This window comes from Pseudalkalibacillus sp. Hm43 (genome assembly GCF_051842935.1).
GTDB lineage: Bacteria > Bacillota > Bacilli > Bacillales > Fictibacillaceae > Pseudalkalibacillus.
In genome coordinates this window covers 2,061,871-2,177,213 of the sequence record NZ_JBPXRR010000001.1, presented here as the reverse complement: position 1 = coordinate 2,177,213, position 115,343 = coordinate 2,061,871, and the positions used below count along the sequence as shown (strand labels likewise).

The window sequence follows — 115,343 nt, the reverse complement described above, 5'->3', positions numbered from 1 at the left end:
CGAGTTTGGTCGGATTGAGCGCAAACCAGAATGTGATTCCAAAAAAGATGATCGTATAAATGAAAAGCGGTAGTCCATTTGGATTCACACTTTCTGCTAAGAATGGCTTAGCTCCGATTTCAAACGCTACAGTACCTGTTCTCGGTATGCCAAAGAAAGGACCAATTGCAAGATAGATCAGGGAAGTGAATACAAATGCAAACTTTGGATGAACACGAGATGATAGATCACGTAATGTTCCGCCAGTAAGTCCAATTGCAATGATTCCTACTAAAGGTAATCCAACACCGGTGATCAAAAAGCCGATAATTGCTGTCCATACATTCGTACCTGCGGTTTGACCAAGTGCCGGTGGAAAAATCATATTCCCTGCTCCAAGGAATAAGGCAAACATCATAAGACCGATTGTAAGTGTATCTTTCATTGTAAGCGCTTTTTTTGAATTCATGAAGAAACCTCCTGTTGCGATCGACTGAAATCATTGATTTTTCTAAATTCGAATTAGATATTAACATAATCTTTACGAAAAAAAGATACTAAACAAAAAAGTTTAAAGATTGTTATCATTAAAAATTTTTGTGCAAATTTACTATCCTCGGATATGATCCCTTATTCCCTCGTATGTTCTTTCATGCATGAAACGTGAAAATTTTCAGATATGTATTTTCGTGTCGCATAATGTCGATTTTGAGTGGGTTTTTAATATTCTAAAGGCGGTTTGGAATAATTTTAAAATATGGTATTATTAAATGATGCAAAAATCGTATTAAAAGGGGTACATGGATTCATGATTTATTTTGATAACAGTGCAACGACTAAGCCTTATCCCGAAGTGTTGCAAACATATCTGAAAGTATCGGAAAACTATTTCGCCAACCCTTCCTCGATTCATCGCCTCGGTGGAGAAGTGGAACGGTTGATCCATAAAGCTAGGCAGCAAGTATCGGATTTGATACGAGTGAAACCGAACGAGATCGTGTTCACATCAGGTGGTACCGAAGCCAACAACTTGGCTATTAAAGGTATTGCCTTGGAACATCAGTCTAGAGGTCGTCACTTGATTACGACCGAAATCGAACATGCTTCTTGCTATTCTTCATTTCAACAGCTAGAAGACATGGGATTCGACGTGACGTATCTACCTGTAGATGAACAAGGGAGAACTACGGCTGAGGATGTAAAAAATGCATTAACGGAAGAAACCATTCTAGTTTCGGTCATGCATGTGAACAATGAGCTTGGTACGATCCAGCCTATCAAGGAAATCGGTCAAATGCTGAAAGCGTATCCGAAGATCTTTTTCCATGTTGATAACGTTCAGGGAATTGGAAAAGTACCTCTTCAGTATGAGCAATCTGGCATTGATTTATGTTCATTTTCCAGTCATAAGTTCCACGGTCCTAAAGGTGTTGGATTCCTTTACGTGAGAAGTGGCGTGTCGCTTTTCTCTTTATTGACCGGTGGCGAACATGAATTCCGCAACCGAGCGGGGACGGAGAATGTACCTGGAATCATCGCCATGACGAAAGCCCTTCGACTGACGATGGAAAATTCGGAAGAGCGGATGTCTGATATGCTTCAGTTGAAGGATTTTCTCCGGAAAAGAATCTCTGAAATGGATCGTGTTTTGATCAATACACCAGAAGTGAACAGTGCACCGCACATTTTGAATTTCTCAGTACTGGGCATCAAGCCTGAAGTTTTGATTCATGCGTTAGAAGAGCGTGACATGTATGTGTCCACAAAATCCGCATGCTCATCCAAATCCAGTGATGTCAGCCGGATTTTAGAGGCGACAGGTCACGATGCTGAACGTGCGAGCAGTGCAATCCGAGTAAGTTTGAATTTCGAGAACACATTAAGTGAAGGAAAAGAATTTCTCGAGACACTAGAAGAAGTCATTTTAAATTTAAGAAAAGTAATGAGGGAGTAGTATGATTTACGATCACATCATAGTCAGATACGGTGAACTTTCATTAAAAGGAAAGAACCGTCACCATTTTGAAAAAAAATTGAGAGAAACGGTAAAACGCAAGTTGAAGCCTTTCGGACAAGTGAAGGTGAAGAAGGCGTTTGACCGCATGAATATTGAATTGAACGGACAAGACCATGAACCTGTGGTTGAAAAACTTCAAGAGATTTTCGGGATTCAAGGTTTAAGACTTGCTGCGAAGTGTGACCTTGAACTCGAAACGATCCAAAAAACTGCACTTGAAGCGTTGCGTGACGCAGGTCCATCTGTCAACACGTTCAAGGTGTCCACGAAACGGAACTATAAACAGTATCCGCATGATTCCCAAGAAATGAACCCTCTCGTCGGAGGATACATTCTGGAACATACAGAAGATATTACGGTGGACGTCCATAACCCGGATGTCGAAGTGAAGGTAGAAATCAAGCCTGAAGCCGCCTATATCAGTTGCATCGATTATCCGGGTGCTGGAGGTCTTCCGATTGGCAGCAGCGGGAAAGTCATGTTGATGCTTTCCGGTGGCATTGACAGCCCAGTCGCTGGCTACTTGACGATGAAACGTGGAGTACGATTGGAAATGGTCCACTTCCACAGTCCTCCATTTACAAGTGAGCGCGCCCGTCAGAAGGTAGAGGACCTGACGAAAGTGTTAACGAGATACGGCGGAAACATCAAGATGCACGTCGTTCCTTTTACAGAAATTCAAAAAGCGATCAAGAAACAGATTCCGGACAATTACAGCATGACGGTCATGAGACGGTACATGCTGCGGATCACAGAACAATTGGCTTATAAAAATGACGCACTTGCTATCGCAACGGGTGAAAGTCTCGGGCAGGTAGCAAGCCAGACGTTGTCCAGCATGAACACGATCAACGAAGTGACCAACCTGCCGATGATCCGTCCGCTCATAACGATGGACAAGCTTGAAATTATGGACATTTCAAGAAAGATCGGCACTTACGATATTTCGATTCGTCCATATGAAGACTGCTGTACAGTCTTTGTTCCATCCGCTCCGAAAACGAAACCGAACCGTGATAAAGCGAACCGGTTCGAGCAGTACATGGAGATCGATGAGCTCGTGGAGCAAGCGGTTGAGAACACTGAGTCGATCTTCTTTAGAGAAGATACGCATTCTAAAGAGGAAGAAGCATTCGAGGACTTGTTCTAATGAATTGAACCTGTGGATTTTTTAGCAAGAATTTACCACTTTTAAAGAGGTATGGTTTTTTGCTCACCTTCGCAACCTATGGTCAAGGAGGTGAATCCACATGGCATATCAATCAAACAAGCTAGTAGTTCCTGGAGCTCAACAAGCAATCAATGCAATGAAGACTGAAATCGCTTCTGAATTCGGTGTTCAACTTGGTCCTGACTCTTCAGCACGTGCAAACGGTTCTGTAGGAGGAGAGATCACTAAGCGTCTTGTAGCTATGGCTCAAGGTCAAAAACCTCAACAATAACACCTCTACAACATCATATCTATGGAAAACAGGTCAGCACTCGTGCTGGCCTATTCTTGTGCGGTTTTTGTGAGGGATGGGGTGAGGCGGGCACTGTTTGCGGTGCTCGATAAGGGGAGGTTCGGGGAGATCGAGCACCGACAGAGGCTTTTGCGGGGTGCGAAAAGAGAAAAACGGGGAGATCTAGCACCGAAAGAAGCCTATGCGTGGTGCGAAAAGAGAAATTCGGGTAGATCCAGCACCGAAAGAGGCTTATTCGATCCTCGAAAAAAGGGAAATCGTAAAATGACGGATAGAAAGAAAATTTCATTCCTTATGATTCCCGTCTGTACTAGCATTTCCGGCATTTTCTTCCTGAGTGAACGTTCGGTCGAAATGGAAATATTCTAAAAATTATGTATAATGGTAGGTGTAAACGATTACATAAGGAGGCTATCCATCTTGAACAACGAAACACTCATTGCACCAGAAATGTACAATGCAGCAGAAGAAATGGAGAAGTATGCTAAGGACTCTACCCGTGTCGCAATCCAGTGGTTGAATGATCAGGGTGAAGAGGACGAAATCACGTACAAACAGTTATTTGACGAAGCAAACGAAATTGCAAAAGCATTCCTATCACTAGGTCTTCAAAAAGGCGACAAAGTGCTCGTCATGATGCCTCGTTTAATCGATACGTACAAAGTGTACTTGGCGAATCTGAAAGCTGGACTCGTCGTTATCCCTTGCTCTGAAATGCTGAGATCGAAAGACTTGAGCTATCGAATCAATCACGGAGAAGTGAAGGCGGTCGTGTCGTACCACCCATTCACGCCTCAAATCGATGAGATTGAGGGTCCTATCGATAGCCTGAAACATAAAATCGTTGTTGGCGGTGAGAAAGATGGCTGGATGGATCTTGGCGAAGTCATCGCGAAAGCGGACAAGTCCCTTGAGCTCCCATCAACTGAGCGAGATGACATGGCCTTTTTATCATATACGTCAGGGACGACAGGACAGCCGAAAGGTGTTGTTCACACGCATGGATGGGCTTACGCGCACATTCGTACTGCTGCACTTTCTTGGCTTAACATTAAAGAAGGCGACAAGGTCTGGGCGACAGCCGGACCAGGTTGGCAGAAGTGGATCTGGAGTCCATTCGTATCCGCTTTAGGTACAGGTTCAACAGGTTTTGTCTATAATGGAAAATTCGATCCGAACATGTACTTGGAGCTTTTGGAAAAATATCAGATCAACGTTTTGTGTTGTACACCGACGGAATATCGATTGATGGCTAAGGTGGATAACCTGGATGATTATAATCTTTCAAATCTGAGAAGTGCGGTTTCAGCTGGTGAACCGTTGAATCGTGAAGTCATTGATATCTTCCAAAGGTATTTCAACGTCACAGTCCGTGATGGATATGGTCAGACCGAAAATACATTGCTCGTCGGAATCGTCGATGGGATGGAAGTCCGTCCGGGATCGATGGGGAAACCGACACCTGGTAACCGTGTCGAAATCATCAACGAGGAAGGTCAACCCGTTCAACTTGGAGAAGTGGGGGATATTGCGGTACACCGCGATGCACCTGCGCTTTTCAAAGAATATTATAAGGATGCGGATCGGACACGAATGGCATTCCGCGGTGATTATTACCTTACAGGGGACAAAGCGAAAAAAGACGAAGACGGCTACTTCTGGTTTGAAGGGCGTGGAGATGACATCATCATCAGCTCCGGATATACGATCGGACCATTTGAAGTTGAAGATGCGCTCGTTAAGCACCCTTCAGTGAAAGAGTGTGCTGTCGTTGCAAGCCCTGATGAAGTGAGGGGGCATGTGGTCAAAGCGTTCATCGTCTTGAAGAATCCATCTGAAGCATCGTCTGACGATATCATTCCAGCTCTTCAAGATCACGTGAAAAAGCTTACTGCACCATACAAATATCCACGTAAAATCGAGTTCGTCGAGGAGCTGCCGAAAACCACATCCGGTAAAATCCGCCGTATCGAACTCCGTATGAAAGAAAATCAAGCGACAGTAAAATAAATGTAGCGAAAAGACAGGCCTGATTAATTTTTAGGCCTGTCTTTTATATTGTCAAAGGAGTTCACCTGGAAAACGTTGTATTACTTAAAGGTAGAGTATAATTCGGGAGTTGGTTTTTTGAAAAATGCAAGCTATGTCTTAATCATCATATGTTTTATTCTAGTAGGTTGCACAAATAAGTTGGATTTGGATCAACTTTCAAGAATTGATGTCCAAGTGGTTAACTCAGATGAAAGCTATGGAGATCCTTTCATGATCACAGATGATGAAACATTAGGAAAGTTAAGAGAAGCCTTCCACCATATCAAGTGGGAACCAAATGTTAATCCGAAAATGGCGAGAAAAGAAGATATAAAGGCGACTCTATTTTTCAGATATGATAAGAACATGCCTGAACGATTGATCGAATATCAAATATGGTTCGAACAGAATTTAGGTACTGTCACCATTATCAGTAACAATGAAAAAGAAGGGTATGGAACTCTCGAAAAAGAATACGCCGAGAACTTGGAAAACATCTTCCTCAATCAATAAAAAGTGCTATGCGCACTCCGACTTTTCTGGATAGATTTTTTCAGAAAATTTCGGTATGCTTTTGTTACGAAATCAGAAAAATTGGGGTGTAGTCATGAGAACGTTATGGACGAACGGCACAATCTACACGATGAAAGAAGAAGGGGACACCGTCGAAGCCGTATTGGTCGAAGGCGATAAAATCCTGGCGTGTGGAAATCGCGCAGAAATCGAACAACAATATGAAATCGACCAGGTACAAGACTTAGATGGGGCTGTCATGTACCCAGGGTTCGTAGACAGTCATTTACATATGATCGGGCATGGTGAAAAGCTCATGCGACTCGATTTATCAGACATCCATTCAGCAGAAGAAATGAGAACGACGCTGAAAGAGAAGGTCTATTCGACACCGTTAGATGAATGGATCATTGGTGATGGTTGGAATGAGAACAATTTTGTGGATCGTAAAATTTTTCACCGGTTTGAGCTAGATGAAATTGCACCTCATCATCCGATGATGTTGACGAGGATCTGCCGGCATGCTTTGCTGGCAAACTCCAAAGCACTGCAACTCGCTGGCATAACAAATGAAACGCCTGATCCACCTGGAGGAGTGATTGTCAGGGATTCAAACGGTTCCCCGACAGGATACCTTCTGGACAAGGCTCAGGACCTTGTGAAGAACGCTATCCCACAAGTGACGGAGGAATACTTGGATCGTGCATTAAGAACGTCGATTGAAGATCTGACGAAGCATGGGATTGTCGGCGGACATAGCGAAGACCTCAACTATTATGGAGGGTTCGGAAGGACGTATCAGACGTTTTTAAATGTGGTGAATGAAGATCAACTGAAATTCAAAGCGAACTTGCTCGTGCATCATGAGGTTGTAGAAGACATGCATGGCCAAGGGTATGTAGTCGGTGCTTCCAACGGATATGTCGAGCTTGGTTCAATGAAAATCTTTGCGGATGGGGCACTCGGAGGTAGGACGGCGTATTTAAGCAAGCCATACAATGACATGCCGGAAACATATGGTGTAGCAATCCATTCTCTGACCGAGCTGAAAGAGCTCGTCAAAAAGGCAAGGAAATACAACATGCCAGTCGCCATCCATACGATCGGAGACTTGGCATTGGAGTTTGCCTTATATGCCGTGGAAGAGAATCCACCGCCAGAAGGATCGAGGGACCGTTTCGTACATGGACAAATCGTGCGTCCAGATTTAATTGAACGGCTGAAAAAAGTGCCGGTCATCATCGACATCCAACCTCATTTCGTTGCATCCGATTTTCCATGGGTGATCGAGCGGTTGGGTGAAGAGCGCATGCAATATAGTTTCGCGTGGAAGACGTTGCTTGAAGAGGGAATTCCGTGTGCATCCGGCTCAGATGCCCCCATTGAAACAGCGGATCCTTTAGCGACGATCTATGCTGCGGTCATGCGTAAAAAACCAGGAGATCGCCACGAAGGCTACTATCCTGAACAGAAGTTGACGCCGTACGAAGCTGTGGAGCTGTATACGAAAGGAAGCGCTTATGCAATTGGAAAAGAAGAAGAAATGGGACAGATCGACAATGGATACAGTGCAGATTTCACTGTGCTGAGTGAGGACTTGTTCCGGATCGACCCTGAAACGATTCCTCACGTGAAAGTTTTAAAGACCGTAGTCAACAATACAGTCGTATACTCTGCTGAATAAACAATTCATGTAAAAAAGGTGACCTGCCAGGTCACCTTTTTCCTATAGAAAGCTTCGTTTCACTTTATGCCAGAAGGAGTTGTCCTTCAGTTTTACCGTTTTAATTCGTTTATCTGAGAGGTTGATCCGTATCGTACCCCCGTGGCGGACGCTTAATGCCTCATTGTCCATTCCAATGACAGGGAAATCGTTTCCGTCGTCGACCATTCTGATTTCCAGTGCACGTTCATCACTCAATAGAAAAGAGCTACCGAGTGTCCGATAGTGATTGTTGTTGATGGAAGCGACCTCACTGACCTGCATGCAAGCGAGCTTCGGATCTACAATCGCACCGTCCAATGATTTGTTGTACGCTGTGCTGCCTGTCGGGGTGGATACGATGATTCCGTCTCCCTTGAACCTCTCGAAAAACAAATCATCAATGTATAAGTCCAGAGACAATGCCTTGATGATGCCCGATCGGATCGAAACCTCATTCAAACAATAGAAGGAAGCGTCGTGTTCCACATCCACTTGGATGGTCGGATAACGGCGGACCTCCACTTGTTCGTTCATCATCGCTTCAATCATTCCTGAAAGATCTTCGATATCAAAGTCACAATAAAAGCCCAGTTGTCCTGTGCTCACTCCAACATACAACACATCGTCCCGGAACCCGGTCTTGCGGACCGCTTGAAGGAAAGTGCCGTCCCCTCCGATACTTGCGATGATGTTGGCGTCATCAGCATCGTCTACCAATGTAAAACCATTATCGACGGCTAAATTTTTCAGTCTGGTGATTTTCTCCTCGTATTCGCTGCCTTTTTTATAGAAAAAATGGATGTTCTTACGATCAGCCATCACAAACCTCCTGTAAACAGAATTTCATCGAGCTACAATTGCTTACTTATTATTCGCTTTTTCTAATCCTGTACACTCATAATCTGTTTTCTGAACTTTTTTGTCAAATCTTAATCCTGCCTTCTGAAATATGATATTCTAACTAGTATTGGGTAAACTTTACAAAATAAAATGGAACGAGGGGGCTTCAAAATTGAACGGAAAACGTTGGGCGGCTTTAGGAATTGCAGCTGTGCTGCTGATTGGCTCAATCATCATAAATGGATTGTCCGTGATGGCAGATGCGAACTTCGGAAAATTACAAAGCAACGCATTTTTTGAAGAAGAACCATTTGTCGAGCAAGTTGTAGAGAAAGGCAGTAGTCAGAACAGCATTGTCGTGTTGGAGGTAGATGGGGTCATCCAGGATACAGGCGATGCCACATCATTTTTCCAATCCCCTGGCTATAATCATAGACAATTTCTCGATATGCTGGAATATGCAGGAGAAAATGCGAATGTCGAAGGGATCATCATCCGTGTGAATTCCCCTGGTGGTGGAGTGGTCGAAAGTGCTGAGATTCACGACCAGATCAAAACGATTCAGGAGAAATCCAAGAAACCAGTTTACATATCAATGGGAAGTATGGCGGCTTCTGGAGGTTATTACATTGCCGCTCCTGCCGATAAAATCATCGCACACCCTTCCACTTTGACCGGATCGCTCGGTGTCATCATCCAGTCGATGAATTATGGAGAGCTTGCTGAAAAGCTTGGCGTGAAATGGGAAACGATCAAGAGCGGTGAGCATAAGGACATCCTCTCGCCAACACGTGAGATGTCTGAGGATGAAAGGGAAATCCTCCAATCCATCGTGGATAATTCGTATAACGAGTTTGTGAATGTCATCGCGTCTGGACGTGACATGAATGAGAATAAAGTGCGTGAACTAGCAGATGGTCGAGTCTATGACGGCCGCCAGGCGAAGGAACTCCAGTTGGTTGATGAGCTTGGCGATCTGGACGATGCGATTACTAAGATGAAAAAAGATCTTGGAAACTCTCATCTGAAGGTTGTCCGTTATGAACAAAATTTCGGATTGAATTCCTTCTTGAACATGACAGCTCAAAAACTGTTCCAGCCGAATGGCGACATTTTAGGCATCCAAAAGTTGATGAGTGAGACGAACACACCTCAAATCAAATATTTGTATACAGAATAGGAGGAGATTGATTTGGATCATACAGAAGAATCAATGGATCAACCAGTCGAAACGTCTCCAGCACCAGCTCCTCCTCCAGCACGGAAATATGCAGGGTTCTGGATGCGCTTTTGGGCGTATTTATTTGATATTCTCGTTATCGGTAGCTTATACCGCATTCTCATCTATCCGACATTCCGATGGCTGGACCTTCCGTTGACGGACGGAAGCATGTTTTCATTGAAAGCCATCCTGACCGCAATCATATTTTATGGGTACTTCCTGTTGATGACCCGTTTCTTCGGTCAGACATTAGGTAAAATGATTTTGGGAATTCAGGTGGTCACGCAGGATGTGGATGGAAAGTTGGCCTGGTCGACGCTTCTTTTCCGGGAGGTTGTCGGCAGATTCATTAGTAAGGTGTTCTTCATAGGGTATATCATCACTGCTTTTACAAGTGAAAAGAAAGCCTTGCATGATATTTTCGCAGATACGAGAGTCGTTCATATACGTAAATAGGTATTGTTATAGACCTGTCAGTACATAATGCTGATAGGTCTTTTTTATGTGATTTTTGCTGAAAGGTGGTCAGTCGGATGTATTGGGTCATCGGGATTCTATCGATTCTTGGTTTGATTATCGTTCTCCTCATGTTGAGCACTGTCCGGATTTCTATCATTTTTGTCCATGATCAGAATCGTGATGAGTGTAAAGTCCGACTGCACCTCTTACGTGGCATGTTCCACTATTCATGGGATATTCCTTTCAACGAAATGGAAATGGAGGATGACGGCTTGCATATGAAGTATCAAACGGATATGGAAGTCGGAGAACAAGATCACGAGAAAGAGAGAGAAGCCATCTTTCGAGTGGAATCCATTATGGAGCGTGCACAGGAGACGAAAGAGTTGATCGACTCGGTTTATCAAATGCACTGGATCATCCGTAGATTCTTGAAAAGGGTGCGAGTAGAAGAGTTTGAGTGGTACAGTTCTCTCGGGACCGGAGATGCAAGTTCAACCGGTATCTTTTCGGGAATGCTATGGACGATTAAGGGCAGTATTGTAGGGATGGTCAGTCACTTGATGAAAATGCTGAGTCCACCGAAAATCGAAATTCAGCCTTCCTTTCAGATGCCGATCGTCCAAACACATTTTCAATGCATAATATCATTCCGGGCTGGGCAAGCTATGCTCGCAGCATATCAGATCGCAAAAAATTGGAAGGGAAGGAAACAACATGTCAGAACATCCAATCCAGGGCTTGATGCAAACGGCAATGGAAAATATTAAAGAAATGATCGATGTGAATACGATCATTGGTGACCCGGTCGAAACCCCAGATGGCAGTGTGATTTTAACGGTTTCAAAGGTTGGTTTCGGGTTTGCAGCAGGTGGTAGCCAGTTCAATTCTATGTCGTCAGGTCACTCGAAAGGGAGTTCAGATGGAGATTCTCTCCCGTTCGGTGGAGGTAGTGGTGGCGGGGTTTCCATTACGCCGATTGCCTTTCTTATTGTAAACTCCTCTGGTGTGAAGACCATCCACCTGGATAACAGTACCCATTTATATGAACGATTATTGGATCTTGCACCGCAAGTCGTTGAGAAAATCCAGAAGATGATGAACAATGGACAAGGCTCAGGTAGTTCTAAGTCCAACAAAGATTCCCAAAGACATCAACAACCGGATCTGAGTCAGACGCAGCACCAATCAGAGCGACGTCAAAAACAAGATCTTGATTTCTAAAGAGAAGCTTCGAATGTCCGGAGTCCCAATCATGGGGGTTCCGGACATTTTTTATTTCTAATTTTTCACTTTTGTTAAATCTGACGTTTATGACTTGAAAGGAGAAAGTAGAACGTATACGATGAACTTGTACATAACCTTATAAAAGGAGTTGTTTAGTAATGGCAGCAGTAACTTTCAAAGAAAATCCAGTTACACTATTAGGAAACGAAGTAAACGTAGGGGATGCAGCTCCAGATTTCACTGTTTTAGCAAATGATATGTCAGAAGTAACGTTACAAGATACAAAGGGAAGCGTTCGTTTGATCAGCGTAGTGCCTTCTCTTGACACAGGTGTTTGTGATCAACAGACTCGTCGATTCAATGAAGAAGCTTCTAAGCTTGATAATGTGAACGTATTGACGATCAGCGTTGACTTGCCGATGGCTCAAAAGAGATGGTGTGCGGCAGCTGGTGTCGATAACGTCCAAACACTTTCTGACCACCGTGACCTTTCCTTTGGTAGAGCATATGGTGTTGCAATTGAAGAATTGCGCCTGTTGGCTCGTGCAGTGTTCGTCGTTGACTCCAATGATAAAGTCACGTACGTAGAGTATGTAAGCGAAGCAACGAACCATCCGGATTACGATGCAGCAATCGAAGCTGCAAAGTCTGCAGAGTAAACGGCAACTTTTTCATATTAGTACGAGAGAAGGTTAACCTACAACGGGGTTAGCCTTTTTCTTTTGAACAGAACACACTATTCTCATCATTCGAGGTGTTCTTCAAGATTTGGTACAATGGTTTCAGATGTATGATAGGAGGATTTAAGCATGCCTGATTTTCAAAAAATCGAATCATTTTATCGCTTGTTGCATGAAACAGCGACCATCCTTTCCGAAAAGGAGCAGGTGACTTATCTGGAAGGTTTGGTCCAGACAGGTGAAAACCTGGTACAAGGCGGCATTCCAGACCGTTTTGATGAACAAACAAAAAATGATCTACTTTATAAATATCAATCCCTTTCTCTGGACGACCTTTCCAAAGAGGAAATCCGTAAAGGTTATCAACTGGCTATCCTGAAAGGAATGCAGGATGGTGTACAATCCCATCACGCAATGACTCCTGACGCAGTAGCATTGTTTGTCGGGTATCTGGTCGAGAAGACGATGGGGAAAAAAGAACGCATCACCATGCTCGATCCGGCAATCGGAACGGGTAACCTTGTAGCTGCGATTCTGAACCAGATCAAAAAGCCTGTATTCAGCTACGGATCAGAAGTGGACGAAACACTGATCAAGCTTGCTTATGCAAACTTGAATGCACAGGAACACGACATTCAGCTGTATCATCAAGACAGTTTACGATCTCTGATGATTGATCCTGTGGATGTTGTCGTGACGGATCTACCGGTCGGTTATTATCCGGATGATGTAACGGCATCCCAATACAAATTGAAATCAGATTCTGGTCATTCTTATGCACATCATCTCATGATTGAACAAGCGCTCAACCATACGAAAGAGGGCGGGTTCCTGTTTTTCTTGATTCCGAACTTCTTGTTCACGAGTGACGAAGCGAAAAAGCTGAACAGCTTCCTGAAAGAAGAAGCGGTCATTCACGGAATGCTTCAGCTTCCGCTATCCATGTTCAAAAAAGAAGAGCAAGCGAAGAGCATCTTCTTTTTACAGAAAAAAGGAGAAGGTGTCACAGCTCCGAAAGAAGCGTTGATGGCAGAACTTCCAAGCTTCTCGGAACCGAAAGCCCTTCAAGGCATCATGGCGAAAATCGATCAGTGGTTTAAGACATCCTTTAATGGTTAACTTATAGAATGTGAAGAAGATATGATTTGTGAAAAAGAAATTCACTCCCGCGGAACGGGAGTGAATTTTACCAAGAAAACGGAAAATTTTTTCACAAGTACGTCACAATGAAATCGTATTCAAATCTGAAAATAAAGAATATGGCTCGAAAACGCTTTCCGTCCTTGCAGTTGACCGTAGTCTGGTGGTTTAATGATAGCAGGTTTTTGCGAAAATTGATCTTCAAACAACGAAGGAGTTGTATTTATATATGAATAAGGTACTGGCGATTAATGCCGGAAGTTCATCGCTTAAATTTCAACTATTGAAAATGCCTGAGGAAACCATCATCACCAAAGGGCTCGTCGAAAGGATCGGACTTGCGGACAGCGTCTTCGCGATTGAAGTGGAAGGCGAAAAAGTGAAAGAAGTGACAGACATCGAAGACCATGCGGTAGCGGTCAAGATGTTGTTGGATAAATTGACTGGTCATCACATCATCGAATCGTATGATGAAATTGAAGGAATCGGTCACCGTGTCGTCCACGGTGGAGAGAAATTCAACGACTCTGTACTGATTACAGATGAAGTCATCAAGGAAATTGAGGAAGTTTCTGACCTTGCACCGCTTCATAACCCTGCGAACATCGTGGGGATCCAAGCGTTCAAGGAAATCCTTCCTGATGTTCCGGCAGTAGCAGTGTTCGATACGGCATTCCACCAAACGATGCCTGAGCAATCGTTCTTATATAGCTTGCCATATGACTATTACAAAGAATTCGGTATTCGTAAGTACGGATTCCACGGGACAAGCCATAAGTATGTTTCCCAGCGTTGCGCAGAGCTACTTGGTCGCCCGATCGAGCAACTCCGTCTGATTTCTTGTCACCTCGGAAACGGTGCAAGTATCGCAGCAATCGAAGGCGGAAAGTCGATTGATACGTCAATGGGCTTCACACCGCTTGCTGGTGTAACGATGGGTACACGTTCAGGGAACATCGACCCAGCGTTGATTCCATATATCATGGAGAAGACCGGAAAAACAGCTGAAGAAGTCATGAACGTTTTAAACAAAGAAAGTGGACTTCTCGGTGTATCTGGATTTTCAAGCGACCTACGTGATATCGAACAACAAGCAGAAGAAGGTAACGAGCGTGCAGAGCTTGCCCTTGAAGTTTTTGCAGGTCGTATCCACAAGTATATCGGGTCTTACGCTTCCAAGATGCATGGAATCGATGCGATTGTGTTCACAGCAGGAATCGGTGAGAACAGCGACGTCATCCGCGAGCGTGTCATGAAAGGACTCGAGTTCATGGGCGTCTATTGGGACCCAGCACTAAACAAAGTACGTGGTAAAGAAGCATTCTTGAACTATCCTCATTCACCTGTAAAAGTGTTGATCATCCCGACGAATGAAGAAGTCATGATTGCCCGTGACACCGTGCGTTTAGCTCAATAAGTATATTTTGAAAATGAAGGAACTTCCGAAATCGGAAGTTCCTTTTTCTATCCTTCATTTTGATTAAATTCAATTTTCGAGGATAGAAAGAGCTACATTCTATCCCTTATTTTGAGTTTTTCTGATTTTCGGGGATAGAATGGTCATCCTAATAAAAAAGGGGCTAGGCGGAATGATTTATCAATCGGTCTTATATTAAGGACTTATCTGATATGGCTTCCTTTTGATATAATGGATGCAAAGTTACGGAGGTGCTTGCTATGCAATGGTCGAAAAACGAACAACAAGTATGGTCCACGATCCAAAAGTGGGAAGAAGAATACTTTACATATGTACCGACAGACTTCAGTCGAGCTTATGTGAAAACGTTCGATGAAGCACTCGCACGGGTGAATCCAACATTGAAAGAGCGTGCTCTACATACGATTGACAATCTCCTGTTTCACTTGCACTCCATCATTCTGAACACGCAGTTCCAACAGGATGCGAAACAGCGAATCATGCTTTCCGCACAGGCGATGAACGAAAACGTGGAAGTGTTTGAAGACATCAAGGACTGCCGGATTGAACAGCTTCGATACATAGCACAGCATCAGGTGGCGAAGCATCGGCTGCTTTCTTTTGCACAGGGAGGATTGAGTGGAGCAGGTGGACTGTTGTTTCTAGGAATCGACATCCCGGCTAGTATCGCAGCTCACCTCAGATCCATACAGGTGTTAGCCTTATCATACGGATACCCTATCAACCAGCCTTATGAAACGGTGCTTGCTTTACGTGTATTTCATGCTGCTACCCTTCCGAAAGAACATCAACATGAGGCATGGGATAAACTGATGAACGAAGTCATGCAGCAAGAAATGAATCCTTACTTGTTTGAAACGGAAGAAGTCGTTGCGGACCACAAATGGATGCGACACCTTGTCGGTCTTGTCGGAAAAGGGACGGTCTTGTTCATGTTAAGAAAGCGCTTGATTCAGGGCATTCCGGTGATGGGAATGGTTTATGGGGCTGCCGCCAACTATCAGCTCTCAAGACAAATTACAGACTTCGCCAACCACTTTTATCAGAAGCGTTGGTTATTAGAAAAGCAAGAAGGGTGAGCGAACATGAGTGTATCAGATCATAAACAGAGTGCGCCGGACCATGTGTCGGTCATGGTCGTGACGGTCAGTGATACGCGTACAGAGGAAACGGATAAAAGCGGGAAGCTGATCATGGGGGCTTTAGAAGAGAACGGTCATGTGATTTCTTCCTATTCGATTGTAAAAGATGAAGCGGATCTCATTCAGGATGCAGTCTTAAAAGCTGGTGAAGATCCTAGCACTGATGTGATCATTTTGAATGGCGGGACGGGCATCGCCAAGCGTGATGTGACAGTTGAAGCAGTAGCTGAACTTTTAGATAAAGAAATACCTGGGTTCGGAGAGATCTTCCGGATGCTCAGTTACACAGAAGACATCGGTTCAGCGGCGATCATGAGTCGCGCCATTGCAGGGGTTTACAAGGATACAGGTGTATTCTCGATTCCAGGATCAAGCGGAGCGGTGAAGCTCGCAATGAACAAGTTGATCCTGCCGGAAATCAACCACGTTGTCCGTGAAATCAAAAAGGATTGACCAGTGTGTAAAAACTGGCCAATCCTTTTCTTTTAGGCTTCTATCTGGTGGACAGGATTCAAACGTTTTTCCCGGAAGATGGAATATAGGATGGTCATGAACGGTGACAGCCACAAGAAGAACGCGAACACAACGTATTGCAGGACAGGAATGCCGAGGATTGTACTGCATAAGACAGCTAGCAGACTCCACGGGACGAGTCCGGCGTACACCATGGTCGAATCACTGACAATACGTGCGAGTTGCGGTGCACTGAAGTTTTTCGTCCAGTGGGGAAGCAACATCCTTCCGTTCAAGATGATTGGAAAGGATTGATTCGGCGAGATGAGCGATACGACAAGAGCCAGGGTAACTCCTTGCAAGGAATTGACCGTGAGCGAATGGTCGTTCGTAAGCAGCTTATTGATATAAGGTTGTACAATCTGATACCGTTCTAAAATTTCGCTGTAAATTCCGACCACACTGATGAAAATGATGAACGGAACCATGCTCCAGAAACCACCGATGTCATCGAAACCTGTTACGACCGCTGAGAGCCAGTCCATTATTGGAATACCTTTCAACAAAACGATGAGAAAGGCAGATCCGATACTGAGCATGAAAGAGTAACGAATTTTTATTCCGACGATCACAGCTATGAGCAATATAACGATTGGGATGAATACGATCCAATCGCTCATAATTGTGGAAAAAGAAACCTGGCTTTCATTAATTGCTTTCAAATTGATTGTGCTATCTAGCCATGCAAATAATCCGCTGCTGACGATGATTGTCAAGATTGCAGTCGGAATGATGGCTGCGAATTGCTTTTTCGTTTCCAGTTCAAGTGAGGTGGCGAGCAATTGAAACGCACTCGATAACGGTGAGGACCGATCCCCGACGAAAGCCCCTGATATGAGAGCTCCTGCAGTCCATTCCAACGGAACCCCTAACGCTTGCGCCGTCCCCATCAATGGCAATCCGATTACACTTAAACTTCCGACTGATGTGCCGAGTATGAGTGAGATGACCATCGTCATCAGGAACGACAACAACAAGAAGTGCTCCGGCTGGATGATGGACAATATAAAGGAAACCATCGTGGGTACGGTACCGATGATGGCCCACGATGGAAGCAGTACACCAATCAAGGAAAGCAACCAAATGATCTCCTTGTTTCTGTGGATTCCTTTTAAAGCGGTTTGTCCGGTGCTTTTTAGCGTTATGCCTTTTTGCATAAGCTTTCCAATCAGTAAAACAAACCCAGGCATGAAACCCAGCAACAATTGAAAATCAAAGGAAACGGCCATTAACAGCCCGGAAACTGTAATGACCACAAGGATAATCAGTTCTTTTGGTGAAAAAACGACTTTTTCTACGTTCATCATAATAGCCTCCGATTAAAACGTTCTATTGGTGACTTTTTTCTGTTACTTGGTTGTTCAATCGATACCATATCCAGAGGTCATTGATGATGGATGCCAGCTCGGCTATGTCAGAATTCAATTGGCACGATCTTTCGAAATCTTCTTCTATGTTCAATTGTTCTTGTTTTTCATTGATGTGGTGTTCCAATTCCTTAATGCGGTCTGGAATCTTACCTCTGATCGTTTCCCATTCCGATAAGATCGACTCTTGTGTTTGTACGGTATATTGGTTCCAGGACTCATTGAGAACAGGCAGTCTGATCCCGAGCCTCTCGTCCATTTGGAAAGAATAAGTCATCTTCAGTCCCCCTACTCAACCACATTGTACAGAAAATGGATGTGTTAGGCTATGGCTTTTATTTGAAGGTCGATTTGATTTTCGTCTTTTTTCGCAATATGAGGAGTGGTGAAGGTGCATACTAAAGCATGAGGTCGGATGTAAAAAGGAGGCATCACTCATGCAGAAACAGCCGAAAAGACCTGAGGCGTATCAATACGATGCGAATGGTGAATTTGAAGTGCAACAGCAGATCATGCAATCCTACCAGAGCGGGGTTGTCGATCAGTCTGTCGAGCAAAAAACGCCGAACAAAATGAATGAAGAAAATCAGTTGAGATAGAGCGGATAGAAGGGGATCAGCTTTCTCCATAGAGGAGAAAGCTTTCCGATTTTATATATGTTAGAATGAAAGCGGATACAATAATTTGTAGATGCTGTAGAATAACAGGATTTCTTGCGAATTTTTCTCTTTTTCTTTTTGACGTTTGGTGTTATCTTTAAATGGGCAGTCTCACGGACTGGAAGAAGATTTGTTGATTTAGGAGGTCGCAAACTATGCGAATTGGTGTACCAAGAGAGATTAAGAACAATGAAAATCGTGTTGCAATGACTCCGGCTGGGGTTGTCAACCTGATGTCATCTGGACATGAAGTTTATATTGAAAAGGATGCTGGACTTGGTTCAGGATTTACGAATGAACAATACCAAGAAGCTGGTGCTCTTATTGTAGATACAGCAGAAGAAGCTTGGAGCATGGAAATGGTCATGAAGGTGAAAGAACCTTTGAAAGAAGAGTACCAATATTTCCGTGAAGGGTTGATTCTCTTTACATATTTACACCTGGCTGCTGAGCCGGAATTGACGAAAGCACTTATTGAAAACAAAGTGGTCGGAATCGCTTATGAAACGGTACAACTTCCGAATCGAAGCTTACCACTACTGACACCAATGAGTGAAGTTGCAGGTCGTATGGCGACGCAAATCGGTGCTTCCTTCTTAGAAAAACCGCATGGCGGAATGGGTATCCTTCTTGGAGGAGTACCAGGCGTCAAACGTGGTAAGGTAACGGTCATCGGTGGAGGTGTCGCAGGTACGAATGCGGCCAAGATTGCAGTCGGTCTCGGTGCGAGTGTAACAGTAATCGACTTGAACCCTGAACGTCTCCGTCAATTGGACGACATCTTCGGTTCTGACATCAACACGTTGATGTCCAACCCATTGAACATCGCTGAGTCAGTTGTAGACTCTGACCTTGTCATCGGTGCCGTTTTGATCCCAGGAGCAAAAGCTCCGAAATTGGTGACAGAAGACATGATCAAAGAAATGCGTAAAGGTGCTGTTCTTGTTGATGTTGCCATCGATCAAGGTGGAATCTTCGAAACGACAGATCGCATCACAACGCACGACAACCCTACTTATGAAAAACATGGGGTCGTACATTATGCAGTTGCGAACATGCCAGGTGCTGTACCTCGTACATCAACGATCGCATTGACGAATGTGACGGTACCTTATGCATTGCAAATTGCAAACAAAGGCTATGTACAAGCATGTCAGGATAACGAAGCGCTACTTAAAGGAATCAACACGCTTGATGGTTATGTAACGTATGAAGCGGTATCCCAAGCGCATGGTTTAGAATATAATGACGTTCGTAAAATGCTTTCTTAATGGAAGGCTAGAAATTGAAAGGGCTGACCCAAAGCATCCTGAATCGTGATGCCGGGTCAGCCCTTCTTTCTCTTTTCTAAAAGATCGTTGCTTTAAGTCATTTTTAAAAACCACCCTGTGCAAGTTGATTGGAGAGCAAGGTGCGAGACTCCAGCGGGATCAGCGTGCCTACTACCTGAATAATCTCCTCGCAAGGCATGCGACGAGGAAGCTCGCATCGACAGGAATATCTTGTAGACGCAGGAGCACAAATGGCTCCCTTGAAAAGGAGGCTATTCACTTTTTATAAGTATCTTGGACTAAGACCCACCACGTCCTGTGGTGAACGTCGAAGCCAGCACATCCTGTGCAAGTGAGTGGGCTCACCGCACGCTCCGCGGAAAGCGAGCATCCTGGAGCGGAAATCAACCGCTCTTTAGAGCAACAAAGTTTGTGAAAAAAGTCTTCCTTTTCCAAAAAGCTGAGGGATATTTCGTTCAAATTTGGGTCAAAAAGGTATTGACTGTTCAACTCGGCTTTTTAAATCTCGAAAAAAACGGGTACAAGAATTGTGTGTTCATCTTTTTACTTGGAAGAAGGAATAGGAATCCATCAGGTAGAAGGATTAGAACAGATCTAACAACAAATATGGAAAGAGGAGAGATCATAATGAAAGTAACGTATTATGGACATTCGGTCGTCGCAATTGAAACAAATGGCAAGTCGATTTGGATTGACCCTTTTATCACGGGGAACGAGCAATGCCATATCACTGCGGATGAAGTGAAAGCCGACGTCATCCTGCTTACACATGGTCACAATGATCATGTCGGTGATACTGTCGATATTGCGAAAAGGAATGACTCTCTAGTCGTAGCACCATTTGAACTAGCGAATTATCTCGCAACAAAAGGAATTGAAACGCATCCGATGCACATCGGTGGTGCGTACGAATTTGAATTCGGAAAAGTGAAACTGACGCAAGCGTTCCATGGTTCCAGTTATGCGGAAGAAGACGGCTCTGTCGTCTACACAGGCATGCCTGCTGGACTTCTTTTCACTGCAGAAGACAAGACGGTCTACCACGCTGGGGACACGGCACTTTTCTCAGATATGAAGTTGATCGGTGAGCAGAATTACATCGATATCGCATTCTTGCCGATTGGTGATAATTTCACGATGGGACCTGAGGATGCTTCAATCGCAGCAAGCTGGTTGAAAGCGAACACTGTCGTTCCGGTCCACTATAATACGTTCCCGGTCATCGAACAGGACCCAGAAGCTTTTGTCAATGATTTGGAAGGTAAAAAGGGACGCGTATTGAAATCAGGAGAATCCATCGAACTTTAAAGGGACGTTCTTCTTTCTTTAGAGGTGGTTGCATAAAGTATGTAAAAAGGACTACCTCTACATGAAAGGAGACGATGTCATTGAAGAATCGTTTGCTATTATCTTTATTAGCTGGACTTGCTCTCGTGTATTTTGCAGTCCCGTATCTCCCTGAGATGGAGCCGGGCTTAAGTGGATGGTTTTCTGCGATCTGGCTCATCTTCGCCGTTTTAGTGATTGGCGGGAACCTGTCCGCATTGATGTTCCAGAGGTATACGCAATATGCACCGGAGCGTGCCCCGTCCAAACGGGTGCAAAAAGAGCGCAAGAGAGTAAGACAACATTGATGTAGTGTTGTACCCTTAGTATAATAGGAAAGACTTAGCCATGAGAAAGCTTGGTGAAAATATGGCAACGAAACACGAACAAATTCTAGATTACATCGAAACATTGGATATCGGTAGTAAAATATCCGTCAGGCAAATCGCAAAAGCTCTTTCCGTTAGTGAGGGTACAGCCTACCGTGCGATAAAGGATGCCGAAAACCAGGGCACTGTCAGCACGATTGAACGAGTCGGAACGATCCGAATCGAAAAGAAACGCAAAGATAACATTGAAAAACTCACCTATGCGGAGGTCGTCAACGTCGTAGACGGACAAGTGTTAGGTGGCAAACAAGGATTGCATAAAACGCTCAACAAGTTCGTCATCGGGGCGATGAAACTCGAGGCGATGATGCGTTATGTCGACCCGGACAGCCTTCTCATTGTCGGTAACCGGACGAAAGCTCATGCACTTGGTTTGAAAGCTGGTGCCGCTGTGTTGATTACCGGGGGCTTTGATACAGAAGACTCCGTCAAAAAGCTAGCCGATGAGTTGGAGCTTCCGGTCATTTCAACGAGCTACGATACGTTCACGGTTGCTGCTATGATCAACCGTGCCATTTATGATCAGCTGATCAAAAAAGAGATCGTCCTTGTCAGTGACATTACGACTTCGATTGAACATACCAACTATCTGATGAAAACGGACAAGGTTTCCAGATGGTATGAATTGAATGAAACAACGGGCCATAGCCGTTATCCTGTTGTGGATAAAATGATGCGTGTCGTCGGAGTGGTAACCGCTAAAGACATCATCGGAATCGATCACGATCTCATGATTGAAAAAGTGATGACCAAAAATCCGATTTCGGTGAAAGGGACGACGTCTGTCGCCAATGCTGCTCATATGATGATCTGGGAAGGAATTGAGTTACTTCCGGTCATTGATGCACAACAGACCTTGCATGGCATCATCAGCCGTCAGGATGTCCTGAAGGCGCTGCAAATGATACAGAAACAGCCGCAGGTTGGTGAAACGTTCGATGACCTGATCACGAGCCATGTGCAGGATATTGTAGAAGAGGATAATGAGGAATCCTATACATGTGAAATTACACCTCAGATGACCAGTTACCTTGGTACGTTGTCTTATGGTGTCATGACGACGCTCGTATCTGAGGTCGGCAGCCGTGCACTTCGAAAGCAGAAGAAGGGTGACCTCGTTGTCGAGAACATCACCCTCTACTTTTTGAAACCTGTACAGATTGATAGTAAAATTACGATCCGACCAAAAATATTGGAACTGAGCCGCCGATACGGGAAAGTGGATGTTGAAATTTATCATGAAGGGGATGTCGTAGGCAAAGCCCTCATGATGGCTCAGCTGATCGACAGACATATGTAATCCATGCAAAAAGGGGGCCGACACCATCGTGTCAGCCCCCAACATATGCTTTAGGATTTGGTTTGTTGCTCGTTTTCTTCAATCGCGAGCGGCAAGAAATACTTATACGCTTTATATCCCATAACGATATTCAAAATTCCTAGGACGAGGAAGACGCCTCCGATAATCAAATCGTATTTGGATTCGTTGATGAACAAACGGTTCAGACCATATGTACCGATGAAAGTGCCCAAAGCGATATTCGCTTTCGCTTTCGTCCAACGTTTTTCATATGGAGCTTTCAATCGCCACTCTTTAATTTTATAGAAAATATAAAGACTTAATGCAATTACAATTATGATGATGAATGCAGGCATGGTAATCCTCCAATTAGAATTGATGTCGACTACCATTGTATAGAAGTTCAACATAAAAATCCATATTTAGAAATGAACATTAGGTTACAGATAGAAGGAGTACAAGATGAAAGAACAAATTATTGAGAAGATCAAAGACTATGACAAGATCATCATCCATCGCCACGTCCGTCCTGATCCGGATGCACTCGGATCACAAGGTGGATTGGCAGAAATCCTGAAGGCGACTTTTCCAAAGAAGTCGATCTACGTCGTCGGAGAAGAAGAGCCTTCACTGACATTCATGAACCGGATGGACACAATTGAGGATGACGAATATAAAGGTGCACTGGTGATCATCTGTGATACAGCCAACGAGGCTCGAATCAGTGATACACGTTATTCTCTAGGGGATTTCATGATCAAGATCGATCACCATCCGAATGAAGATAAATACGGAGACATGATCTGGGTCGATACAGAAGCAAGCAGCGTCAGTGAAATGATTTATGAATTTTACCTTTATGGGAGAGACAATCATTCATTCAAACTGACGGATAAAGGAGCAGAGCTGTTATATACAGGGATTGTAGGAGATACAGGCAGATTCTTGTTCCCGAACGCGACTGAGAAAACGATGAAATTCGCTGGAGAATTACGCAATTATGATTTCGATCTGTCTGGCGTCTATAATGAGATGTACAAGGTTTCCTTGAACCTTGCACGCTTGAATGGGTATGTTTTATCCCATTTTCAATATGTAGATCCTGGAGTCGGATACATCTATCTGACAAAAGAAGTGATGGAGGAATTCAACACGACACCGAGCGAGTCTTCGCTGCTTGTCAACACGTTTTCCAATGTTGAAGGGTTGAAGACGTGGGTGTTTTTCGTAGAGGAACCAGACCAGATCCGTGTCCGATTGCGTTCTAAAGGTCCGATCGTCAATACGATTGCGGCGAAGTATAACGGCGGAGGCCATCCAATGGCATCCGGAGCGACGGTCCATACAATCAAGGAAACGGAACAGATCATCCAAGATCTAATCGAGGCTTGCAAAGAAACGACCTAAAAAAGTCCATAATAATAGCCCCGTATCCTTCCTGTCTGAAGGTCGGGGCTAACTTTTACTGCTGTTCTTGGGGTTTGGCTGGGATGAACCAAGATCCAATTTCAGTCACGTCCTCTACGAATTCAATGTTTAGTTCTTTTGCTTGTTTCTTAATCAATTCGGCAACTTCTTTTGATTCTGCGAAAGCAGAATATCCGCTCAACAACTTCTCAACCTTCGCCTTTGCCATTTCTTTTCGATTGATAATCATACACATTACCCCTTTACACTTTTAATCCTATTTCTATTGTATACGAAGTGCATGTACTTTGCGACTCTTATGCCTATTTGTCTCAGAATTGTCAAAAACCCGCATCTATTTGACTCTTTCCACATTCAAATATAAACGTAGGGTTGTATAAAGATGCATTTGATAGACTTTTACCTGGAATTTTTCATTTTCAATCAAGAATGTCTTGTTTTCTAATGTTTTGATTACAAGATCAGAATGCTTGGAAACAGATTCAATATCATCTGTAAGCAAATCATGTAATTCTGATTTGACTGACCTCTCTAATTCGTGGAACATCAGTCCTTTGATTTTTACTTTTTCCCTGTTTAAGAAGGTCACATCAATTTCCTGCACTTTTAAATTCTTTTCGATCTCCTTATTTTTTTCATCGTAATCTTCCCTATAGTGTTGAAACTTGTTATTCAAATCCTCATATCTCTGATCCCTTTTTTTGATTTCCATGATGTAATGGTTCTGCAATCCTCCAAAACTTAATAAAAAGAAAAACCAACCGATTAAAGTGCCTATGATGATCCCCGCAAAAAAACGTTGATACCCCTTTCGTCGATGTAAAGGAGGTATCCTCATTATTCTGTCTCCTGAGTAATCCAATTGATGACAGATTCGCCAGTATTAGCTCCTATTAGCGCTGCAATAATATAGATACATTGATTGATTACCTCCAAAGTCGTTCCGTTGAACAATCCTCTCTCGAAATTATTGATTGTATCAAAAGTACCACCGATTGCTGCTACAATTGCCCATATCTTCAAGCTTCTAGATAACGCATTCATGGACTCGAATGGGGGTTTGCCCATCAGAGTCATGCCAATGGCGCCAATTACTGAACCACCAACTATAATGCCGAAAGCTACGAAAAAATTGATTATATTTGTAGCAACGAAATCGCGGACCATAAATCATTCCACCTTTTAATGGGATCACTCATAACTATAAATATGGACAGCCATCTTCAAGTATGCTTGATTTATTGTTGTCCTTGTCTTGTATATAATGGGGATAAGATGTTTAAAGAAGGGAGTGACAGCTGATGGGCTACGTCCATTTGAACGTACATAGCGAATTTTCTTTATTGGAGAGTGCGTGCCGTATCGAGCGTTTGACAGATAAGGCGAAAGAAGAAGGAATGCAGTCACTCGCAATCACCGACCGGAACGTCATGTATGGGATCATCCCTTTTTATAAATCATGTCAGGCCAAAGGGATTAAACCGATTCTCGGATTAGATATAGATATCCAATCTAAACAAGACACAGCCCCTGTGCGGTTGCTCTTATATGCAATGAACCATCAAGGCTACCAAAATCTGATTGAAATCAGTTCCAAACTCCAAGCGGATGAACGGAATTCGCAACATGCCTTGGATTTCAATGATTTACATAAGTATTGTGAAGGTTTGTTGGCTGTTTCTTCTGGAGTGGAAGGTATCATCCAAAGAACCTTGCTTAGTGGAAAAGATCAGCACAACAAGCTGATTGATTATATGAAAAATCTTTTCGAAGGTAACTTTTATCTTGGTCTTGAAGATCACGGACTTGGGAAGGAAAAGGAACTGAACCTTACGCTAGTCCAATTATCGAAGGAGACGGACGTCCCGCTCGTTGTAACGAACAACATCCATTACATAGATCAGAACGACTCAAAGGCTTATGAAGCGTTGCGCGCTATCAAGCTCGGTAAGAAGTTGAATGAAGAAGACGAAGGCCGGTTCCAGACGGATGAGCATTACTTCAAAACAGCTGGTGAAATGAAAGAGTTGTTCTCCCATACCCCTGAAGCGTTAGAAAATACGGGAAAAATCGCAGACAAATGTAATGTTGAGCTTACATTCGGGAACCCCATTCTACCCGCTTATCCACTACCGGAAGGCGAATCGAGCAAAACGTATTTGCATAAAGTTTGTCAAACTGGTGTTGAAAAAAGATACGGCCAAGCCCCTTCTCAAGAGGTACAGGAGCGTTTGGAGTATGAACTAGATATTATCGACCGTATGGGATTCAATGATTACTTTCTGATCGTTTGGGACTTTATGAAGCATGCGCAAGAAAACGGCATCATGACTGGCCCAGGGCGAGGATCCGCAGCTGGATCTCTTGTATCCTACGTCCTGTTCATCACACAGGTCGATCCGATTGAACATGAGCTCTTATTTGAGCGTTTCTTGAATCCAGAGCGTGTAACCATGCCCGATATCGATATCGATTTTCCGGATACGAAGCGTGACGATGTGATTGAATATGTTGCGCAGAAATATGGAAAAGATCGTGTCGCGCAGATCATTACGTTTGGTACACTCGCCGCGCGTGCGGCTGTGAGGGACGTGGGACGGGTGCTTAGCCTGGACAACCAGCTGGTCGACCGGGTGGCGAAACAAATTCCGTCTAGACCTGGAATCACGCTCGATAAAGCGCTGGAAGAATCCCCGCTTTTGAAAAAGACCCTTGATCAATCGGAGGACGCACAACATCTATGGAGGATTTCCAAAACGATCGAAGGCATTCCACGTCATGCTTCCACGCATGCGGCTGGAATCGTCATCAGTAAGGATCCGCTGACGAATGTTGTGCCGACCCAATCAGGCGGAGAATTTTTATCACTGACTCAATATACGATGGATGGACTAGAGGACATCGGTCTTTTGAAAATGGACTTCCTCGGTCTCCGAAATTTGACCTTGCTTGAGAACATTACGGCATCGATTGAAGCTCAGACTGGAAAGCAGATCCCGCTACATATGTTGCCATTTGACGATGGAAAAACGTACGAATTGCTCAGCGAAGGAGATACGACGGGGATTTTCCAGTTGGAGTCTGAAGGTATGCGACGCGTGTTGAAAAAACTGAAGCCAAGTGAATTCGAAGACATCGTCGCCGTTAATGCTCTTTACCGACCAGGTCCGATGGAAAACATACCTGTTTATATTGAAAGGAAGCATCAACAGAATACGGTTGCTTATCCGCATCCAGACTTGAAGCCGATTTTACAAAAAACATATGGCGTCATCGTTTACCAGGAGCAGATCATGCAGATCGCTTCGAAGATGGCAGGATTTTCGTTAGGGGAAGCGGATATGCTCAGAAGGGCTGTCGGGAAGAAGAAAGCGGAAGTTTTACATGAGCAGCGGGAACATTTCGTGAGTGGAGCCGTACAGAAAGGGTATGATACTGCTTCCGCAGATGAAGTATATGACTTGATCGTCCGCTTCGCCAATTACGGTTTTAACCGATCCCACGCTGTAGCCTATAGTGTAATCGCTTATCAGCTTGCCTATTTGAAAGCGAACTATCCACTTTATTTCCTGGCTGAATTACTGAGTAGCATTGTGGGGAATCATGGTAAGACAGCAGCCTACTTAGGTGAGATCCGTCAGAAAGGTATATTCATCCATCCCCCTTCCATCAACGATAGTGCCGCAGGGTTCACGGTTGAAGACGAAGGACTACGGATCGGCCTGATGGTCATCAAAAACGTTGGAATTCGTGCGATTGAAGCGATTTTGATAGAAAGGAAGAAAGGTCGCTTCAAGAACCTGTATGACTTATGCAGAAGAGTTTCCTTGAAAACGATGAACAAACGGTCATTGGAATCGCTGATCTTAGCAGGGTGCCTGGATGAATTTACAACCAATCGGGCACAGTTGCTTGCGAATCTTGACGCCGCAATCGATTATGGTGCAAAGATTCAAAAAGCAGAGGCGGAAGGACAGATTGATTTATTCCAAGATGAAGAGACAGTGGAGAGCCCAGTGATGGAAGATGTACCACCATTCCAGGATAAAGAGACGCTCCAATTCGAATATGAAGCCCTAGGTTTCTATCTGACTGGACACCCGCTTGAGCAATTCAGCGAGGCGCTACAAGGGTTCAGTTGCACTAGAATTGGAGAAATTGAAGGAGAAACGAAACGGATTCGTATCGGTGCGATGGTGACGAAAGCGAAGCTGATCAAAACAAAAAAAGGAGACTGGATGGCGTTTCTTCAATTGGGAGATGAAACTGGAGAATTGGAAGGTATCGTCTTTCCAAAAGCCTACAAACAACAACCAGAATTATATCAGGAAGGAAGTCTCCTATTATTAGAGGGCAATGTAGAAAAGTCTGACGATGTGAAGTTCATCGTAGAAAAAGCGGCCAGCCTACAGACAGTCACTAGTAACCAAAGCAATCAGAAACGGGATCTATATTTGAAGATTGAAGCTTCACAGCAAGATAAGGGTGTGCTGCATCAAATCAAGAACATCGTACTCGATTACCCAGGTACGACAGATGTCATCTTGTACTATGAACAGAGCAAAAAAATTGTCCGTCTATCCGAGGAATTCAGCATTGACCCCGTCAAAGAATGTGTTGTAAAGTTTGAATCGTTACTCGGCTCAAAAAATGTCGTGTTAAAATAAACCGCTAAATCTTTACAGGTGAATGAGGTTTGTTATAATGTATAAGTCAATAGGTGGTCAGACCACCTCGTTTGTCCATTTTGTACAAGCAGACTATTTCATTCACATATATAAAAGAATGAGGGAGATGAACGTATGTCTGTTTCTAGAGAAGAAGCACTACACATGCATAGGATCAATCAAGGAAAACTAGAATCGAAAGCGAAGGTTCCTGTACGGAATGCACAGGACTTAAGCTTGGCATATTCGCCAGGAGTCGCAGAACCTTGTAAGGAAATCTATGAAGATAAGAACAGAGTATACGAATATACGATGAAAGGGAATACAGTCGCAGTCGTATCTGATGGCACGGCTGTACTCGGGCTTGGAAATATCGGCCCAGAAGCTGCTTTACCTGTAATGGAAGGAAAAGCGGTCCTTTTCAAAAGCTTCGCAGGAGTCGATGCTTTTCCAATCTGCTTGAATACGACGGATGTTGATGAAATCGTCCAATCTGTCAAACTGATGGAACCGACTTTCGGCGGTGTGAATCTTGAAGATATCGCAGCACCGAACTGTTTCATCATTGAAGAACGCTTGAAGAAAGAGACAAACATCCCAATTTTCCATGATGACCAACACGGAACGGCGATCGTTACGGTCGCAGGACTAGTCAATGCGCTCAAGTTGACTGGAAAGTCTATGTCATCGATCAAAGTGGTCGTCAATGGAGCAGGTTCTGCTGGTATTGCCATCATCAAGCTATTGAACCGTTTCGGTGTGAAAGACATCATCATGTGTGACTCGAAAGGTGCCATTTATGAAGGTCGTCCTTACGGTATGAACCGTGTAAAAGAAGAAGTCTCACACTTCACGAACCGTCAACAAGTGGAAGGAAAGCTTGAAGAAGCGGTTAAAGGAATGGATGTCTTTATCGGAGTATCAGTTGAAGGTGCTCTCACTCAAGAGATGGTCCAAACGATGAATGATGACCCGATCATTTTCGCAATGGCCAATCCTGTGCCAGAAATCATGCCAGGAGAAGCGAAAGAAGCAGGTGCGAAAGTCATCGGTACGGGTCGTTCAGACTTTGCGAACCAGGTAAATAACGTCCTTGCGTTCCCTGGAATTTTCCGTGGTGCGCTCGATACACGTGCAACCCACATTAACGAAGAAATGAAGATTGCTGCGGTTTATGCGATTGCGGACTTGATCGACGAAGACGAGCTATCCGAAGATTATGTCATACCAGCTCCATTCGATCCTAGAGTAGCGCCAGCCGTTGCAGCTTCAGTAGCAAAGGCCGCGATGGAAACGGGTGTAGCAAGAATCAATGTGGATCCTGAGGAAATCGCAGAAAAAACGCGTCGACTTTCATTGATTGAAGAAGAATAAGCCTCTTAAAAGTAGGTGGCGTATGAAATGACAACTAAACCTCGCGAAAAAATGTTCGTGGAGATTTTAAATAAGCTAAAAGCCATCATTCAAAAAGACCGACTCCAGCCTGGAGATAAGCTCCCTTCTGAACGGGAGCTTTCCGAGCGTTTGAATGTTGGAAGGTCTTCTGTGCGTGAAGCGTTGAGGGCTATGGAACTGTTGGGTCTGATTGAAACACGCCGAGGCGAAGGCACATTCATCAAAGAAGCTCGTAATCATCGCCTAGTGGAAGTGCTCGCATCTTTTATCCTGAATGATGGACTGGTCAAGAAAGAGTTGACTGAAACGAGGCAGATGATTGAAAAGAACGCAGTCTTATTAGCTTCAGAACGCCGGACAGAAGCCCAAATGGATCGGCTGGAGGACTTTCTTTACCAAATGGAAAAGAACGACCAAACCGGCATTGATTCCGTAGTGGACCGGGATTTTTTCCGGATTGTCCTGGATGCAGCTCATAATTCCCTACTCAAACGTCTATGGGTGGAATTGACCGAATACGATCAATTCAATGAGGATGAAGTAACATATTTGTTATCAGACTATCGTCAAATCTTTACACTGATTAAAGAAAGAGCGTCAACAGAGACACTTTCATCTTTAAGTCGGTATCAGAATTCGTATCAATAGTCACTAGCGATTTATGGAGGTGCAACAACTTGTTAAAGGATTTGTTTGCCAAGAAAAGAAAATATGCAACGATACCTTCTGATCGGATGAAACAAGAGGTTCCAGAAGGGCTCATGACCAAGTGTCCTGAATGTAAATCGATCATGACCACAAAGGAACTCAATAAAGCACATAAAGTATGTGTTTCGTGCGATCATCATTTCAGAATGACAGCGCAAGAACGAATTCAACTCATCATCGATCAAGGTACGTTCCGTGAAATCAATCAAGATATGAAAACGGAAAACCCACTTGATTTTCCAGATTACCTAGATCGTATTGATAAGGACCGTGAAAAAACAGGAATGAATGAAGCGGTCATGACTGGTCACGGTGAAGTTGAAGGAAATCCGATCGTATTTGCTGTTATGGATGCACATTTCCGAATGGGAAGCATGGGATCGGTCGTAGGTGAAAAAATCACTCGAGCGATTGAAGCAGCAACGGAAGAAGGGAAGCCGTTCATTATCTTCACAGCGTCCGGCGGAGCTCGTATGCAGGAAGGTATTCTAAGCTTGATGCAGATGGCGAAAACAAGTGTTGCGCTCCGACGTCATCATGAGGCTGGTTTGTTGTTCATATCTGTCATGACTCATCCTACAACAGGTGGCGTATCAGCGAGCTTTGCATCTGTAGGTGACTACAATTTCGCAGAACCGAAAGCATTGATCGGATTTGCAGGTCGCCGTATCATCGAACAGACGATTCGCCAAGAACTACCAGAAGACTTCCAAACGGCGGAGTTCTTGCTGAAGCACGGACAACTGGATGCAGTGGTCCATCGTAAGAAAATGAAAGCTACATTAGCGAACGTATTGGATATTCATAAAGGAGGTGAAGCGTAATGGTAGGAGATTTAGAGTTTGAACGCCCGGCAAAAGAATTGAGAGATAAGATTGCTGAACTGAAGTCCTTCATGGATGAGAAAGGGATCGACCTGAGTGATGAAGTGGAACGTTTAGAAGAACGTTTGGCGAAGGTCGAAAAGGAAGTATACGGAAAGATGACCCCATGGGATCGTGTTCAAGTCGCACGTCATCCGGAAAGACCGACGACTCTAGATTACATTTCCATGCTCTTCACTGACTTTCTTGAGTTGCACGGTGACCGTCTATATGGTGATGATGAGGCGATTGTCGGAGGGATTGCAAAGTTCCACGGCAAACCCGTAACCGTAATCGGACACCAAAGAGGGAAGGATACGAAAGAAAACCTTCGAAGAAACTTCGGGATGCCACATCCGGAAGGGTATAGAAAAGCCTTACGCTTAATGAAGCAAGCAGAGAAATTCAACCGTCCTGTTGTTTGCTTGCTTGACACGAAAGGTGCTTACCCTGGAATGTCAGCTGAAGAGCGGGGACAAAGTGAAGCAATCGCTCGGAACCTAGTTGAAATGGCTGGATTGACGGTTCCTCTCGTATGCATCATCATCGGAGAAGGAGCGAGTGGTGGAGCACTTGCGATCGGTGTTGGAAACCATGTCCATATGCTTGAAAATTCATGGTACTCTGTCATCTCCCCTGAAGGAGCTGCTGCTTTATTGTGGAAAGATTCCGGTCAAGCAAAACGTGCAGCGGACACAATGAAAATCACTGCACCGGACCTGAACGAGATGGGTATCATCGACAAAATGATTCCAGAAGTTGAAGGCGGAGCCCACCGAGACGTGAAAAAACAGGCTGAATATATCGAGGAAGCTTTGCAAAAATCCCTTGATGAACTCTGTAAATTGAGTGAAGAAGAGCTTGTGGCACACCGTTATGAAAAATACAAAAAAATCGGACAATATACATTTGAAACCGATTCCATTGGCGTCAAATAAAGAAAGTGCTTTTCCAGAAGTGGAAAAGCACTTTTTCTGTGGAATGTTTGTCTATTGTGTTGTATTTTGGAACATGATATTTTAAGAACACAACTATCGTACGAGGTGAAAGAGATGAAGCGGATTGGTGTTTTGACAAGTGGTGGAGACAGTCCTGGTATGAACGCAGCAGTCAGGGCTGTGGTTCGTGAAGCCATTTACCAGGGTATGGAAGTGTATGGTATCTACCATGGATATACAGGTTTGATTGAAGGACAAATCAAAAAGATGGAGCTTGGTTCCGTCGGAGATATCATCCATCGTGGTGGAACGATGCTTTACTCTGCCCGCTGTGAGGAATTCAAAACCCATGAGGGACAGATGAAAGGTGTCAAACAGCTCGAGAAATTCGGCATTGAAGGATTGGTCGTCATCGGAGGCGATGGTTCTTATCGTGGAGCTCAGAAATTGACTGAGCACGGATTCCCGACGATTACATTGCCTGGAACAATCGATAACGATATTCCTGGTACGGATTTCACGATCGGTTTTGACACGGCATTGAACACGGCGATTGATGCGATTGATAAAATCCGTGATACCGCAACATCTCATGAACGCACGTATGTCATTGAGGTCATGGGACGTAATGCAGGTGATATCGCTCTATGGTCTGGTCTTGCTGGCGGAGCAGAATCGATTCTCATTCCGGAAGAAGACTTCAAGATGGAAGACATCACGGATCGTTTGCTTCGTGGACAAGAACGTGGTAAAAAACATAGTATCATCGTCGTTGCAGAAGGAGTTGGCAGCGGTGTTGATATCGCCAACCAGATTGAAGAAGCTACGGACTTCGAAACGCGAGTCACTGTTCTAGGTCATATCCAACGGGGAGGTTCCCCTACTGCATTTGACCGTGTATTGGCTAGCCGTCTCGGAGCGAAAGCGGTACAGTTGCTGTTAGCTGGAGATGCAGGAAAAGCTGTAGGTATTCAGAGTAACAAGCTTGTGGCACATGACATCAATGAAGTCCTGGCTCAACCACACAAGATCGACAACGACATGTATAAGCTGTCACAAGAGCTTTCTATTTAAAATGATATTGTTTTTTATTTTTAGCAAGCACATTTAACATGTATGAATTACAACAGGATGCCATGTCGTATTCATCGCAATTGTAGTACGGCATGGATTCATAATGTCCATAATTTTTAGGAAAGATAGATACATTGAGTTTATAGGAGGAAAACAATGAGAAATACCAAGATTGTTTGTACAATAGGACCTGCGAGTGAGAGTGTCGACACTCTGACGCAGTTGATTGAATCTGGCTTGAATGTCGCACGTTTGAACTTCTCTCACGGAGACTTCGACGAGCATGGAGCACGTATCGCGAATATCCGTGAAGCTGCTCAAAAAACAGGAAAGACTGTGGCAATCCTTTTGGATACGAAAGGTCCTGAAATCCGTACGGGTACATTGGAAAAAGGGGAAGTTGAACTCAAATCTGGACAAGAGCTTACTGTTTCCATGGAAGAAGTGATGGGGAACGAATCCATGATTTCCGTTACGTATCCTGGACTCGTGAATGACGTCCACGTCGGATCCACAATCCTTTTGGATGACGGACTGATTGAACTTGAAGTGACGAAGGTTGAATCAAATCAACTTCAAACTCGTGTGCTGAACAGTGGAACTTTGAAAAACAAAAAAGGAGTCAATGTGCCGAACGTATCTGTCAACTTACCAGGGATTACAGACAAAGACGCGCGTGACATCGAGTTTGGTATTCAGCAAGGTGTTGATTTCATTGCAGCCTCTTTCGTACGTAGAGCATCTGACGTTTTAGAAATCCGTGAGATCCTAGAGCGTCATAATGCTGAGCACATCCACATCATTCCGAAGATCGAAAACCAGGAAGGTGTCGACAACATCAATGAGATCCTTGAAGTTTCAGATGGACTGATGGTTGCACGTGGAGACCTCGGTGTGGAAATTCCTGCTGAAGAGGTTCCTCTTGTACAAAAAGAATTGATCCGCAAATGTAATGACAAAGGAAAGCCGGTTATCACTGCGACACAGATGTTGGACTCTATGCAACGCAACCCACGTCCTACACGTGCAGAAGCAAGTGATGTAGCCAACGCTATTTTTGACGGCACAGATGCCATCATGCTTTCAGGTGAAACAGCTGCTGGACTTTATCCTGTAGAAGCTGTGCAAACCATGCACAAAATTGCATTGAAAGCTGAAACGGCTATGAACCATGCGGATATCCTTCATGCACGCAGTAAGTCTAGTAAATTGACGGTTACAGATGCGATCAGCCAATCCGTTTCTCATACAGCTCATAACTTGAATATCTCGGCAATTATTGCACCGACGGAAAGTGGACATACCGCTCGCATGATTTCAAAATATCGTCCAGAAGCAGCAATCATTGCAGTAACAAGCTCTGAGGCTGTTTGCAGAAGAATGTCTCTTGTCTGGGGTGTCACGCCTCAATTGAGCCAGGAAGCGAAGTCTACGGATGAATTGCTCGACATCTCAGTTGACGCATCCTTGAAATCAGGTCTTGTGAACCACGGTGATCTCGTGTTGATTACAGCTGGTGTCCCTGTTGGGGAAACTGGAACGACGAACTTGATGAAAGTCCATGTCGTTGGCGATGTCATTGCGAAGGGCCAAGGAATCGGACAAAGCTCTGTTGCTGGTAAAGTCGTTGTTGCGAACAATGCGGAAGACGCGATTGCGAAAGTTAAAGAAGGAGACATCCTCGTTACAATCGGAACAGACCGTGATATGATGCCGGCATTGAAAAAAGCTTCTGCCATCATCACTGAGGAAGGCGGACTGACAAGCCATGCAGCTGTTGTAGGCTTAAGCCTTGGTGTACCAGTGATTGTCGGTGTTGAACGTGCGACACAACTTCTGAAAGATGGAGAAGACATTACAGTGGACGGCTCCCGCGGTGTCGTTTATAGTGGAAAGACAAGCGTATTGTAATTCGTAGATGTAAAGCTGGTCTGGAGGAACGAAGCTATGTTTCGTATTTTATTATTGCTACTCATCATCATACCTGCCGCAGAAATCGGGATTCTGATTTGGTCCGGATCGACGTTTGGTATTCCCGTTACGATTTTGTTGATTATCGCTACAGGGATCATCGGTGCATGGTTAGCAAGAAGAGAAGGTATGGAAACATTGAAACTTGCGCAGATCCAATTACGGAGTGCGCAAGTTCCGAGCGACGTCCTCTTAGATGGCGTATGCATTCTGGTCGGGGGAACATTGTTGCTTACACCAGGGTTCATCACCGATACAGTCGGTTTCCTGTTGTTGATTCCTTACACGCGTTCAATCTTTAAAATCGGAATGCGCCGTTTCATCCAAAAGAAAATCGACTCAGGACAATTTACATTTACAATCCGAAGATAAATAGGATGAAAGCTGGCCCGCCACCCATGATGCATGGGATGAACGGCCAGCTTTTTCTTTTGTGAAGAGTAGATATTGGGGACACAAATCTTTCTTTGTGTCCTCCATTTTGGGATTATAGAGATTTGGAGGACACTAAAAAGCTCTTAGTGTCCTCCATTTTGGGTTTATAGCAATTTGAAAGACAGTAAACGGCCCTTTGTGTCCTCCATTATGGAATTTCAGCGATTTGAAGGACAATAAACAACCCTATGAGTGCACGATCTCGTGACTTCATCGATCTCATGCACTCATAGATACCATACACAGTCCTCCATCTCACAAAGAACCCGAAATCAACAAAAAACAGGCAGCCGGCGCAAACCGGTCTGCCTGTTCTCACACAACTTACTATGCTGCTTTTTTCCCAGTGATGAATTTCCAAAGGTCACTGAATACGTGCGCTTGGCTCAACGCGCGGAACACGACCAGAGTGACCGGTCCGATGATCAGTCCAAGGAAGCCGAATAACTTGAACCCGACGAACAAAGAGATTAAGGTAGCTAATGGGTCAAGTCCAATGCTGCTGGACAAGATCTTCGGCTCCATCACCTGTCGTTGGATGATGACAACGCCATATAAGATCGAGAGACCGATGCTCAGTGTGTATTCCTCCATGATGAAGCTGTAGATGATCCAAGGGACAAATACCGCTCCTGTGCCCAAATATGGCAGGAGATCGACGAGTCCAGTCAAGATTGCGATCGTAATCGCGTAGTCAACCCTCAATATCAGTAAACCGACCAGCACAATGGCAGCTGTAATGGAGATGAGGGTCAATTGTGCTTTTACAAAACCGACAAGCGCTTTACGAAGTTCATTGTACACACTACGTCCGCTTTCAACCGTACGTTCAGGCGTGCGTTTCTCAATCCAGCCTTTGAAACGGTACCAATCCTTGCTGATGAAAAAAGTCGCTAATAAGGAAAAAATCATAACCGTGACAACATTAGGCAAGCTAAGTAGGAAGTTTTGCAAACCTCTCAACACGGACTGAACAAAATCTTTTACATTTTCCGTGATGTTCTGACCGACGGATTGGATGTTGCCGACGACCGTCTCCCTCTGGGAAGGATCGAGATTTTTGAACATCGCCAGAAGATCATAATAGACAGGTAGAATTTGTTGTGTAAAATAGGTCTGTGCATATTGAACGAGAATTTGAGTGTGTTGCGGTATGACTTCTGCAAGGTAGCCGAAGCCTGATATCATCTCACTGATGACAAGCGTCAAGAAACCAGCGACAATTCCGATCAGGAGGAATAAGACAATGGTTACCGCTAATCCTCTTGGCATTTTCGCTTTCCGTTCCAATAGGTTGACAAGCGGGTTGATGATCAACGCTAAAAAGAATGCAATGATGAATGGATAAGTGACTTTCGCTGCATAAATGAGTGCGAAGAATGATAAGACAACAATGGCTACGACTAGTAAAAATCGTAAAAAGCTATGTACGTAATGGAGATTCAATTGCAACCGATCCTTTCGAGAAGGGCAAGATACCCTTTGGAATAGTATTATTTTACATTTTCAGATAATAAGATTCAATGGAGATTTCGGCCGTTATTGTGCTATCAGTCTCGCCGAATCGAGCTTTTCCCAAACCAGGAACTGGAATGCACTACATTTTACATAAGAAAAATAGAAAGGAAGACAGAAAAGGATGTTGAACCAGGCCTCATTATTTTTACTCGTTCTACTTGCGATCGCTCTTTGGGCGAAGAACAAATCGTTATTGTTCGCAGTCATATTCCTGCTCGTGCTGAAGTGGACCGGACTTGGCGATAAAGTTTTTCCTTACATACAAAAGAAAGGCATCAACTGGGGCGTGACCATCATCACGATTGCCGTTCTGGTCCCGATTGCGACAGGGGACATCGGATTCAAACAGTTAGGAGAAGCGATGAAATCCTCCTACGCATGGGTCGCGCTCGGTTCTGGAATCGCGGTCGCGCTGATTGCAGCGAGCGGAATCGATTTGTTGAAAGAAGACCCTCATATTACCACTGCGTTGGTGTTCGGGACGATCCTCGCGGTCAGTTTATTCAACGGAATTGCGGTCGGCCCCTTGATTGGAGCAGGAATTGCGTATATGGTAATGAAGGTGGTGCATTTTATCACTTGATGGTTTTACTGTCGGATTTCGTTGATATATTAAGGTTTTTGAGCCTTAGGCGTTCACAAAGTTTCGAAAATTGTTTATAATTGTACTGTATGTGTTTTATCCTTCCTTAATAAATGTGTTTACAATTGTAAGCATTTTCTTTCTGATACTGAAGTGAGTGTCTGCTCGGCGTACTAAAAATGCGTCATTGAATGGGACAACACTTTAATGTATTTAGAGAACAGACAAAAAATCATTTTTTAAAGGAGAGAGAGCCATGACCGCAACGAGAGGTTTAGAAGGAATTGTAGCAACAACTTCATCGGTAAGCTCCATCATTGATGGTGTATTGACTTATCGAGGCTACAACATTGACGATCTTGCTGATTATGCAAGTTTTGAAGAGGTTGTATATTTATTATGGTATGGTAAGTTACCGAACCAAAAGGAACTAGATGGATTCAAGGCTGAATTGTCCAAGCACTATGCATTGCCTAAGCAAGTTCTGGACATGATCAAGAGCTTCCCGCTAGATAATATCCATCCGATGGCAGCTGTAAGAACAGCGGTTTCTTCACTAGGTTTATATGATGAAGAAGCGGATGATATGAATGAGGAAGCGAATTTCACAAAAGCGATCCGTCTTCAGGCAAAACTTGCGAGTATCGTTGCAGCGTTTTCACGCTTACGTGATGGCTTGGAAATCATCGAACCGAAGGAAGATCTCAGCTATGCTGCGAACTTCTTATACATGTTGAACGGTGAAGAGCCAGATGAAATTTCAGAGAAAGCTTTCAACAAAGCATTGGTGCTTCACGCAGACCATGAATTGAATGCGTCTACTTTCACAGCTCGTGTATGTGTTGCGACGCTTTCTGACGTGTACTCTGGTGTAACAGCAGCAATCGGAGCATTGAAAGGACCACTTCACGGTGGTGCAAATGAACGTGTTATGAGTATGCTCTCTGAAATCGGAGATCCAGAAAATGTAGAAGAATACTTAAAAGGTGCTCTTGAGCGCAAAGAGAAGATCATGGGCTTCGGACACCGTGTGTATAAAGATGGAGACCCACGTGCAAAACACCTTCGTGAAATGTCCAAGCAGTTGACGCACACGACAGGTGAAACGAAGTGGTACGAAATGTCCGTTAAGTTGGATGAGTTGATGACGAATGAAAAAGGTCTATTGCCGAACGTCGACTTCTATTCTGCTTCGGTCTACCACAGCTTAGGGTTGAAGCATGACTTGTTCACACCAATTTTTGCGATGAGCCGTGTATCCGGTTGGTTGGCACACATTCTCGAACAATATGACAACAACCGTCTGATTCGTCCACGTGCAGAGTACATTGGACCGGACATGCAAAAATATGTAGCGATTGAAAACCGCTAACATTGAATCACAAAGCGAATAGGAAGTGTTGGAAAGGTCTTGTATGAACGTGCAAGACTTTCCAAATGCACTTTCATGGGTTAACCATGTCTTTTTTGATACGATAAAAACGAAAAACATTTCGATCAGGAGGTAATGAACTTGGCAAACGGAGAACGTATTACAGTAGATAACGGTAATTTGAATGTACCTAACAATCCGATCATCCCATTCATCGAAGGAGACGGAATCGGACCAGATATCTGGGCAGCAGCGTCTAAAGTATTGGAAGCAGCTGTAGAAAAAGCGTACAACGGTGAAAAGGGTATTGTGTGGAAAGAAGTCCTTGCTGGTCAAAAAGCGTACGACAAAACAGGAGAATGGCTACCTGCTGAAACGCTAGATGTCATTCGTGAGTACATACTAGCGATCAAAGGGCCATTGACGACTCCAGTAGGTGGAGGAATCCGTTCCTTGAACGTTGCATTGCGTCAAGAATTGGATCTATTCACTTGCTTGCGTCCAGTGCGCTACTTCACTGGTGTTCCTTCTCCACTTAAAAAGCCGGAAGACACGGACATGGTCATCTTCCGTGAGAACACTGAAGACATCTACGCTGGAATCGAGTATGCAAAAGGTTCTGACGAAGTGAAGAAAGTCATCCAATTCCTTCAAGAGGAAATGGGCGCAAACAAAATCCGTTTCCCTGAAACTTCTGGAATCGGAATCAAGCCAGTTTCTGAAGAAGGTACGAAGCGTCTTGTACGTGCTGCAATCGAGTATGCACTTACTGAAGGTCGAAAGAGCGTAACGCTTGTCCACAAAGGAAACATCATGAAGTTCACTGAAGGTGCTTTCAAGAACTGGGGTTACGAAGTTGCTGAAGAGGAATACGGCGACAAAGTATTCACTTGGGCAGAATATGACCGCATCGTTGAGAAAGACGGTAAAGATGCAGCAAACAAAGCTCAAGCAGATGCTGAAGCTGAAGGTAAAATCATCATTAAAGATTCCATCGCGGACATCTTCCTTCAACAAATCCTTACACGTCCAGCAGAGTTCGATGTTGTTGCAACAATGAACTTGAACGGTGACTACGTATCTGATGCACTTGCTGCACAGGTTGGTGGAATCGGAATCGCTCCTGGAGCGAACATCAACTATGAAACGGGTCACGCGATCTTTGAAGCGACACACGGAACAGCTCCTAAGTATGCTGGTCTTGACAAAGTGAACCCTTCATCTGTCATCCTTTCAGGCGTATTGATGCTTGAGCATATTGGTTGGACAGAGGCTGCTCAACTTGTAACGAAAGCAATGGAGAAAACAATTGCTAGCAAGGTTGTAACATATGACTTCGCTCGTCTGATGGACGGTGCTACAGTAGTGAAATGTTCTGAGTTCGGTGACGAATTAATTAAAAATATGGGCTAAGGAGGAATCATACATGGCAAACAGGCGTAATAAGATTTCCGTAATCGGTGCTGGTTTCACTGGTGCTACGACAGCTTTCATTGCAGGTCAAAAGGAACTTGGTGATGTCGTGTTAGTGGATATCCCGGACATGGAAGATCCGACGAAGGGGAAAGCTCTTGATATGCTGGAAGCGAGTCCTGTACAAGGGTTTGACTCCAACATCATCGGTACTTCCAATTACGAAGATACAGCAAACTCCGATATTGTCGTGATTACTGCTGGTATCGCTCGTAAGCCTGGTATGAGCCGTGATGACCTCGTTAACACCAATGCAAAAATCATGAAGAATGTCACGAAAGAAATCGTGAAGCATTCTCCGGACTGCACGATTATCGTATTGACCAACCCGGTTGATGCGATGACGTACACCGTAATGCAAGAATCTGGTTTCCCGAAAAACCGTGTAATCGGTCAATCAGGAATCCTGGATACTGCTCGTTTCTGTACGTTTGTTGCACAAGAATTGAACCTTTCTGTCAAAGATATCAGAGGATTCGTTCTTGGTGGACATGGAGACGATATGGTACCGTTGATCCGTTACTCCAACGCTGGAGGCATCCCGCTCGACAAGCTCATCAGCAAAGAGCGTCTTGACGCGATTGTCGAACGTACGCGAAAAGGTGGCGGAGAAATTGTTGGTCTACTAGGGAATGGTAGTGCTTATTATGCACCAGCTGCTTCACTCGTTGAGATGGTTGAAGCGATTCTCAAAGACCAGCGACGCGTCCTTCCATCGATCGCTTATCTGGAAGGTGAGTACGGATACAATGGAATCTGTCTAGGTGTTCCGACGATCCTCGGCGGAAACGGCCTAGAAGAAATCATCGAACTTGAGTTGACGGATGATGAAAAGGCTCAACTAGACAAGTCTGCAGAGTCCGTGCGCAATGTCATGAATGTTTTAGCTTAAAATTGGAACAATGAAAAGGAGGAATTCGGGAATATTTCTCGAATTCTTTCTTATATACATGGATATTTTATAACTTTTCATCAGGGATGATTATCCTACCTGGTTGAAAAGTTTACGAATCCAGTATAAGTGCAACTAAGGCTCGGCCTGCACTTCGCTTGGCTTCGCTAAGTTTTCTTTATACGTGAATGTCAGAATGTTTCTACTCATCTGGCATTTTCTTTTCAGAGATTTGTAACCGCTTACTTCTAGAGGAGGGAACTGACATGTTACTAGGGAAAAAACGAAAGCTTGGAAGAAAGATCGATGAAATCAATGTTGGGGAAAAACTCGAAATCACAGAAACGATCGAGGACAAGGATCTTCTCTTATATCTTGGTTTGACGGATGACAACAATCCTTTATATATCCAACATGACTATGCTTCACTGACACCATTCAAAAAACCGGTGGTGCCACAGATCATGTTGACAGGAATTGTAACTTCAGCAGTAAGTAAGTATTTGCCCGGACCAGGAAGCTCAATTTTGAAACAGACTTTGTCTTTTCCAAAGCCGGTCTATCATTATGCAACAATTACATTGAACTTTGAAGTAACCAACGTCGATTCAGAGAACCACATGGTTACAGTCGGCATCAAAGGTTATGACGAAGAAAACGATACGATCCTGGAAGGCGAAATGGACGTGTGCCCGCCTTATGCACCAAGATCCATCACCGCAAGAACTTTTGATAATTTTTAATTTAATGTAAAGATTATGTAACAAAAGAGACGTTTCCGTCTTTTTTGTTTTTTTTTTAATCCGGTTATGTGAAAATAAAAGCGAATAATAGTTCCTACACGGGGTGAAACAGCGATGAAAGATAAAAAGATCTTAGTAATCGAAGACGAAGAATCAATTAACACACTATTACAGTTCAACCTGGAACAAGCTGGATTCAATGTGCTGACAGCCATGGATGGCGCATCCGGATTAAAACTCGCACAAGAAGAAAATCCAGATTTGATCGTACTTGACCTGATGCTTCCGGAAATGGACGGATTGGATGTATGTAAAAACCTCCGCCAATCTCAGCACTTGATCCCGATCTTGATGCTCACAGCTAAAGATGATGAATTCGATAAAGTGTTAGGACTTGAGCTTGGTGCGGATGACTATATGACGAAGCCATTCAGTCCAAGGGAAGTGGTTGCTCGTGTGAAAGCGATCTTGAGAAGAAGCGAGTATAATGCTTCAACCGCTCAAACTCAATCGGATCTAGAAGCAATGGTCGTAGGTGATTTGAAAGTCTATCCTGAAAACTATGAAGCTTTCTTCGAAGGTGAAGCTCTTGATCTCACCCCTAAGGAATTCGAATTGCTCGTCTATCTCGTTAAAAACAAGGGACGCGTCTTATCCCGTGAACAACTGCTCAATGCAATCTGGGATTACGATTTTGTCGGGGATACCCGTATCGTAGATGTGCATATCAGCCACTTACGTGAAAAGATTGAACAGAATACCAGGAAGCCAATCTACATCAAAACGATCCGTGGATTAGGATATAAACTGGACGGACCTCAGTAAAATGGAAAACTTCCGTGGAAGAATCTTGAATTCTTTCGTCATCTTTACGAGCGGTATCTTCCTTTTGCTTGGGATTGCCATTGCGAACCTTTCAATCGGCAACATGGAACGTAAAATGTTCAACTCCTATTCAAAGCAGCTGGACTTGGTATCCTACGCAATTCTGTCTGATGAAAGAAATCTGGAACCGATTCTTGAAAATTACAACACAAGTATAGATGGCAACCTCAGCTATGTTACAGCAGGTGGGAAGATTACTGCCACCACTTTACAGGACCCACCTGAAAGAATGCTGCAGAGCTTACGACATAGAACGGAGAACACGCAGCGCATCAACCGGGATGATCAGGTCAATTTCGTCAAGCCGATGACGTTGGACAACCGTTCGACGGACTACCTCGTCATAACCTTGGATAAAAGAGACTATGAAAACGAATTGCAGAGTGCCTGGTTTCCGATTTTGATTGCCATCTTGCTTAGCTTCCTGCTGCTGATCTACGTTACATTCCGTCTGACTGGTAAACTTGCGAAGCCAGTAGATGATGCGATGAGAGTAGCCAAAGAGCTTGCACAGGGAAATTTCAATGCTCGAAGTCACGAATATCAGTTGAGGGAAACGGGTGAACTGAACCACTCCTTGAATGTGCTCGCCCGAAACCTCGAACAGATCACAGAGCTTCGTGAAGCGGAGCAAGAACGGATGAAAACCGTCATCAACAACATGGATAGTGGATTGCTGTTGATTGATTCATTAGGCTATGTCAATCTAGTGAACCGCACCTATTGTTCGATTTTTGATGTAGAGAAGGAAGTTCCGAAAGAGACATTGTACTATGACATCATGCCGAACCAGGATGTCATCGACCTTGTCGAAGAGACGTTCCTTACAGAAGCCACGGTACGAAAACAAGTATCCATTCCGATCGGCATCGAGCGGAAACATTTCCACATCACATGTGTTCCGATTCTTGGGTTCCAGGATAAGATCAAAGGCATTGTGCTCGTGTTCCATGACATTACTGAGCTGAAACATCTGGAGCAGATGAGGAAAGACTTTGTTGCGAACGTCTCGCATGAACTTCGCACACCCGTTACATCGTTAAAAGGGTTCGCAGAAACGCTGTTGGACGGTGCAATGGAAAATGTTGAACTACGGCACAAATTCCTGACGATCATCTGGAAAGAAAGCGATCGTCTTCAAAATTTGATCCAGGATTTGCTTGATTTTACGAAAATGGAACAATCCAACTTCAAGTTACATTGGCAAAATGTCGATCTGGCAGTCATCGTCGATGATGTGACTACGTTGCTCGAATCTCGCTCCAATGAAAAAGAAATCGATATGAATGTCGAGATTTCAGGAGACCTCCAAATGGAGGGGGATGCAGCAAGGTTGAAACAGATTCTGATCAATCTGATCAACAACGCTCTATCCTACACGCCGAATGGCGGTAAAGTGTGGATTACCGGCCGTGATGCAGGGGATGAAGTCGAGCTTGAAGTACGCGATACCGGAATCGGGATCAGTGAGGAAGAGGTTCCGAGGATCTTTGAACGTTTCTATCGAGTCGACAAGGCGAGAAGCCGGAACTCCGGTGGAACCGGACTAGGCTTGGCGATCGTCAAGCATCTTGTTGAAGCACATAAAGGGACGATCCAGGTGACAAGTAAGAAGAACGAAGGAACGACCTTCAAACTGAGCTTTTCCAAAGAGAAGACGACATGAATTTACGATATTTTTACATGAATGACACGGGGTCTTCACAAAAGGATGCTACGTTTGTATTGTAAAATCCTTTTCAAAGGATCCCCTAATTATGGGACGAGAGCACACACCGCTCTCGTCATTTTTTTGCGTTTATTTAACCGAATTCCACTATAGATGAGATTGGGTGCATTTTTTAGCCAATCTCACTCATATTTAAGTTTTTTAGTATGATTTTATTTGCTTTATGAAAAATACAGGACTGATGAGGGCATTTTGGGAGTGTTTTTATAGTGAAAGTATCCAATTTGGTGGTCGGTCTTGGAAAAACTGTGCTTAGTTTTACAAAATTAGTGTGATGTTTTACAAAAATTGCCCCTCGTTTTAGAAAAAAAGCAAACCGTTTTGCAAAAACCAGCATATGTTTTGTTATTCGAGTCTTTCTTACTACGCCCCACTATCACATCTGAAGCTCCTCAGCGAGAAGTTCAACGCACTGTTGTGCATTTTTCCCTTCTAAATGTAAACATGATAAAATGTAGCTAGTGTTTAACGAGGAGGAAATGGAATGGGCAAAAAGAAACTCGTTTTAATTGATGGAAATAGTATTGCATATCGCGCGTTCTTCGCATTACCGCTCTTGAACAATGACAAAGGTGTGTACACGAACGCGGTGTACGGATTCACGACCATGTTGTTGAAAGTACTTGAAGACGAAGCGCCGAGCCACATCTTGGTCGCTTTTGACGCTGGTAAAACGACATTCCGCCATAAAACGTACGGAGAATATAAAGGCGGACGCCAAAAGACACCACCCGAGCTTTCGGAACAGTTCCCGCTGATTCGCGAGCTGCTCGATGCGTTTGAAATCAAGCGCTATCAACTAGAAAATTATGAAGCGGATGACATTATCGGGACGTTGTCCAAGCATACGGACTCCAAGGAATGGGAAGTCAAAGTCATCACGGGTGACAAGGACCTTTTACAACTGGTAGATGATCATGTAAAAGTCGCCCTCACGAGAAAAGGAATCTCTGATGTTGATACATATGACCTCGATCTTGTGGAAGAGCGCTACGGATTGAAGCCTGAACAGATCATCGATATGAAAGGACTCATGGGGGATAGCTCGGACAACATCCCAGGCGTACCTGGAGTCGGTGAGAAAACAGCGATCAAGCTTCTAAAAGAATTTGGAACGGTCGAGAATGTGCTCGAATCCATCGACCAAGTGTCCGGTAAAAAGTTAAAAGAGAAGCTTGAGGAACATAAAGACCAGGCAGAAATGAGCAAGCAGCTAGCGACAATTGAAGTGGATGCGCCGATTGACGTGGAACTGGACAAGTGCGGATACAAAAACGAAGTGTCAGCAAAGGTGATCGAGTTATTTAAAGAACTTGGATTTAACTCCTTGCTGGAACGGGTAGACAGTGAAGCGGCTGAAGAAGCGGATACGCCGACCGAAGACATCGACTATGAAATCCTCGAGGAAGTAAAGGATGCAGACTTCGGCTCTGAAGCTGCTGTCGTCGTCGAATGTCTCGAGGAAAACTATCATAACGGAGACATCCTCGGGGTAGGTATCGTTTCTGAAAAAGGGAAGTATTTCATTCCGACTGAAGTGGCTCTTGAGTCTGAAGCCCTTAAGGAGTGGCTTGAAGATGAATCGGTCGTCAAATATCTACCAGATGCGAAACAAGCGACAGTATCCCTTGCGTGGAAAGGCACCAAGCTGAACGGTGTGAAATTCGATGCACTCATCGCAAGTTACTTGTTGAATCCATCTGATTCGTCTCACGATATCGCCTCTATTGCCAACCGCTTGGGAGTGAAGGGGGTTTCCAGCAATGAGACGGTCTATGGAAAAGGTGCGAAACAAAAGGTACCTGAACAGGATGCGTTGAGCGAGCACATCGTACGCAAAGCCCACGTTTTACGTGAGATTGTGCCGCAGTTACAAGAGAGCTTGAAAAAAAATGAGCTAGAGACACTTTTCTATGACCTTGAGATGCCGCTTTCCATCGTATTGGGTGAGATGGAGGAGCAAGGTGTACAAGTGGATGTCGATCGCCTCGAAAAGATGGGCAAAGACCTGAACGAACAGCTCAAAGACATTGAGAGTAAAATTTATAAACTCGCTGGAACTGAATTCAACATCAACTCTCCGAAACAATTGGGAGAAGTGTTGTTCGAGAAATTGCAGCTACCTGTAGTCAAGAAAACGAAAACCGGCTACTCCACCTCAGCTGATGTTTTGGAGAAGCTGAAGGACAAGCACGAAATCATCGAGGAAATCCTCTACTACCGTCAGTTAGGAAAATTGAACTCAACATATGTTGAAGGCTTATTGAAGGTCGTCCGTCGTGATACGGAAAAGATCCATACTCGATTCAATCAAGCGCTAGCCCAAACTGGCCGTTTGAGTTCGATCGATCCGAACCTGCAGAACATTCCGATCCGATTGGAAGCAGGACGTAAGATCCGTCAAGCGTTCATCCCGTCTGAAAAGGATTGGGTCATTTTCGCAGCAGATTATTCTCAAATCGAGCTGAGAGTGCTCGCCCATATCGCACAGGACGAGAAAATGATGGAAGCGTTCAACAATGAAGAAGATGTCCATACGAAAACAGCAATGGATGTTTTCCATGTCGATAAGGATGAAGTGACGTCCGATATGCGTAGACAGGCGAAAGCAGTCAATTTCGGAATCGTATACGGAATTAGTGATTATGGTCTGTCGCAAAGTCTCGGGATCACACGTAAAGAAGCAGGAGAGTTCATTGAGCGTTACTTGGAGAGCTTCCCTGGTGTCAAGCAGTACATGGACGATATCGTACAGCAAGCGAAACGGGAAGGGTACGTCACGACGATGTTGAACCGACGTCGATACCTGCCTGAGATTACGAGCCGTAACTTCAACCTGAGAAGTTTTGCTGAACGAACCGCCATGAACACACCGATCCAAGGGTCGGCTGCCGATATCATCAAAAAAGCGATGGTCGAGATGGCGAAGCGTCTGGAAAAAGAGAAACTACAAACGAGAATGCTGCTTCAAGTACACGATGAATTGATCTTTGAAGCACCAAAAGATGAAATCGAAAAGCTGGAAAAAATCGTCCCAGACGTCATGGAGCACGCCATTCAATTGGATGTTCCATTGAAAGTCGATTACTCATACGGAGACACCTGGTACGATTCCAAATAAAGTTGGATAGCTGTTGTTGGATGAAGGAGAATCAGAAATGCCTGAATTACCTGAAGTTGAAACCGTCAGAAGAACATTAGAAAACCTCGTGCTTGGTAAAACGATTGAAGAGGTTACCGTCAGTTGGCCCAAAATCGTCAAACATCCGGATGATCTGAAGGAGTTCAATGCACTCCTTTCAGGTCAGACAATCAATTCGATCGGCCGTCGTGGTAAGTTCCTGAAAATTTTACTGGATGATGTGGTTCTTGTTTCCCACCTTCGAATGGAAGGACGATACGTATACGTAGAAGGGGATGAGGAACCGGATAAGCATACCCATGTGATCTTCCATTTTACAGATGGATCGAAGCTCTGGTATCGGGACGTTCGAAAGTTCGGGACCATGCACGCTTATTCGATTGGTGAGGAAGAATTGAATAAGCCGCTCGTCCAACTCGGTCCTGAGCCATTGGACGGTGCGTTCGATCCGGATGAGCTTTGGGAAAAGCTGCAGAAAACATCACGGAAAATCAAGCCAGCATTGCTCGATCAAGCAGTACTCGTCGGGCTCGGCAACATTTATGTGGATGAAGCGCTATTCCGGATCGGTCTTCACCCCGAAACGATCGCTAAAACTTTGAGCAAAAAGCAAGTGATGGAATTGCATCAGGCAATTGTAGCCACTCTACAAGAAGCGGTCGACCAGGGAGGTAGTACGATCCGATCGTATGTGAACTCTCAAGGGGACATGGGCATGTTCCAGCAAAAGCTTGCCGTCTATGCAAGAAAAGGAGAACCTTGTGTGAACTGCGGTCGTGAGATTGAACGGATTGTTGTCGGAGGCAGAGGGACTCATATCTGTCCGAACTGTCAAAAGTAACATCATAAAATGCTGAATTCGGCGTACGTCGGATGGGCCCCAGCCATATACTATCCTAGTGTTATTTCGGGGAGGATGTATAGAAGTGACAGGATGGGTAGCTCTCTTGATGTTAACGATCGCTGTCAGCATGGACAGTTTCGGCGTCGGTGTCACCTATGGCGTTCGACGGATGAAGATCACAGTATTCTCCATCATATTGATTGCGGTTTGCTCTGCCATGATGCTGCTTGCAGCAATGAACCTGGGATCCATCATCAGTACATTTTTATCTCCCGCCATCGCAGAGAAAATCGGCGGTGTATTGTTAATCAGCTTAGGATTCTACGTCCTATGGCAATTTTTCAAGAAAAATGAGGAACGACCAGATAAGAAATCAGATGCTGACTCGATGTACATCTGGAACATGGAAATCCGTTCACTTGGGATCGTCATCCAAATATTGAGGACGCCGGATGCAGCGGATATCGACCGTTCCGGGACGATTACCGGACTGGAAGCTTTGTTGCTCGGGCTTGCCCTTTCATTGGATTCGTTCGCAGCAGGTCTCGGTGCGTCCTTGCTCGGATTTCCACATCTGCAGACCGCGTTGTTCGTATCAACGATGAGTGCGATGTTCCTCGTTACCGGCATGAAGGTTGGAAAGATCCTTTCGAATTTACCGACCATGCGTTTTTTCAGCTTTTTGCCAGGGATCATGTTGATCGTGTTAGGTTTTTTTAAATTGTGAGGTGTTTACGTTTGATTGTAGGATTGACAGGTGGGATTGCGAGCGGAAAGAGTACAGTTTCAGGCATGATTCAATCGCTTGATATCCCTGTAGTAGATGCTGATCAGATCGCCCGGCAGGTCGTCTTGCCGGGTGAAAAAGCATATGAAGACATTGTAGCAGCTTTTGGTGAAGAAATTTTGGACGAGAACCGTACATTGGACCGGAAAAAGTTAGGTGCGATCATTTTCAACGATGAAGAAAAGCGAAAGACACTGAACGGCATCGTCCATCCTGCTGTCCGTAAAGAGATGATGGCTCAAAAGGATGAACATCTGAAGCATCATAAGGATGTTGTGCTAGATATCCCTCTCCTTTTCGAAAGCAAATTGACCCACTTGGTCGATAAGACATTGCTTGTGTTTGTAAGTTCGGATACCCAGCTCCAGCGGTTGGTTGAAAGGGATCAATCTACAGTAGAGGAAGCCCGGTCTCGTATCGGATCACAAATTCCGTTGGATGACAAAAGACAATGGGCAGATGAAATCATCGATAACAATGGAACGATTGAAGAGAGCAGAGAACAGCTGTTACATATCTTCTCAAAATGGGCGATTCTATAGGTAGAACCCAATAATGACAGTTTATTGAACGAAAGAGGCCGGGCGTCGGCCTCTTTTTTTCCTTTTTGTTAAATTTAGTGTTCCCTTTGACATACAATATGTTATACTAATTTTAGATTTTCAGAAAAAAGTATAGCACTTTAATAGTGGAGGGATCTCATCATGAAAGCTAGAGTAGCAATTAATGGATTTGGACGTATCGGAAGAATGGTATTCCGTAAAGCGATGAAAAATGATCAATTAGAAATCGTTGCGATAAATGCAAGTTATCCTTCTGAAACACTTGCGCATATGGTCAAATACGATAGCATTCATGGCACTTATGACCTTGAAGTTGAAGCGAAAGAGGATGCGCTCGTTGTTGACGGTAAAGAAGTGAAGCTTCTTAGCAACCGTGATCCTAAGCAACTTCCATGGAAAGAAATGAACGTCGATATTGTCATCGAAGCAACTGGAAAGTTCACTTCCAAAGAAACGGCTGGCTATCACATGGAAGCTGGAGCGAAAAAAGTCATCATCACGGCTCCTGGTAAAAACGAAGACATTACGATTGTCATGGGCGTAAATGATGACGCTTACAAGCATGACCAACACGATGTCATTTCCAATGCATCCTGCACAACAAACTGCCTTGCACCTGTTGTGAAGGTACTAGATGAGCAGTTTGGAATTGAAAACGGTGTCATGACGACTGTCCATGCCTATACGAACGACCAAAAGAATATCGATAACCCACATAAAGACTTGCGTAGAGCGCGTGCATGCGGCCAATCCATCATCCCGACTTCCACTGGTGCTGCTAAAGCGATCGCAAAAGTCATGCCTCAGCTTGAAGGCAAGCTTCACGGAATGGCACTTCGCGTACCGACTCCGAACGTGTCCCTTGTCGACTTAGTCGTCGATTTGAAAGTGGACGTATCGGTTGAGCGTGTGAATGAAGCGCTTGAAAGTGCTTCGCAAGGTTCAATGCAAGGCATTCTTGGATACTGTGCGGATCCACTTGTATCCATCGACTTCAACGGTAACGAAAATTCATCCATCATCGATGCGATGTCTACGATGGTCATTGAAGGTCGTAAAGTGAAAGTACTTGCTTGGTATGATAACGAGTGGGGCTATTCTTGCCGCGTCGTAGATCTTACTGAAAAAGTTGCACAACACTTATTGGCGGAATCCAACAACAAAAGTGTGTTAGGAACCGTTTGAAATAAACGAGAAAAGGGTCAGGATTGAACCGATTTTGGTTCAATCCTTTTTATTTTGATGAAAAATGAGTTAAGCGAGCAAAATTTAGAAGCAATTCTGGTCAGTTTCCCGAATTATGGAGTTGTTCTTGCCAAAATGTCTGTTTGTCTCTCGAAAATGAAGGAACATCTTGCCATAATCTATACTTGTTTTGCCGAAATACAGGTATGTCTTGCTTTTTGAGTCGATTGTACTACTAAATCCAAACATCCCCGCCCTCTGATTCCCCATTCCCATGCCCAGCTTGACCTCAACCTAGAAGTTTTCTAATCCTATAAAAACTTAGGCTCAAAAATAGGTTCAACGTCCATGTTTTCAATGCTTTTTCTAGTGGAAGGGTACATATATATGGAGGTGAAGGATGTAAAAATATTTCTTGCAAAAACGTAGGAAAAGAAGTATACTGTTCATCGTGAACTTCAAGTTATAAGCAAATTTAGGAACTGGATACTACTTAAAGGGTTAGGACCTCTTTGGACTAACTTTCCCCCGTGGTAAATTTCCATTTCCGCATGCTTTTGAAGGCATGATTATTAAAACAAAGGGGGACTATGCAAATGGATACAATGGGACGTCATGTGATTTCTGAATTATGGGGATGTGACTCTGAGAAGTTGAACAATATGCCATATGTTGAACAACTTTTCGTTGAAGCTGCTTTAAAGTCGGGTGCTGAGATCCGAGAGGTAGCTTTTCACAAATTTGCACCACATGGTGTAAGCGGAGTCGTCATCATATCTGAATCACACTTGACCATACACAGTTTTCCAGAGCATGGTTATGCAAGTATCGATGTATACACGTGTGGAGATCTAGACCCTAATGTCGCTGCGAACTACATTGCAGAACAGTTAGGCGCAACATCCAAAGAGAACTTTGAACTTCCAAGAGGAATGGGTCCTGTAAAAGTAGGACAGAAGAAAGTATCTGCATATTAATTTAACAACACAAGCAAACGGGTGTGCATCGAGCACACCCTTTTATTATGGAGCTGAAGCCGCCTATACGAAAAGAGCTTGTCAGACACCAGCCTTTCTAATATCATGGTAGAAAGGGTATATTTTTAATCTCGAATGCGAATTTTACGTTTTTATCATAGAATTCGTTCATCGATCATGGGGTTGGTTTTTTTATGAGGTGTCCAAATTGTCAAAACAACGGAACAAGGGTGCTCGACTCACGTCCTGTACATAGCGGTCGATCCATTCGCCGCAGACGGGAATGCGAAGCATGCAATTATCGATTCACAACCTTTGAAACGGTTGAGGAGATCCCACTTGTCGTCGTCAAGAAAGAAGGAACACGAGAAGAATTCAACCGAGACAAAATCCTGAGAGGATTGATCAAGGCTTGTGAAAAGCGTCCAGTACCACTTGAGAGGCTGGAAGAAGTGGTCAATACGGTTGAAAAGGATTTGCGCAACGATGGCGTTTCTGAGATTCAAAGCAAAGATATCGGTGAGCGGGTGATGGATCATCTCGCTGATATCGATGAGGTCGCCTATGTCCGTTTTGCTTCCGTCTATAGACAATTTAAGGATATCAACGTATTTATCGATGAACTGAAAGAACTTCTAAAAAAAGAGGACGAGTAAAGAGCTTAACAACGATAAGCTCTTTTTTTCACTTAAAGGAAGTATAAATACTTTCTAAAATATTAGGGCAACTAAGGCTCAGCCCTCGCCAGAAGGCTTGGCTTTGCCAAGTTTACTTTTACACTATTTAAGATAGATAAGGTGAAGCTTAATGAGTAATTATTGGAAGGAAATCCTGCCTGTCGATCGATATGAGGTTTGCAGCAGAAGCCGTATCCAATTTGATGATTTGAAAGTGATCACGCTCTTGTATCAACCATTGGTGGGTGCCAGAGCATATAGCTTGTATATGACCTTGTTTGGAGAACTTTCTGCAGGGGACTCATCACACCACAGTTTGATGAATCATACTCAGATGAATCTACAACACATATACGAAGAACGAAAAAAGCTTGAAGCGATCGGTCTTCTGAAAACATATCGAAGCAGCGTTGATGATGAGCGAGCGTTTCTCTATGAACTGCAGCCAGTGCCGAAGCCAGAGGAGTTTTTCCAGGACGATGTACTCAGCGTCTACCTTTATGGACGTTTAGGGAAAGAGCGGTACTTGGAAATCAAGAAGCGCATTTGTTTACCTCAACAAAAGAGTTTCGAAGCGTTCGATGAGGTGACAGCAAGTTTCAATGAAGTTTTCCATTCCCTTCACCAATCGGAAATCCGTGCTGGTCTGAATTCCGAAATCACCGGAACAGCTGTGCACAATCCAGTGGATGAAAAAGGGAACACACCTCGATTTTCTCATGATGAATTTGACTTTGACACACTCGTGAAAGACTTGAGCAGCTTCATCATTCCTTCTGAAGTTTTAACGGAAAAGATGCGAGAGGCAATCCACCGGCTGGCATTCATCTATCAAATAACGCCTCTCGAAATGAGCAGTATCGTGCAGCAGGCTTATTTCAGGGACGATGAGCTAACTGAAAAAGCACTTCGGCAGGAGGTACAACGTTGGTACAAGATCGAAAAGCCGGGACAATTGCCACGCCTCAGTGAACGAAAACAGGAACCACAAAAAGCACAAGAGGACCGCAAAGAACAGTCGCCAGAAGATATCATGATTCAGACGTTTGAATCGATTTCTCCGAGAGCGCTCTTGGAAAGATACAGTGAGGGTGGACGAGCTGCAAGTGCAGACTTACGCTTGATCGATTCGATTATGTTTGATCAGAAGCTGCCGGTCGGGGTCATCAATGTGCTGATTGATTATGTACTCAACACGAATGATATGAAACTCATCCACAGCCACGTCGAGAAGATCGCTAGCCAGTGGAAGCGGAAAAAGATTTCGAGTGTACGAGAAGCGATGGCTCTTGCCAAGGCGGAGCATCAAAACTATCAGGCTTACAAACAGCAAAAGAAATCGACTCCGAACCGAAACTATCAGCGGAACACGAACAATGTCCGTAAAGATAAATTGCCGAAGTGGATGAATGACCAACAACCACAACAGGATGGTCAAAAGACCGCTAACGAGAAAGAAGACGTAACCGAATCGGAAGAAAAATGGTTAGAAGAATATTTAAAGGGATTATAGGGGGTGCGCGAAATGAAATCCATATCTGACTCAATGCAAGGGTTTTCCGATCGTACGAAAGTACAAAAACAGATGATGGCTGTCAAAAGCAAAGTCTTGTCGCATCCCGATTGGAAAGCATTCCATCAAGAACATCCCGAAATTACGAATGACATGATCGAACGGAGCCTTCCTAGATTGCTCGAGTATGTACAGGGATCGAAGAATTGTGAAGGCTGTAAGAGCGTAAAGCAATGTCAGAACATGATTCCTGGGTATGAGCCTGAACTGTTCATCAACGGGAGTATCATCGACATCTCCTATAATCGCTGTCCGAACAAAGTGGCGAACGATGAAATGGAAAAGCTGCAATCGATGATCAAGAGCTTTTTCATACCAAGGGATATCCTTTCGGCTACGTTCGAACAGTTCGATAAGAATGATCCGGAACGGAAAAAAGCGACCTTGAATGCTGCCAGGTTTGTGGAATCTGTATCGAATCCGGATGTCGATTCAAAGGGCTTATACATTCATGGAAGCTTTGGCGTCGGAAAAACCTATTTGATGGGGGCAATCGCCAATGCCCTTGCCAAGAAAAAGATCCAAACGATGCTCGTGTATACGCCGGACTTTTTCAGAGAGATGAAGTCAGCCATCGGAGATCAAACATTGGATGAAAAATTGGACATGATCAAAAAGGCGCCTGTCCTCGTCCTAGACGATATCGGTGCTGAGTCGATGTCGAGCTGGGTCCGGGACGAAGTGCTCGGCTCTATTCTCCAATATCGGATGATGGAAAAACTACCGACCTGCTATACTTCGAATTATGATTATGACGAGCTGGAAGAACACCTCGCCTACTCGCAAAAAGCAGGAATCGAGCAGTTGAAAGCAAAACGGATCATGGAGCGGATCCGCCATTTCACGACGCCAGTCGAATTGAGCGGGGATAACCGTAGAATGACTTAGGAAAAGGAAGACCGCTGTTGAGCGGTCTTTTTCTTTTAGAATAATCTTCCTTTCCATTCATATATTGTAGCAATGAACGTGGACAAGGAGGATTAAGGTTGGTTACGATCTATTTCCTAGATGAGAATGAAGGACATTACCTGTATAGACGTGTCAGAAAGTTGATTAGCAACCGAAGCATATCCAACCGGTCTACTCCCGTAAAGGTCTATTATACGGAAGATCACGCCCTGAATATTGATATGAATCCTCGGGATCCGGTTAGTGAAATGGTCAAACCTACGATTTTGAATTTTTTTGCGAAGCATATTATCCGTACACGAGAAATCGGATGGATTCTCAGGATTTTAGAGCATCAGTATTACTTTGAAAATGAAGATGAACAACAGCAGATCCTATCGATTGTCCAAGCTTTGATGGATGGACAGCATGAGGACCTTCCTAAAATTCGTGGTCTGCCCAACCGGGAAGATGTGATTGTGGATGCGTTGGAAAGCTTTTTTGATTGTGAAATGATGTTTTCCTATGAATCGTTCCTGCAGTTTCGATTGAAACCTTACCGGGAGCTACTCCAGGAATACATTGAATGTGGAATCGACGAGTTCAAGCTTGAACAGGAATACCAGGATTTCATCCATCAGTTACGGCAATTCGTAAAAGCGCGAGTCTCTTTGTTCAGCATGGTACATCTCATTCACGACAGAGATGAGTTCCGGTTGTTCAACCAGCACAATTATGAACTGACTGAAGAAGATATCACGGGTTTGTTGAAGGAAAACCAACAGTCCTTCCATGATTTGATTGCATCCAATCTACTGAAGTTGTTGATTGTCATCGCACCTTCGAAAATTTGTCTCTACACAGATGATCCGGATTCGTCCATGAACCAGACGATTCAGAACATCTTCCAAGAAAAAGTACTCATCTTGCCTCATCAATCTTTCCAAGTCCGACATAAGAATTCATGATCTGTAAAATGGGCTTGATTTTCTTTGGTGAACTGAATATAATACTACATAACAAAACAACCATACCAAAGTTTCGATGAGGACATGAGTCTTTTCTAGTACGGGTTACCAGAGAGAAGGGCATTAGCTGAAAGCACTTCACCGCGTCAAAAGGACTTACCACCTCTGAACTTCAACGGGGAACTTTCTAAGTATCCGTTGACGGCAGATGACCGTTACATGATTCCAAGTGCCGGATTTTTGTATTTGTACATATCCGGAACGAGGGTGGAACCGCGAGTACAACACTCGTCCCTTTCTTAGGGACGGGTGTTTTTTATTTATTAAAAAATCTGAGGTTGTAATGAGGAGGAGTTAGAATGGCACAAATTGATATCATTTTTCCGGATGGGTCCAGACGAACGTATGAGAGTGGCATTACAACCGAAGAGATCGCAGGTTCCATCAGTCCAGGGTTGCGAAAGAAAGGCATCGCTGGAAAACTGGACGATCGACTCATCGATTACCGACGTCCGATCCATGAAAGCGGCAAGTTGGAAATCATCATGCCGGATTCAGAGGAAGGCCTGGAAATCATTCGTCACAGTACAGCACACTTGATGGCTCAGGCGATCAAACGTGTTTTTAAAGAGGAAAAGATCCAACTCGGTGTCGGTCCAGTCGTTGAAAACGGATTTTATTATGACATCGATATGGATCACCGTTTGACAGAGGAAGATTTTCCGGCCATTGAAAAAGAAATGAAGCGGATTGTCGAAGCGAACTTAGAAATTATCCGGGAAGAAGTAGACCGAGAAGAAGCGATCCGTCGATATGAAGAATCGGGAGATGAGTTGAAGGTAGAGCTTGTTGGAGCGATACCGGAAGGCGAACCCATCACGTTTTACCAGCAAGGTGAATTCTTCGATCTTTGCCGTGGTGTACACGTTCCTCAAACAAGCAAGTTGAAGGTGTTCAAGCTGATGAACATTTCAGGTGCTTATTGGCGAGGGGACAGTGACAATCAGATGCTGCAAAGGGTGTACGGTACAGCTTTCAACAAAAGTGCCGAACTCGAAGAACACCTTCATTTCCTGGAAGAAGCGAAAGCACGTGACCATCGTAAACTTGGTAAAGAGCTGGAGTTGTTCATGTTCTCGGAAGAAGCACCTGGCATGCCATTTTACCTGCCGAATGGTCAGTTCATCCGAAATGAGCTGGAAGCCTTCTCCCGTTCCTTGCAGCTGAGGAATGATTATGACGAAGTCCGCACACCGTTGATGATGAATCAGCGGCTTTGGGAGAAGTCGGGGCATTGGGAGCATTACAAAGAGAACATGTACTTTTCCGAAGTGGACAGTACGAAATTCGCGATGAAACCAATGAATTGCCCGGGGCATATGCTGATCTTTAAAAACTCGCTCCGATCTTATCGAGATTTGCCGATCCGGATGGCGGAGTTCGGTCAAGTTCATCGCCACGAATACAGCGGTGCCTTGAACGGAATGATTCGGGTGCGGACGTTCTGTCAGGACGATGCACACATTTTCGTAACACCTGAACAGATAGAGGGAGAAATCAAGTCAGTCTTTGCTCTGATTGACGAGATCTACTCAGCGTTTGGATTCGAGTACAGTGTCGAGCTATCCACTCGACCGGACGACTCGATGGGGAGTGATGATTTGTGGGATCAGGCGGAAGGTGCGCTGAAAAACGTGCTTTTCGATTTAGGAATCGACTATTCCTTGAATGAAGGAGATGGTGCGTTTTACGGTCCGAAAATCGATTTTCACATCCGGGATGCCTTGAAGCGAAGTCATCAATGCGCAACGATTCAACTCGATTTTCAGATGCCGGAGAAATTCGATCTCACTTACATCGATGAAAACAACGACAAGGTAAGGCCTGTCGTCATCCACCGGGCTGTGTTCGGCTCGATTGACCGGTTCTTCGGAATCCTCATCGAACATTTCGCAGGTGCTTTCCCAACTTGGCTCGCTCCCGTGCAGGTCAAAATTTTACCAGTTTCTCATGTCCATGAAGGATATGCGAAGGAGCTCTCTCAAAGGTTGAAGGATGAACAGATTCGCGTTGAGCTCGATCTGAGGGAAGAAAAGCTCGGTTACAAAATCCGTGAAGCCCAGATGAAGAAGGTTCCGTATACGATCGTTGTCGGTGACCAAGAGGTTGAACAGCAAGCGGTCAATGTGAGAAAGTACAGTGTGGATGAATCGAATACGTACTCGATTGAAGCATTCATAAGTGAAGTCTTAAATGATATTCATACAAAAAAGATAGAAGAACATAGGAGTGTGAACCATGTCTAAAGTGAACATTACGTTTCCAGATGGAGCTGTTAAAGAATTTGATAAAGGTGTAACAACTGAAGAAATTGCTGCTTCCATCAGCCCTGGTTTGAAAAAGAAAGCCATTGCTGGAAAGCTTGACGATCAAGTGCTTGATCTTCGTCAACCAATCGAGCGTGACGGAGCGATTACGATCGTCATGCCGGATTCTGAGGAAGGTCTTGAAATACTCCGTCATAGTACGGCTCACTTGATGGCTCAAGCGATCAAGCGTGTATATAAAGATGAAAAGATTCAGCTCGGTGTCGGTCCGGTCATCGAAAACGGCTTCTACTATGACATCGATATGGAGCACCGTTTAACAGAAGAAGATTTTCCTGTGATTGAAAAAGAAATGAAAAAGATCGTGGACGAAAACCTTGAAATTACACGTGAAGAGGTCAGCCGGGAAGAAGCCATCCGCCGTTACAAAGAGATGGGCGATGAGTTGAAGGTGGAACTCGTTGAGTCGATTCCGGAAGGTCAGCCGATCACGTTCTATCATCAAGGTGAGTTTTTCGACCTTTGCCGTGGGGTGCATGTTCCCCAAACAAGCAAGCTGAAAATATTCAAGCTGATGAACATTTCAGGCGCGTACTGGCGTGGAGATAGCGACAACCAAATGCTGCAGCGTGTCTACGGGACTGCGTTCAACAAGAAGTCAGAGCTTGAAGAGCACCTTCATTTCTTGGAAGAGGCGAAAGAACGTGACCACCGTAAGCTTGGTAAGGAGCTGGAGATCTTTACGATTTCACAAAAAGTCGGTCAAGGATTGCCGATCTGGCTTCCGAAAGGGGCAACGATCCGTCGCGTGATTGAGCGTTATATCGTTGACACAGAAGTGAAGCTTGGTTATGACCACGTCTACACACCACACCTTGGTAGTGTCGAGCTTTACAAAACTTCAGGTCACTGGGATCACTATCAGGAAGACATGTATCCTGCAATCGAAATGGAAAATGAGCAGCTCGTGTTGCGACCGATGAACTGCCCGCACCATATGATGATTTATAAAAATGCGATGCACAGTTATCGTGATCTGCCGGTCCGTATCGCTGAACTCGGTACGATGCACCGTCATGAAATGTCCGGAGCGCTTGCTGGGTTACAACGTGTCCGTTCCATGACGTTGAATGATGCGCACATTTTCGTCCGACCGGATCAGTTGAAGGAAGAGTTCATCCGAGTGGTACAGTTGGTTCAGAAGGTGTATAAAGACTTCGGCATCAACGATTACAAGTTCCGTCTCTCTTACCGTGACCCTGCGGATAAAGAGAAGTACGTCGATAATGATGAAATGTGGGAAAAAGCACAAGCATTGCTGAAAGAAACGATGGAAGACATGGACTTGAACTATGTAGAAGCTGAAGGTGAAGCGGCGTTCTATGGTCCTAAGCTGGATGTTCAGGTGAAGACAGCACTCGGTAAAGAAGAAACGCTATCCACTGTACAGCTTGACTTCCACTTGCCTGAGCGCTTTGACCTTACGTACAAAGGAAGCGATGGTCAGGATCATCGTCCGGTCGTCATCCACCGTGGAGTCGTATCCACAATGGAACGTTTCGTCGCATTCTTGATCGAGGAATACAAAGGTGCCCTACCGACATGGTTGGCTCCCGTCCAGGCAAAAATCATCCCGGTTTCTTCTGTTCACATGGACTATGCTTACAAAGTGAACGAAGAGCTGAAGGCGAGCGGAATCCGCGTTGAAGTCGATTCTCGTGAAGAGAAGATCGGATACAAGATCCGTGAAGCGCAAATGAAGAAGATTCCTTACATGCTCGTTGTCGGTGATCAAGAGATCGAATCCAATGCTGTGAACGTACGTAAGTATGGTGAACAGGATTCCGAAACGGTTTCATTCGAGAGCTTTAAAGAGAAGCTGCTCACTGAAATCGAGCATAGCTAAGTTTTAAGTTGGAGAGACGTTCCATGAATGGAGCGTCTTTTTTTGTTAGTAAAATAGTGCTGAGTTCCCCAAGCTGACCTGGATTCAATGCCATTCGGAAGATTTTTGTACCAAAAATCGTCTATATAGGTCAGTGAAGGGTTGAATCTTAGAAAAATTCCTCTTGAAATAATCGGAAAGATGAGATATGCTATAAAGGTTGAATTGAGCACAGGTCACGAACTTGACACTGTGTTGCATCGATGATATGATTCTAATGTGATAATAATCGAATATTCTTGTAAAAGCAGAAGCACCCGCTTCTCACCTGATTGGCGCACTTGCGTGCAGCTGGCAGGTACAATGAACGAGATCTCCAAAAAGATCGAACTTTCAGTGTGGGTGTGGTATGCGCCGACGCTTTTTCTATTTGGTTTTAAAAAATAGATTGCTTTTTACAAGAAGATATTAGGTTGTAAAAATCGATGGAGGTGGCTCATTATTAGTAAGGACATGATGGTCAACGAAGGCATTCGCGCTCGCGAAGTACGCCTAATTGGCGCCAATGGTGATCAAATTGGCGTGAAATCTCGTCAAGAAGCACTTGAAATTGCTCAAAACGCAAACTTGGATCTTGTTCTTGTTGCCCCTAACGCGAAACCACCGGTATGCCGAATCATGGACTACGGTAAGTACCGTTACGAGCAACAGAAGAAAGAGAAAGAAGCGCGTAAGAATCAGAAGACGATTACGACGAAGGAAGTTCGTCTAAGTCCGAATATTGAAGAACACGATTTCAATACAAAGCTTCGAAATGCGAAAAAGTTTCTTGAAAAAGGAAACAAAGTCAAAGCTTCCATCCGCTTCCGCGGTCGTGCGATCACTCACTCCGAGCTTGGACGTGAAGTGCTCATGCGAATGGCAAAAGAGTGCGAAGAACTTGGAACAATCGAATCCAAGCCGAAGATGGAAGGCCGTAGCATGTTTTTAATCCTTGCTCCACTTGCTGAAAAGCAGCAATAACTGTCTGCTACGAACAGTTCTAACGGACCAGAGGATGTACAAGTATTCAAAGGAGGAACTTTATTATGCCTAAAATGAAAACTCATAAAGGGACTGCTAAGCGATTCAAGAAAACTGGAACTGGTAAATTGAAGCGTGCACACGCGTTCACAAGCCACATGTTCCGAAACAAGTCTCAAAAGCAAAAGCGTAAGCTTCGTAAATCTGCTCTTGTTTCTAAAGGTGACTACAAGCGCATCAAAGACATGATCTAAATCGGAAATTCAAAAGTCATCCGCTGACTTTTGAACCCGTTCGAACTTAAACATTTTACTGAAAAATTTAGGAGGGATTACAATGCCAAGAGTAAAAGGTGGCTATGTAACACGTCGTCGTCGTAAACGCGTCTTAAAACTTGCAAAAGGTTATTTTGGAGCAAAACATAAATTATTTAAAGTTGCTCAGCAACAAGTATTCAAATCACTACGCTATGCGTACCGTGATCGTCGTCAAAAGAAACGTGATTTCCGTAAGCTTTGGATCACACGTATCAACGCAGCAGCTCGTATGAACGGAATTTCTTACAGCCGCATGATGCACGGATTGAAGCAAGCTGGAATCGACGTTAACCGTAAGATGCTAGCTGAACTTGCAATCAACGACGAAAAAGCATTCGCAGAACTTGCATCTAAAGCAAAAGACAGCCTAAAGGCGTAAACTTTTCAAAATGAGGGGATTGACTATTAGAGTCAATCCTCTTTTTACATAACAATGGGGTTGGGTTTCGAGAGCAATTATGTCCTCGTAAATGCTGAAATCCTAAAATGAGGGACAGCAAGAGGCTCTTTCTATCCTCAAAACTGCTGAAATCCTAAAATGAGGGACAGCAAGAGGCTCTTTCTATCCTCAAAAATGCTGAAATCCTAAAATGAGGGACAGCAAGAGGCTCTTTCTATCCTCGAAAATGCTGAACTCCCAAAATGGAGGACAGTAAGAGGCTCTTTCTATCCTCGAAAATGCTGAAATCCGAAAATGAAGGACAGAAAGCGGCTTGGATAGGCGTACTAACAAGGCTATATTCCTTAGACGGAGGTGATCGGATGGGTCAGACGGCTACTACATGTGAGCTTTGCGGTCGAGAAGGTGTACAAACGACCGAGCATCACCTTGTTCCGCGTGAATATGGTGGAACTTTCGGAGAAACGGCCCAGCTCTGCATTCCTTGCCATAAGCAGGTGCATGCTCTTTTTACAAATGAGGAACTGGCCACCTTATACCCGGACTTGAAGTCGCTTAGAGCAAACGAAAAAATCCATAAATACATCAAGTGGATCCGCAAGAAGCCTTCATCAGCCATCCCACTCACCCGTAAATCCAACGCTAAGAAAAGGAAAGGCAAACGATGATCATACTTACTATATTCATAGCACTCAATCTATACGGACTCATCATCATGTACATGGACAAAAGAAAAGCGAGACAGCAGCAGTGGCGAATTTCGGAAGGACACCTCTGGATTGTCGCCATCATAGGCGGAGCCGTCGGCATATTCACCGGAATGCGCTTGTTCCGTCACAAGACGAAGCATGCTACTTTTAAATACGGCGTACCTGCGATCATCGCGCTTCAAGCGATCCTCTATTTCTATTGGTACGTCTAATCCATCGGTCATACTCATATCATTGTAAATGGGGGGATGTAGATGGAACAGCATGCGATGCAACTCATCCACTGGCTTGGCGCAAGCGGTGCATTAGCCCCAATCCTATTTATTTTCCTGCACATTCTACGGCAATTTCTGTTCATACCTGTCGGCTTCATTTGTATATTAGGTGGGGTAGCTTTCGGTGTCATTTTCGGTACGATCTACTCGTTAATTGGCATTACACTTGTCAGCCTGTATTTCTATTTTTTAGTGAAGTCGCTTCCGAAGTCGTACAGCAGGTTTATGAAACTGAAGGAAAGATGGTTCGGTAAACGCTCCACCCTTTCATTCGGTCAGATCACGATTTTACGACTTGTGCCTTTTCTCCATTTTCATCTCATATCACTTTGCTTGATTGAAATCACCCGCAATTTTAAAGATTATACAAGAGCTTCAGTGTTCACGAATGTGCCGCTCGCGATTGTTTACACGTCGGTAGGAAGCTGGCTCAACCAACTCACTGTTCAGTGGATGCTAACCCTACTCTTTATCCTCGCCGTTCTATTCTATGCATTGAGGCGAAAGGAATGGGTCTACAAATGGCAGGAGTTCTTTGCTGAAGCACGGTAAAAGGAGACGGAACCGATTCCGTCTCTTTCTTTTTGTTTTCAAACGACCTGCAATCACTGATATACTTTTAACAGCTAGATCAGAAAGGGGAATCAGCATGAATTTGAAGCTACAATCCTTATTTGAAATGCAGAATGAATTGGATCGAAGAATAGAACGAGAACGAGGTCTTGAGAACGAGGACTTGGTCGATAAAAAGATACTTGCGCTTCAGGTCGAACTTGGAGAGCTCGCAAATGAAACGAGATGCTTTAAATTCTGGAGTTCAAAGGCTCCTTCTGAACGAAGTGTCATACTAGAAGAGTTTGTGGATGGCATCCACTTCCTCCTGTCTCTCGGACTGATCCTTCCGTACGATGTACCGCAACAAATGCAGGTGCCGGAACTGGTACAAGAAAACCTTGTCGATGCATTCCTGAAAGTGTATGAAGACCTTACGAATTTGAAAAACAATCGTGAGGATGTCAATAATTACGTCACTTTAATGGAAGACTATCTGATGATCGGGCGTTTATTAGGATTCACTTCTGAAGAGATTAACGAAGCCTATTTATCTAAAAATGAAGTGAACCATTCTCGTCAAGATCAAGGGTATTAATCCATAACGATAACGTACAGACATCAGGAGGATCTTCATGAACAAATTAGACGAGACACTTACCATGCTGAAAGAACTGACCGATGCAAAAGGGATTCCGGGCGATGAATCGGAACCACGAGAAGTGATGCGCAAATACATAGAGCCGTACGCGGACGAAGTATATTGCGACAACCTGGGTAGCTTGATTGCGAAGAAGGAAGGGTCGAAGAATGGACCGTGCATCATGATGGCAGGGCACCTGGATGAGGTCGGATTCATGGTCACGAGAATCGACGACAAAGGTTTCCTTCGGTTTCAAACGGTCGGAGGCTGGTGGGGTCAAGTCATGCTGGCGCAACGGGTTACGGTAAAAACTAAAAAAGGCAATGTGGTCGGAGTGATCGGATCGAAACCGCCGCATATTCTTTCGCCGGAAGCACGTAAGAAACCGATGCCGATCAAAGATATGTATATCGATATTGGAGCGGGAAGCAAGGACGAAGCGATGGGATTCGGTGTGAGGCCGGGGGATTCCGTCATTCCTTATTTTGATTTTACCGTGATGAGCAATCCGAAAATGTTGCTTGCCAAAGCATTCGATAACCGGATCGGTTGTGCGATCGTCATAGATACGATGCGCCAACTCAAAAAAATCAAACATCCGAATACGGTTTATGGCGTCGGAACCGTTCAGGAAGAAGTCGGTTTACGAGGTGCAAAGACCGCTGCGAACCTTATCAACCCGGACATTGCCTTTGCGATTGATACAGGAATTCCAGGTGATACACCGGGTGTGACTGACCGTGATGCCTTGTCCGTTCTAGGTGAAGGTCCTCAAATCATCATATATGACGCAAGAACGATTGCCCACCGTGGATTAAGAGACTTCGTGCTCGAAACAGCGGAAAAGAACAACATCCCTTATCAGATCGACACGACTGCAGGTGGGGGAACAGATGCAGGAAATATCCACATCAGTCACGATGGAGTACCAGCAGTATCCATCACCATTGCGACTCGATACCTCCATACGCATGCTTCCATGATCCACCGTGATGATTATGAGAATGCGGTGCGCTTGATGGTCGAGATCATCAAAGGACTTGATCAGAAGCAGGTTGAAAAAATCATTCAATGTTAATACGAAAAAAGGACCTGCAGCTGAGGTCCTTTTTTTATGGATGTATGGGTTATTGAAGTCCTTCTGACAAGATTTCAAGCAGTTCATTCTTCTCATTCTCATCGGCATTCTGCCAAATGACTTCAAACAGTACGCCGAGACCAGGGAGCATTTTTTCTTCGCCACTCTTGATTGCTTCCATAATCGTGCTTTCCAGTTCATCATGACTGTTACCGGAAACGTTGGCCAAAACCGCTTTTCTTAAGTTCAAATCCATACCTTTTCACCTCTTATTTGTAATTGGAGTATTGCTCATAGCATTTGTATGTTGATAGTTTTTATCCAGTTTCATTGGATTATGTATCAGATTGACGTATAATATCATTATTATTTCGAGGAATTAAAGGAATGAAGGCCATGAATCGAATTACATCACCAAAAAATGGACGAGTGAAAGAATGGAAGAAGTTGAAGAGCCGTAAAGGTCGGGAAAAAGCAGGTGCCTTTATCATTGAAGGTCCTCATCTGATCGAGGAAGCGTTGAACCATCATGCTGAAGTCACCGACTTGATCATCGAAGAGTCTTTCCGTGTACCGCATGAATGGCATACGGGCAATGTGACGACCTGGCTCGCGACGGATTCCGTCATCAAAGAACTGACGGATACGGAAACGCCTCAAGGAATTGTGGCGATTGTCCAATTCCAACAAGAAAAGCATGAACTGAATCCGGAGGGTACATACATTTTAATTGATGGGATACAAGATCCAGGAAACCTCGGAACGATCATCCGTACGGCAGACAGTTCGGGGGCAGATGGCGTCATACTCGGTCAAGGGAGTGTAGACGTCTATAACAGCAAAGTGCTCCGCTCCACACAAGGATCGATTTTCCACATGCCAATCCTGAAGGGTGATTTGACCGACTGGATTCCGACGTTAAAAGAAAAAGGAATCAAAGTATATGGCACTGCATTGGAAGGTGGCGTTCCCTATACTGATGAAAAACCGGACGGTGGATACGCGCTGATTTTAGGGAATGAAGCTAATGGTGTCCATCCAGATCTGTTGGCACAGACGGATCAGAATCTATACGTGCCGATCTATGGAAAAGCAGAGTCGTTGAACGTAGCGGTTGCGGCTGGTATCTTGCTGTATGGTTTAAAGTTGAGCCAATAGGTCGATAATAGTTGCATGAACGAAATGGAACTTTTATAATACAGTAGTAGAAAACAATTGGATAAGATATGAAAAACGATGATGGAAAGTAGTACATTATTTGTCACCTTTCAGGGAGAGCGTGCCATAGACTGGGAGCATGCTTATGGTTGAGGTAATGGAATTCAGTCCGGAGTTGCCTTTCGAACACTGGTCGTGTTGTGCGATGAGCTAAGATTGTGCCGGGAAATCCGTTAAATGATGAAGTGAACAATTGTGTTTTTTTGTGATTGTTAATTAGGGTGGTAACGCGAAACCTTCGTCCCTTTGTGGGGGCGGAGGTTTTTTTAATTTCATTTTTGCTCTCCTATCGTCTCTTTCCGTATGGTGAGTCACTTACAAACAAGTTTGACGATGACTCACATACTTCAAGAGACCGTTCGTTCCACTCACAAAAAACTTTTTGGATAGGAGAGCAATGAGGATTATTCGAGGTTGTACTAGGTTTTAGATTAGCCAGGGTGAAATACGTGTAAGTTTGGACTTATTTTTGAATTCATTTTTTAAGAAGGATAAAGGAGGAACTGTTATGCAAGAACGTTTGATGACCTTGCAAGGTGAGGCTGTAGAGAAGATTGAGAAAGCAGCTTCACTGAAAGAATTGCAGGATATCCGTGTCGAGTATTTAGGAAAGAAAGGCCCGATTACGGAAGTGTTGAAAGGAATGGGGAAACTTCCGGCAGAGGAGCGACCGAAAATGGGTCAGCTCGCCAATGAGGTGCGTGACGCCATCACTCAGAAAGTCGAAACAAAGCAGGAAAAGCTTGAAAGAGAAGCGCTCGATGCGAAGCTAAGTAGTGAGACCATCGATGTGACATTACCGGGACGCCCGGTTCGTAAAGGGAATGCACACCCTCTTACGGCTGTCATTGAAGAAATTGAAGACTTGTTCATCGGAATGGGCTTCTCTGTTGCAGAAGGTCCTGAGGTAGAGACGGACTATTATAATTTTGAAGCATTGAACTTACCGAAGAATCACCCGGCACGTGATATGCAGGATTCCTTCTTTATTACAGAAGACATTTTGCTTCGTACGCAAACGTCACCGGTTCAAGCGCGTACGATGGAAAAGCATGAAGGAAGAGGACCTGTCAAAATCATCAGCCCTGGTAAGGTATACCGCCGTGATACAGATGATGCGACACACTCCCATCAGTTCATGCAGATTGAAGGGCTTTACGTTGATAAAGATGTCCGTATGAGTGATTTGAAAGGTACGTTAACGTTGTTCGCTCAAAAGTTGTTCGGTGCAGAGAGAGAAATTCGTTTACGTCCGAGCTTCTTCCCGTTCACTGAACCATCGGTAGAAGTGGATGTATCTTGCTTCAAATGTAACGGTAAAGGCTGCTCGATCTGTAAACGTACAGGCTGGATTGAAATATTAGGTGCTGGAATGGTACATCCGAACGTACTTGAAATGGCAGGATTCGATTCCAAAGAGTACACAGGATTCGCATTCGGAATGGGACCAGAACGAATCGCCATGCTGAAATACGGCATCGATGATATCCGTCATTTTTATGCGAATGATGTTAGGTTCCTAGAACAATTCAAACGAGCTTAGTTGTTGTTTAAAAAGTGCGGTAAACATAGCTATCGAATTTCTTTGTTGTGTTTCCACTCCGGTCCTCAAGTAGTTGCAATCTACGTTCCGGTCCTCGTGGCTTCCGCGCCTCGAACTTCTCTGCTCTGTTTGTCCTCTTTTTAAACTTAGATTGAAATTGAAGTAGTGAAAATGAACTGATGAATCAAGGGGAGTGAAATCATGTTAGTATCCTATAATTGGTTGAAAGAATACGTCGATCTGGAAGGTGTCACGCCAGATGAGCTTGCAGATCGCATTACGAAAAGCGGAATAGAAGTTGAAGGCGTCGAATCCTTGAACAAAGGGATCTCTGGTGTTGTCGTCGGACATGTGGAAGCATGCGAGCAACATCCGAACGCTGATAAATTGAACGTGTGTAAAGTGAACATCGGTGAAAACGAGCCGGTCCAAATCATTTGTGGTGCTCCAAATGTCGCTGCAGGTCAAAAGGTTGCTGTCGCGAAAGTCGGCGCAGTCTTACCAGGTGATTTTAAAATCAAAAAAGCGAAGCTCCGTGGTGAAGCCTCTCATGGTATGATCTGTTCTCTTGAAGAGCTTGGTGTTGATGCGAAAATGGTGCCGAAAGAGTTCGCTGATGGCATCTATGTTCTAAAAGAAGATGCAGAAGTCGGATCGGACGCGCTTGCGGCTCTGAATCTAGACGATCATATTCTTGAACTCGGACTTACACCGAACCGTGCGGATTGCTTGAATATGGTAGGGGTGGCTCACGAAGTTTCGGCGGTGCTTGAAAAACAACTGAACTTGCCGAAGCCCACTTTATCCGAAACAACCGAGTCTGCATCAGACTACATTTCTGTGAACATTGAAGACCTTGAAGACAATCCATACTATGGGGCGAAAGTGATTCGGAACATCCAGGTCGGTCCATCTCCTGAATGGATGCAAAATCGTCTGATCGCAGCTGGTATCCGTCCAATCAACAATGTAGTTGATATCACGAACTATGTATTGCTCGAGTACGGTCAGCCGTTACATGCCTTCGACTACGATCGTTTCGGTTCCAAAGAGATCCTCGTTCGCCGTGCGAAAGATGGGGAAGAAATCGTTACATTGGATGACGAGAAGAGGAAACTGGAAGCGCATCACCTTGTCATTACGAATGGTTCTGAGCCAGTCGCAGTTGCAGGTGTGATGGGTGGCGCGGATTCTGAAGTGTCTGATACGACGACAACTGTGTTGCTTGAAGCGGCTTACTTCAATCCGTCACTTGTACGTCAAGCATCAAAAGATCTTGGACTACGAAGTGAGTCATCGACTCGTTTTGAAAAGGGAATCGATCGAAACAGAGTATATGAAGCAGCTAACCGTGCTGCTCAACTACTTGAAGAGTTTGCAGGTGGAGAAGTACTGGAAGGTATGGTCGAAGCGGGCCCAAGATATGTCGATCATTACAACGTCACGGTCAGCGGTACCCGTGCAAACAAAGTGTTGGGGACATCCATCCATACGGAAGATATCCACGAGATCTTCAACCGCCTTGGTTTTTCTTATGAAGTAGAAGAAGACGTATTCAATGTGGAAATTCCAGCGCGACGACCGGATATTACGTTGGAAGAAGATTTGATTGAAGAAATCGGACGAATTTACGGCTATGATCGAATTCCGACGACTCTTCCGGAAGGTTCAACGACTCCAGGGGAATTGAATCCTGCTCAGAAGAAGCGTCGTCTTGTACGTCGTTATCTTCAAGACTCAGGTCTCTATCAAGCGATTACGTACTCCTTGACGACAGAGAAAAAAGCTAACCGTTATCACGGATTGACAACGGAAGACCAACCTGCTTATGTTGGGGTTTCCATGCCGATGAGCGAAGAACGTGCTGTTTTGAGACGTACGATCTTACCTCAACTGTTAGAGGTCGTCCAATACAACCAAAATCGCCAAATCAACGATGTCGCGGTATTTGAAGTTGGTTCGACTTACATGACAGAGGAATCAAACCTGAAGAGTCTACCGAATGAACATCAGAAGCTCGCAGGAGCGTTCACTGGGCTATGGCATACACACCCTTGGCAACAAGAGAAGAAGCCAGTCGACTTCTACGTTGTGAAAGGTGTGCTCGATGGTCTGTTTGAAAAGCTTGGATTGAACGAGCGTATTGAGTATCAACAAGCTAAACGTGAAGGATTCCATCCAGGTAGAACGGCGATTCTTCTTCTCGATGGGAAGCAGATCGGAATCGTCGGTCAATTGCACCCAGCGGATCAGAAAGATTGGGACATCAAAGAAACGTATCTGTTCGAACTTGAGCTGGATGAATTGTTCTCAGCGGACGTACCACCAGTGGTTTACAACGCCCTCCCGCGTTACCCATCCATTACCCGTGACATTGCACTGATTCTGGATCAGGATGTGCAAGCGGGTGAAGTCCAGGCAGGGATTCAAGCTGCTGGAGGAGACTTGCTGAAACAAGTATCCATCTTCGACCTTTACGAAGGTGAGCATATGGATGAAGGCAAAAAATCCGTGGCGTATTCACTTACGTACTACAACCCTGAAAAAACGTTAACGGATGAAGATGTTGAAAAGGTCCACCACAAAGTGATCGACTATGTGAAAGACCAATTCAATGCAACAATGAGAGGATAAATAGAAAGGGTAGATGACCGTAATCCGTCGTCTACCCTTATTTTTTGCGCTTTTGATTCACAAGCTTCATCGCTTTTTGAGTGTTTGCAAAGTGGGATTTGCTGATGCTTTTCAAGAAATCCGAGCTCTTTCTCATGACGATCTTTGCAGCTGCTTCATCTACAAGAGGTCCCGCTCCTTTAGGAATAGTGACGCCTGCATGTTCAGACAATTCATCCATCTTTTTCAAAAAGGCATAACGAGCGATGATGGAGGCCGCAGCAACAGCTAAATGCAATTCCTCTGCTTTCGTTTCAAAAAAGAAAGGAAGGTTATCGCCTGGCTGTTGGTTCGTATGTCTGAAGAACACCTCTGGCTCACAAAATTGGTCGATCAACACGCCTTCTACATCTTCTGTATCAGAAATTTTATCAAATACTTTACGAATCGCTTGCTGATGAAGCATCGCTTTCATTTTCCCTTGTGACAATCCTTTTGCTTGAAGTTCATTATATTTCGGATTCGGCAGGACCATCAAGCTGTATGGAATCGTTTGGATCAGACTTTTTGCAATCTCAATGATCTGAGGGTCTTTCATCATTTTGGAATCCTTTACCCCAAGCTCTTTGACCAAAGCCATATTTTCTTTGGACACAAAAGCTGCAACGACTGTGATCGGTCCGAAGAAGTCTCCCGTTCCGACTTCGTCTGAGCCGATCAAGGACATGGACGAAACATTTTCAGGTGGTAGATAGGCATGCTTCTTCCGTTTCTTGTCAGAACTTGGTTTGCTGTCTTTTTCGATAGAACCCCAACGGGAAGCCTCTTCTTCAGCGGCTGGACCTTGAAAGAGGATTTTACCTGATTTATAGGCCGTGACCGTACATCCATTGACCTTCGCGACGAAAAGCCCTCCTTGAGGGACTTTCGGTTGTATGTAGGGTTCATAAGCATTTTGGATTTCATCTATTTTAGTCTTACTCAGTTTCAATACGGCATTTGCCATTCCATTTCACCTTCAATTTCCTATGTAATTAGTGCCATACCCTCATTATAACGAAGCAAGAAGCTCAGCGGGAATCGAATTTAACTTGATTTGCCAATGACATATTCAGTAAAATAGAAGAGGACTTATGTTAATCTTTGTAGGACCGTGTTGATTTTTAAAAAATCAACTTCATTCGATCGACGAACTTTATGTTAAAATATGTCAAGAGCAAAAGTCTCATTATTCTCATTCTTACCTGTTCATGTTAAGATAATGATTAGTCATTTACGAGTTAGGAGGCTTTTGGGTGTCTAACCAAAATCGAACGACAGTACATATATTCGGTCAACAATATACAATCATTGGTGAAGAGGGGGCTGGGCACGTTAATAAAGTGGCGGACCTGGTCGATCAAAAAATGAGAGAGATCCGTCACCAAACGAACAATCTAGATACGAAACAACTTGCCGTTCTAACAGCGGTCAACATTACGAATGATTATCTCAAACTGGTAGAAAGAGTGAAACAGTTAGAGGGAAAGAAAGAGGAATAAAAGGATGGTCGATTTACTTTTAATAGGGGTTTTAATTGTCGGTTTCTTAATTGGGTTACGTAGAGGTTTGATCCTTCAACTCGTTCATTTAACAGGATTCATTGCCGCTTTCATCGTTGCCTATCTGTATTTTGATGATCTAGCTCCAAAACTACGCTTGTGGGTTCCATACCCGACGATTTCAGAGGGCAGCTCATTAGCCATTTTCATGAATTCAGGCTTTTTGGAAGATGCCTACTACCGTGCAATCGCGTTCGCGATGCTGTTTTTCGGAACGAAAATACTCCTACAAATCTTAGGATCCATGTTGGATTTCTTGGCTGACCTGCCAATTTTACGGACAATCAACGGCTGGCTTGGTGGTGTACTCGGATTTGTAGAAGTGTATCTCGTCATCTTCCTATTCTTGTATATCGCAGCGCTAGTACCGCTCGATTCCATACAATCCGCCATGTCCGATTCATTCATAGCAAAGGCGATGGTGGAACATACGCCGGTTTTCTCTGAGAAAATCAAGAGTATCTGGATAGCGGAGATCAATACAAAAATTTGATGATTTAAAAAGTTCAAAGGATAAGGAGACTTATCCTTTTTCTACATTCTTGAATAGGGGGTACAGCCGCTTCTGATTCTTCATGGTGACCTCGTATACAAATTCGACGGATGGGAAGTGCTTTTTTTATGAACAAAAAGTTGATTATAAAAATGATGGAACAGATTGCTTTATATATGGAAATCAAAGGTGAAAACAGTTTCAAAGTTTCGGCCTATCGCAGAGCAGCTCAAGCGTTAGAAAGTGATTCAAGAACGCTTGATGAAATTGAGGATATTGGCAATCTGAAAGGGATTGGGAAAGGTACCTTATCTGTCATTGAGGAAATCATTGAAACAGGACAATCTTCCTTGCTGGAAGAGTTGAAAGAGGAGTTGCCTGACGGTCTGATTGCCCTATTGAATCTACCGGGTCTTGGTGGGAAGAAGATTTCCCGTCTGTACCATGAGCTTGGTGTAACGGATCTCCAATCTTTAAAAGAGGCTTGTGAGGAAAATAAAGTACAAGCGATGCAAGGCTTCGGTAAAAAGACGGAAGAGAAGATCCTAGAAGCGATAGAGGATTATGGTAAAAGACCTGAGCGTCTCCCGATTGCCATGATGCTTCCAATCGCAGACCGCATTGAAGAGCAGCTGGACCACATTGATGGTGTCGAGCGTTTTTCACGTGCGGGTAGCATTCGTAGATATAGCGAAACGATCAAAGATATCGATTTCATCATAGCGACGACGACACCAGACAAAGTCGTTCCACGTTTGGAAGACTTGGAAAATGTCACGAATGTCATCGCATCCGGGTCAACGAAAGTCTCGGTTGTCGTCACTTATGACTATGATATTTCGGTAGATTTCCGACTCGTCAAACCTGAAGAATTTGCGACGACTTTGCATCATTTTACCGGATCAAAAGAGCATAACGTCAAGATGCGTCAGCTAGCAAAAGAACGCTCTGAAAAAATCAGTGAGTATGGTGTAGAGGATGCAGAGACAGGTGAAATCACCACTTTCAAAACGGAAGAAGAATTCTTTGGACATTTCGGGCTAACCTTCATCCCCCCACAAGTTCGTCAAGGGAAAGAAGAGCTTGAGCTTTTCAAAGATAAGATTGAATATATTGAGCGAAGCGATATCAAGAGTGATCTCCACATGCATACAACCTGGAGTGATGGTGCCAACTCTATCGAGGAGATGGCTGAGGCTGCTCGTAGCCAAGGATATAGCCATATCGTCATCACGGATCACTCTCAATACCTCGTTGTCGCAAATGGACTGACGCCAGAACGGATCATGCAGCAACAAGAAGAGATTAAGAGATTGAATGAAAAATGGGACGACTTTACGATTCTTTCCGGCATCGAGATGGACATCTTACCAGATGGGACGTTAGATTATGAGGACTCACTGCTGGAACAGTTGGATTTTGTCATCGCTTCCATCCATTCTTCCTTTTCTCAAAGCAAAGAAACGATCATGAAGCGACTGGACACAGCGCTGAACAACCCGCATGTCGATTTGATCGCACATCCGACTGGACGTATCATCGGTCGTCGTAATGGATATGCCGTGGACGTGGATGAACTGATTGAAAAGGCAGCGGAGACAAATACGGCACTTGAATTGAATGCGAACCCGAATCGATTGGATCTGGCACCAGCATGGTTAGCGAAAGCGCAAGAGAAAGGTGTCAAGCTATCGATCAATACGGATGCCCATGTCCATGAAACACTGGAGCATATGGACATCGGTATCAAAGTCGGTCAAGCAGCATTGCTTCGGAAGGAAAACGTTTTGAATACGTATACGTTGGAGGATTTCCGTGCTTTTCTGAACCGACATAAGTAAAGGAATGTTACAGGAGGCTCACCGTGAACGAACGAATACTTAGAGTTTTAGAATATACAAAAATCAAAGAACAACTGCTTGAGCATGTCTCCTCTTCTTTAGGGAAAGAAAAAATCCATGACCTTAAGCCGTGGACGAATTTTGAGGATGTGAACCATCAGCAGAACAGTACGGATGAAGGTGCACAGATTCTCAGGTTGAAAGGCCATGTTCCATTAGGCGGTATCCGCGATATCCGTGCGTCGTTGAAGCGTTCGGAAATTGGCGGAATCCTAAGTCCGGAAGAGCTCGTCGATATCTCGACCACTATCCATGGGGGACGTAGGTTCAGAAGATTTATAGAAGGCACGTTGGAGGACGAAATCGAGCTGCCGATTTTAGCGGATCTCATTGAACAGATCGATCCTCTACAGGAAGTGGAGCGAAAAATCAAAGATTGCATTGATGATCAAGGACATGTGATGGATACAGCAAGCCCTGCTCTTAGAACGATTCGTCAACAATTAAGAAGCTTTGAATCCCGTATCCGTGAAAAACTAGAGTCGATCATCCGATCTTCAAAATCACAAAAGATGCTGTCTGATGCCATTGTCACAATCCGAAATGATCGCTATGTCATTCCAGTCAAGCAAGAATATCGTTCAGCGTTTGGCGGTATGGTTCATGATCAATCCGCTTCTGGTGCAACATTGTTCATTGAACCTCAGGCAGTTGTAACAATCAACAACCAATTGAAAGAGACGAAGAGCAAAGAGTATCAAGAAATTCAGCGCATCTTGAAAATGTTGACGGAAACAGTGGCTGAAGTGTCTGGATTTTTAAGTCACAATGTCACTGTCCTTGCAGAAATTGATTTCATTTTCGCAAAAGCGCGCTATAGTCACGCGATAAAAGCGGTTAAGCCGAAAATCAATGATAACGAATACATGAACTTGAAACGAGCGCGACATCCACTGATTTCTGCAGATGAAGTCGTTCCGATCAATGTCGAGCTTGGCGGAGAATATAATGCACTTGTCATTACTGGTCCAAACACGGGTGGTAAGACGGTTACGTTAAAAACGATCGGCTTATTATCCTTGATGGCACAATCCGGTATGCAAATACCGGCAGAAGAAGAATCGGAAGTGACGGTTTTCGAATCGATCTACGCGGACATCGGGGATGAACAGTCCATTGAACAGAACTTGAGTACGTTCTCCTCTCATATGACGAATATCGTGGATATACTCGATCGGGTCAACTTCAAGTCGTTGGTCCTGTTCGACGAACTCGGCGCTGGTACAGATCCGACTGAAGGAGCTGCACTTGCCATCTCGATTCTCGACTATGTCAATGAACGAGGTTCAAAAATTGTAGCGACGACTCACTACAGTGAACTGAAAGCTTATGCGTATAATCGTAAAGGCGTCATGAACGCAAGTGTGGAGTTCGATGTGGAAACGTTACGTCCGACCTATCGCCTATTGATCGGTGTACCAGGACGGAGTAATGCTTTCGAAATCTCCAAACGGATCGGACTGAACGAAAAGATCATAACCGATGCAAAGTCTCACATCAGTGAAGACAACAACAAGATCGATGTGATGATCGCTTCCCTCGAAGATGCTCAGAAAAGAGCTGAACGAGAACGTGCGGAAGCTACCGATATCCATCAGGAAGCCGAAGACTTGAAGCGTGATCTTGAACAGAAGTTGAAAGAGTTCGAACAGCATAAAGAAAAACTGTATGAAAAAGCGGAACAGGAAGCGAAAAAATCTGTTGAACATGCTCGCCAGGAAGCAGATGAGATTCTCAAAGAGCTCCGCGGATATCAGAAGGAATACGGAAATGTGAAAGAGCATAAGCTCATCGAAGCCCAAAAGCGGTTGGATGAAGCAGCTCCAAAACGGAACAAAGCCCTGAAAACACCGACAACGAACAAAAAAGCGCCAGATAATTTAAAGCCTGGTGAAGAAGTGAAAGTGTTAACCGTGAACCAAAAAGGTCATATCGTTGAAAAAGTCGGTTCGAATGAATATCAAGTCCAGATCGGCATCATGAAAATGACGGTCAAAGCGAACGAATTGGAGCCGATCAAATCAGAAAAGAAAAGAGAAACGAAACCGTTCGTCAAAGTGGAAGGAAGTTCTGTGACAAAGCCTGAACTGGATCTAAGAGGGGAACGATATGAAAACGCGCTTCGAGCGGTCGATAAATTCTTGGATGATTCGTTACTCGCCGGATACCCTCAAGTTTCAATTATTCACGGTAAAGGAACCGGGGCATTGAGAACAGGTGTGCAGTCGTTGTTAAAAGAACATCCGAATGTGAAAACGACCCGACTTGGGAATGCAGGTGAAGGTGGAAGCGGCGTCACGATCGTCGGACTGAAATAGAAAGCGGGGAAATCATGGACAATTGGTTGGCTAATCCTTATGTTGAAACTGTAGCAAATTATAGTGTCGTCGTATTGAGTCTCATCGTTTTTCTCGCCATTTTTGAAGTCGTAACGAAGTATAAAAATTGGGAAGAGATCAGTAAGGGCAATTTGTCAGTTGCTATGGCGACAGGAGGAAAGGTATTCGGGATTGCGAACATCTTCAGATACTCAATTGAACATAACGATTCCATTTTGGATATGACGATTTGGGGCGTTTATGGTTTCTTATTATTGTTGATTGGATACTTCATTTTTGAATTTCTGACGCCACGGTTTAAGATTGACGATGAGATTCAAAAAGACAATAGAGCTGTCGGATTTATTTCCATGATTATATCTGTGGGATTATCCTTTGTCATCGGCAGCGGAATCGGATAGGTGAAAGCATGGAAACATTATGGAAAGTCCTCTTAGTATGCTGCGGTCTCTTCATCGTGGCAGGTATCATTTATTTGTTCGTGTGATTTTTAACTGATAGTTGCTTTTGAGTCATTTTAAAAGAAACCATGTGCAAGTTGATTGGAGAGCAAGGTGCGAGACTCCAGCGGGATTAGCGGGACACGTGAGACCATTCACTTTTTAAAGGATCTTCGACTAAGTTCCACCACGTCCTGTGGTGAACGTCGAAGCCAGCACATCCTGTGCAAGTGAGTGGGCTCACCGCACGCCCCGCGGAAAGCGAGCACCTGGAGAGCGGAAATCAACGACTTTCAAGAGCAACAGAGACTGCGAAAACATGCTTTTAGTATAGACTAGGGTGTGAATTTCGTTAGAAATAAAATTAAGCTTTAGACCTCCTTTGACTCTAATGTCAAAGGGGGTCTTTTTTCCTTGTTTTACTAATACAATTATTACAAGCAAGAAAATTTATTGGAAATATTCTAAAAATATATAAAATTGTATCCGTTTTCATTATAATAGTAGTAGAGAGTGAGTTTTTCATAGGAAAGGAGCGGTAAAAAAGGAGGAGATTAAGGTGGAGAAAAATTGGTTACTGCAGTATCCCGAAGAAATCCCTCACGAAATCGAGATTGACGAAAAGCCTTTGCAATTCTATCTGGAAGATGCAGCTCGTAAGCACCCAGAGAAACCCGCTTTAGATTTTCTAGGTAAGCGGATGAACTACGGGGAAGTTTATGAAAGCGCCTTGAAGATGGCGAATCAACTACGGTCCCTTGGTATTCGGAAAGGAGATCGGGTCGCCATCATGCTTCCGAATTCGCCGCAATCAGTCATCAGTTATTATGGTGTATTGTTGGCTGGAGGCATTGTCGTCCAAACCAATCCTCTCTATACGGAGAGGGAGCTGGAACACCAGTTGACAGACTCTGGTTCTAAGACGATCATTTGTCTGGATTTATTGTTCCCGCGGGTCGAGGCAGTGAAAAAACGGACTTCACTCGAACATGTCATCGTTACCGGAGTGAAAGACTATCTGCCATTCCCGAAGAACCTCATCTATCCATTCGTTCAGAAAAAGCAGACCAACATTGTTGTGCGTGTCGAATACAACGACACGATTCATTCCTTCAGAAAGTTGCTGGATGAAGGAGACATGAACCCGATTGATGTTGAAGTGGATGCGAAAGAAGATCTTGCTTTACTACAGTATACGGGTGGTACGACAGGTCCTGCGAAGGGAGTCATGCTCACGCATTACAACCTTGTCGCAAATACGATGCAATGCCGTTATTGGATGTATAAAGCGAAGTATGGAGAAGAAAAGATTCTTGGTGCATTGCCATTCTTCCATGTGTACGGAATGACATGTGTCATGAACTTTTCGATCATGTACCTGGCTGAAATGATCATTCTCCCTAAGTTTGATCCGAAGCAGGTGCTGAAAGCCATCGGTAAGCATAAGCCGACGATGTTCCCAGGCGCACCAACGATGTACATCGCTTTATTGAATGATCCGAATATCAAATCGTATGACTTGTCTTCAATCGCAAGTTGTATCAGCGGTTCAGCTCCACTTCCTGTTGAAGTTCAGGAAAGCTTTGAGGAGATTACAAAAGGGAATCTTGTTGAAGGTTATGGATTGACCGAAGCATCACCAGTCACCCATGCCAACTTCCTGTATGGTAACCGAGTCATCGGTAGTATCGGGGTCCCTTGGCCGAATACAGAAGCGGCCATCCTATCTGCTGAAACAGGCTCGATTGCCGAGGAAAAGGAAGTCGGAGAGCTGATGATCAAAGGTCCACAGGTCATGAAAGGCTATTGGAATCAACCCGAAGAGACAGCTTCCACGTTCCACGAGGGTTGGCTGTTGACCGGAGATATGGGATACATGGATGAGAAAGGTTACTTCTATATCGTCGATCGTAAAAAAGATATGATCATTGCCGGTGGATTCAACATCTATCCTCGAGAAATCGAAGAGATTTTGTTTGAACATCCAAAAGTGAAAGAGGCGACCGTCATCGGTGTTCCAGATCCATATCGAGGAGAAACTGTGAAGGCTTTCGTCGTTCTGAAGGATGGGGTTACATGTACAGAAGAAGACCTGGATACCCACTGTAGGAAGTATCTGGCCTCCTTTAAAGTTCCGCGCCTTTATGAATTCAGGGATGAACTTCCGAAAACGATGGTTGGAAAAGTACTCCGAAGAGTCCTCGTTGAGGAAGAAAAGCAGAAACTGAAAGAAAGCGCTAAAGAGAATGCGTAACAGAGAAAAGGATCCCGATATCGGGGTCCTTTTTTATTGGTGATTACTAAAGGAGCGTTCTGATAGGGTGAAAAAGCAGAAATCGCCAAGTCACCCACTCAGAAATGACTTCTTGTGAGAAGAGATGCTGGAAATCAACTTTTTTCATATTAAAATGCAGAAATACAGTGGCATACTTTCATGATCATCTTTGCAGTCCTAGTTGACCCTTTCTTGTTATTTTTTTGACAGATTAATGATATAATTCAGATAATCGACAGGATGCGTAAAATTCTGAAAAATACGAAAGATTCATTGACTTAACCCCCGTTTGTAAAGTACAATGAACCCGAGTGAATGTTCATTCATTTTTCGGATCAACGAGAAAAGCAGGCAGTTTTTCTTGTAGAACGTGGAGGTAAAGGACGATGACCGTTAAACGAAAAGGACCTAAATATGACAAAATTATCGATGCAGCTGTTTCGGTCATTGCGAAACATGGCTATCACCAATCACAGATTTCAAAAATCGCGCGTGAAGCTGGGGTAGCGGACGGCACCATCTACTTGTATTTCAAAAACAAAGAAGATCTGCTCATATCTTTGTTCCAGGAAAAGATGGGTCACTTTATCGACACGACCAAAAATGAAATCGAACATCAGCATTCTGTTGAAGATAAGCTGTTAAAGCTGATTGAAATGCACTTCAAACAGCTATCAGAGGATCATGAATTGGCAATCGTGACACAGCTCGAATTGCGTCAGACGAATCGTGCGCTACGAGCGCAGATCGGGGAAGTGTTGAAGCGTTACCTGCATCTTCTGGATGACATCATCCATGAAGGGGTCAAACAACAGGTGTTCCAACCTGACCTGGATATCCGGATCGTCCGTCAGATGATTTTCGGTACATTGGATGAAACGACGACGAGCTGGGTGATGAATGATCATCACTATGATTTGACAGCGCTTGCAAACTCAGTTCATGATCTGCTTATTAATGGCATCCGTTATAGACCTAGTTAAGAGGAGGAGAGAATTTGGAGTACTTATCCTATTCAAAGGAAAATCAAATCGGAACGATCCTGCTACAACATGCACCAGCGAACGCACTCTGTTCTCCAATGATCAGAGAGATCAACTCTGTTTTAGATGAAGTTGAGAAGGATTCAGAAGTCAAAGCTCTTGTCATACGTGGAGAAGGAAGATTTTTCTCTGCAGGGGCAGATATCAAAGAATTCACGACTGTAGAAGATGCATCTGGATTCTCTGAACTTGGTGCTTACGGTCAACAGGTGTTCGATCGGATTGAACAATTTTCCAAACCCGTCATTGCAGCAGTACATGGCGCTGCACTAGGGGGAGGACTGGAGCTCGCGATGGCTTGTCACATGAGACTGGTCACGGATAACACGAAGCTCGGTTTACCTGAACTACAACTTGGGTTGGTTCCAGGCTTTGCAGGATCCCAACGTCTACCTCGCTATGTCGGAGCTGCGAAAGCGACAGAAATGCTCCTGACCAGCGAACCGATTACAGGAACGGACGCGATGCAATGGGGTCTAGCCAACCATGTGGTTTCTGAAGATGAGTTGCTGGATAAAGCCTATACTCTAGCTGGAAAAGCAGCTGCTAAAAGTGCCGTTGCTGTCAGCCTCGCACTCGAATTAGTCGATTTCGCCCGAAAAGGGGAATACGAGCAAGGTGCGAAGAAGGAAACGGAATCGTTTGGAAAAGCTTTCGCCTCACATGATGGGCAAGAGGGTATCCAAGCTTTCATAGAAAAACGCAAGCCTGAATTTAAAGACCGCTAAAATTGGAGGGAAACACATGAATATTTATGTCATTCTAAAAAGAACATTCGATACGGAAGAAAAGATCGCGATCGAAAACGGAAAAATCAGTGAAGACGGTGTTGAATTCATCATCAACCCATACGATGAGTATGCGGTGGAAGAAGCAATCAAATTGCGCGACGAGCATGGCGGAGAAGTCACTGTCGTTACAGTCGGTGAAGAAGAAAGTGATAAGCAGCTCAGAACGGCACTAGCGATGGGCGCGGATAAAGCTGTATTGATCGACGATGAAGATGTGGACTATGGAGATCAATATTCTACAGCTAAAATCCTTGCAGCTTATTTTGAAGATAAGGAAGTAGATATCATTCTAGGCGGTAACGTTGCGATTGATGGAGCTTCCGGTCAGGTTGGACCACGCCTAGCAGAGTTGTTGGATATGCCTCACGTGACGACGATCACGAAGCTTGAAGTAGAAGGTTCTACTGTCAAGATCGAACGTGACGTTGAAGGTGACCTTGAAATCATTGAAACGTCATTGCCAGTTCTTGTGACGGCTCAGCAAGGATTGAATGAGCCACGCTATCCTTCATTACCAGGGATCATGAAAGCGAAGAAGAAGCCTCTAGAAGAGCTTGAGTTGGATGATCTGGATCTGGATGAAGATGAAGTAGAAGGCAAGACAAGAACGTTAGAAGTCTTCCTCCCACCTGAAAAACAGGCTGGAAAAGTACTCGAAGGTGAAGTTGACGACCAAGTGAAAGAACTTGTGTCCTTGTTACGATCTGAAGCAAAAGTGATATAAAAGGGGAGAGAAAACGATGGCTAAAAAAGTATTGGTTTTAGGAGAAGTCAGAGACGGTGAACTTCGTAACGTATCCTATGAAGCAATTGCAGCAGCGAAAGAAATCTCTGAAGGCGGAGAAATCGTGGGAGTCGTTTGCGGCGATAGTGTCAACGACATCGCTGGAAACATGATTCATTACGGAGCAGACCGTGTTCTAGTCTTAGAAGACGAAAATTTGAAAACGTATACATGTGATGCCTATACACAAGCATTGATGCAAGTAATTGACGCAGAAAGTCCTGAGGGAATCGTATTCGGTCATACAGCACTTGGTAAGGACCTATCTCCTCGACTTGCAGCGAAATTGCAATCTGGATTGGTTTCCGATATCACAGGTATTGAGAACACAGGTGGGAACCTTGTATATACGCGCCCAATCTATTCCGGTAAGGCGTTTGAGAAGAAGATCATCACAGATGGCGTCATGTTCGTGACGATTCGTCCGAACAACATCTCTGCTCTTGAAAAAGATGAAAACCGTACAGGTGATGTTTCTAAAGTAGATGTTACGATCAAGGATCTTCGTACGATTGTAAAAGAAATCGTTCGTAAGACGACCGATGGTGTCGATCTTTCTGAAGCGAAAATCATCGTTGCTGGTGGACGTGGTGTGAAATCTGAAGATGGTTTCGAGCCGTTGAAAGAACTTGCAGATGTACTTGGAGCGGCAGTCGGTGCATCCCGTGGTGCTTGTGATGCAGATTACTGCGATTACTCCTTGCAAATCGGTCAAACCGGTAAAGTCGTAACACCTGACTTATATATCGCATGTGGTATTTCTGGAGCAATCCAGCACTTGGCTGGTATGTCCAACTCAAAAATCATTGTTGCGATCAACAAAGACCCAGAGGCGAACATCTTCAATGTAGCTGACTACGGAATTGTCGGAGACCTCTTCGATGTCGTACCGAAGCTGACAGAAGAATTCAAGAAGGTACTCGTTTAATTTTAAGAACATGGCAGGGTGACCCACTTGGTCACCCCTTTGTTTTTGTACCCGATTTGTATGTGTGAGTTTTTTGAAAAAGGGTATGCTACAACTGGAAGCAGATTGTTAGGAAGTTGATCGGTTAAGTGATATACTTCCATTGAAAGTGAAAGAATGATGAGGAGGCAATACAAATGGCTATTTCACACGTAACAGACCAAAACTTCAATACGGAAACGAGCTCAGGCCTCGTTCTTGCAGACTTCTGGGCACCTTGGTGCGGACCTTGTAAAATGATTGCACCAGTCTTGGAAGAGATTGATAGCGAAATGAGCAACGACGTAAAAATCGTAAAGTTAGATGTAGATGAAAACCAAGAAACAGCAGGTAAATTCGGAGTCATGAGCATTCCGACACTTATGCTTTTCAAAGACGGAGAAGTCGTCGACCAAGTCGTCGGTTTCCAACCGAAAGAAGCACTTGTTGAATTGATCAACAAGCATAAATAAGAGTGATTCTTATAATAAGGTCTGCCCTCACATAGGGCGGACCTTATTTTTTTGTATTTTAATCTATAAATTTCAATTTTTATTGGAAATAGTGGGATTTTTATGGGAAATAACCAAAACTGAGCTATAAATTTCGATTTTTATGGATTTTCTCCAAATCTGATCTATAATCCCGTTTTTAGACCCCTATAGACTACTGTTTTATACTGAAAAGCCTCGTTAACGACCGCCTCACTAGCAATAACTGGCATATATTCATACATTTTTTCATCTGAAAAGTATTTTCAAGAGAAAACTTTCAAAAACTTGTTTGACACTGAGAATCATTATCGATATAATACTTATCGGAGAACAGAAATGATAATCATTATCATTATCACTACATATATGGGGGAGAAACAACAATGACAAACAAATTCAAATTTGTATCAAGCAGTTTCTTAGCATTAAGCTTACTTCTTTCAGCTTGTGGTCAGGATGAGAAGAAAGAAGAGTCCAACACACAAACGGAAGAGAATGAAAATAAAGACCAAAAAGAGGACAAGGAAGAAACGGCAGCACAATCTCCATCTGAAGAGATTGCAGCGATGGTTGAATCCTATAACACTGGAAAAGATGAATTGGCGAAAGCAGGCGAAGGCCAAGAAGTCGACTATGACATGGTCATGGACCTGTACAAAAAAGATTTGCAAGGTCTTGTGAAAAAGCGTGACGGTGAATTTGAAACGTCAATGGACCAACAAATTTCAACTGCTCTTGAAGCAGGTAAGTCAGGCGATCTTGACGGAAGCGTCGTCAAGCAAATCTTCGATAAGATCATGCAAGAAGCATTCTTCTTCACAATGCGTCATGAATTCATTGAAATCAAAGAATATTGGGGAGATAAAGAAGAAGTCAACGTAGAACTTGAAGAAGCGAAAGCATTCTATGCTGCTCTTGAAGGAACTGTCCAAAAGCGTGATTCTGCGTATTCCACAAACATGGCTGAGAAAATCCAAGCTGGTTTCGACGAAATGGAAACTGCAGTCGAAAACGACGATGAGCTCGCTTTCCAACTTGGAAAACAAGTCGTAGACAAATCCTTGATGCGTACGTTCTATCTTGCAGTCGGAGCTGAGCCTCACGGTTACGCAACAAAAGCAGCGAAAGAAGCGAAGGAAGATCCAGAAGCGGCACGTGTAGAGCAAGCTGAAGGATGGGCATTCTTCCAATCCATTAAATCTTACCTAGAAAAGTATGCATCTGAAGAAGCTCAATTGATCGAAACTCAATTGAACCTTGAAAGTGATGTTACGAAGCTGGATCCTAAAGCAATCAACGAAGCATTCGTAAGTGGTTTCTCTAAAGTTGCCCTCCACGAATATGAAGAGAGCCAAGAATACTGGGGCGAAGACAAGTCCATGATCACGGCACTTGAAGGAGCTCTATTTATCGAGATCCTTGAAACGGACCTTAAGGCGAAACTTGGGGAAGATCAATACGCTGAACTTCGCAAACAAGCAGAAGACTACATCGGAGCTGTAGAAGCGGACGATCAAGAAAAAGCGAAAGAATTGCTTTCTTCCATCGAAAAAACGTTGAACAGCGTAATAAAATAACTCGATACAATCGAACTCAAAAAATAAGAAGCTCACAAAAGGGCTGACTCAAAAGTGTCGGACTCTCTGAACCAACCAGGGAGGTCTGGCACTTCTTTATACTTTTAGGGAGAATAACTTTTTTGCAGTGTTGGAAATCGACGTTGTTAAAAAGTTTAGGTGCAAAGTATAAGGGCAACTAAGGCTCATCCATCGCTAAAAGCTTGGCTTTGCCAAGTTTCCTTTATGAGTTCAGCCCTTTCAATATTTCAACTTGTTGAAGGTATACTATAATGGTACGGTAAATGCTTGAAAAACAGATGATCAAAAGGTTGTTGAATAGATTGAAGATTGCAGTTACTGGGGGAGCGGGTTTCATTGGTAGCCATTTAACGAAGCGGCTGATCAATGAAGGTCATGATGTGACCATCATTGATAACTTGGATCCCTATTATTCCATCGCACGAAAAAAACAACATATGAAAGAAATCGAAATGCAAGTAGGTACGGTTCCGTTCATTCAACTGGATCTACGGTATGAAGAGGAAACCAGGCAACTTTTTCTTGAACAAAAGTTTGATGTCGTCTATCATTTGGCAGCATTGCCGGGTGTTACGTATTCCGTCGAACAACCTTTGCCTTACGTGGATTATGATATCAATGCCACCATCAATGTACTGAAAGCAGCTGGGGAATCAAAAGTCGAACACGTACTATTTGCATCTTCTTCCTCTGTTTATGGAAATCAGAACAACGGGGCTTTCCACGAAGACATGCGGATTGGAGAAGTCGAATCGCCATATGCTGCTGCAAAAGCAGGTGCGGAATCGTTTTGCCATGCCTTTCACAAACTATACAGATTCAAGATGACGATTCTCCGAATGTTTACAGTTTATGGTCCATGGGGGAGACCGGACATGGCGATCCCGAAGTTCACCCGCCTACTGTTATCCAATGAACCGATTGAAATTTACAGTTTGGACAGTGCCCGCGATTATACGTATATCGACGACTGCATCACGGGACTCTTCAAAGCTATGCATATAGAGCAACATTATGGCATCCTGAACATCGGTTCTGGCAATCCCATCAAGATGATCGACTTACTCAATGTTTTCAAAAAACACTTTCCACATATGAATGTAATCGAAAAACCATGGCGGACTGGGGATGTCAAAATGACTTGGGCAGATATTACGAAAGCATCCAGCCAATTGAACTATGCGCCTGAGGTCTCAATTGAAACGGGGATTGAAAAAACGATCGAATGGGCAAAAGCGTGGTATCAATGAGCAAGAGGTGGATTGCGATCATTCGATTTCTATTCCTGGCGGCGTTTATATGGATCTCCGTGCTCGTTATGGCTGATGAGGAATTCAGGTCTCCACTCCTTTCGTCCTTCGAATGGACAAGCCTCTTGATCATGACGACGGTCTATACGTCCGCCTTTCTATTCAGAGCACTTGCCTGGAAAATGTTCTTGCAGGATCAAATCACCTTCAGGTCAAGTATTATTGGAATCTTCTACAGTTTTGTGCTGAATCATATTCTACCGATCAAGGCAGGAGATCTGATCAGGGCAGGTGTGATATCTATGAGGCATGAGCTATCTTATAAGCGCTCCTTATCATCCGTTATCCTCTTGCGTGGTTTGGATCTCATGACTTTAGCTACATTCGCATCGATTGGTGCTTTCATCTATGGATATCAAATCTCAGTCTGGTTGTTTTTCCTTGCCGTATTAGGGACAGTCGCCCTGGCGTTCGTCGCCTGGAAACTCCAAGACAAGATCGGTTGGCTGAAGCAAGGATTCATCCATATAAAAGGCCTTGGTTTCAAATACGCAACCGGAATTCTGTCTTTGACCATACTGAGCTGGATATTGGAGGGGATTGTTCTTTATCAAGTAGCGCAACAATTTCTTTCTCCACTTGGATACTTACAAAGTGTTTGGGTGAACAGCTTGACTGTTGCAGGACAGGTCTTTCATTTTACACCAGGTGGGTTAGGCACGTATGAAAGTGTCATGACAGCTGTACTCGTTTTTATCGGATACGGGATGAAAACGGGATACAGTATTGGGTTGACGACTCATCTGTTTAAATTTCTGCTATCATTCTTGATTGGAATCGGCTTGGTCATTTGGACTCCGATTCCGATTCAAACCATTAGAGGATGGATAAAAAGGAAAGGGGAAAAATCATGAAACAAGCTTCAAAGTTCGAAAAAATCGCAGCAAGATGCTGGAATTTACTGAATGAAGGCAAACCGTTCACACCGATTTTCGTGTTCGGTACCTTGCTGCTCTTTCATATTCCACAATGGGGGAGCTTAAGTTTCTGGCAGTTTGGGTCTTTGGCGTTTCTATTGACGATTCCACTACTCGCCCTTTTCTTCCATTATGATTTTCCCTTGATGCTGCGGAATTACTTATGGATTCCATTTGTCGTTTTCGTCATGATCTGGCCAGATTTGAACTTGCCTCTATTGATATTCGCATTAGGACTTTATTTCTTTTTCACTATCTTTTTCTGGGGCACGTTCTACTATCACTTGAGAATTGGCACGAGCTGGATGAACTTCAAGCGTTTCTGGAAACTTGTATTGAAAAATAGTGATTCAACAAGTGGGAATGCGCAGGAACAGATGCCGAAATTCCTTTTGGTTCTGTCTCTATGGAACTTGTTTTATACAAGCCTCCAGGGACCCACGGCGATCCAAGCTGAATTTGTCTTAGCACCTGCCGGCTTCTTACTCGGCTTATGGCTGTATGCTTTCATTTTGCACCGCAATCTTTTCGACTGGAAGCCTGACATGTACGATTCCTACACACGTGAAAATGATTCGGAAAGTGAAGGACTGTCGGATCGTGTGGTTGTCATTGTCATTGATGGGATGAGAAAAGAACGATTCTATCAAGCGAATACGCCGTTTCTGGACAAGCTTCGTAAAGAGGGGACGGAATATACACAGATGGAAACGGTGTACCCTGCGCGTACTGTCGTTTGCTTCACCTCCATGTTCACAGGCACATATCCTTATGAGCATGGTATTACGTCCAACATGGTTTGGAAGCTTGGAATCAAGGTCGGAAGCATTTTCGATGCATTGCGATCGGTCGGTAAAAAAGGTCGTTTACTCGGAATCGCCCATCTTGTCGATTCCCTGGGGAATGATGTCGACACTGTAACAGCTGTCATGGATAACGATCACGCGGATCGAAACATTATCGAGCGGTCCAAACAGATCATGAAAAAAGAAGACCCAGACCTGTTCATCACTCAGTTGATTGGAACAGACCAAACCGGTCATTCACAGGGTGTCTTTTATGATGAATATATCCAAAAAATCGAAGAAGCCGATCAGTTGATCGAAGAGTTTGTACAATGGATGCATGAAGAAGGCAAGATGGAGAATACCACCCTGATGATTTGTGCGGATCATGGACAAGCAGATGGGATCGGCGGACACGGACATCTCGATGAAGGAGAAAGGTTCGTACCTTTCTTCATGTGGGGTCCACATATCCAATCTGGTAAAGTAGTTGAAGATCGCGAATCATTGGTCTCCGTGGCACCTACGATTGCACATCTATTAGGTACACCATTCCCAAGCCACAGCAGAGGACGAGTGCTACGAAAAGCGATCCGGCAATCAACGAAAGGAAAGAGGGAACATCTTGAAGAAAATCATCGTATTTTTACCCGCACACAATGAAGAAAATTCCATACAAGAAGTCATTCAAAGAATACCGAAAGCGTTCCATACAAATTATAAAGTTGAAGTGCTGGTCATTGATGACGGTTCAAAAGACCAGACCGTGCAAGTCGCGAAGAAAGCTGGAGCGGACCATATCCGCTCCTTCCAACAAAATAAGGGGCTTGGTGCTGCAGTTCGGGAAGGCTTGAAGGTGTCCGTCGAACTAGGCGCGGATATCAGTGTCATGATAGATGCGGATAATGAATATCCAGCAGATGAAATCCCTGAACTGGTAGCACCAATCATTTCTGAAGAAGCGGATTATGTGATGGGTTCTCGGTTCAAAGGGACGATCAAAGGAATGAAGCTACACAGAAGATTGGGGAATTATGTGTTCACACTCACTCAGTCTATTCTTTTACGTCGCTGGATCTATGATGGTCAATCAGGCATGAGAGCTTTCTCGAGAGCTGCCGCAATGGACGCTGAAATCATCCATGACTACAATTACGCACAAGTCGTCACTTTGAATTTAGTTCGAAAAGGATTCAGGATGAGAGAGATTCCGATTCGTTATCAAGTACGAACGAAAGGGCAGTCTTTTATCAAGTTCAAAGCGTACTTGACGTCGGTCATTCCAGCCATCTACAAAGAAATGAAAAGAAAGCCTGAACGAAAAACGTTTAATGAAGAGTTAACTGAGAATCAATTTCGCTAAAATCGTTGACTTTTAGCGTGATAATGATTATCATTTACGATGAAGGGAAGATGAACATGCGTGTACTACTGCAATCCATCCTACTATTATTATTTACAATCATGATTCCAGTCGAAGCGATGGCTTATTCTTATGGTGATCCAAGTGAAGAACCGATCGCTATCGCCTACGAGGAAATGGTCAGTTACTTAGATAATGAGAATTATGGGAAGGCTGAAGAACTCTTCGGCACCATAAAAGAAGAAATTCAACTACATATGGGAAATGAAATCGTGAACAAAGTCGAGGAAGCATTCGAGGAAGAAGATAAAGAAGCGATCAAAGATCATATGCAGACGATTCTCGTTCTCAACATTTCAAGAAGACTTGGAGCGATTGAAGAAAAGTTTGACGAAGTGGATAAAAACAAAATCTTGATAGCGAAAGCGAATGCTACATATAAAGTCCTTTCTCCAGCCGTACAAAACGAAAATCCTGAATTGGATGCTCAATTGAAGGATGAGTTTGAAAACGCGCTTAACGCTCTAGGGAACCCTGGTTTGTTCGGAGTCGGGGAGAAGGAGTCGAATCCAGAAGGATTCAAAACAAGCAAAGAAAACATCTTGAACGATTTAAAGCAGTTCTTTGATTTAGAAAGTGTCGATGTCGGACATTACGCAGCTGATAGATCGGAAGAGGAAAGTGCGTCTAACACACAAACATGGACGGACTACGCCCAGCTTAAAAACTGGCTGCCGATACTGATCTTAGCTGTCATCATCATTGGGGTCGTAATATACGTTCGTAGAAAAAGATAAAAGGCCTGAACGAGATAGGGGAGAGAGCACATGGCGAGTTTAGAAATCCAAGCATTATTGATTACATTCCGTGAAGCACTCGAAGCTTTACTGATTGTCGGAATCATCACCACTTACCTGAAACGAATCAAAAGACCTGAATACACTAAATACGTGTGGATCGGTGTCGGTCTTGCGCTCCTGGCAAGCTTCGGAGCCGCCTTATTATTCCAGGTCGTATTCACTGGATTCGCGGCAATGGGTAGTGAAATGTATCTGAAAATATCAATTATGTTGATTTCCTCCATTCTCTTGACTCAGATGGTCTTCTGGATGGCTAAACATAGCAAGAATCTAAAAGGTGAAATGGAGTCGAAGCTCGATACGTACTTGACGACAGGAAATGTCATCGGAATGGTCTTCCATTCTTTCCTCGTCGTACTGAGAGAAGGAATCGAGACAGTATTCTTCTTTGCAGCGATTACAGGAGGAAACATCGAGAAAGCAATCACGGGTTGGGGAGCGATCTCCGGAGTCCTGATTGCGGTTGTCGTATGTTACTTCTTCTTCAAAGGATCGATGCGCGTACCATTGAAAACTTTCTTCAAAGTGACAGGAGCATTCATCGTGGTGGTTGCCGCTGGATTACTTGTTCAAGGAATCTCCGTGATGCAAGACCTTAAAATCATCGGCAGCGTCATGCCACAAGTCTACAACCTGACAAGTTTTCTTCCTGAGCATCCGATCGACTATGCTCATTATGTAAGAGATCACGGTGTAGCACCTCTTCTATCAGGTGAAATCGGTATTTTCTTAAAGGCACTTTTCGGATACTCATCCATGCCATCCATTGAAGAAGTGGTCGCGTATATCGGATACTTTGTCGTCATCTACTTACTCGTCAAAGAGAACGGCAAAGAAAAGACAGCTCCAACAAAACAGACTGTCTCCCAAAATGAAGACAAACAAGAAGTCTCTGGTGCTTACGGTAAAAAAGCGCCTGGAGTTTCAACAATCAACACATAATCAAAAACGACAAGACGTTTACAGCGATGTATCCGTCTTGTTTTCTTTATGTCCAGGAAGCATAATAGGTAGATAGACATAAGAACAGTAAGGTGAATCATCTTGAAGCGAATATATTCTGTAACAGCATTCATACTCATTATGACCTCTTTTTTAGGAATCCGTATATATTTTGCAAGCCCATATGCTTCTACTTGGGACATGGTGGACTTTAGCCTTGCACTCGAACGATTCGACTTGTTCATGATGCAGCCCCATTTTCCGGGATATCCTTACTTCATCTTCTTGGGAATGATGGTAGAACCTTTTGTACAAGAACCAGGTAAAGCATTGTCAATCGTCAGTGCGGTTTTATGGACGTCGGCAGCCATTCCAACTTATTTGATTTTGAAAAAGCGTATGGATTATTGGCTTGCGCTACTTGGCACAATCGTCATCCAATCATCCACATACCTTTGGGTGATGTCCACTCAGCCGATGAGTGAGGCAGCTGCAGTAGCTGTGTTACTCTGGTTTTTCTGGGCATTGGATGTTTCCTTGGAAAAGAAGGAACGTCTAGGACAGGCTGTTCTTGCTTCATTCCTTTTCAGTGTATTGATGGGCATCCGGCTATCTTATTTTCCCTTCGGCATTGGCTTGCTCTTATTATGGTGGAGGAGATGGAAAGGATTACGTAAATCTGCGATTCCACTGGCAGAAATCCTTCTCTTTATTCTTTTCCAATTCATATGGATTGGCGGACTCATCACGAGTGCGGGAGGAATCGGATCATTTCTTGAGTTATCTGTCTCCTTTACGAGTGGACATTTCCAGGAATGGGGCGGATCAGTCGTCACCAGTGAACTTTCAATAGTTGAGCGTCTGATCCAACTGATCTTTATCAATTATGTATGGACGGGGCTTTTGGGTGAGTCCATCCTTTCAGCTATATTGCTGTTCGGTTTTGTTGGCATGATCCTCTTTTTCGGTCGGGAAAAGATGGACCGTTGGATGCTCATTCTGTTCATTGCCTATTTGGCATGGGCATGGATTGGGCAGAACATAGAAAAACCGCGGCACATTCTACCACTCGTACCATTGACATTCTTACTTCTGATACAATCAGCAGGAAGTTCGAACATAGACAAAGGCAAAAGGGGAGCCCTCATACTAACACTTGTTCCCCTGTTGATGTTACAATCGGTAAAGGGAGTCATCCAAATTGAAGAAATCAGAGCTGAAAAACCGGCTTCTTATCAGCTTATGGAATATGTAAGTGAGCAGGAAGGCCAGTTAGCTGTTTTTACATGGGAAGAAGAACGGGTCTTCGATTATTTGAATGCACCTTTTTATTATAAAAAAACGTATCGTTATCATTTGTTCCAAGAGGAAATCAATCAATTGGAAAACCATAGAATCCTCATTACGGATCGGGTCTTGAATGGCTTTGCATATCAAGGAATCGACTACACTCCTTATGTGAAAAAAGTCAAAGTCTTCAGATCCAACCATCTGGTCGATCCGATCTATAATGAAATTGAACTCTACGAGTGGGACCCTACCATCAGAAAGCCTAAAGGGGGGACATCATGAAACAACAATTGAAACAAAAACTTTCAGTTCTTCCAAGCCAACCGGGATGCTATTTGATGAAAGACCGTAACGGCAACATCATTTACGTTGGAAAAGCGAAGAACTTACGCAACCGAGTGCGGTCTTATTTTACCGGTTCGCACGACGGCAAGACACAACGACTTGTACTCGAAATCGAGGATTTTGAATACATCGTCACTTCATCGGACCTTGAAGCGCTTGTCCTTGAAATGAATCTCATCAAGAAACATGATCCGAGATACAACGTCATGCTGAAAGATGATAAAAGTTATCCATATATCAAGATCACGAATGAAAAACAGCCGAGATTGATTACGACACGAAATGTGAAAAAGAGAACTGGCCGATACTTCGGTCCATATCCGAATGCTTATGCAGCTAACGAAACGAAGAAACTATTGGACCGTATATATCCGCTACGTAAGTGTAGAACGATGCCAGACCGCGTTTGCCTGTATTATCATATGGGCCAATGCCTTGCACCTTGTGTGTATGAAGTGACCGACGAACAGAATCGCGAAATGGTCGAAGCGATCATCCGTTTCTTGAATGGCGGGCATCAAGACGTGAAAAAAGACCTTCAAGCCAAGATGGAGAAGGCTGCAGAAGACTTGGAGTTTGAACGTGCCAAGGAACTGAGAGATCAGATTCGCCACATCGAATCGGTCATGGAACAACAGAAGATGGTTCATACCGATCAAAAAGACCGTGACGTTTTCGGTTACCACATCGATAAGGGCTGGATGTGTGTCCAAGTCTTTTTCGTGCGACAAGGAAAATTGATTGAACGAGACGTGTCGCTCTTTCCGGTTTACGGGGATCCAGAAGAAGAGTTTTTATCATTCGTCGGGCAATTTTATCTGCAAAAGAACCACATCATGCCAAAAGAAATACTCGTACCCAAGCATGTGGAGAGTGACCTATTGGAGAAATTATTGGAAATCGACGTTACCCAGCCTCAACGCGGCAAAAAGAAAGACCTTGTCAATCTGGCGACGAAGAATGCCCAAATTGCTTTAGGTGAGAAGTTCGAGTTGATCAAAAAAGACGAAGAACGAACAATCAATGCGATTGAAAATCTGGGTGAACAGTTAGGAATTGCAACGCCTAACCGGATCGAAGCCTTTGATAACTCGAACATCCAGGGCACGAACCCTGTATCAGCTATGGTCGTCTTCACAGATGGGAGACCGAATAAGAAACAGTATCGTAAATATAAAATCAAAACAGTCGAAGGACCGGATGATTACGCGTCGATGAGAGAAGTGACACGCAGACGTTATTCGCGCGTGTTGAAAGAAGATCTTCCTCTGCCGGACTTGATCATCATCGATGGAGGAAAAGGGCAAATCAGTGCAGCCATCGATGTACTGGAGAACGAACTAGGGCTGTCCATCCCGGTTTGTGGGCTCGTGAAAGATGACAAACATAATACGGCACAACTGATGATGGGCGATCCACCGGCAGTGGTGCCTCTCGCACGGAACAGTCAGGAATTCTACCTTTTACAACGGATACAGGACGAAGTTCACCGTTTTGCGATTACATTCCACAGGCAGATCCGTGAGAAAGGGATGGTCCAATCCAGTCTTGACCGGATTCCGGGCATTGGAGAAAAGAGAAGGAAAGCATTGTTAAAGCATTTCGGTTCGTTCAAGAAAATCAAGCAAGCTTCTGTTGAGGATTTGGTGGATGCGAAGATCCCAAGCTCCGTTGCAGAAAACATCGTTTCCTACTTCACTGAGCAAGAACAAGAACAGGAAGAGAATTAAACGGCAAATGAAAAGGGCTGATTGGAGCACCTAGAGTCTACTCTGTGCTTCCAATCAGCCCTTTCTTTGTATGTAAACTATGAAACTGGGGTGTCTTCTGAGTCTTCTTTCACTTCATCTTTGCGATCCCATTGGACATTGAAGATGATTTTATCGACTTTGCCGCGTTTCACTTCTTCAGTCGACTCGGTTATCTTCTCTTTCCGCTGCTGGATCTGTTCTGCTAAGAAGCCTGCTTCCAACTGAAAAGAGTCATGTTTACGTTGTTTCAACAAATCCCCGATACGTTCTGAAGTCATCTCGAATGTCATTTCTTTCGTGTTCGCAGATAGAAGAGTCAGTTCTCCAAAGTTCGCTTTCGCGAAGAACTGAATGATTTCCTCGTTGGAGGATAGGGGATATTTACGGGCTAACGTTCTACCAGCCCAATATAGTAGACTATGATCATCTTTTCCGAACAATTCAGGTAAGAGTACATCCCTTAATAGTTCATACCCGAATAAGTATGCTTCTTTTTCACTCGGTTGTGGAAGGATATTCTTGTCTTTTCTCATATAACCTCTCCTTTCCTTCCTCATTATTATTCTATTATAGCTTAATCTGTCGAATGGTCCAAAGCGATTTTCTGAAACTCCGATAATATTATTCAACGACAATCTATGCACCATTCTAAGAAAAGGCTTTCATAGTCTTGAACTTTCTGACATCCAAATGTATTCGTTTTCTTGACGCTCCTATATGATGGGAGTACAATATACATGTTATCAATTCTTGTCGGAGCTTGTCTCTGATAGGCGATTTTTACCTGAGCGCATGATCGGAATCTTGAAATTATTTGAAATTGCAGCGGCAACATTTATCTAAAAGGGGGCGTAGACATGGCACAACACAAGGACTTTGCATTACGAAGATTACATTCATTACTTGGTGTCATACCAATTGGTCTATACTTAGTTCAACACTTGACCGTTAACCATTTTGCGACAAGAGGTCGTGAAGAGTTTAATGCTGCAGCACACTTTATGGAGACACTTCCATTCCGTTATTTTCTGGAAATTTTCATCATCTTCCTACCGATCATCTTTCATGCTGTTTTCGGGCTGTACATAACTTTCCAGGCTCGTAACAATGTGAACCGCTACGGTTACTTCCGTAACTGGATGTTCATGGTTCAGCGTGTTACAGGGATCATCACGCTTATTTTCATCGCTTGGCACGTTTGGGAAACCCGTGTCGCAGCTGCTTTCGGGGCAGAAGTGAATTTCAATATGATGGAAGAAATCCTTGATAACCCGATTATGATTGGATTCTATGTGATTGGGGTCTTATCAACTGTATTCCATTTCTCAAATGGATTATGGTCATTCTTTGTCAGCTGGGGACTTGCTGTATCTCCACGTTCGCAAAAGATCCTCACTTATGTAACCGTGGGTATTTTCTTTGCGGTATCTATTATCGGAATGCGTTCAATCTTCGCATTCGTTTATCCAGAATGGTTTGCTTCTCTAGCGACAAACCTACCAATTTTATAAGGAGTGAGTCACGATGAGCAAAGGTAATATCATAATTGTAGGTGGAGGACTGGCAGGATTAATGGCTGCCATCAAATCCGCTGAAGCAGGAATGCACGTTGATCTGTTCTCACTCGTTCCAGTTAAACGTTCTCACTCCGTTTGTGCACAGGGTGGAATAAACGGGGCTGTTAACACGAAAGGGGAAGGGGACTCTCCTTGGGAACATTTCGATGATACAGTTTACGGAGGAGACTTCCTTGCGAACCAACCTCCAGTAAAAGCGATGTGTGATGCTGCACCAGGCATCATCCACTTGCTAGACCGTATGGGTGTCATGTTCAACCGTACACCAGAAGGTCTGTTGGACTTCCGTCGTTTCGGAGGTACGCAACACCATAGAACAGCATTTGCTGGGGCTACAACAGGTCAGCAGTTACTATATGCACTAGACGAGCAAGTTCGTCGTTACGAAGTACAAGGTCTTGTCACGAAGTATGAAGGCTGGGACTTCCAATCTGCAGTGCTTGATGATGACAATGTTTGTCGCGGTATCGTTGCTCAAAACTTGAAGACTTCTGAGATCCAAAGCTTCAAATCTGATGCGGTCATCATGGCAACTGGTGGACCTGGAGTCATCTTCGGTAAATCAACCAACTCTGTCATCAATACTGGAGCAGCTGCTTCTGCTCTTTATCAACAAGGTGTCCACTATGCGAATGGTGAGTTCATCCAGATTCACCCGACAGCCATTCCTGGCGACGACAAATTACGTCTTATGAGTGAATCTGCACGTGGTGAAGGTGGACGAGTTTGGACTTATAAAGATGGTAAGCCATGGTATTTCCTTGAAGAGAAGTACCCTGCATACGGTAACCTCGTTCCACGTGACATCGCAACACGTGAAATCTTTGATGTTTGTGTGAGACAGAAGCTTGGTATCAATGGTGAAAACATGGTATACCTCGATCTATCCCACAAAGATCCAAAAGAACTGGATATCAAACTCGGTGGAATCATTGAAATCTATGAGAAATTCATGGGTGATGATCCACGTAAAGTACCTATGAAGATCTTCCCTGCCGTCCACTATTCTATGGGTGGTATGTGGGTCGACTACGATCAAATGACGAATATTCCTGGTCTATTTGCTGCAGGAGAGTGTGATTACTCACAACACGGTGCAAACCGTCTTGGTGCGAACTCCTTGCTATCTTCCATTTATGGTGGAATGGTTGCAGGACCTAAGGCAGCAGAATATATCAACGGCTTAGAAAAGACGACTGAAGACATTTCTTCTACAGTTTACGAGCGTCAAGTGAAGAAAGAAGAAGATCACCTCGAACAGATCATGAAGATGGATGGTACGGAAAACGCGTATCAGATTCATAAAGAACTCGGTGAATGGATGACTGCGAATGTAACCGTTGTTCGTCACAACGATAAGTTGCAAGAAACGGATGACAAGATTGTAGAATTGATGGAACGATATAAAGATATCAACATCAATGACACGTCTAAGTGGAGTAACCAGGGTGTATCCTTTACACGTCAACTGTGGCACATGCTGCAATTGTCACGTGTCGTCACACTCGGTGCACTGAACCGTAATGAAAGTCGAGGCGCACACTATAAGCCAGACTTCCCGGATCGTAACGACGAAGAATGGTTGAAGACAACGAAAGCGATCTTCAACGCAGAGAAGAATGGTCCAGACTTCGAGTATGATGATGTCGATACATCGCTCATCGAACCTCGTAAACGTGACTACTCTAAGAAGAAGGGAGCGAAATAATAATCATGGCTGAAGAGAAAAAAATCATTCAATTTATTGTGAAACGTCAGGATAACCCTGATTCAGCAGCTTATGATGAAAAATTTGAAATCCCTTATCGCCCGAATATGAACGTCATTTCGGCTTTAATGGAAATCCGCCGAAACCCTGTTAATAGTCAAGGTGAAAAAACAACTCCAATTACATGGGAAATGGGTTGTTTGGAAGAAGTTTGCGGAGCTTGTTCCATGGTCATCAACGGGAAGCCACGTCAATCTTGTACAGCGCTTGTCGATCAATTGGAACAACCGATTCGCTTAGAACCGATGGCGACTTTCCCTGTTGTTCGTGACCTCCAGGTAGATCGTAGCCGTATGTTCGACGCATTGAAAAAGGTGAAAGCTTGGATTCCGATCGATGGAACATACGATCTAGGACCAGGGCCGCGTATGCCTGAAACAAAGCGTCAATGGGCTTACGAATTATCTAAATGTATGACTTGTGGTGTATGTCTGGAAGCTTGCCCGAATGTGAATGACAAGTCGGACTTCATCGGACCTGCTCCATTATCACAGGTACGTCTTTTCAATGCTCATCCAACTGGAGAGATGAATAAGGCAGAACGTCTGGAAGCACTCATGGGAGATGGTGGACTTGCATCTTGTGGTAACTCACAAAACTGCGTCCAGTCTTGTCCTAAGGGAATTCCATTGACGACTTCCATCGCGGCATTGAACCGTGACACAACTTTACAATCGTTCCGAAGCTTCTTCGGTTCAGACGCACAATAATTCTCAAATTAGCAACGAAACTACAAGGACTGACTCAACATCGTAAATGGGTCAGTCCTTGTTTTTTTACATAGAAGGAGGCCGTTATGAAAAGAATCGCATATATCGAAGAATGGGGAAATTGGGTAGAGGAGTTTCATTTCCATACGGATGTCAAAGTCCGTTTTTCTGAAGTCGATCCGTTTAATCATTTGAATAATACAGTTCCGTTTGTGTATTTCGAGGATGCAAGAATCCAATTATTCAAGGCGTTAGGATTCATGCAAGAGTGGAGCAGGCCAGGAAGTGTTACCATTCCAGTCGTTTCCGATTTGCAGTGCGACTATATCAGGCAAGTGTTTTTTGATGAAGCCCTGAAGATTTATGTAAAGATTGCCAACATCGGAACGACATCGATCGATTTACATTACATGGCTGAGAATGAGAAAAAAGAGCAAGTTTTCGTTGGTAGAGGGCGTATCGTCCATATCGATAAAGCACAAGGAAAACCTGCCAAATGGACAGAAAGTATGATTGAGCGAATGGAGAATATGAAAAAATCCATCAAAGCCTAATATAATTTTTTGGTGGTGGCAAGTCACGACCATTTTCATCCCTTCATATGATATGTTGACTAAATATCTTTTCTGCATGACCGCAGCTCGTTAGCCCATGCAAGGAGGGGTGAAATCATTGAAAGATAAACACTACCGACCGAAGCCTCTACTTACAAAAAGGGAGAGAGAAGTATTCGAACTTCTTGTTCAAGACAAGACAACCAGGGAGATTGCAGAACAACTTTTCATTAGCGAAAAAACGGTTCGAAATCACATTTCTAATGAAATGTGTTTTGAAACACATATATTACGGTAGATTGAAAAGCATTGATTTATCAATGCTTTTTATATTTTTATAAATAATTCCACATAATATAAAAATGATATATCCATTCATTTGAATGTAAAATAATGTTATAATTAATATATAACAACCATTAAAGGGGATTTTTTCATGGATTATCAGGTTATTGATTTAGGCTTTGATTTTGGGACCAAGTTCTTGACCGAGGATGCAGCATACTTCTTAGGATTATTGATGGCAGACGAACGCGAAGAATTTAATGGCGTAACTTATTGGTTTGCTCCAATAAGACATAACCCAAAACAATACGAGATTCAAGATTTGGAATCTCATTACATTAAGGTCAAAAATATGGCGAAAACCATTCAGAAAAATGATATGACTCAAATGACCGATTTTTTAAAGAACCAAGGCTTCACTCTTGGTAAATTTAATATGGGTAAAAAAGGGATTGTAACTTTATTCGAGGTGTTAAACACCGATTATAAGATAGAGGATTTGGTTTACGATATATCCGAGCAATTGCTAAGTTCGAGCAAGGATGTTCAACGTTCATTTATCATCGGATTATTTGATGGTCGAGGATCTTATGATGGATCAAGTTTTATTGCTGTAGATTTTGATAACGATTCTGTTAAGGATCTTGTTGTCCGATGTTTAACTAATTTGGGAATTGAACCTAATATTAATGACGGTTCAAATTCACGAAAAAGAGAAAAACCAGATTCGACACCGAGAAAGAAACAGATTCGTATCAAACATATCAATTATTTGTCTAATATTGGGTATGTATCGGATGTTCGATTTAAAAAAGCTACCGTAAAAGTCCTTGATAAATTTTCGATTAAGGAAGTTGGTACGCCACTGTATGGAGTTAAAATAATTGAACCGAAACATACTCAACAAACGCTATTTCAAAAAATTTAAGGAGTAAGAAGATATGGGAGAAAATATTATTTACTATGGTCCTCCAGGTACAGGGAAGACTTTTTTTTTACAGAAATTAAAAACAAAATATACTGATTTTGAGATATCCGATGAAGAAATCCGAAATGCTTATATTCGGTCTTCTCAAGATTGGGTATTAATTGCGTTAATATTAATACGACATGGTAACCTAATGAATAGTAATGAAATATCAACAATAATACAATCATTAAATATTACTGGTTTCTCTGGAGCCCCCTCAACTGTTTTAAATGCTCATAACATTAATTTAAATTCAAATTTTTCGAGTAATTCTCCTCAGATATTTCGTGAAAATAATATAGGTTGGTATGTTGATTTTGTAAAGTTATGGGAGTATGATCCTGAATTTTTTGATACATACTTTGAAAACACAAATATAAAGGAACGATTTTATTTTGTTACTTTTCACCAATCATTTACATACGAAGATTTTGTTGAAGGAATTAGACCTGTAATACAAAGTGACGATAGTGATGAACTACAAGAAGATTTGGAAGAACAATTAAGCGAAATTGAAGATGAAGACTCTGAACTGCAATATAACTCTGAAATAAAATACCAAATTACTAATGGTATATTCAAGTTAATTTGTGATAACGCAAGAGATAATTCTACCCAAGAGTTTGCAATTTTTATTGATGAGATTAACCGTGGCAATATCTCTGAAATATTTGGAGAATTAATCAGTCTGATTGAGCTAGACAAGAGGGAAGAAATGCCCAATGAATTAAAAGTTCTGCTCCCGTACTCAAAGAAACCATTTGGGGTTCCAAAAAATGTATCAATTTATGGTACTATGAATTCCGCTGACAGAAGTATCGCTCTTATTGATGTGGCTTTACGTCGAAGGTTTGATTTTATTCCTATGAAATCTGATACCAACGTTTTAGAAACTGCTTTACGCGAAAAAGGAATAGATCCAACTAATATTGGAGGAATCAATTTAATTGAATTGTTGACTGTTATCAATAAAAGAATTCATGTATTATTAGATGAAAATTTTGAAATAGGACATGCTTATTTTACTTCTATTTCAAGTTTTAATGATATTAGCGATGTCATTGTAAATAAAGTGATTCCGTTACTTGAAGAATATTTCTTTGATGATTTAGAAAAAATCCAACTGATTTTTTCAGACTTAGATGAAGACGGAGAGTTAAAAGCTAATGCTGTATATAAACATACAATGCTTGATATAGAAGATTTATTTGAATATCAAGGAGATTTCAATCTTGAGAATAAGAAAGACTATTTTGTATCCGATTCAATTACTGTTGATTCATTAAGGAAGATTTATTCTTAAAGAATAGAGGGTAATCATGGGAGTAATATCAATAATTGAACATCAAAAAATAAAAATTGCTAGCAGTTTTGATCCGCATTTAAAACAAATTACTAGAGAAGATGCAAAATATTTAAGAGAGCTTGAACTGATTCAAGATAAAAAGATTTTCAGCTGGGGACTTAATACGGTATCTCCTATGCAATGGATAGGAATCATAAATATGCCAAATGGGACTATTGAGATACTACCTAAAATCGCAAATAACGAAAATGATGAAAGTTTGCGTGAAATTCTTGTTCACATGCTTCAAGTCGTACATGATGTACCTGTTAGGAAGAATATCATTTCAAACCTTAGTTATGGGACACAAGGTTTTCTTGATGTCCTTATATTTCTTTTTTTAACTGAATTAGAAAAACAATCTAGGTATGGAATGTATAAAACCTATCAAAAACATACCCAAAACTTAAACACAATAAAGGGGAAGGTGGATTATCCAGAAAACCTAAGAAAAAATGCAAACTTAAAACACAAGTTTGTTTGTAAGTATTCTAAATTTAGTGAAGACAATCTCCTGAATCAAATTATTCGATTTACTCTAGAGTTTACAAAAAAAATTACATTATCTAATCAAAATAAATCACTTATAAAAAGGTTATTAGTCGATTTTAATGAAGTAAGCTTGCTCGATATAAAAGAAACGGATCTTAATAAAATTATTCTTAGTCGAAATACCAAAAGGTTTGAAGAAACGCTTAATTATTGTAGGTTATTTTTAAAAGGTTTAGCATTAGATTTAAAAAGTGGAGAAGTAAAGATAAATTTCATGTTATTCGATATGAATTTGTTGTTCGAAAAGTATATTTATAGAATGTTTAAGAAAGCATTACCAAATAGTAAAGTGATATATCAAAACAAAAAAAATTATATGCTTGTTCAAGAGTCTTCATTATCAAAAAAAGTGCAATTAAAACCAGATCTAATTATTACATACAATAATAAAACATTTGTTTTAGACACAAAGTGGAAGAACAATAAGGGATTTGATGGAAAAGACATGTACCAAATGAATACATATCTAGATTGTATCCCGAAGGTTGAAGAGGGGATATTATTGTATCCTAAATCGACAAAAAATGATAAGATAATAGATAACTATGAAGTTAGAAATCCTCAAAATAAAACGGTAATAAAAATTAGGACGGTTGACTTATCATTGTCTGGAGATAATCCAGCTTTTTTAAATTTATTAATCAGTTTTTTATTATAAGTTAAGTAGGTGGTCTAGATCGAACAACATATCAAAATATATAACAACAACTGCCTTGATATCTTAAAAGGTCTTGAGGATGAGAGTGTCGATTTAATTCTAACTGATCCTCCATATAATCTTGGGAATTTCATGAGAGATAGACAAACTAATTTAAAAAAAATGCGTGATAACTTTTTTGGAGATGCAGGCTGGGACGATATGGAGTTTGAAGAATGGACAAAGAGTATGCACATGTTTTTTGAGCAGGCTCAACGTGTACTTAAGAAAAAAGGCTCAATGATTATGTTTATGTCTCTTCTCAGGGTTGAAACTATGGTTAAACTTGCTACCGAACACAAATTTTATTATAAAACTACAGGTGTTTGGCACAAAAAAAATCCTATGCCACGAAACATGAACTTACATTTTATCAATTCAACTGAGGGTTGGTTGTATTTTGTTTCAAAAGGAAGGACAGGTACTTACAACAATAATGGAAAGGCATTACATGACTTTATTGAAACTTCCGTTGCACCTGCAGGTGAAAAAAAATACGGCGGTCATCCAACTCAAAAGCCAGAAAAATTATTTGAGCATTTTATTCAAGTACTAACAAATGAAAATGATGTGGTTCTTGATCCTTTTATGGGTAGTGGAACTGCAGGTGTAGTTTCGAAGAGAAATAACCGTAATTTTATCGGCATAGAAATAGATCAAAATTATTATGATGTGGCTAAGTTACGTTTAGATGATGTAGAAAAAGGTTACCAGTTAACATCATTATTTTCTCGGGAGTTGACGTAAGTGAACATAATTGATTTATTTTCGGGGGTAGGAGGTCTTTCTCTTGGGTTTAGGCAAGCTGGATTTAATGTGGTAATTGCTAATGAAATTGATAAGGAAATTTCTAAGGCTTATAAAGAGAACCACCCTAAAACAAAGATGCTTAATATTGATATTACAAAGCTTGATATTCCATCTGTTTTTTCCGAGTATAAAGGGAAAATTGATGTAATTATTGGCGGGCCACCTTGCCAGGGTTTTTCCCAGAAAGGTGCAAGAAAAGTTTTAGATGATGAAAGAAATTATTTATTTGAATATTTTTACAGAGTTGTAGAGTATTTAAAACCTAGATATTTTCTAATGGAAAATGTTCCGAATTTATTAACTGCAAACAAAGGTTCTTTTAAGACTGATATTTATAATGTATTTGAAAAAATTGGATATAACTTGGATTCTGGAATATTAAATGCTTACGATTATGGAGTACCTCAAATGAGAAGGAGAGCATTTATAATAGGAAAAATTGATGGAAGCATTTCCTTGCCGTTAGGTTTTTTTGAAAAGGTATCATCCTGGGAAGCCATTTCTGATTTGGCTTATTTAAATTCAGGTGAAGGGATGATTGAGCAAGAATACTTAAATCCTCCAAAAACAAATTACCAAGTAATGTTAAGAAAAAATTCTCGGAAACTATATAACCATGTAGCCACAAATCACTCTGATATTGCTATTGAACGAATGAAGTTAGTCCCTCCTGAAAGAGGTAGGGAATCATTACCTGTAGAACATCTGACAAAATCTATATATAGCGGAACCTGGTCAAGAATCATTAAGTCTGATCCATCAGTTACAATTACAACTCGATTTGATACTCCTTCCTCTGGACGGTTTACACATCCATATTTGAATCGTGCAATTACAGTAAGAGAGGCTGCGAGAATACAATCATTCCCAGATGACTTTATCTTTTATGGAACTAAAACATCTCAAATGAAGCAGGTAGGAAATGCGGTTCCTCCATTATTAGCAAATAGGATTGCTGAATCCATCAAACAGGATATGTTGACTAATAATAAAGTGATTGATATGAGAAAAATAGAAACATGTACTCTGTAGAGAGTACATGTTTTTCTTAATTTAATTTCATAATTAGTTCCAATTTAAAAACAGATAATTAATAATCATGATTCTAACTCTGGAATATGAAAAAACAGAATTTCCAAAAAGGAACTTCTGTTTTTTTTTTATATTAATTTGTTGAAGAATAATTTTATACAGAGGTATATACCGCTACCCTTATATCTTAGGGTAAAGAAGGACATTACAAATTGGCTAGAGTTCTCGTCTCCCTCGGCTTCGACTAACCATCGAAAAATCGTCCGTTAAAGGGACATGCAAATATCCAGATACACTAGTATCGTTACTAGTGACCCGTCGTAGTCAAGCTAAGCTTGAGGTGGAATAGGAAAGTGATCGTGGTGATCCCGCTTGTAAAGCTACACCTGGAAAGCGTCTATATATGAATACCCTAACGTGCGACGACTTCGGCTCCATACCGAAGCGTTCATTTTTCACTCTTTTTATAAGGGTGGGAGAGCTCTGAGCTTCTCTCCACCCGAAGCAATAAATACAAAATATAAATAAACCAGACATGCTATTACAGACATATAATACATTAATTAAAGTCATAATTACCTAGTCATTAAATGTCATTAAACTTGTATTCATTAGGTAGATGTAGCCGCTTATCATATATTAGGAGGTTACAAACGATGTTAAATGTCGGCATTAATGGTTTTGGCCGTATCGGAAGAATGGTATTTAGAAGAATACTTAAGGATCAATCAAAAGTAATTATTGCTATAAATTCAAGTTATTCTCCTTTAACTTTGGCACACCTAATTAAATATGACACTGTTCATGGAAAATTAGATGTTGAAATCGAAACAAAAGATGATGAAATAGTGATTAACGGAGTCACAATTAAAGTCTTAAATGAACGAGATCCTAAAAATATCCCTTGGAATAAATATGGGGTAGAACTGGTTGTAGAAGCAACTGGAGTTTTTCGTACAATAGAGTCGGCAGGTGCTCATATAAACTCTGGCGGAGCAAAGAAAGTAGTCGTAACCGCCCCCTCCAAAGACGATATGAAGATGATTGTTATGGGAGTAAATGAAAGGACATATGAAAATGATGCTATTGTTTCAAATGCTTCTTGTACCACAAATGCCCTTGCTCCTTTATTAAATGTTCTAGAATCAAGTTACGGTATTAACAGCGGTTTAGTCACTACTGTTCATTCATATACCAATGACCAAAAAATCCTAGATAATCCACACAATGATTTAAGGAGATCAAGGGCAGCAGGATTAAATATGATTCCAACTACCACTGGTGCAGCAAGTGCAATTGGAAAAATCATACCCACTTTATCTGGAAAATTAGACGGTGTGTCAGTACGTGTTCCCACCCCAAATGTATCTTTACTAGATGTGGTTGTTGATTTAAAAATTGAAACTACAAAAGAAGAAGTAAATAAAGTGTTTCAAAACGAATCAAAAAAGAATAACGGAGTCATTGGTTTCAATGAACTTCCGTTAGTATCTTGTGATTATATTGGAAATTCCAATTCGGTAATTGTTGACGGTCTATCGACAATGCTTATTTGCGGAAAAAAACTAAAATTATTAGGTTGGTATGATAATGAATGGGGGTATTCATGTCGTATTGTCGATCTAATAAATTATATATCAAACCAAAACAACGGTTAAACGACCGTTGTTTTTTCATACGAGATAATTACACCGAACTTTGGATAAATGATATGATATAACCAGAAACTAATTTTCGAATAATTCACACAATAGTATTTACGCCCATTTTATAATTATAGTCCCCATTCAAATCACTAGAAATTACTTATGAGAGGTGGAATTATGAACTATAGAATAGTTCATTGTGGTACATCCTTAGAGAACTATGAATTGTGTATCAATGAAAAGATTGTTGGTTTTACAAAACGAGTGGGACAAGATGGAGATATTATATTTCTTACTGTAAAAGTTAATGGACAAAGTGTATGCGGTGCCCGAGCAAAGTTATCTTCCATTACTTCCAGTAAGCCTTGGAAAGATCCAAATAAATATAAACAATGTTTTAAACTAACTAACTTAGAATACTGTGTTCCATTTGAACTGGGTTTTTTAAGTGATTTTTTTGGAGACTACTGGGGTTTAAAACTTATAGGTGGTAAAATTCTCAAAAATGAAAATGCTATAGCAGCATTTAATACGCAATTTGAACAAAATAAAGTTGAAAAGTTTCAATGTTTTTAAATTTTATATTAATACGGTTCTTCTTTTATTCCAATTTGTGTATTCTACAGTATATTTCCATTAGATATAGCCTGTGACATGTACGCCTACTACAGCATATGTGGATACAAAAAACAGCATGTTTTATGGCTAAATATCTACAATTGTGGAACTTGTTGTTGAGGGAATAAATGAAAGGAGAAACGTATGAATAAAAAAATTGTATTAACTAATAGGGATAAACAAATATTAATTGCTTTAGAGACATTTCGAATTATGGACCGTAATGCTATCGAACTATTATTCTTTTCAGGTATTCGTTCAAAAGTGTCATGCAATCGTGTGATGTTACGTCTTCGAGATAGAGGACTTGTGGAGTACGAACCCAGAGGTCCTTATGAATGTTATTTGTATCATCCAAAACCTCGTAAGCTTAAGTTTGGATCAAGAAAACAAGCTCACTATTTAGGAATATTACGAACATTTCTGGAACTATCGGAGTTTAGCGATATTTTGAATTTGTCCATCGATAAAATACAGGTAGAACCTAGGTTTAACGAAGTATCATTTCCTCAACCAGATGCATTATTACACTTAAAAAACCGTGATGTTTTCTTAGAGTATCAAAATACGCAATATCAGCTAAAGACGATACTCGGCAAGCTAAAACGTTATGAGTCGTTCTATAAAAAAGGAGTCTTAAGTGAGTTTCCGATTGTCTGGATCCTCACTGATTACCAGTACAAGATACCTAAGGTGGATGGCGTAGAGGTTATACAGACTAAGACTGTGGAAGATTTCGTGGTTTGGTTTACCCAGATTCATCTAATGCAGTTAAGATTTAATTAGCATAATCATTACAACAAAATAGAGGTGAATACAATCTTTGATAATAAAAAACTATGAAAGTTTCTTAATAAATCTGGGTTATTTGCCTTTGAGTAATTGGAAGTCTGGGAATGTTCAACATCAAATACAGAAGCTAAAGGGAGAACGAAAGCCCCCAGAAAGAGAAAGAATCCTAAATGAATTTAGCAGGGAATCAGGGGTCTATATGTACTCTTACAATGATAAGTGCTTATATGTTGGTGAGGCGAATGATATAGGATGTCGATTAGCTGGTCATTACGATGCTGCTTGGTTGCCACAAGAAGGTCGGCAGAAAAAATACCCTCAATACGATTTTTTTAAATTGTACCGATACGAATTAGAAGTTAAATGGATAGAGGTACAAAATGAATTCGATCGAGATGCAGTTGAAGCTATGTGTACAAGAATATTCAACCCCATTTATATTGAATTTAGAAGGAAGTACAGAGGAAATTAAAAAACTGGGCTAATCCCCAGTTTTTTTGTTACCGCGTCACTCTCGTTGTTCAAGCAATCTTTGGACTCGTTCGCTTCGCTCTGTTCAATCGAATTTTAGCCAATCTGATTGAAAGCCACGCAAAAAATTGCTTTCACAATAATTGTTCCTGTTTTGGTTACAGCTTTCTATTCTCCCGCATGTCCACGTTCACGTAGTGCTTCACAATGTCGATACGGCTGTGGCCGAGGTGCAGAGATACGAATAATCTTCTCAACTGTTCCTTCGAGAAATCCCGTTTTTTCACCTTTTTGATGATGCGGTACCGATTGATCCGATCCAGTTCATTCTTCAGTTTTTCTGTGAGCTGTTCGCGGTTCGTTCCTTGCATTTTGATGTAATTCCCGATCATCTTCTCGATTTGGTTCTTACTCAAGTTACGGGTTGTGTCGTATAGGTTTTGTGCGTAGTGCTTTCGGTTCGAGTGGGTCGTGAACCGTCTCTTTTCTCGGTTTACCCCCGCCTTTTTCGCTGCATCATTCGTGTAACGCTGGACCGTTTTCACTGCATCTTTAATTCCCATATCTTTTCCGTCCTCACTCTGCATCACAAATACGAGAGCTCCGTCTTTTTTGCCCCTGCATCGTTCTTCCAGGATCTTTCTCGCTTCTTCTGTCATCGGGACGGTTCTTGTGAAGTTGTTTTTATCGTTTCGGAACGTGATCGTACGGTTTTCGAAATCAATGTCCCTTACTTCCAGTTTGAAGACGGATTTGATACGGGCCCCACATTCGGTTTGCAGTTCATTGATCACGCGTGCGATCTTCCCGTTTTCGGTTTTTGTATTGATGTTGTCGTGAACGTTTTTTGTATCCTTTTTGGTCGGCTTCATTGCGGTAATCTCTTCTTTCGTCCGAACCACGCCGCGGTTTTTCAAGTAATCCAGCCGATCTTCCTTGTCCCCGATATTGATCTCTGTATCTTTCCCGCACACATTGGTGTTACCCACGAACGTTCGGAAGGCTTCCAGGGCATGAACCCTTTTTTGAATGGATGCAGCTGTGATCGTTCCCTGGTCGTGCCTCTCTGCCATCTTCTCGAAATAACGGTCCCACGTTCTTTGATCCATGTATTTCGGCAGCAATTTCTTCGCCGTTTTCCCGATTATTTTCTCGAGTTCCGTTACCATGGTGATCATCGTTTTCTCGTATGTATCGTAGGTCTCACTTCGCCAGTTTTCTTTCTTCACCGTTAACCGAGATTTTCTCGCCTCTCGGAATGCGGCCGCCACATTGTCTTTTGCAATTTCCAGGTTCGTCATTTTGCTTCGCATCTTCTTTTTCTTTCCCATACGCCTCACCTCCAGTTCAAAAAGGGAAAATTTTTCGCGATCTGCTAACTGACTGTATCGTCTCGCTCCGCATCGCCGACATTCAGTAAGCACTAGGGATTGGACGTTTTTTCTCCTCAAAGTCTTCTTCACGAGGACCTGCTGAAAAGCCGTAGTCTTTTAGCAGTTTCCCTCTAACTGTTTTGAAATTTTTAACACGATTGTCTCGGCGGTTAAACGCCTCACCAACTCGCGTTTTCAAATTTCAAAACGAGGGAAACTGCTCTTCGCACCCAGGGCACTTCCAGGTTTTGAAGCTCCTCGTCGTTGTGGCGGAATTCACCCGCCACAACTTCCTCGAACCTTGCAAATCCAGGAAAGCCCTGAGTGGCTTCCATTGCTCCATATCCCATCGTTGACTCGGCGACCGTATCTTACGGATGTCCTCGATATGTTTCCATATCTATTTCATCTGCGTTCGCCAAGTTACAGACGCAGCAACGCTACGCACATCAAGGCCCCTAGTACCTTAATGCCCCGCATGAATTTCTTCAAGCAAGCTGCCAGTTATTTTCCTCTCGGAAGCCGAAACTGGTGCATATCCATATGGACTTAGCAACGGCATAAATGGTTCTCATAAACGATGGCAATACGGAATACAATTGAAAGCGACACGGTTTTTTAAAATGCATGACGTAACACCTTCTCAAGAGAAGTTGTTCTTCCTGATTCACGATCAACCAGCACGCTAGCGTGACTCGTTAAATGGTGAACGCGGGAATGTCATATCAATCTGTAACCTTCATTGGCGGAAGGTTATTTTTCTTTGTCTTTTTGGTCAATGCCAGGTCATGTCTCATCCCTCTCCTTTCATCATTTTTTGGTCCTCTATTTCGTTCTCCAACATTCACTCTATCTCGCGGTCGATGATCTTGGGATAGTCACCGCCACTTCTAACAGCTGGGATGCCGTTAGCTTTTCGCTATTTTCAAATGAGTTTTTCTCTACGGTTCCTGTAACGTTGTTTGGCGTTTTTGGGAATCTGATCGTTTGCAGTTTCCCTGTTTTTATAGTGTTTTAGCTGAAGCCAAGCACGTTTACAGGTGAACCGCAGATTGTCTGATGCCTGGGATGGCTCAGAGCGTGTTGAACTGGGGTGTCCAACGGTGTTTATAATCTTTCTAATTATAAAAGAAAAATGGGTTAAATGCGTGAAATTACGGGGTTTTATAGTAGGATATTTGAAACGTGGAGGTGATGATTTTGGATGATTTGATGCGTGAATTAAAAACGTATTTCGAACGAACAAAAAAGATCCCCGATTTGGAGATCATCGAACTGCCAGCAGGTAAGAGTTATCGCCCGAATGACAAGGAAAACGCGGATCCTGATGGCTACATTTTTATTTCAGACATTCATGAATTTTTGAACTTAGAAAGCGAGTGGGTCCAACCGAAAACAGGTGTCGGCCACCCTGATCCCATCCATACCGATCGGATGATTACGGCAGTCGAATTCCCGTCCTGGGACGAAGAAATCATCTTCGGCCGCCATACACCTGAACAGGGTTATAAATTTTCGAAAATCACCGTTGATCGGAAACCCCTCGGCGTCGTATCCATCCTCCATCAGTACGGGAAGAAAGCTCGAAAAGCGAACGACTTCCGTTACTTTGATGAACGATTCAACCCGAATGAAAAAATCCGCCAGGATCTTTATCACTTTCTTTACCTGGAGGATGAGGGGAAATATGTCCGAGTCGCTCTTGAGAATCCGAAGAGTGTTGAACAGAAGCAGCTAAAAGCCGCCTTCGAAGCTCGGATTGATGAGGCAGAAGAGATGAAAAGAATTGCAGGTAAAATCATGTTCCGTTTCCGAAAGGAGTATCGCGAATTTTATCCTCGGACCGAACGATCGGAAGGTGTGGTTTATAGTTTCAATCCGAAAGTAGTGGTTGAAGCGTATGGGACGATGAAGGTTTCCGATGCCATTGATCGGTTGAAGAAATGGCAGGCGTTTCTTGATTCGGCAGAAGCTTATACCGACGCCCTGATGCTTCTTCGCCTTATCACCAAAAAGGAAAACGAGTTCATCTATCATCACATCCAAAAAACAAAGGCGGCTGTTGAGAAAGCGATCACCCATGCAGAGACTCTGAATGATGAGCTCCTTAACGAGAAGCAAGGACCAGTTCAGGAAGCTGTCGATCTGATGCGAATGCTCCTTCAACCCCGAAAAGAATCGTTCACCGAAGGGAAAGAGATAGCCAGGGATTACTTGCACTCAAAGTTGAAAAAAGAATACAACGAACGCCTGGCTTACTTTAACGGATACCTCAAAATCATGAACAATTCTTTCTATCCTTCTCTCGGTGAGTTCATCCGATCCATTGAAAAATACGATCAGCATGCTGATGAAAGAAGCGAAAGAAAGATTCAACAGGATATCTTGATCTTTCTGGATGAAATGAAACGCCAAAGAGCGATCGAGAGACGTATTAAACAAGGTAATCCCCGTACATAACCTCTTTCGCTGCAACTGAGAGCTCGTCACAAGCACCAAAATGTTATGTCCTCACCCCCGTCCCATTTTGGGACGGGGATTTAACTATCTAAATTGAAAAGCACCATTTCTGTTATTCTCCCAAAAATCCTCCACAATGACTGTCCGAACCCCCCAAACCCTCCCCGCAAACAAGCTTAAATCAATAGCCGCCTGGATATACCCAGTCCACAAAAAAACACCTGTATCCCATGCAGGGCAAAATTGCTTATTTGTATTCACAGTTTGTCAAAAAAACTGTGACAGTTATTGTAGAAAAACTTAAATGACACCCCACTTATTTATGGGGTGTCATTTAAGATATTGTTTAAGGTACATGTTAAAAGTTAGAAATAAGGAGAGGGTGAGGGCATACAACGTAATCTATAAGCATTTTCGTATGCCTCTAGAAGAACAGCATATAAATGTGAATCATCTAATACAACTTTATGTAAGTTATCGTCAATTAATTGTTTTTCATTTTTCGAAAACTTTAATCCTAAATCCTCAGAAGGTAAAATATTTTGAGAAACAATAAATGAGAAAGTTTTTAATTCATTATATTTCTCATCTGATATGCCTGCATTTTTATCATACTCTCTCTTAAGTACATTAATAAACTCAATTGGTAGCATCGATTTATTACCTAACACTTTATTAAAAATATCTTTAATAATAACATCCCAACCTACATCTCTTATATTCATATCTAATTACCTCCATAATTTAGTCATTAGTTATATCGGTATAAGTCTCTTTGAATTCAACTGGACCAAAATAAAAAACCTGCAATATATGCAGGTTAGAAATGCTCAATGATAGATAACCCATAATGATTTTTATCTTGAAATTCTTTCATACCGATAACTGATTGATGTTGTTTTTTGCTTCCATCTAGACCCTGATTTTGCGTTTGCAGTGATTACACTCGCTGCATCTGATGCGTTATCGAAAGGGAAGTCCTCTTTAAAAATAAAAACAGATCCTTTTTTTTCTAAAATTTTATCATGAATTAGTTTTCGTCTAACTCTCCATGGTTTCTTTCGGTCTTTGAAGCTTGGAACTTCCTCAAATGCAGCAGTGGATCCTTTTAAAACAACGAATTTTCCATCTATTCTTTGATAACCTTGAGCATAAAAATGCTTGCCATTAATGTAATATAAGTCATCCACTTCATGACGATAGAAAAGATTGACCTTCATATATTTCAGGTAGGTAATTATGACATCACAAGCTCTATAAAGAGTTCTCAATTGTTCTTCACTAAGATTTTTGATGCAACCGTTGTTAATATTATTAAGTTTCCAAGCACCACCAGTTTCAATTCCGTTAATTAACCAATATTCTAATACGAAAAGTTGGTTATCACAAAAAACATTTTCGGATGTGGAAACAAATACAATCGCTTTGTCCCAAAATTCTTTCTTATTAATATGAGTATTTAATCGATCTAGCAGATTTCCTTTTCCTACATACGCAGTTTTCTCACTCTCGTTGAATAACACGTAGATGCCATATTTATGCTTAATGTATTTCCTGATAGGTTTTATTGAGTATTGACGTGAAAACTCGTATGAGTAGATATCCACCAATTCAATCTTATAACGTAATACATGTTCTTCAACAAAGAACTGAATGACATCACAATTGTCAATTGAATTTGCGTTAAGTATTCCGTTTTTTTCTCTAATTACCTGTCTAAGTGTCACGTCTTTCACCTCTCGGTAATTATTATGCGTCATCGTCTAATATTTAATAAGGTAAATCATGCTAATTAATGCGAACATAAGTATTTATCAAGAGGTTATACAAAATATGGTAACTAGTGTAATA

110 protein-coding genes and 3 other annotated features (1 of these 113 running past the window's edge) are annotated in these 115,343 nt (G+C 43.0%); of the genes, 94 read left to right on the top strand and 16 right to left on the bottom strand.

From position 1 onward, the window contains the following. Positions 1-448: the start of a branched-chain amino acid transport system II carrier protein gene (brnQ, locus tag ACSVDE_RS11510; RefSeq protein ID WP_439301030.1), read on the bottom strand. It extends 908 nt beyond the left edge of the window; only the first 448 of its 1,356 coding nucleotides appear in the window; its start codon is at positions 446-448; its stop codon lies beyond the left edge, outside the window. 339 nt (positions 449-787) lie between these two features. Between brnQ and ACSVDE_RS11505 the strand changes: the two genes are divergently transcribed. From ACSVDE_RS11505 to ACSVDE_RS11480, 6 genes are all read left to right on the top strand, one after another. Next, positions 788-1,933 carry a cysteine desulfurase family protein gene (locus ACSVDE_RS11505; RefSeq protein ID WP_439301029.1) on the top strand — a complete coding sequence of 382 codons (1,146 nt, stop codon included), beginning with the start codon at positions 788-790 and terminating at the stop codon, positions 1,931-1,933. Position 1,934: 1 nt separating this feature from the next. After that, the gene (gene thiI, locus ACSVDE_RS11500; protein ID WP_439301028.1) at positions 1,935-3,146 is read left to right on the top strand and encodes a tRNA uracil 4-sulfurtransferase ThiI; all 1,212 of its coding nucleotides are present in this window, start codon (positions 1,935-1,937) and stop codon (positions 3,144-3,146) included. A 100-nt stretch (positions 3,147-3,246) separates the two neighbouring features. Then, positions 3,247-3,438, top strand: coding sequence for a small, acid-soluble spore protein, alpha/beta type (locus ACSVDE_RS11495; RefSeq protein WP_439301027.1), 192 nt, complete (start codon positions 3,247-3,249; stop codon positions 3,436-3,438). A gap of 441 nt (positions 3,439-3,879) precedes the next feature. Beyond that, positions 3,880-5,469, top strand: coding sequence for an acyl-CoA synthetase MbcS (mbcS, locus tag ACSVDE_RS11490; RefSeq protein ID WP_439301026.1), 1,590 nt, complete (start codon positions 3,880-3,882; stop codon positions 5,467-5,469). Positions 5,470-5,649: 180 nt separating this feature from the next. Next, positions 5,650-6,003, top strand: coding sequence for a hypothetical protein (locus tag ACSVDE_RS11485; protein ID WP_439301025.1), 354 nt, complete (start codon positions 5,650-5,652; stop codon positions 6,001-6,003). A gap of 94 nt (positions 6,004-6,097) precedes the next feature. Then, a complete protein-coding gene (locus ACSVDE_RS11480) occupies positions 6,098-7,687 on the top strand; it encodes an amidohydrolase (RefSeq protein WP_439301024.1) in 1,590 nt (529 codons plus the stop codon). A gap of 42 nt (positions 7,688-7,729) precedes the next feature. On the opposite strand, the gene ACSVDE_RS11475 is transcribed toward ACSVDE_RS11480, so the two are convergent. Then, positions 7,730-8,527: an NAD kinase gene (locus tag ACSVDE_RS11475; protein WP_439301023.1), complete on the bottom strand. Its 798-nt coding sequence runs from the start codon at positions 8,525-8,527 to the stop codon at positions 7,730-7,732. A gap of 193 nt (positions 8,528-8,720) precedes the next feature. On the opposite strand from ACSVDE_RS11475, the gene sppA reads away from it, so the two are divergent. The 9 genes from sppA (at position 8,721) to ACSVDE_RS11430 (ending at position 16,309) form a co-directional block, all read left to right on the top strand. After that, positions 8,721-9,728: a signal peptide peptidase SppA gene (sppA, locus tag ACSVDE_RS11470; RefSeq protein WP_439301022.1), complete on the top strand. Its 1,008-nt coding sequence runs from the start codon at positions 8,721-8,723 to the stop codon at positions 9,726-9,728. Positions 9,729-9,740: 12 nt separating this feature from the next. Further along, complete coding sequence (locus ACSVDE_RS11465; protein WP_439301021.1) at positions 9,741-10,226, top strand: RDD family protein; 486 nt, start codon at positions 9,741-9,743, stop codon at positions 10,224-10,226. Positions 10,227-10,303: 77 nt separating this feature from the next. Further along, positions 10,304-10,999, top strand: a complete 696-nt coding sequence (locus tag ACSVDE_RS11460) for a DUF2953 domain-containing protein (protein ID WP_439301020.1) — start codon at positions 10,304-10,306, stop codon at positions 10,997-10,999. Then, a complete protein-coding gene (gene ytfJ, locus ACSVDE_RS11455) occupies positions 10,947-11,453 on the top strand; it encodes a GerW family sporulation protein (protein WP_439301019.1) in 507 nt (168 codons plus the stop codon). Before ACSVDE_RS11460 ends, ytfJ begins: the two co-directional genes overlap by 53 nt. A 161-nt stretch (positions 11,454-11,614) precedes the next feature. Then, the gene (gene tpx, locus ACSVDE_RS11450) at positions 11,615-12,115 is read left to right on the top strand and encodes a thiol peroxidase (RefSeq protein ID WP_439301018.1); all 501 of its coding nucleotides are present in this window, start codon (positions 11,615-11,617) and stop codon (positions 12,113-12,115) included. Between the two features lie 150 nt (positions 12,116-12,265). After that, positions 12,266-13,255: a class I SAM-dependent methyltransferase gene (locus tag ACSVDE_RS11445; protein WP_439301017.1), complete on the top strand. Its 990-nt coding sequence runs from the start codon at positions 12,266-12,268 to the stop codon at positions 13,253-13,255. Positions 13,256-13,505: 250 nt separating this feature from the next. Next, positions 13,506-14,693 (top strand): acetate kinase, encoded by a 1,188-nt coding sequence (locus ACSVDE_RS11440; RefSeq protein WP_439301016.1) that lies wholly within the window; start codon positions 13,506-13,508, stop codon positions 14,691-14,693. Between the two features lie 260 nt (positions 14,694-14,953). After that, the gene (locus ACSVDE_RS11435; RefSeq protein ID WP_439301015.1) at positions 14,954-15,793 is read left to right on the top strand and encodes an EcsC family protein; all 840 of its coding nucleotides are present in this window, start codon (positions 14,954-14,956) and stop codon (positions 15,791-15,793) included. A gap of 6 nt (positions 15,794-15,799) precedes the next feature. Then, entirely contained in the window at positions 15,800-16,309 is a 510-nt protein-coding gene (locus ACSVDE_RS11430) for a MogA/MoaB family molybdenum cofactor biosynthesis protein (protein WP_439301014.1), read from the top strand. Positions 16,310-16,341: 32 nt separating this feature from the next. Here ACSVDE_RS11430 and ACSVDE_RS11425 read toward each other — a convergent pair whose 3' ends face one another. Both ACSVDE_RS11425 and ACSVDE_RS11420 read right to left on the bottom strand, forming a co-directional pair. Continuing rightward, positions 16,342-17,676 (bottom strand): Na+/H+ antiporter NhaC family protein, encoded by a 1,335-nt coding sequence (locus ACSVDE_RS11425; protein WP_439301013.1) that lies wholly within the window; start codon positions 17,674-17,676, stop codon positions 16,342-16,344. A 22-nt stretch (positions 17,677-17,698) separates the two neighbouring features. Next, positions 17,699-18,013 (bottom strand): hypothetical protein, encoded by a 315-nt coding sequence (locus tag ACSVDE_RS11420; protein ID WP_439301012.1) that lies wholly within the window; start codon positions 18,011-18,013, stop codon positions 17,699-17,701. 160 nt (positions 18,014-18,173) lie between these two features. On the opposite strand from ACSVDE_RS11420, the gene ACSVDE_RS11415 reads away from it, so the two are divergent. The 5 genes from ACSVDE_RS11415 to ACSVDE_RS11395 all read left to right on the top strand — a co-directional run bounded on the left by ACSVDE_RS11415 (position 18,174) and on the right by ACSVDE_RS11395 (position 22,702). Then, complete coding sequence (locus ACSVDE_RS11415) at positions 18,174-18,335, top strand: hypothetical protein (protein ID WP_439301011.1); 162 nt, start codon at positions 18,174-18,176, stop codon at positions 18,333-18,335. A 215-nt stretch (positions 18,336-18,550) separates the two neighbouring features. Next, positions 18,551-19,666, top strand: coding sequence for an alanine dehydrogenase (gene ald, locus ACSVDE_RS11410; protein ID WP_439301010.1), 1,116 nt, complete (start codon positions 18,551-18,553; stop codon positions 19,664-19,666). Between the two features lie 648 nt (positions 19,667-20,314). Continuing rightward, entirely contained in the window at positions 20,315-20,995 is a 681-nt protein-coding gene (locus ACSVDE_RS11405) for a metal-dependent hydrolase (protein ID WP_439301009.1), read from the top strand. An 80-nt stretch (positions 20,996-21,075) separates the two neighbouring features. Beyond that, positions 21,076-21,321 (top strand): hypothetical protein, encoded by a 246-nt coding sequence (locus tag ACSVDE_RS11400; protein WP_439301008.1) that lies wholly within the window; start codon positions 21,076-21,078, stop codon positions 21,319-21,321. A gap of 61 nt (positions 21,322-21,382) precedes the next feature. After that, positions 21,383-22,702, top strand: a complete 1,320-nt coding sequence (locus ACSVDE_RS11395) for a DRTGG domain-containing protein (protein ID WP_439301982.1) — start codon at positions 21,383-21,385, stop codon at positions 22,700-22,702. Positions 22,703-22,752: 50 nt separating this feature from the next. Here ACSVDE_RS11395 and ACSVDE_RS11390 read toward each other — a convergent pair whose 3' ends face one another. After that, on the bottom strand, positions 22,753-23,058 hold the full coding sequence (locus ACSVDE_RS11390) for a YtpI family protein (protein ID WP_439301007.1): 306 nt from the start codon (positions 23,056-23,058) through the stop codon (positions 22,753-22,755). Between the two features lie 106 nt (positions 23,059-23,164). On the opposite strand from ACSVDE_RS11390, the gene ACSVDE_RS11385 reads away from it, so the two are divergent. Beyond that, positions 23,165-24,109 carry a DHH family phosphoesterase gene (locus ACSVDE_RS11385; RefSeq protein ID WP_439301006.1) on the top strand — a complete coding sequence of 315 codons (945 nt, stop codon included), beginning with the start codon at positions 23,165-23,167 and terminating at the stop codon, positions 24,107-24,109. A 55-nt stretch (positions 24,110-24,164) separates the two neighbouring features. Here the strand turns inward: ACSVDE_RS11385 and ACSVDE_RS11380 are convergent, their stop codons facing one another. The 3 genes from ACSVDE_RS11380 to ACSVDE_RS11370 all read right to left on the bottom strand — a co-directional run bounded on the left by ACSVDE_RS11380 (position 24,165) and on the right by ACSVDE_RS11370 (position 25,297). Further along, on the bottom strand, positions 24,165-24,359 hold the full coding sequence (locus tag ACSVDE_RS11380; RefSeq protein ID WP_439301005.1) for a hypothetical protein: 195 nt from the start codon (positions 24,357-24,359) through the stop codon (positions 24,165-24,167). Between the two features lie 105 nt (positions 24,360-24,464). Continuing rightward, the gene (gene ytrI, locus ACSVDE_RS11375) at positions 24,465-24,968 is read right to left on the bottom strand and encodes a sporulation membrane protein YtrI (RefSeq protein WP_439301004.1); all 504 of its coding nucleotides are present in this window, start codon (positions 24,966-24,968) and stop codon (positions 24,465-24,467) included. Next, positions 24,968-25,297, bottom strand: a complete 330-nt coding sequence (locus ACSVDE_RS11370) for a YtrH family sporulation protein (RefSeq protein ID WP_439301003.1) — start codon at positions 25,295-25,297, stop codon at positions 24,968-24,970. Before ACSVDE_RS11370 ends, ytrI begins: the two co-directional genes overlap by 1 nt. Before the next feature lie 134 nt (positions 25,298-25,431). Between ACSVDE_RS11370 and ACSVDE_RS11365 the strand changes: the two genes are divergently transcribed. The 8 genes from ACSVDE_RS11365 to ACSVDE_RS11330 all read left to right on the top strand — a co-directional run bounded on the left by ACSVDE_RS11365 (position 25,432) and on the right by ACSVDE_RS11330 (position 36,118). Beyond that, positions 25,432-28,797, top strand: coding sequence for a DNA polymerase III subunit alpha (locus tag ACSVDE_RS11365; protein WP_439301002.1), 3,366 nt, complete (start codon positions 25,432-25,434; stop codon positions 28,795-28,797). Positions 28,798-28,932: 135 nt separating this feature from the next. Then, positions 28,933-30,171 carry an NAD(P)-dependent malic enzyme gene (locus tag ACSVDE_RS11360; RefSeq protein ID WP_439301001.1) on the top strand — a complete coding sequence of 413 codons (1,239 nt, stop codon included), beginning with the start codon at positions 28,933-28,935 and terminating at the stop codon, positions 30,169-30,171. 27 nt (positions 30,172-30,198) lie between these two features. Continuing rightward, positions 30,199-30,840 (top strand): FadR/GntR family transcriptional regulator, encoded by a 642-nt coding sequence (locus tag ACSVDE_RS11355; protein WP_439301000.1) that lies wholly within the window; start codon positions 30,199-30,201, stop codon positions 30,838-30,840. Positions 30,841-30,869: 29 nt separating this feature from the next. Further along, positions 30,870-31,724 carry an acetyl-CoA carboxylase, carboxyltransferase subunit beta gene (gene accD / locus ACSVDE_RS11350; protein WP_439300999.1) on the top strand — a complete coding sequence of 285 codons (855 nt, stop codon included), beginning with the start codon at positions 30,870-30,872 and terminating at the stop codon, positions 31,722-31,724. Then, a complete protein-coding gene (gene accA, locus ACSVDE_RS11345) occupies positions 31,724-32,701 on the top strand; it encodes an acetyl-CoA carboxylase carboxyl transferase subunit alpha (RefSeq protein ID WP_439300998.1) in 978 nt (325 codons plus the stop codon). The genes accD and accA overlap by 1 nt, the downstream gene beginning before the upstream one ends. Before the next feature lie 114 nt (positions 32,702-32,815). Further along, positions 32,816-33,775 (top strand): 6-phosphofructokinase, encoded by a 960-nt coding sequence (gene pfkA, locus ACSVDE_RS11340; RefSeq protein WP_439300997.1) that lies wholly within the window; start codon positions 32,816-32,818, stop codon positions 33,773-33,775. A 156-nt stretch (positions 33,776-33,931) separates the two neighbouring features. Continuing rightward, on the top strand, positions 33,932-35,686 hold the full coding sequence (pyk, locus tag ACSVDE_RS11335) for a pyruvate kinase (RefSeq protein WP_439300996.1): 1,755 nt from the start codon (positions 33,932-33,934) through the stop codon (positions 35,684-35,686). 36 nt (positions 35,687-35,722) lie between these two features. After that, on the top strand, positions 35,723-36,118 hold the full coding sequence (locus ACSVDE_RS11330; RefSeq protein ID WP_439300995.1) for an FxsA family protein: 396 nt from the start codon (positions 35,723-35,725) through the stop codon (positions 36,116-36,118). 390 nt (positions 36,119-36,508) lie between these two features. Here the strand turns inward: ACSVDE_RS11330 and ytvI are convergent, their stop codons facing one another. Next, positions 36,509-37,627 (bottom strand): sporulation integral membrane protein YtvI, encoded by a 1,119-nt coding sequence (gene ytvI / locus ACSVDE_RS11325; RefSeq protein WP_439300994.1) that lies wholly within the window; start codon positions 37,625-37,627, stop codon positions 36,509-36,511. Between the two features lie 193 nt (positions 37,628-37,820). Between ytvI and ACSVDE_RS11320 the strand changes: the two genes are divergently transcribed. The 27 genes from ACSVDE_RS11320 (at position 37,821) to ACSVDE_RS11190 (ending at position 66,190) form a co-directional block, all read left to right on the top strand. Continuing rightward, the gene (locus ACSVDE_RS11320) at positions 37,821-38,282 is read left to right on the top strand and encodes a DUF441 domain-containing protein (RefSeq protein ID WP_439300993.1); all 462 of its coding nucleotides are present in this window, start codon (positions 37,821-37,823) and stop codon (positions 38,280-38,282) included. Between the two features lie 256 nt (positions 38,283-38,538). Beyond that, positions 38,539-39,654 carry a citrate synthase gene (gene citZ / locus ACSVDE_RS11315; protein ID WP_439300992.1) on the top strand — a complete coding sequence of 372 codons (1,116 nt, stop codon included), beginning with the start codon at positions 38,539-38,541 and terminating at the stop codon, positions 39,652-39,654. A gap of 135 nt (positions 39,655-39,789) precedes the next feature. Continuing rightward, positions 39,790-41,067: an NADP-dependent isocitrate dehydrogenase gene (gene icd, locus ACSVDE_RS11310; protein ID WP_439300991.1), complete on the top strand. Its 1,278-nt coding sequence runs from the start codon at positions 39,790-39,792 to the stop codon at positions 41,065-41,067. 13 nt (positions 41,068-41,080) lie between these two features. Beyond that, entirely contained in the window at positions 41,081-42,019 is a 939-nt protein-coding gene (gene mdh / locus ACSVDE_RS11305) for a malate dehydrogenase (protein WP_439300990.1), read from the top strand. A gap of 266 nt (positions 42,020-42,285) precedes the next feature. Next, positions 42,286-42,762: a MaoC/PaaZ C-terminal domain-containing protein gene (locus ACSVDE_RS11300; protein WP_439300989.1), complete on the top strand. Its 477-nt coding sequence runs from the start codon at positions 42,286-42,288 to the stop codon at positions 42,760-42,762. Between the two features lie 114 nt (positions 42,763-42,876). After that, entirely contained in the window at positions 42,877-43,587 is a 711-nt protein-coding gene (locus ACSVDE_RS11295; protein WP_439300988.1) for a response regulator transcription factor, read from the top strand. 1 nt (position 43,588) lies between these two features. Next, the gene (pnpS, locus tag ACSVDE_RS11290; protein ID WP_439300987.1) at positions 43,589-45,313 is read left to right on the top strand and encodes a two-component system histidine kinase PnpS; all 1,725 of its coding nucleotides are present in this window, start codon (positions 43,589-43,591) and stop codon (positions 45,311-45,313) included. Positions 45,314-45,860: 547 nt separating this feature from the next. Beyond that, positions 45,861-48,497 carry a DNA polymerase I gene (gene polA, locus ACSVDE_RS11285; RefSeq protein ID WP_439300986.1) on the top strand — a complete coding sequence of 879 codons (2,637 nt, stop codon included), beginning with the start codon at positions 45,861-45,863 and terminating at the stop codon, positions 48,495-48,497. 37 nt (positions 48,498-48,534) lie between these two features. Further along, complete coding sequence (mutM, locus tag ACSVDE_RS11280) at positions 48,535-49,359, top strand: DNA-formamidopyrimidine glycosylase (protein WP_439300985.1); 825 nt, start codon at positions 48,535-48,537, stop codon at positions 49,357-49,359. An 85-nt stretch (positions 49,360-49,444) separates the two neighbouring features. Next, positions 49,445-50,089, top strand: a complete 645-nt coding sequence (gene ytaF / locus ACSVDE_RS11275) for a sporulation membrane protein YtaF (protein WP_439300984.1) — start codon at positions 49,445-49,447, stop codon at positions 50,087-50,089. Between the two features lie 11 nt (positions 50,090-50,100). After that, positions 50,101-50,691 carry a dephospho-CoA kinase gene (gene coaE, locus ACSVDE_RS11270; protein ID WP_439300983.1) on the top strand — a complete coding sequence of 197 codons (591 nt, stop codon included), beginning with the start codon at positions 50,101-50,103 and terminating at the stop codon, positions 50,689-50,691. A 162-nt stretch (positions 50,692-50,853) separates the two neighbouring features. Continuing rightward, complete coding sequence (locus ACSVDE_RS11265) at positions 50,854-51,897, top strand: glyceraldehyde-3-phosphate dehydrogenase (RefSeq protein ID WP_439300982.1); 1,044 nt, start codon at positions 50,854-50,856, stop codon at positions 51,895-51,897. A gap of 596 nt (positions 51,898-52,493) precedes the next feature. Next, positions 52,494-52,874, top strand: coding sequence for an adenosylmethionine decarboxylase (speD, locus tag ACSVDE_RS11260; protein ID WP_439300981.1), 381 nt, complete (start codon positions 52,494-52,496; stop codon positions 52,872-52,874). 194 nt (positions 52,875-53,068) lie between these two features. Next, positions 53,069-53,530: a transcriptional regulator NrdR gene (gene nrdR / locus ACSVDE_RS11255; RefSeq protein ID WP_439300980.1), complete on the top strand. Its 462-nt coding sequence runs from the start codon at positions 53,069-53,071 to the stop codon at positions 53,528-53,530. Positions 53,531-53,681: 151 nt separating this feature from the next. Continuing rightward, positions 53,682-55,064, top strand: a complete 1,383-nt coding sequence (locus ACSVDE_RS11250) for a replication initiation and membrane attachment family protein (RefSeq protein WP_439300979.1) — start codon at positions 53,682-53,684, stop codon at positions 55,062-55,064. A 12-nt stretch (positions 55,065-55,076) separates the two neighbouring features. Then, positions 55,077-56,012: a primosomal protein DnaI gene (dnaI, locus tag ACSVDE_RS11245; protein ID WP_439300978.1), complete on the top strand. Its 936-nt coding sequence runs from the start codon at positions 55,077-55,079 to the stop codon at positions 56,010-56,012. A gap of 98 nt (positions 56,013-56,110) precedes the next feature. After that, the gene (ytxC, locus tag ACSVDE_RS11240) at positions 56,111-56,980 is read left to right on the top strand and encodes a sporulation protein YtxC (RefSeq protein WP_439300977.1); all 870 of its coding nucleotides are present in this window, start codon (positions 56,111-56,113) and stop codon (positions 56,978-56,980) included. Between the two features lie 64 nt (positions 56,981-57,044). Continuing rightward, positions 57,045-57,279: a binding site (T-box leader), on the top strand. Between the two features lie 60 nt (positions 57,280-57,339). After that, positions 57,340-59,286, top strand: coding sequence for a threonine--tRNA ligase (gene thrS / locus ACSVDE_RS11235; RefSeq protein ID WP_439300976.1), 1,947 nt, complete (start codon positions 57,340-57,342; stop codon positions 59,284-59,286). Continuing rightward, on the top strand, positions 59,279-61,213 hold the full coding sequence (gene thrS / locus ACSVDE_RS11230) for a threonine--tRNA ligase (RefSeq protein ID WP_439300975.1): 1,935 nt from the start codon (positions 59,279-59,281) through the stop codon (positions 61,211-61,213). The genes thrS (ACSVDE_RS11235) and thrS (ACSVDE_RS11230) overlap by 8 nt, the downstream gene beginning before the upstream one ends. Before the next feature lie 278 nt (positions 61,214-61,491). After that, positions 61,492-61,625: a sequence feature (ribosomal protein L20 leader region), on the top strand. Between the two features lie 80 nt (positions 61,626-61,705). Continuing rightward, positions 61,706-62,215, top strand: a complete 510-nt coding sequence (infC, locus tag ACSVDE_RS11225) for a translation initiation factor IF-3 (RefSeq protein ID WP_226546739.1) — start codon at positions 61,706-61,708, stop codon at positions 62,213-62,215. Positions 62,216-62,280: 65 nt separating this feature from the next. Then, positions 62,281-62,469, top strand: a complete 189-nt coding sequence (gene rpmI / locus ACSVDE_RS11220) for a 50S ribosomal protein L35 (protein WP_439300974.1) — start codon at positions 62,281-62,283, stop codon at positions 62,467-62,469. A gap of 82 nt (positions 62,470-62,551) precedes the next feature. After that, the gene (gene rplT, locus ACSVDE_RS11215; RefSeq protein WP_439300973.1) at positions 62,552-62,911 is read left to right on the top strand and encodes a 50S ribosomal protein L20; all 360 of its coding nucleotides are present in this window, start codon (positions 62,552-62,554) and stop codon (positions 62,909-62,911) included. A gap of 383 nt (positions 62,912-63,294) precedes the next feature. Next, the gene (locus ACSVDE_RS11210; protein WP_439300972.1) at positions 63,295-63,600 is read left to right on the top strand and encodes an HNH endonuclease; all 306 of its coding nucleotides are present in this window, start codon (positions 63,295-63,297) and stop codon (positions 63,598-63,600) included. Next, complete coding sequence (locus ACSVDE_RS11205) at positions 63,597-63,854, top strand: DUF1294 domain-containing protein (RefSeq protein WP_439300971.1); 258 nt, start codon at positions 63,597-63,599, stop codon at positions 63,852-63,854. The genes ACSVDE_RS11210 and ACSVDE_RS11205 overlap by 4 nt, the downstream gene beginning before the upstream one ends. Before the next feature lie 42 nt (positions 63,855-63,896). Further along, positions 63,897-64,469, top strand: coding sequence for a TVP38/TMEM64 family protein (locus ACSVDE_RS11200; RefSeq protein WP_439300970.1), 573 nt, complete (start codon positions 63,897-63,899; stop codon positions 64,467-64,469). Positions 64,470-64,566: 97 nt separating this feature from the next. After that, entirely contained in the window at positions 64,567-65,067 is a 501-nt protein-coding gene (locus ACSVDE_RS11195) for a dUTP diphosphatase (protein WP_439300969.1), read from the top strand. Positions 65,068-65,104: 37 nt separating this feature from the next. Then, on the top strand, positions 65,105-66,190 hold the full coding sequence (locus tag ACSVDE_RS11190) for a M42 family metallopeptidase (RefSeq protein ID WP_439300968.1): 1,086 nt from the start codon (positions 65,105-65,107) through the stop codon (positions 66,188-66,190). A gap of 49 nt (positions 66,191-66,239) precedes the next feature. Here the strand turns inward: ACSVDE_RS11190 and sspI are convergent, their stop codons facing one another. Further along, positions 66,240-66,446, bottom strand: coding sequence for a small acid-soluble spore protein SspI (gene sspI / locus ACSVDE_RS11185; RefSeq protein WP_226546732.1), 207 nt, complete (start codon positions 66,444-66,446; stop codon positions 66,240-66,242). 140 nt (positions 66,447-66,586) lie between these two features. Here sspI and ACSVDE_RS11180 point away from each other — a divergent pair, with 140 nt between their 5' ends. From ACSVDE_RS11180 to pheT, 3 genes are all read left to right on the top strand, one after another. Then, a complete protein-coding gene (locus ACSVDE_RS11180; RefSeq protein WP_439300967.1) occupies positions 66,587-67,348 on the top strand; it encodes a TrmH family RNA methyltransferase in 762 nt (253 codons plus the stop codon). A gap of 69 nt (positions 67,349-67,417) precedes the next feature. Further along, positions 67,418-67,657, top strand: a binding site (T-box leader). Between the two features lie 259 nt (positions 67,658-67,916). After that, a complete protein-coding gene (gene pheS / locus ACSVDE_RS11175; protein WP_439300966.1) occupies positions 67,917-68,951 on the top strand; it encodes a phenylalanine--tRNA ligase subunit alpha in 1,035 nt (344 codons plus the stop codon). Between the two features lie 201 nt (positions 68,952-69,152). Further along, entirely contained in the window at positions 69,153-71,585 is a 2,433-nt protein-coding gene (gene pheT, locus ACSVDE_RS11170) for a phenylalanine--tRNA ligase subunit beta (protein WP_439300965.1), read from the top strand. Positions 71,586-71,622: 37 nt separating this feature from the next. On the opposite strand, the gene rnhC is transcribed toward pheT, so the two are convergent. Next, on the bottom strand, positions 71,623-72,570 hold the full coding sequence (rnhC, locus tag ACSVDE_RS11165) for a ribonuclease HIII (RefSeq protein ID WP_439300964.1): 948 nt from the start codon (positions 72,568-72,570) through the stop codon (positions 71,623-71,625). Positions 72,571-72,859: 289 nt separating this feature from the next. On the opposite strand from rnhC, the gene zapA reads away from it, so the two are divergent. The 20 genes from zapA to uvrC all read left to right on the top strand — a co-directional run bounded on the left by zapA (position 72,860) and on the right by uvrC (position 95,811). Further along, on the top strand, positions 72,860-73,105 hold the full coding sequence (zapA, locus tag ACSVDE_RS11160) for a cell division protein ZapA (protein WP_226546727.1): 246 nt from the start codon (positions 72,860-72,862) through the stop codon (positions 73,103-73,105). Positions 73,106-73,109: 4 nt separating this feature from the next. Beyond that, positions 73,110-73,658 (top strand): CvpA family protein, encoded by a 549-nt coding sequence (locus ACSVDE_RS11155; RefSeq protein WP_439300963.1) that lies wholly within the window; start codon positions 73,110-73,112, stop codon positions 73,656-73,658. Between the two features lie 128 nt (positions 73,659-73,786). Next, entirely contained in the window at positions 73,787-75,499 is a 1,713-nt protein-coding gene (gene polX, locus ACSVDE_RS11150; protein ID WP_439300962.1) for a DNA polymerase/3'-5' exonuclease PolX, read from the top strand. 23 nt (positions 75,500-75,522) lie between these two features. After that, the gene (locus ACSVDE_RS11145) at positions 75,523-77,877 is read left to right on the top strand and encodes an endonuclease MutS2 (RefSeq protein ID WP_439300961.1); all 2,355 of its coding nucleotides are present in this window, start codon (positions 75,523-75,525) and stop codon (positions 77,875-77,877) included. A 14-nt stretch (positions 77,878-77,891) separates the two neighbouring features. Continuing rightward, on the top strand, positions 77,892-78,299 hold the full coding sequence (locus tag ACSVDE_RS11140) for a DUF350 domain-containing protein (RefSeq protein ID WP_439300960.1): 408 nt from the start codon (positions 77,892-77,894) through the stop codon (positions 78,297-78,299). A gap of 598 nt (positions 78,300-78,897) precedes the next feature. Next, entirely contained in the window at positions 78,898-80,592 is a 1,695-nt protein-coding gene (locus tag ACSVDE_RS11135) for an AMP-binding protein (protein WP_439300959.1), read from the top strand. Positions 80,593-80,999: 407 nt separating this feature from the next. Further along, a complete protein-coding gene (locus ACSVDE_RS11130; RefSeq protein ID WP_439300958.1) occupies positions 81,000-81,596 on the top strand; it encodes a TetR/AcrR family transcriptional regulator in 597 nt (198 codons plus the stop codon). Between the two features lie 14 nt (positions 81,597-81,610). Next, complete coding sequence (locus ACSVDE_RS11125; protein ID WP_439300957.1) at positions 81,611-82,384, top strand: enoyl-CoA hydratase; 774 nt, start codon at positions 81,611-81,613, stop codon at positions 82,382-82,384. A 16-nt stretch (positions 82,385-82,400) separates the two neighbouring features. Then, complete coding sequence (locus tag ACSVDE_RS11120; RefSeq protein WP_226546720.1) at positions 82,401-83,171, top strand: electron transfer flavoprotein subunit beta/FixA family protein; 771 nt, start codon at positions 82,401-82,403, stop codon at positions 83,169-83,171. A 16-nt stretch (positions 83,172-83,187) separates the two neighbouring features. Continuing rightward, positions 83,188-84,159, top strand: coding sequence for an electron transfer flavoprotein subunit alpha/FixB family protein (locus tag ACSVDE_RS11115; RefSeq protein WP_439300956.1), 972 nt, complete (start codon positions 83,188-83,190; stop codon positions 84,157-84,159). Positions 84,160-84,335: 176 nt separating this feature from the next. Then, positions 84,336-84,650, top strand: a complete 315-nt coding sequence (gene trxA / locus ACSVDE_RS11110) for a thioredoxin (protein ID WP_226546718.1) — start codon at positions 84,336-84,338, stop codon at positions 84,648-84,650. 404 nt (positions 84,651-85,054) lie between these two features. Continuing rightward, positions 85,055-86,248: a hypothetical protein gene (locus ACSVDE_RS11105; protein WP_439300955.1), complete on the top strand. Its 1,194-nt coding sequence runs from the start codon at positions 85,055-85,057 to the stop codon at positions 86,246-86,248. 284 nt (positions 86,249-86,532) lie between these two features. Next, positions 86,533-87,519 (top strand): NAD-dependent epimerase/dehydratase family protein, encoded by a 987-nt coding sequence (locus ACSVDE_RS11100; protein WP_439300954.1) that lies wholly within the window; start codon positions 86,533-86,535, stop codon positions 87,517-87,519. Beyond that, the gene (locus tag ACSVDE_RS11095; protein WP_439300953.1) at positions 87,516-88,433 is read left to right on the top strand and encodes a lysylphosphatidylglycerol synthase transmembrane domain-containing protein; all 918 of its coding nucleotides are present in this window, start codon (positions 87,516-87,518) and stop codon (positions 88,431-88,433) included. The genes ACSVDE_RS11100 and ACSVDE_RS11095 overlap by 4 nt, the downstream gene beginning before the upstream one ends. Further along, positions 88,430-89,944 carry an alkaline phosphatase family protein gene (locus tag ACSVDE_RS11090; RefSeq protein WP_439300952.1) on the top strand — a complete coding sequence of 505 codons (1,515 nt, stop codon included), beginning with the start codon at positions 88,430-88,432 and terminating at the stop codon, positions 89,942-89,944. Before ACSVDE_RS11095 ends, ACSVDE_RS11090 begins: the two co-directional genes overlap by 4 nt. Beyond that, positions 89,907-90,644, top strand: a complete 738-nt coding sequence (locus ACSVDE_RS11085; RefSeq protein WP_439300951.1) for a glycosyltransferase family 2 protein — start codon at positions 89,907-89,909, stop codon at positions 90,642-90,644. The genes ACSVDE_RS11090 and ACSVDE_RS11085 overlap by 38 nt, the downstream gene beginning before the upstream one ends. Positions 90,645-90,700: 56 nt before the next feature. Next, positions 90,701-91,441, top strand: a complete 741-nt coding sequence (locus ACSVDE_RS11080; protein WP_439300950.1) for a hypothetical protein — start codon at positions 90,701-90,703, stop codon at positions 91,439-91,441. Positions 91,442-91,471: 30 nt separating this feature from the next. Continuing rightward, the gene (locus tag ACSVDE_RS11075; RefSeq protein ID WP_439300949.1) at positions 91,472-92,446 is read left to right on the top strand and encodes an FTR1 family iron permease; all 975 of its coding nucleotides are present in this window, start codon (positions 91,472-91,474) and stop codon (positions 92,444-92,446) included. A 102-nt stretch (positions 92,447-92,548) separates the two neighbouring features. Beyond that, positions 92,549-94,018, top strand: coding sequence for a nucleoporin-interacting protein (locus tag ACSVDE_RS11070; RefSeq protein ID WP_439300948.1), 1,470 nt, complete (start codon positions 92,549-92,551; stop codon positions 94,016-94,018). Next, positions 94,015-95,811, top strand: coding sequence for an excinuclease ABC subunit UvrC (uvrC, locus tag ACSVDE_RS11065; protein ID WP_439300947.1), 1,797 nt, complete (start codon positions 94,015-94,017; stop codon positions 95,809-95,811). The genes ACSVDE_RS11070 and uvrC overlap by 4 nt, the downstream gene beginning before the upstream one ends. Before the next feature lie 77 nt (positions 95,812-95,888). Here uvrC and ACSVDE_RS11060 read toward each other — a convergent pair whose 3' ends face one another. Beyond that, positions 95,889-96,365: a YslB family protein gene (locus ACSVDE_RS11060; RefSeq protein WP_439300946.1), complete on the bottom strand. Its 477-nt coding sequence runs from the start codon at positions 96,363-96,365 to the stop codon at positions 95,889-95,891. A 324-nt stretch (positions 96,366-96,689) separates the two neighbouring features. Between ACSVDE_RS11060 and ACSVDE_RS11055 the strand changes: the two genes are divergently transcribed. The 14 genes from ACSVDE_RS11055 to ACSVDE_RS10990 all read left to right on the top strand — a co-directional run bounded on the left by ACSVDE_RS11055 (position 96,690) and on the right by ACSVDE_RS10990 (position 109,660). Next, a complete protein-coding gene (locus ACSVDE_RS11055; protein ID WP_439300945.1) occupies positions 96,690-97,343 on the top strand; it encodes a succinate dehydrogenase cytochrome b558 subunit in 654 nt (217 codons plus the stop codon). Positions 97,344-97,356: 13 nt separating this feature from the next. Further along, positions 97,357-99,117, top strand: coding sequence for a succinate dehydrogenase flavoprotein subunit (gene sdhA, locus ACSVDE_RS11050; RefSeq protein ID WP_439300944.1), 1,761 nt, complete (start codon positions 97,357-97,359; stop codon positions 99,115-99,117). Between the two features lie 5 nt (positions 99,118-99,122). Then, entirely contained in the window at positions 99,123-99,887 is a 765-nt protein-coding gene (gene sdhB, locus ACSVDE_RS11045) for a succinate dehydrogenase iron-sulfur subunit (protein ID WP_439300943.1), read from the top strand. An 86-nt stretch (positions 99,888-99,973) separates the two neighbouring features. Next, positions 99,974-100,441 (top strand): acyl-CoA thioesterase, encoded by a 468-nt coding sequence (locus ACSVDE_RS11040; RefSeq protein WP_439300942.1) that lies wholly within the window; start codon positions 99,974-99,976, stop codon positions 100,439-100,441. Between the two features lie 97 nt (positions 100,442-100,538). Continuing rightward, entirely contained in the window at positions 100,539-100,739 is a 201-nt protein-coding gene (locus tag ACSVDE_RS11035) for a helix-turn-helix domain-containing protein (protein ID WP_439300941.1), read from the top strand. Positions 100,740-100,877: 138 nt separating this feature from the next. Beyond that, entirely contained in the window at positions 100,878-101,654 is a 777-nt protein-coding gene (locus tag ACSVDE_RS11030) for an LAGLIDADG family homing endonuclease (protein ID WP_439300940.1), read from the top strand. A 13-nt stretch (positions 101,655-101,667) separates the two neighbouring features. After that, on the top strand, positions 101,668-102,999 hold the full coding sequence (locus ACSVDE_RS11025; protein ID WP_439300939.1) for an AAA family ATPase: 1,332 nt from the start codon (positions 101,668-101,670) through the stop codon (positions 102,997-102,999). A gap of 16 nt (positions 103,000-103,015) precedes the next feature. Beyond that, complete coding sequence (locus tag ACSVDE_RS11020) at positions 103,016-104,251, top strand: McrC family protein (protein ID WP_439300938.1); 1,236 nt, start codon at positions 103,016-103,018, stop codon at positions 104,249-104,251. A gap of 18 nt (positions 104,252-104,269) precedes the next feature. Continuing rightward, positions 104,270-105,037, top strand: a complete 768-nt coding sequence (locus ACSVDE_RS11015; protein ID WP_439301981.1) for a DNA-methyltransferase — start codon at positions 104,270-104,272, stop codon at positions 105,035-105,037. Beyond that, entirely contained in the window at positions 105,038-106,132 is a 1,095-nt protein-coding gene (locus ACSVDE_RS11010) for a DNA cytosine methyltransferase (protein WP_439300937.1), read from the top strand. It abuts the gene before it with no gap. 656 nt (positions 106,133-106,788) lie between these two features. After that, positions 106,789-107,790 carry a type I glyceraldehyde-3-phosphate dehydrogenase gene (gene gap / locus ACSVDE_RS11005; protein WP_439300936.1) on the top strand — a complete coding sequence of 334 codons (1,002 nt, stop codon included), beginning with the start codon at positions 106,789-106,791 and terminating at the stop codon, positions 107,788-107,790. Positions 107,791-107,955: 165 nt separating this feature from the next. After that, positions 107,956-108,354, top strand: coding sequence for a hypothetical protein (locus ACSVDE_RS11000; RefSeq protein ID WP_439300935.1), 399 nt, complete (start codon positions 107,956-107,958; stop codon positions 108,352-108,354). Between the two features lie 186 nt (positions 108,355-108,540). Beyond that, the gene (locus tag ACSVDE_RS10995; protein WP_439300934.1) at positions 108,541-109,182 is read left to right on the top strand and encodes a hypothetical protein; all 642 of its coding nucleotides are present in this window, start codon (positions 108,541-108,543) and stop codon (positions 109,180-109,182) included. 37 nt (positions 109,183-109,219) lie between these two features. After that, positions 109,220-109,660: a hypothetical protein gene (locus ACSVDE_RS10990; protein ID WP_439300933.1), complete on the top strand. Its 441-nt coding sequence runs from the start codon at positions 109,220-109,222 to the stop codon at positions 109,658-109,660. A 157-nt stretch (positions 109,661-109,817) separates the two neighbouring features. On the opposite strand, the gene ACSVDE_RS10985 is transcribed toward ACSVDE_RS10990, so the two are convergent. Continuing rightward, positions 109,818-110,990, bottom strand: coding sequence for a tyrosine-type recombinase/integrase (locus ACSVDE_RS10985; protein ID WP_439300932.1), 1,173 nt, complete (start codon positions 110,988-110,990; stop codon positions 109,818-109,820). A 221-nt stretch (positions 110,991-111,211) separates the two neighbouring features. Continuing rightward, a complete protein-coding gene (locus tag ACSVDE_RS10980) occupies positions 111,212-111,367 on the bottom strand; it encodes a hypothetical protein (protein WP_439300931.1) in 156 nt (51 codons plus the stop codon). An 865-nt stretch (positions 111,368-112,232) separates the two neighbouring features. Between ACSVDE_RS10980 and ACSVDE_RS10975 the strand changes: the two genes are divergently transcribed. Beyond that, positions 112,233-113,492: a hypothetical protein gene (locus tag ACSVDE_RS10975; RefSeq protein WP_439300930.1), complete on the top strand. Its 1,260-nt coding sequence runs from the start codon at positions 112,233-112,235 to the stop codon at positions 113,490-113,492. Positions 113,493-113,857: 365 nt separating this feature from the next. Here the strand turns inward: ACSVDE_RS10975 and ACSVDE_RS10970 are convergent, their stop codons facing one another. Both ACSVDE_RS10970 and ACSVDE_RS10965 read right to left on the bottom strand, forming a co-directional pair. Next, entirely contained in the window at positions 113,858-114,217 is a 360-nt protein-coding gene (locus tag ACSVDE_RS10970; protein WP_439300929.1) for a hypothetical protein, read from the bottom strand. A gap of 132 nt (positions 114,218-114,349) precedes the next feature. Continuing rightward, positions 114,350-115,219 carry a hypothetical protein gene (locus tag ACSVDE_RS10965; RefSeq protein ID WP_439300928.1) on the bottom strand — a complete coding sequence of 290 codons (870 nt, stop codon included), beginning with the start codon at positions 115,217-115,219 and terminating at the stop codon, positions 114,350-114,352. Positions 115,220-115,343 lie beyond the last annotated feature (124 nt).

Coding starts and splice junctions, on each gene's coding strand:
- ACSVDE_RS11155 (WP_439300963.1), top strand. CDS start 73,110: ATGGTCGATTTACTTTTAATAGGGGTTTTAATTGTCGGTTTCTTAATT.
- ACSVDE_RS11115 (WP_439300956.1), top strand. CDS start 83,188: ATGGCTAAAAAAGTATTGGTTTTAGGAGAAGTCAGAGACGGTGAACTT.
- ACSVDE_RS11140 (WP_439300960.1), top strand. CDS start 77,892: ATGGACAATTGGTTGGCTAATCCTTATGTTGAAACTGTAGCAAATTAT.
- ACSVDE_RS11320 (WP_439300993.1), top strand. CDS start 37,821: ATGTTGAACCAGGCCTCATTATTTTTACTCGTTCTACTTGCGATCGCT.
- sspI (WP_226546732.1), bottom strand. CDS start 66,446: ATGGATTTGAACTTAAGAAAAGCGGTTTTGGCCAACGTTTCCGGTAAC.
- ACSVDE_RS11440 (WP_439301016.1), top strand. CDS start 13,506: ATGAATAAGGTACTGGCGATTAATGCCGGAAGTTCATCGCTTAAATTT.
- ACSVDE_RS10985 (WP_439300932.1), bottom strand. CDS start 110,990: ATGGGAAAGAAAAAGAAGATGCGAAGCAAAATGACGAACCTGGAAATT.
- ACSVDE_RS11460 (WP_439301020.1), top strand. CDS start 10,304: ATGTATTGGGTCATCGGGATTCTATCGATTCTTGGTTTGATTATCGTT.
- ACSVDE_RS11295 (WP_439300988.1), top strand. CDS start 42,877: ATGAAAGATAAAAAGATCTTAGTAATCGAAGACGAAGAATCAATTAAC.
- accA (WP_439300998.1), top strand. CDS start 31,724: ATGGTAGGAGATTTAGAGTTTGAACGCCCGGCAAAAGAATTGAGAGAT.
- ACSVDE_RS11420 (WP_439301012.1), bottom strand. CDS start 18,013: ATGACTTATTCTTTCCAAATGGACGAGAGGCTCGGGATCAGACTGCCT.
- mutM (WP_439300985.1), top strand. CDS start 48,535: ATGCCTGAATTACCTGAAGTTGAAACCGTCAGAAGAACATTAGAAAAC.
- ACSVDE_RS11100 (WP_439300954.1), top strand. CDS start 86,533: ATGCTTGAAAAACAGATGATCAAAAGGTTGTTGAATAGATTGAAGATT.
- ACSVDE_RS11415 (WP_439301011.1), top strand. CDS start 18,174: ATGCAGAAACAGCCGAAAAGACCTGAGGCGTATCAATACGATGCGAAT.
- ACSVDE_RS11040 (WP_439300942.1), top strand. CDS start 99,974: ATGAAAAGAATCGCATATATCGAAGAATGGGGAAATTGGGTAGAGGAG.
- icd (WP_439300991.1), top strand. CDS start 39,790: ATGAACTTGGCAAACGGAGAACGTATTACAGTAGATAACGGTAATTTG.
- ACSVDE_RS11395 (WP_439301982.1), top strand. CDS start 21,383: ATGGCAACGAAACACGAACAAATTCTAGATTACATCGAAACATTGGAT.
- ACSVDE_RS11090 (WP_439300952.1), top strand. CDS start 88,430: ATGAAACAAGCTTCAAAGTTCGAAAAAATCGCAGCAAGATGCTGGAAT.
- ACSVDE_RS11445 (WP_439301017.1), top strand. CDS start 12,266: ATGCCTGATTTTCAAAAAATCGAATCATTTTATCGCTTGTTGCATGAA.
- citZ (WP_439300992.1), top strand. CDS start 38,539: ATGACCGCAACGAGAGGTTTAGAAGGAATTGTAGCAACAACTTCATCG.
- ACSVDE_RS11480 (WP_439301024.1), top strand. CDS start 6,098: ATGAGAACGTTATGGACGAACGGCACAATCTACACGATGAAAGAAGAA.
- ACSVDE_RS11435 (WP_439301015.1), top strand. CDS start 14,954: ATGCAATGGTCGAAAAACGAACAACAAGTATGGTCCACGATCCAAAAG.
- ACSVDE_RS11380 (WP_439301005.1), bottom strand. CDS start 24,359: ATGATTATCAATCGAAAAGAAATGGCAAAGGCGAAGGTTGAGAAGTTG.
- pfkA (WP_439300997.1), top strand. CDS start 32,816: ATGAAGCGGATTGGTGTTTTGACAAGTGGTGGAGACAGTCCTGGTATG.
- ACSVDE_RS11060 (WP_439300946.1), bottom strand. CDS start 96,365: ATGAGAAAAGACAAGAATATCCTTCCACAACCGAGTGAAAAAGAAGCA.
- ACSVDE_RS11035 (WP_439300941.1), top strand. CDS start 100,539: ATGCAAGGAGGGGTGAAATCATTGAAAGATAAACACTACCGACCGAAG.
- ACSVDE_RS11210 (WP_439300972.1), top strand. CDS start 63,295: ATGGGTCAGACGGCTACTACATGTGAGCTTTGCGGTCGAGAAGGTGTA.
- rplT (WP_439300973.1), top strand. CDS start 62,552: ATGCCAAGAGTAAAAGGTGGCTATGTAACACGTCGTCGTCGTAAACGC.
- ACSVDE_RS11055 (WP_439300945.1), top strand. CDS start 96,690: ATGGCACAACACAAGGACTTTGCATTACGAAGATTACATTCATTACTT.
- mdh (WP_439300990.1), top strand. CDS start 41,081: ATGGCAAACAGGCGTAATAAGATTTCCGTAATCGGTGCTGGTTTCACT.
- ACSVDE_RS11205 (WP_439300971.1), top strand. CDS start 63,597: ATGATCATACTTACTATATTCATAGCACTCAATCTATACGGACTCATC.
- ACSVDE_RS11390 (WP_439301007.1), bottom strand. CDS start 23,058: ATGCCTGCATTCATCATCATAATTGTAATTGCATTAAGTCTTTATATT.
- sdhA (WP_439300944.1), top strand. CDS start 97,357: ATGAGCAAAGGTAATATCATAATTGTAGGTGGAGGACTGGCAGGATTA.
- polA (WP_439300986.1), top strand. CDS start 45,861: ATGGGCAAAAAGAAACTCGTTTTAATTGATGGAAATAGTATTGCATAT.
- ACSVDE_RS11385 (WP_439301006.1), top strand. CDS start 23,165: ATGAAAGAACAAATTATTGAGAAGATCAAAGACTATGACAAGATCATC.
- rnhC (WP_439300964.1), bottom strand. CDS start 72,570: ATGGCAAATGCCGTATTGAAACTGAGTAAGACTAAAATAGATGAAATC.
- uvrC (WP_439300947.1), top strand. CDS start 94,015: ATGAAACAACAATTGAAACAAAAACTTTCAGTTCTTCCAAGCCAACCG.
- thrS (WP_439300976.1), top strand. CDS start 57,340: ATGGCACAAATTGATATCATTTTTCCGGATGGGTCCAGACGAACGTAT.
- ACSVDE_RS11080 (WP_439300950.1), top strand. CDS start 90,701: ATGCGTGTACTACTGCAATCCATCCTACTATTATTATTTACAATCATG.
- pnpS (WP_439300987.1), top strand. CDS start 43,589: ATGGAAAACTTCCGTGGAAGAATCTTGAATTCTTTCGTCATCTTTACG.
- ACSVDE_RS11265 (WP_439300982.1), top strand. CDS start 50,854: ATGAAAGCTAGAGTAGCAATTAATGGATTTGGACGTATCGGAAGAATG.
- gap (WP_439300936.1), top strand. CDS start 106,789: ATGTTAAATGTCGGCATTAATGGTTTTGGCCGTATCGGAAGAATGGTA.
- ACSVDE_RS11000 (WP_439300935.1), top strand. CDS start 107,956: ATGAACTATAGAATAGTTCATTGTGGTACATCCTTAGAGAACTATGAA.
- ACSVDE_RS11430 (WP_439301014.1), top strand. CDS start 15,800: ATGAGTGTATCAGATCATAAACAGAGTGCGCCGGACCATGTGTCGGTC.
- speD (WP_439300981.1), top strand. CDS start 52,494: ATGGATACAATGGGACGTCATGTGATTTCTGAATTATGGGGATGTGAC.
- ACSVDE_RS11505 (WP_439301029.1), top strand. CDS start 788: ATGATTTATTTTGATAACAGTGCAACGACTAAGCCTTATCCCGAAGTG.
- ACSVDE_RS10995 (WP_439300934.1), top strand. CDS start 108,541: ATGAATAAAAAAATTGTATTAACTAATAGGGATAAACAAATATTAATT.
- ACSVDE_RS10970 (WP_439300929.1), bottom strand. CDS start 114,217: ATGAATATAAGAGATGTAGGTTGGGATGTTATTATTAAAGATATTTTT.
- ACSVDE_RS11030 (WP_439300940.1), top strand. CDS start 100,878: ATGGATTATCAGGTTATTGATTTAGGCTTTGATTTTGGGACCAAGTTC.
- ACSVDE_RS11195 (WP_439300969.1), top strand. CDS start 64,567: ATGAATTTGAAGCTACAATCCTTATTTGAAATGCAGAATGAATTGGAT.
- polX (WP_439300962.1), top strand. CDS start 73,787: ATGAACAAAAAGTTGATTATAAAAATGATGGAACAGATTGCTTTATAT.
- pyk (WP_439300996.1), top strand. CDS start 33,932: ATGAGAAATACCAAGATTGTTTGTACAATAGGACCTGCGAGTGAGAGT.
- ytfJ (WP_439301019.1), top strand. CDS start 10,947: ATGTCAGAACATCCAATCCAGGGCTTGATGCAAACGGCAATGGAAAAT.
- thrS (WP_439300975.1), top strand. CDS start 59,279: ATGTCTAAAGTGAACATTACGTTTCCAGATGGAGCTGTTAAAGAATTT.
- nrdR (WP_439300980.1), top strand. CDS start 53,069: ATGAGGTGTCCAAATTGTCAAAACAACGGAACAAGGGTGCTCGACTCA.
- ACSVDE_RS11425 (WP_439301013.1), bottom strand. CDS start 17,676: ATGATGAACGTAGAAAAAGTCGTTTTTTCACCAAAAGAACTGATTATC.
- ACSVDE_RS11025 (WP_439300939.1), top strand. CDS start 101,668: ATGGGAGAAAATATTATTTACTATGGTCCTCCAGGTACAGGGAAGACT.
- rpmI (WP_439300974.1), top strand. CDS start 62,281: ATGCCTAAAATGAAAACTCATAAAGGGACTGCTAAGCGATTCAAGAAA.
- dnaI (WP_439300978.1), top strand. CDS start 55,077: ATGAAATCCATATCTGACTCAATGCAAGGGTTTTCCGATCGTACGAAA.
- thiI (WP_439301028.1), top strand. CDS start 1,935: ATGATTTACGATCACATCATAGTCAGATACGGTGAACTTTCATTAAAA.
- ald (WP_439301010.1), top strand. CDS start 18,551: ATGCGAATTGGTGTACCAAGAGAGATTAAGAACAATGAAAATCGTGTT.
- ACSVDE_RS11495 (WP_439301027.1), top strand. CDS start 3,247: ATGGCATATCAATCAAACAAGCTAGTAGTTCCTGGAGCTCAACAAGCA.
- ACSVDE_RS11365 (WP_439301002.1), top strand. CDS start 25,432: ATGGGCTACGTCCATTTGAACGTACATAGCGAATTTTCTTTATTGGAG.
- ytrI (WP_439301004.1), bottom strand. CDS start 24,968: ATGAGGATACCTCCTTTACATCGACGAAAGGGGTATCAACGTTTTTTT.
- ACSVDE_RS11360 (WP_439301001.1), top strand. CDS start 28,933: ATGTCTGTTTCTAGAGAAGAAGCACTACACATGCATAGGATCAATCAA.
- infC (WP_226546739.1), top strand. CDS start 61,706: ATGATGGTCAACGAAGGCATTCGCGCTCGCGAAGTACGCCTAATTGGC.
- ACSVDE_RS11300 (WP_439300989.1), top strand. CDS start 42,286: ATGTTACTAGGGAAAAAACGAAAGCTTGGAAGAAAGATCGATGAAATC.
- ACSVDE_RS11330 (WP_439300995.1), top strand. CDS start 35,723: ATGTTTCGTATTTTATTATTGCTACTCATCATCATACCTGCCGCAGAA.
- tpx (WP_439301018.1), top strand. CDS start 11,615: ATGGCAGCAGTAACTTTCAAAGAAAATCCAGTTACACTATTAGGAAAC.
- ACSVDE_RS11180 (WP_439300967.1), top strand. CDS start 66,587: ATGAATCGAATTACATCACCAAAAAATGGACGAGTGAAAGAATGGAAG.
- ACSVDE_RS11130 (WP_439300958.1), top strand. CDS start 81,000: ATGACCGTTAAACGAAAAGGACCTAAATATGACAAAATTATCGATGCA.
- sdhB (WP_439300943.1), top strand. CDS start 99,123: ATGGCTGAAGAGAAAAAAATCATTCAATTTATTGTGAAACGTCAGGAT.
- ACSVDE_RS11200 (WP_439300970.1), top strand. CDS start 63,897: ATGGAACAGCATGCGATGCAACTCATCCACTGGCTTGGCGCAAGCGGT.
- ACSVDE_RS11475 (WP_439301023.1), bottom strand. CDS start 8,527: ATGGCTGATCGTAAGAACATCCATTTTTTCTATAAAAAAGGCAGCGAA.
- ACSVDE_RS11370 (WP_439301003.1), bottom strand. CDS start 25,297: ATGGTCCGCGATTTCGTTGCTACAAATATAATCAATTTTTTCGTAGCT.
- ACSVDE_RS11190 (WP_439300968.1), top strand. CDS start 65,105: ATGAACAAATTAGACGAGACACTTACCATGCTGAAAGAACTGACCGAT.
- ACSVDE_RS11075 (WP_439300949.1), top strand. CDS start 91,472: ATGGCGAGTTTAGAAATCCAAGCATTATTGATTACATTCCGTGAAGCA.
- ACSVDE_RS11020 (WP_439300938.1), top strand. CDS start 103,016: ATGGGAGTAATATCAATAATTGAACATCAAAAAATAAAAATTGCTAGC.
- ACSVDE_RS11095 (WP_439300953.1), top strand. CDS start 87,516: ATGAGCAAGAGGTGGATTGCGATCATTCGATTTCTATTCCTGGCGGCG.
- ACSVDE_RS10980 (WP_439300931.1), bottom strand. CDS start 111,367: ATGGAAGCCACTCAGGGCTTTCCTGGATTTGCAAGGTTCGAGGAAGTT.
- ACSVDE_RS11105 (WP_439300955.1), top strand. CDS start 85,055: ATGACAAACAAATTCAAATTTGTATCAAGCAGTTTCTTAGCATTAAGC.
- trxA (WP_226546718.1), top strand. CDS start 84,336: ATGGCTATTTCACACGTAACAGACCAAAACTTCAATACGGAAACGAGC.
- ACSVDE_RS11250 (WP_439300979.1), top strand. CDS start 53,682: ATGAGTAATTATTGGAAGGAAATCCTGCCTGTCGATCGATATGAGGTT.
- pheS (WP_439300966.1), top strand. CDS start 67,917: ATGCAAGAACGTTTGATGACCTTGCAAGGTGAGGCTGTAGAGAAGATT.
- ACSVDE_RS11405 (WP_439301009.1), top strand. CDS start 20,315: ATGAAAGTAACGTATTATGGACATTCGGTCGTCGCAATTGAAACAAAT.
- ACSVDE_RS11120 (WP_226546720.1), top strand. CDS start 82,401: ATGAATATTTATGTCATTCTAAAAAGAACATTCGATACGGAAGAAAAG.
- pheT (WP_439300965.1), top strand. CDS start 69,153: ATGTTAGTATCCTATAATTGGTTGAAAGAATACGTCGATCTGGAAGGT.
- ACSVDE_RS11355 (WP_439301000.1), top strand. CDS start 30,199: ATGACAACTAAACCTCGCGAAAAAATGTTCGTGGAGATTTTAAATAAG.